This is a genomic window from Amycolatopsis sp. NPDC024027, from assembly GCF_040638975.1.
Lineage (GTDB): Bacteria > Actinomycetota > Actinomycetes > Mycobacteriales > Pseudonocardiaceae > Amycolatopsis.
Genome location: NZ_JBEZYY010000016.1, coordinates 1 through 85,768, shown reverse-complemented (window position 1 = coordinate 85,768; position 85,768 = coordinate 1). Strand labels below are relative to the sequence as shown.

89 protein-coding genes and 1 tRNA gene are annotated in these 85,768 nt (G+C 70.1%); 46 read left to right on the top strand and 44 right to left on the bottom strand.

The features are described 5' to 3' along the window. Positions 1–116: 116 nt before the first annotated feature. On the bottom strand, positions 117–632 hold the full coding sequence (locus AB0F52_RS33050; protein ID WP_360179577.1) for an ATP-binding protein: 516 nt from the start codon (positions 630–632) through the stop codon (positions 117–119). 248 nt (positions 633–880) lie between these two features. Here AB0F52_RS33050 and rho point away from each other — a divergent pair, with 248 nt between their 5' ends. Beyond that, the gene (gene rho / locus AB0F52_RS33045; RefSeq protein WP_360179575.1) at positions 881–1,942 is read left to right on the top strand and encodes a transcription termination factor Rho; all 1,062 of its coding nucleotides are present in this window, start codon (positions 881–883) and stop codon (positions 1,940–1,942) included. Positions 1,943–1,946: 4 nt separating this feature from the next. On the opposite strand, the gene AB0F52_RS33040 is transcribed toward rho, so the two are convergent. The 5 genes from AB0F52_RS33040 to AB0F52_RS33020 all read right to left on the bottom strand — a co-directional run bounded on the left by AB0F52_RS33040 (position 1,947) and on the right by AB0F52_RS33020 (position 4,688). After that, positions 1,947–2,123, bottom strand: coding sequence for a hypothetical protein (locus AB0F52_RS33040; RefSeq protein WP_360179573.1), 177 nt, complete (start codon positions 2,121–2,123; stop codon positions 1,947–1,949). A 32-nt stretch (positions 2,124–2,155) separates the two neighbouring features. Continuing rightward, entirely contained in the window at positions 2,156–2,434 is a 279-nt protein-coding gene (locus AB0F52_RS33035; protein WP_360179571.1) for a hypothetical protein, read from the bottom strand. 450 nt (positions 2,435–2,884) lie between these two features. Then, entirely contained in the window at positions 2,885–3,085 is a 201-nt protein-coding gene (locus AB0F52_RS33030; RefSeq protein WP_013227672.1) for a DUF3072 domain-containing protein, read from the bottom strand. A 66-nt stretch (positions 3,086–3,151) separates the two neighbouring features. After that, on the bottom strand, positions 3,152–3,574 hold the full coding sequence (locus AB0F52_RS33025) for a hypothetical protein (protein ID WP_360179569.1): 423 nt from the start codon (positions 3,572–3,574) through the stop codon (positions 3,152–3,154). A 61-nt stretch (positions 3,575–3,635) separates the two neighbouring features. Further along, positions 3,636–4,688, bottom strand: coding sequence for an NlpC/P60 family protein (locus tag AB0F52_RS33020; RefSeq protein WP_360179567.1), 1,053 nt, complete (start codon positions 4,686–4,688; stop codon positions 3,636–3,638). A gap of 355 nt (positions 4,689–5,043) precedes the next feature. Between AB0F52_RS33020 and AB0F52_RS33015 the strand changes: the two genes are divergently transcribed. From AB0F52_RS33015 to AB0F52_RS32995, 5 genes are all read left to right on the top strand, one after another. Beyond that, complete coding sequence (locus AB0F52_RS33015) at positions 5,044–5,247, top strand: heavy metal-associated domain-containing protein (protein ID WP_360179565.1); 204 nt, start codon at positions 5,044–5,046, stop codon at positions 5,245–5,247. Beyond that, the gene (locus AB0F52_RS33010) at positions 5,244–6,140 is read left to right on the top strand and encodes a hypothetical protein (protein ID WP_360179563.1); all 897 of its coding nucleotides are present in this window, start codon (positions 5,244–5,246) and stop codon (positions 6,138–6,140) included. The genes AB0F52_RS33015 and AB0F52_RS33010 overlap by 4 nt, the downstream gene beginning before the upstream one ends. Continuing rightward, on the top strand, positions 6,137–8,323 hold the full coding sequence (locus tag AB0F52_RS33005) for a heavy metal translocating P-type ATPase (protein WP_360179561.1): 2,187 nt from the start codon (positions 6,137–6,139) through the stop codon (positions 8,321–8,323). The genes AB0F52_RS33010 and AB0F52_RS33005 overlap by 4 nt, the downstream gene beginning before the upstream one ends. 76 nt (positions 8,324–8,399) lie before the next feature. After that, positions 8,400–9,230 (top strand): peptidoglycan-binding protein, encoded by an 831-nt coding sequence (locus AB0F52_RS33000; protein WP_360179559.1) that lies wholly within the window; start codon positions 8,400–8,402, stop codon positions 9,228–9,230. An 82-nt stretch (positions 9,231–9,312) separates the two neighbouring features. Continuing rightward, the gene (locus tag AB0F52_RS32995) at positions 9,313–10,131 is read left to right on the top strand and encodes an LLM class flavin-dependent oxidoreductase (protein ID WP_360179557.1); all 819 of its coding nucleotides are present in this window, start codon (positions 9,313–9,315) and stop codon (positions 10,129–10,131) included. Here the strand turns inward: AB0F52_RS32995 and AB0F52_RS32990 are convergent. Continuing rightward, positions 10,073–11,026 carry a threonine/serine dehydratase gene (locus AB0F52_RS32990; RefSeq protein WP_360179555.1) on the bottom strand — a complete coding sequence of 318 codons (954 nt, stop codon included), beginning with the start codon at positions 11,024–11,026 and terminating at the stop codon, positions 10,073–10,075. The two genes, AB0F52_RS32995 and AB0F52_RS32990, sit on opposite strands and share 59 nt — an antisense overlap. Before the next feature lie 84 nt (positions 11,027–11,110). Between AB0F52_RS32990 and AB0F52_RS32985 the strand changes: the two genes are divergently transcribed. Continuing rightward, positions 11,111–11,986 (top strand): LysR substrate-binding domain-containing protein, encoded by an 876-nt coding sequence (locus AB0F52_RS32985; RefSeq protein ID WP_360179553.1) that lies wholly within the window; start codon positions 11,111–11,113, stop codon positions 11,984–11,986. A 1-nt stretch (position 11,987) separates the two neighbouring features. Here the strand turns inward: AB0F52_RS32985 and AB0F52_RS32980 are convergent, their stop codons facing one another. Then, positions 11,988–12,911, bottom strand: coding sequence for a LysR family transcriptional regulator (locus AB0F52_RS32980; protein WP_360179551.1), 924 nt, complete (start codon positions 12,909–12,911; stop codon positions 11,988–11,990). Between the two features lie 73 nt (positions 12,912–12,984). Here AB0F52_RS32980 and AB0F52_RS32975 point away from each other — a divergent pair, with 73 nt between their 5' ends. The 4 genes from AB0F52_RS32975 to AB0F52_RS32960 are packed head-to-tail and all read left to right on the top strand — an operon-like array spanning position 12,985 to position 16,035. Then, positions 12,985–13,899, top strand: coding sequence for a DMT family transporter (locus AB0F52_RS32975; protein ID WP_360179549.1), 915 nt, complete (start codon positions 12,985–12,987; stop codon positions 13,897–13,899). Positions 13,900–13,909: 10 nt separating this feature from the next. Then, positions 13,910–14,806: an NAD(P)H-binding protein gene (locus AB0F52_RS32970; protein WP_360179547.1), complete on the top strand. Its 897-nt coding sequence runs from the start codon at positions 13,910–13,912 to the stop codon at positions 14,804–14,806. Beyond that, positions 14,803–15,417, top strand: a complete 615-nt coding sequence (locus AB0F52_RS32965; RefSeq protein WP_360179545.1) for a CPBP family intramembrane glutamic endopeptidase — start codon at positions 14,803–14,805, stop codon at positions 15,415–15,417. Before AB0F52_RS32970 ends, AB0F52_RS32965 begins: the two co-directional genes overlap by 4 nt. Before the next feature lie 15 nt (positions 15,418–15,432). After that, a complete protein-coding gene (locus AB0F52_RS32960) occupies positions 15,433–16,035 on the top strand; it encodes a precorrin-3B C(17)-methyltransferase (protein ID WP_360179863.1) in 603 nt (200 codons plus the stop codon). Positions 16,036–16,038: 3 nt separating this feature from the next. Here AB0F52_RS32960 and AB0F52_RS32955 read toward each other — a convergent pair whose 3' ends face one another. Then, positions 16,039–16,509 (bottom strand): MarR family winged helix-turn-helix transcriptional regulator, encoded by a 471-nt coding sequence (locus AB0F52_RS32955; RefSeq protein WP_360179543.1) that lies wholly within the window; start codon positions 16,507–16,509, stop codon positions 16,039–16,041. Between the two features lie 82 nt (positions 16,510–16,591). Between AB0F52_RS32955 and AB0F52_RS32950 the strand changes: the two genes are divergently transcribed. The 3 genes from AB0F52_RS32950 to AB0F52_RS32940 all read left to right on the top strand — a co-directional run bounded on the left by AB0F52_RS32950 (position 16,592) and on the right by AB0F52_RS32940 (position 18,597). Continuing rightward, on the top strand, positions 16,592–17,233 hold the full coding sequence (locus tag AB0F52_RS32950) for an NAD(P)H-dependent oxidoreductase (RefSeq protein ID WP_360179541.1): 642 nt from the start codon (positions 16,592–16,594) through the stop codon (positions 17,231–17,233). Positions 17,234–17,398: 165 nt separating this feature from the next. Beyond that, positions 17,399–17,905 (top strand): ATP-binding protein, encoded by a 507-nt coding sequence (locus tag AB0F52_RS32945; protein ID WP_360179539.1) that lies wholly within the window; start codon positions 17,399–17,401, stop codon positions 17,903–17,905. 65 nt (positions 17,906–17,970) lie between these two features. Beyond that, positions 17,971–18,597 (top strand): response regulator, encoded by a 627-nt coding sequence (locus AB0F52_RS32940; RefSeq protein ID WP_360179537.1) that lies wholly within the window; start codon positions 17,971–17,973, stop codon positions 18,595–18,597. On the opposite strand, the gene AB0F52_RS32935 is transcribed toward AB0F52_RS32940, so the two are convergent. Further along, positions 18,578–21,958 carry an indolepyruvate ferredoxin oxidoreductase family protein gene (locus tag AB0F52_RS32935; RefSeq protein WP_360179535.1) on the bottom strand — a complete coding sequence of 1,127 codons (3,381 nt, stop codon included), beginning with the start codon at positions 21,956–21,958 and terminating at the stop codon, positions 18,578–18,580. The genes AB0F52_RS32940 and AB0F52_RS32935 overlap by 20 nt on opposite strands. 153 nt (positions 21,959–22,111) lie before the next feature. On the opposite strand from AB0F52_RS32935, the gene AB0F52_RS32930 reads away from it, so the two are divergent. The 3 genes from AB0F52_RS32930 (at position 22,112) to AB0F52_RS32920 (ending at position 24,799) form a co-directional block, all read left to right on the top strand. Beyond that, positions 22,112–22,552, top strand: coding sequence for an Lrp/AsnC family transcriptional regulator (locus AB0F52_RS32930; protein WP_013227655.1), 441 nt, complete (start codon positions 22,112–22,114; stop codon positions 22,550–22,552). Positions 22,553–22,554: 2 nt separating this feature from the next. Continuing rightward, positions 22,555–23,298 carry a hypothetical protein gene (locus AB0F52_RS32925; RefSeq protein ID WP_360179533.1) on the top strand — a complete coding sequence of 248 codons (744 nt, stop codon included), beginning with the start codon at positions 22,555–22,557 and terminating at the stop codon, positions 23,296–23,298. Between the two features lie 277 nt (positions 23,299–23,575). Next, entirely contained in the window at positions 23,576–24,799 is a 1,224-nt protein-coding gene (locus tag AB0F52_RS32920; protein ID WP_360179531.1) for a DUF222 domain-containing protein, read from the top strand. Between the two features lie 193 nt (positions 24,800–24,992). On the opposite strand, the gene AB0F52_RS32915 is transcribed toward AB0F52_RS32920, so the two are convergent. The 3 genes from AB0F52_RS32915 to AB0F52_RS32905 form a co-directional block, all read right to left on the bottom strand. Further along, on the bottom strand, positions 24,993–25,976 hold the full coding sequence (locus tag AB0F52_RS32915; RefSeq protein ID WP_360179529.1) for a hypothetical protein: 984 nt from the start codon (positions 25,974–25,976) through the stop codon (positions 24,993–24,995). Between the two features lie 90 nt (positions 25,977–26,066). Next, complete coding sequence (locus AB0F52_RS32910) at positions 26,067–27,686, bottom strand: thiamine pyrophosphate-binding protein (protein WP_360179527.1); 1,620 nt, start codon at positions 27,684–27,686, stop codon at positions 26,067–26,069. After that, positions 27,683–28,456, bottom strand: a complete 774-nt coding sequence (locus AB0F52_RS32905) for a cyclase family protein (RefSeq protein ID WP_360179525.1) — start codon at positions 28,454–28,456, stop codon at positions 27,683–27,685. Before AB0F52_RS32905 ends, AB0F52_RS32910 begins: the two co-directional genes overlap by 4 nt. A 110-nt stretch (positions 28,457–28,566) precedes the next feature. Between AB0F52_RS32905 and AB0F52_RS32900 the strand changes: the two genes are divergently transcribed. The 9 genes from AB0F52_RS32900 (at position 28,567) to AB0F52_RS32860 (ending at position 38,945) form a co-directional block, all read left to right on the top strand. Beyond that, positions 28,567–28,962 (top strand): GntR family transcriptional regulator, encoded by a 396-nt coding sequence (locus tag AB0F52_RS32900; protein WP_360179861.1) that lies wholly within the window; start codon positions 28,567–28,569, stop codon positions 28,960–28,962. Between the two features lie 10 nt (positions 28,963–28,972). Beyond that, entirely contained in the window at positions 28,973–29,857 is an 885-nt protein-coding gene (locus AB0F52_RS32895; protein ID WP_360179523.1) for an ABC transporter ATP-binding protein, read from the top strand. Continuing rightward, positions 29,854–30,831, top strand: coding sequence for an ABC transporter permease subunit (locus AB0F52_RS32890; RefSeq protein WP_360179521.1), 978 nt, complete (start codon positions 29,854–29,856; stop codon positions 30,829–30,831). Before AB0F52_RS32895 ends, AB0F52_RS32890 begins: the two co-directional genes overlap by 4 nt. 151 nt (positions 30,832–30,982) lie before the next feature. Continuing rightward, positions 30,983–32,527, top strand: coding sequence for a trypsin-like peptidase domain-containing protein (locus AB0F52_RS32885; protein WP_360179519.1), 1,545 nt, complete (start codon positions 30,983–30,985; stop codon positions 32,525–32,527). Continuing rightward, the gene (locus tag AB0F52_RS32880) at positions 32,524–34,737 is read left to right on the top strand and encodes a tetratricopeptide repeat protein (RefSeq protein WP_360179517.1); all 2,214 of its coding nucleotides are present in this window, start codon (positions 32,524–32,526) and stop codon (positions 34,735–34,737) included. Before AB0F52_RS32885 ends, AB0F52_RS32880 begins: the two co-directional genes overlap by 4 nt. A 4-nt stretch (positions 34,738–34,741) precedes the next feature. Beyond that, positions 34,742–36,172: a vWA domain-containing protein gene (locus AB0F52_RS32875; RefSeq protein WP_360179515.1), complete on the top strand. Its 1,431-nt coding sequence runs from the start codon at positions 34,742–34,744 to the stop codon at positions 36,170–36,172. Continuing rightward, positions 36,169–37,284, top strand: coding sequence for a hypothetical protein (locus AB0F52_RS32870; RefSeq protein ID WP_360179513.1), 1,116 nt, complete (start codon positions 36,169–36,171; stop codon positions 37,282–37,284). The genes AB0F52_RS32875 and AB0F52_RS32870 overlap by 4 nt, the downstream gene beginning before the upstream one ends. Beyond that, on the top strand, positions 37,284–38,570 hold the full coding sequence (locus AB0F52_RS32865) for an ABC transporter substrate-binding protein (RefSeq protein ID WP_360179859.1): 1,287 nt from the start codon (positions 37,284–37,286) through the stop codon (positions 38,568–38,570). The genes AB0F52_RS32870 and AB0F52_RS32865 overlap by 1 nt, the downstream gene beginning before the upstream one ends. A 24-nt stretch (positions 38,571–38,594) precedes the next feature. Then, complete coding sequence (locus tag AB0F52_RS32860; RefSeq protein ID WP_360179511.1) at positions 38,595–38,945, top strand: CU044_2847 family protein; 351 nt, start codon at positions 38,595–38,597, stop codon at positions 38,943–38,945. Positions 38,946–38,949: 4 nt separating this feature from the next. On the opposite strand, the gene AB0F52_RS32855 is transcribed toward AB0F52_RS32860, so the two are convergent. Both AB0F52_RS32855 and AB0F52_RS32850 read right to left on the bottom strand, forming a co-directional pair. Beyond that, positions 38,950–39,804, bottom strand: a complete 855-nt coding sequence (locus AB0F52_RS32855; protein WP_360179857.1) for an SAM-dependent methyltransferase — start codon at positions 39,802–39,804, stop codon at positions 38,950–38,952. Between the two features lie 88 nt (positions 39,805–39,892). After that, entirely contained in the window at positions 39,893–40,090 is a 198-nt protein-coding gene (locus AB0F52_RS32850; RefSeq protein WP_360179509.1) for a hypothetical protein, read from the bottom strand. Between the two features lie 206 nt (positions 40,091–40,296). On the opposite strand from AB0F52_RS32850, the gene AB0F52_RS32845 reads away from it, so the two are divergent. After that, a complete protein-coding gene (locus AB0F52_RS32845) occupies positions 40,297–41,031 on the top strand; it encodes a TIM barrel protein (RefSeq protein ID WP_360179507.1) in 735 nt (244 codons plus the stop codon). After that, positions 41,028–42,128: a Gfo/Idh/MocA family oxidoreductase gene (locus AB0F52_RS32840; RefSeq protein ID WP_360179505.1), complete on the top strand. Its 1,101-nt coding sequence runs from the start codon at positions 41,028–41,030 to the stop codon at positions 42,126–42,128. Before AB0F52_RS32845 ends, AB0F52_RS32840 begins: the two co-directional genes overlap by 4 nt. Here the strand turns inward: AB0F52_RS32840 and AB0F52_RS32835 are convergent. Continuing rightward, a complete protein-coding gene (locus tag AB0F52_RS32835) occupies positions 42,125–42,712 on the bottom strand; it encodes a TetR/AcrR family transcriptional regulator (RefSeq protein ID WP_360179503.1) in 588 nt (195 codons plus the stop codon). The two genes, AB0F52_RS32840 and AB0F52_RS32835, sit on opposite strands and share 4 nt — an antisense overlap. Positions 42,713–42,835: 123 nt before the next feature. On the opposite strand from AB0F52_RS32835, the gene AB0F52_RS32830 reads away from it, so the two are divergent. Both AB0F52_RS32830 and AB0F52_RS32825 read left to right on the top strand, forming a co-directional pair. Continuing rightward, positions 42,836–43,612, top strand: a complete 777-nt coding sequence (locus tag AB0F52_RS32830; RefSeq protein ID WP_360179501.1) for a DeoR/GlpR family DNA-binding transcription regulator — start codon at positions 42,836–42,838, stop codon at positions 43,610–43,612. Then, the gene (locus AB0F52_RS32825; protein ID WP_360179499.1) at positions 43,609–44,805 is read left to right on the top strand and encodes an MFS transporter; all 1,197 of its coding nucleotides are present in this window, start codon (positions 43,609–43,611) and stop codon (positions 44,803–44,805) included. Before AB0F52_RS32830 ends, AB0F52_RS32825 begins: the two co-directional genes overlap by 4 nt. A 10-nt stretch (positions 44,806–44,815) precedes the next feature. Here the strand turns inward: AB0F52_RS32825 and AB0F52_RS32820 are convergent, their stop codons facing one another. Further along, positions 44,816–45,790: a cation diffusion facilitator family transporter gene (locus AB0F52_RS32820; protein WP_360179497.1), complete on the bottom strand. Its 975-nt coding sequence runs from the start codon at positions 45,788–45,790 to the stop codon at positions 44,816–44,818. Between the two features lie 54 nt (positions 45,791–45,844). On the opposite strand from AB0F52_RS32820, the gene AB0F52_RS32815 reads away from it, so the two are divergent. Further along, a complete protein-coding gene (locus tag AB0F52_RS32815) occupies positions 45,845–46,207 on the top strand; it encodes a metalloregulator ArsR/SmtB family transcription factor (RefSeq protein WP_360179495.1) in 363 nt (120 codons plus the stop codon). Here the strand turns inward: AB0F52_RS32815 and AB0F52_RS32810 are convergent, their stop codons facing one another. The 3 genes from AB0F52_RS32810 to AB0F52_RS32800 form a co-directional block, all read right to left on the bottom strand. Then, positions 46,208–47,407: an SEFIR domain-containing protein gene (locus AB0F52_RS32810; RefSeq protein ID WP_360179493.1), complete on the bottom strand. Its 1,200-nt coding sequence runs from the start codon at positions 47,405–47,407 to the stop codon at positions 46,208–46,210. Between the two features lie 343 nt (positions 47,408–47,750). Then, positions 47,751–48,560 (bottom strand): MerR family transcriptional regulator, encoded by an 810-nt coding sequence (locus AB0F52_RS32805; protein ID WP_360179491.1) that lies wholly within the window; start codon positions 48,558–48,560, stop codon positions 47,751–47,753. Continuing rightward, the gene (locus AB0F52_RS32800; RefSeq protein WP_360179489.1) at positions 48,544–49,842 is read right to left on the bottom strand and encodes an amidase family protein; all 1,299 of its coding nucleotides are present in this window, start codon (positions 49,840–49,842) and stop codon (positions 48,544–48,546) included. Before AB0F52_RS32800 ends, AB0F52_RS32805 begins: the two co-directional genes overlap by 17 nt. 326 nt (positions 49,843–50,168) lie before the next feature. On the opposite strand from AB0F52_RS32800, the gene AB0F52_RS32795 reads away from it, so the two are divergent. Beyond that, a complete protein-coding gene (locus AB0F52_RS32795; RefSeq protein WP_360179487.1) occupies positions 50,169–50,615 on the top strand; it encodes a nitroreductase family deazaflavin-dependent oxidoreductase in 447 nt (148 codons plus the stop codon). Between the two features lie 40 nt (positions 50,616–50,655). Here AB0F52_RS32795 and AB0F52_RS32790 read toward each other — a convergent pair whose 3' ends face one another. Next, a complete protein-coding gene (locus tag AB0F52_RS32790) occupies positions 50,656–51,087 on the bottom strand; it encodes an Hsp20/alpha crystallin family protein (RefSeq protein ID WP_360179485.1) in 432 nt (143 codons plus the stop codon). Positions 51,088–51,194: 107 nt separating this feature from the next. On the opposite strand from AB0F52_RS32790, the gene AB0F52_RS32785 reads away from it, so the two are divergent. From AB0F52_RS32785 to AB0F52_RS32775, 3 genes are all read left to right on the top strand, one after another. Beyond that, positions 51,195–51,803 (top strand): HSP18 transcriptional regulator, encoded by a 609-nt coding sequence (locus tag AB0F52_RS32785; protein WP_360179483.1) that lies wholly within the window; start codon positions 51,195–51,197, stop codon positions 51,801–51,803. Positions 51,804–51,885: 82 nt separating this feature from the next. Continuing rightward, positions 51,886–52,122, top strand: a complete 237-nt coding sequence (locus AB0F52_RS32780; RefSeq protein ID WP_103337245.1) for a DUF6480 family protein — start codon at positions 51,886–51,888, stop codon at positions 52,120–52,122. 29 nt (positions 52,123–52,151) lie between these two features. Further along, entirely contained in the window at positions 52,152–52,325 is a 174-nt protein-coding gene (locus AB0F52_RS32775; protein WP_360179481.1) for a hypothetical protein, read from the top strand. Here AB0F52_RS32775 and AB0F52_RS32770 read toward each other — a convergent pair. The 4 genes from AB0F52_RS32770 to mdlC are packed head-to-tail and all read right to left on the bottom strand — an operon-like array spanning position 52,322 to position 56,733. Continuing rightward, a complete protein-coding gene (locus tag AB0F52_RS32770; RefSeq protein ID WP_360179479.1) occupies positions 52,322–52,480 on the bottom strand; it encodes a hypothetical protein in 159 nt (52 codons plus the stop codon). The genes AB0F52_RS32775 and AB0F52_RS32770 overlap by 4 nt on opposite strands. Before the next feature lie 31 nt (positions 52,481–52,511). Further along, positions 52,512–53,723 carry an aromatic acid/H+ symport family MFS transporter gene (locus tag AB0F52_RS32765; RefSeq protein ID WP_360179477.1) on the bottom strand — a complete coding sequence of 404 codons (1,212 nt, stop codon included), beginning with the start codon at positions 53,721–53,723 and terminating at the stop codon, positions 52,512–52,514. A gap of 11 nt (positions 53,724–53,734) precedes the next feature. Next, entirely contained in the window at positions 53,735–55,162 is a 1,428-nt protein-coding gene (locus tag AB0F52_RS32760; protein ID WP_360179475.1) for a benzaldehyde dehydrogenase, read from the bottom strand. Between the two features lie 2 nt (positions 55,163–55,164). Next, positions 55,165–56,733, bottom strand: coding sequence for a benzoylformate decarboxylase (gene mdlC, locus AB0F52_RS32755; RefSeq protein ID WP_360179473.1), 1,569 nt, complete (start codon positions 56,731–56,733; stop codon positions 55,165–55,167). A 92-nt stretch (positions 56,734–56,825) separates the two neighbouring features. On the opposite strand from mdlC, the gene AB0F52_RS32750 reads away from it, so the two are divergent. Continuing rightward, positions 56,826–57,716, top strand: coding sequence for a LysR family transcriptional regulator (locus AB0F52_RS32750; protein ID WP_360179471.1), 891 nt, complete (start codon positions 56,826–56,828; stop codon positions 57,714–57,716). Here the strand turns inward: AB0F52_RS32750 and AB0F52_RS32745 are convergent. Further along, positions 57,713–58,264, bottom strand: coding sequence for a cellulose-binding domain-containing protein (locus tag AB0F52_RS32745; RefSeq protein WP_360179469.1), 552 nt, complete (start codon positions 58,262–58,264; stop codon positions 57,713–57,715). The two genes, AB0F52_RS32750 and AB0F52_RS32745, sit on opposite strands and share 4 nt — an antisense overlap. A 496-nt stretch (positions 58,265–58,760) precedes the next feature. Here AB0F52_RS32745 and AB0F52_RS32740 point away from each other — a divergent pair. Further along, positions 58,761–58,844, top strand: a tRNA-Leu gene (locus tag AB0F52_RS32740). Here the strand turns inward: AB0F52_RS32740 and AB0F52_RS32735 are convergent. From AB0F52_RS32735 to AB0F52_RS32705, 7 genes are read right to left on the bottom strand one after another with little or no spacing between them, the layout of a single operon-like run. Continuing rightward, positions 58,826–60,574: a recombinase family protein gene (locus tag AB0F52_RS32735; protein ID WP_360179467.1), complete on the bottom strand. Its 1,749-nt coding sequence runs from the start codon at positions 60,572–60,574 to the stop codon at positions 58,826–58,828. The genes AB0F52_RS32740 and AB0F52_RS32735 overlap by 19 nt on opposite strands. Further along, on the bottom strand, positions 60,564–60,725 hold the full coding sequence (locus AB0F52_RS32730; RefSeq protein ID WP_360179465.1) for a hypothetical protein: 162 nt from the start codon (positions 60,723–60,725) through the stop codon (positions 60,564–60,566). The genes AB0F52_RS32735 and AB0F52_RS32730 overlap by 11 nt, the downstream gene beginning before the upstream one ends. Further along, the gene (locus AB0F52_RS32725) at positions 60,722–62,893 is read right to left on the bottom strand and encodes a cell division protein FtsK (protein WP_360179463.1); all 2,172 of its coding nucleotides are present in this window, start codon (positions 62,891–62,893) and stop codon (positions 60,722–60,724) included. Before AB0F52_RS32725 ends, AB0F52_RS32730 begins: the two co-directional genes overlap by 4 nt. Then, positions 62,883–63,608: a hypothetical protein gene (locus AB0F52_RS32720; RefSeq protein ID WP_360179461.1), complete on the bottom strand. Its 726-nt coding sequence runs from the start codon at positions 63,606–63,608 to the stop codon at positions 62,883–62,885. The genes AB0F52_RS32725 and AB0F52_RS32720 overlap by 11 nt, the downstream gene beginning before the upstream one ends. Next, positions 63,605–63,934 (bottom strand): hypothetical protein, encoded by a 330-nt coding sequence (locus tag AB0F52_RS32715; RefSeq protein ID WP_360179459.1) that lies wholly within the window; start codon positions 63,932–63,934, stop codon positions 63,605–63,607. The genes AB0F52_RS32720 and AB0F52_RS32715 overlap by 4 nt, the downstream gene beginning before the upstream one ends. Further along, positions 63,931–64,263, bottom strand: coding sequence for a WhiB family transcriptional regulator (locus AB0F52_RS32710; RefSeq protein ID WP_360179457.1), 333 nt, complete (start codon positions 64,261–64,263; stop codon positions 63,931–63,933). Before AB0F52_RS32710 ends, AB0F52_RS32715 begins: the two co-directional genes overlap by 4 nt. After that, positions 64,260–64,454, bottom strand: a complete 195-nt coding sequence (locus AB0F52_RS32705) for a helix-turn-helix domain-containing protein (RefSeq protein WP_360179455.1) — start codon at positions 64,452–64,454, stop codon at positions 64,260–64,262. Before AB0F52_RS32705 ends, AB0F52_RS32710 begins: the two co-directional genes overlap by 4 nt. A 165-nt stretch (positions 64,455–64,619) precedes the next feature. Between AB0F52_RS32705 and AB0F52_RS32700 the strand changes: the two genes are divergently transcribed. Next, the gene (locus AB0F52_RS32700) at positions 64,620–64,994 is read left to right on the top strand and encodes a helix-turn-helix transcriptional regulator (protein WP_360179453.1); all 375 of its coding nucleotides are present in this window, start codon (positions 64,620–64,622) and stop codon (positions 64,992–64,994) included. A gap of 15 nt (positions 64,995–65,009) precedes the next feature. After that, positions 65,010–66,302, top strand: coding sequence for a tetratricopeptide repeat protein (locus AB0F52_RS32695; RefSeq protein ID WP_360179451.1), 1,293 nt, complete (start codon positions 65,010–65,012; stop codon positions 66,300–66,302). Here the strand turns inward: AB0F52_RS32695 and AB0F52_RS32690 are convergent. Both AB0F52_RS32690 and AB0F52_RS32685 read right to left on the bottom strand, forming a co-directional pair. After that, positions 66,288–66,836, bottom strand: coding sequence for an NUDIX hydrolase (locus AB0F52_RS32690; protein ID WP_290050088.1), 549 nt, complete (start codon positions 66,834–66,836; stop codon positions 66,288–66,290). The two genes, AB0F52_RS32695 and AB0F52_RS32690, sit on opposite strands and share 15 nt — an antisense overlap. Before the next feature lie 42 nt (positions 66,837–66,878). Beyond that, a complete protein-coding gene (locus tag AB0F52_RS32685) occupies positions 66,879–68,048 on the bottom strand; it encodes a hypothetical protein (protein ID WP_360179449.1) in 1,170 nt (389 codons plus the stop codon). Between the two features lie 595 nt (positions 68,049–68,643). Here AB0F52_RS32685 and AB0F52_RS32680 point away from each other — a divergent pair. The 3 genes from AB0F52_RS32680 (at position 68,644) to AB0F52_RS32670 (ending at position 71,569) form a co-directional block, all read left to right on the top strand. Beyond that, on the top strand, positions 68,644–68,886 hold the full coding sequence (locus tag AB0F52_RS32680) for a hypothetical protein (protein WP_360179447.1): 243 nt from the start codon (positions 68,644–68,646) through the stop codon (positions 68,884–68,886). A gap of 710 nt (positions 68,887–69,596) precedes the next feature. Then, complete coding sequence (locus AB0F52_RS32675) at positions 69,597–69,965, top strand: signal peptidase I (protein WP_360179445.1); 369 nt, start codon at positions 69,597–69,599, stop codon at positions 69,963–69,965. Positions 69,966–70,018: 53 nt separating this feature from the next. Further along, on the top strand, positions 70,019–71,569 hold the full coding sequence (locus tag AB0F52_RS32670; protein ID WP_360179443.1) for a hypothetical protein: 1,551 nt from the start codon (positions 70,019–70,021) through the stop codon (positions 71,567–71,569). Between the two features lie 1,207 nt (positions 71,570–72,776). Here AB0F52_RS32670 and AB0F52_RS32665 read toward each other — a convergent pair. Beyond that, entirely contained in the window at positions 72,777–73,277 is a 501-nt protein-coding gene (locus tag AB0F52_RS32665; protein ID WP_360179441.1) for a TIGR02391 family protein, read from the bottom strand. Further along, on the bottom strand, positions 73,274–73,972 hold the full coding sequence (locus AB0F52_RS32660; RefSeq protein WP_360179439.1) for a DUF5343 domain-containing protein: 699 nt from the start codon (positions 73,970–73,972) through the stop codon (positions 73,274–73,276). The genes AB0F52_RS32665 and AB0F52_RS32660 overlap by 4 nt, the downstream gene beginning before the upstream one ends. 544 nt (positions 73,973–74,516) lie before the next feature. Between AB0F52_RS32660 and AB0F52_RS32655 the strand changes: the two genes are divergently transcribed. Next, a complete protein-coding gene (locus AB0F52_RS32655; protein WP_360179437.1) occupies positions 74,517–75,986 on the top strand; it encodes a hypothetical protein in 1,470 nt (489 codons plus the stop codon). Here the strand turns inward: AB0F52_RS32655 and AB0F52_RS32650 are convergent. Together AB0F52_RS32650 and AB0F52_RS32645 are read right to left on the bottom strand one after the other, a co-directional pair. Then, positions 75,956–77,773, bottom strand: a complete 1,818-nt coding sequence (locus AB0F52_RS32650; protein ID WP_360179435.1) for a recombinase family protein — start codon at positions 77,771–77,773, stop codon at positions 75,956–75,958. The two genes, AB0F52_RS32655 and AB0F52_RS32650, sit on opposite strands and share 31 nt — an antisense overlap. Before the next feature lie 965 nt (positions 77,774–78,738). Beyond that, entirely contained in the window at positions 78,739–79,119 is a 381-nt protein-coding gene (locus tag AB0F52_RS32645) for a peptidase inhibitor family I36 protein (protein ID WP_360179433.1), read from the bottom strand. Between the two features lie 230 nt (positions 79,120–79,349). Here AB0F52_RS32645 and AB0F52_RS32640 point away from each other — a divergent pair, with 230 nt between their 5' ends. Together AB0F52_RS32640 and AB0F52_RS32635 are read left to right on the top strand one after the other, a co-directional pair. Beyond that, positions 79,350–81,617 (top strand): helix-turn-helix transcriptional regulator, encoded by a 2,268-nt coding sequence (locus AB0F52_RS32640; protein ID WP_360179431.1) that lies wholly within the window; start codon positions 79,350–79,352, stop codon positions 81,615–81,617. Between the two features lie 5 nt (positions 81,618–81,622). Further along, positions 81,623–82,099 (top strand): GNAT family N-acetyltransferase, encoded by a 477-nt coding sequence (locus AB0F52_RS32635; RefSeq protein WP_360179855.1) that lies wholly within the window; start codon positions 81,623–81,625, stop codon positions 82,097–82,099. On the opposite strand, the gene AB0F52_RS32630 is transcribed toward AB0F52_RS32635, so the two are convergent. Both AB0F52_RS32630 and AB0F52_RS32625 read right to left on the bottom strand, forming a co-directional pair. Next, entirely contained in the window at positions 82,089–82,583 is a 495-nt protein-coding gene (locus AB0F52_RS32630; RefSeq protein ID WP_360179429.1) for an NUDIX domain-containing protein, read from the bottom strand. The genes AB0F52_RS32635 and AB0F52_RS32630 overlap by 11 nt on opposite strands. Beyond that, positions 82,580–82,951, bottom strand: coding sequence for a phosphotransferase (locus tag AB0F52_RS32625; protein WP_360179853.1), 372 nt, complete (start codon positions 82,949–82,951; stop codon positions 82,580–82,582). The genes AB0F52_RS32630 and AB0F52_RS32625 overlap by 4 nt, the downstream gene beginning before the upstream one ends. Here AB0F52_RS32625 and AB0F52_RS32620 point away from each other — a divergent pair. Continuing rightward, complete coding sequence (locus AB0F52_RS32620) at positions 82,901–83,350, top strand: hypothetical protein (protein ID WP_360179427.1); 450 nt, start codon at positions 82,901–82,903, stop codon at positions 83,348–83,350. The genes AB0F52_RS32625 and AB0F52_RS32620 overlap by 51 nt on opposite strands. 56 nt (positions 83,351–83,406) lie before the next feature. On the opposite strand, the gene AB0F52_RS32615 is transcribed toward AB0F52_RS32620, so the two are convergent. The 3 genes from AB0F52_RS32615 to AB0F52_RS32605 all read right to left on the bottom strand — a co-directional run bounded on the left by AB0F52_RS32615 (position 83,407) and on the right by AB0F52_RS32605 (position 85,516). Beyond that, positions 83,407–84,021, bottom strand: a complete 615-nt coding sequence (locus AB0F52_RS32615; protein WP_360179425.1) for a GNAT family N-acetyltransferase — start codon at positions 84,019–84,021, stop codon at positions 83,407–83,409. Between the two features lie 341 nt (positions 84,022–84,362). Next, positions 84,363–84,533: a hypothetical protein gene (locus tag AB0F52_RS32610; RefSeq protein ID WP_360179423.1), complete on the bottom strand. Its 171-nt coding sequence runs from the start codon at positions 84,531–84,533 to the stop codon at positions 84,363–84,365. A gap of 62 nt (positions 84,534–84,595) precedes the next feature. After that, a complete protein-coding gene (locus tag AB0F52_RS32605) occupies positions 84,596–85,516 on the bottom strand; it encodes a radical SAM protein (RefSeq protein WP_360179421.1) in 921 nt (306 codons plus the stop codon). Between the last annotated feature and the right edge of the window lie 252 nt (positions 85,517–85,768).

Genomic DNA, 85,768 nt, shown 5'->3' with positions numbered 1-85,768 from the left:
ACGACTGGCGCTGGCCCGGTCAGTCGGCCTGCGGGTCTTCGGTCCACTGGCGCTTACCGGGCTCAGCCGGCCGGTGGTTTCCTCCGGCTCAGCCGGGCGGTGTCGCGAGTGGGCGGCTAGCCCGCGTCCCGGAGGGCCGGCGGGCGCCACGTCATGCGGACCGTTGTTCCCGTGGCGCTCGTGTCTATGTCGGACTGGTCCGTCACCTGGTCGATCAGCAGCAGGCCGCGGCCACCTGAGGTGCGCAGGCCCGCTTCGCGCGGGCGCGTCGCCGGGATGCCGCAGCCGGTGTCCGTCACCGTCACCGTGATCGCGTCGCCCTCTCGGCGGGCCTGCAAGCGGGCCCAGCCGTGGCCGTCCGGGTAGGCGTGGGCCGCTACGTTGGCCAGGGCCTCGTACGTCGCCAGTGTGATGTCGTGCCGGCTGTCCGGGTCGAGCGGGAATTCGCTCAGCCACTGGATCAGCTTGCGGCGCAGGCCGGCCATCTCGTTGGGCAGAGCCGGCGCCAGTTCTTCGAATGCCGGGGCGACCACGGCTCCGGCGGCGAAGCGCTCCGGGGCCGTGGTCCCGGCTTGGTCGGCGTCGGTGCTCTCGCCCGTATCGACGCCAGTTTCCGGGGTATGTCGATACACGATCCGCTCCCATCGTTCAGCCGCGGTTCCCCCGTTTCAGCGGGCTTCTCACGTGGACTACCCACCGCCACGGAGTCTTACCCGTTGTGCTTCGTGAGATCTGTCGCTACAGTTGGAGACGCTCCTCGCGGATGTCGGCCCCTCGGCCGCCCGGAGGCAGCTCCCCGGATCCAGGCCAGTCGGCCTCTTTCCTTCTTCCCGGCCTCGCCGTCTGTGCGCGGGCCCCATCACCATCTCAGGAGACACCCATGTCTTTTCACGGAATCCTCGACCTGTCCGGTAAAACCCCGTTCGCCCGGCCCGGCTACCGGCCCGCGCCCGACGACGTTGCCGTCCCCCTTTCCCTGGTGCGCAAGCACAACCTGCGGCCCGGCGACGAAATCACCGGCACCGCCGAGAAGATCACCAGCGTCAACGGCCGCGACCCGGACGAGCCGCGCCCGCGCTTCGCCGACCTCGTGCCCGTGCACCCGGATCGCCGGCTGCTGCTCGAAACCACGCCGGCGCGGCTGCTGCCCCGCGTCATCGACCTCGTCACCCCGCTCGGCCGGGGGCAACGCGCCTTGGTCGTCTCGCCGCCGAAAGCCGGGAAAACCACGGTGCTGCAGGAAATTGGCCACGGGCTGTCGGTCAACCACCCCGACTGCCGGCTGCTGGTCCTGCTCGCCGACGAACGTCCCGAAGAGGTCACCGAGCTGAGCCGGACCGTGCGCGGCGAGGTGATCGCGTCCACTTTCGACCGTCCACCCGCCGAACACGTTGCTGTCGCGGAACTCGCCGTCGAGCGCGCGAAACGCTTGGTGGAGCACGGCGAAGACGTCGTGCTTCTGCTCGACTCGCTCACCCGCCTCGGCCGCGCGTACAACCTTTCGGCCCGCCCGTCCGGCCGCACGCTGTCCGGCGGCGTCGACGCGGCCGCGTTGCTGCCGATGAAGCGGATCCTCGGCGCCGCACGGAACGTCGAGGGCGGCGGTTCGCTCACGATCATCGCGTCGGCGCTGGTGGAAACCGGTTCGCTGGCCGACACGGTGTTCTTCGAGGAGCTGAAGAGCACCGGCAACGCCGAGCTCAAACTCGACCGCAAGACCGCCGAGCGGCGCGTCTTCCCGGCGGTCGACGTGGCCGCCTCCGGCACCCGGCGCGAAGAACTGCTGGTCACCCCGGGCGAGCTCGCGGCCATGCGCGAAGTCCGGCGGGCGTTGCCGGGCCCGCACGCGATCGAGCAGCTGCTGGAGCAGCTCCGCAAGACCGGCTCCAACGCCGAGTTCCTGCTCCGCGTGACGGGTGCGGCGCTGCCGGAAGCGGCCTGAACACTCAGCCTTCGCGCCGCTCCCGCAGTTCGCCGATCACTTTGGCGCCGACGCCATCGGCTTCCTCGGGGTTGTCCGGCGGTTCGCCTTCGCCGCGACGGTAGAGCCGGTCTTCGGAGCGGCCGGGATCTTCGGTGTCGGGCCGGGCGATCTCGGGTTGCTGTTCGTTCGGATGCGACATTCCCGAGAGGTACCCGGTCTGCGCGCTTCCACTCATCGGGGCGGCTGGTACGGGGTCGCCCGCGGGTACGAAGGCCGCTCGGGCCCGCGGTTGAGTGAGGCAACGAGGAACCCGAACCCGACAACGGTGACAACGAGCGGCGCGGCCCCGGGAGCAAAGGCCCACCACCCAACCCCGGCGGCGGCCACCACCCAGGCGGCGACCAGGGTCCGTTTCGCGGTGAGCGGATACGGCTTCGGCAGCTCCCGGACAGCGAATCCACCGAGCACGAGCAGTCCGGCGAGGGTGACGAGCAGCACGGTCAAGTACACGGGATGTCCTCCATCGGGGAGTAGGGCATCTCTCGGATGACTACCCCCACCGGCGAGGGACAAGCCGTGGCGTCGGGCACACCAGCGGCTGCGGGGTCGACGCACCGGCGCGAATCGGGTGGGCTCACCTGCTCGGCACCGCACCTCGGCGGCCCAGTGGGCCGTGAGCGCTGGGGACCACCCGCGCGGCACCCGGGCCCCGCCTCTCGGTGGCCCATCGGTTGCGGACCGGCGCGCGCGGGTCTGCCTTGCCTGGCACCGCACCTCGGCGCCTCAGCAGGCGGGCGAGCGCGGGGCTCTCACCCGGCGCGGGACCTGGGCACCACCCCTCGATCGCCCACCGGCTGCGCCCCGCCGCGCGTGGGTCTGCCTTGCCCGCGCCGCACTTCGGCGGCCCAGCAGGCGGGCGGGCGAGGGGCTCACCTGCCCGTCACCCGGCCACCGCGCCCCTCACGTGCCGCGGCCGGTCGTCTTCTGAAGAGCGTCGATCCGCTCGGACGCCTCCGCCTTCGTCAGGTTGTCCGGCACCTCTTCACCGGCTTCCTGCGCCAGCGTCTGCAGGTACGACTTCTGCGGCCCGGTCATCGGCTCGTCGCCGGTGGTCCAGTCGCTCGGGTCCTTCTCGGGGTTCGGTTCCACCTGATCGGTCATCTCAGCTCCAATCGAACATCTGTTCGCCTGCGATCGACTGTAGCGCAGGGGTCCGACAATCGCCGCTCACGGGGCGGCCGGGGGTGTGCTCGGGCCGCCCGCCTCGTGGCCCGGCCGGCCGTGCGTCCGGCGGTCGTCCTTCATCTGCTGCTCGTGCAGGTGGCGGCGCCCTCCGGTGAGCGAAGTGAGCAGCTCACGCTCAAGGTCGCGGCACGCCTTGTAGTAGCCGTCGTCGTACTCCTCGACGACCTGGAAAGTCCACCGATCGGGTAATACGTTGAGCCCGATGAGCTCTTCGGAGATCCGCCTCGCCCAGTCGCCGTGGCCGGCCTTCCCGAGCTGCTCCACGGCCTCGCCGAGGGCCAGGTCCGCGCTGCCGGTCAGCTGGTGGAAGGAGTAGAGGTGCCCGCGAGCGCGCTCGATCGTCTCGAGGGCCTCGGTCACCTTGCCGACGGCTTCGACGGTGACGGCGTCAGGGTTCTCGTCCATGCGCGAAAAGTGCCCCGTTCCGCGATTTCTACACTTCGCGGAACGGGGCACCCGTGGTACCTCAGGCCGTGGGGCGCGTGGCTCCCGCGTACTCGCTCATCAGCGGCGAGATCTTGACGACGTCGCCGCTCGTCGGCGCGTGCACCATCTTGCCGTCGCCGATGTACATCCCGATGTGGGACACGGGGGAGTAGTAGGCGACGAGGTCGCCGGGCTGCAGCTGGGAACGCGACACCGAGGTGCCGAAGCCGGCCTGTGCCGCGGAGTTCCGCGGCAGGGTGATGCCGGCCTGCTTGTACGCCCACTGCATCAGGCCCGAGCAGTCGAACGTGCTCGGCCCGGTCGCGCCCCAGACGTAGGCGCTGCCCAGCTTGCTGAGCGCCGCGTCGACCGCCTTCTGGGCCGCCGCGCTGGGTGCCTTCACGGTCGGCGCCGCACCGCCGGTGTCCTTCTGGGCGGCCTTGTCGGAGGTGCTGAGGTTCCGGCTCTGCGCCTCGATCTGGTCGATCTGGCCCTGCAGGTCCTTCTTCTTGGCCTCGATGTCCGAGGCCAGCTTCGCCGCCGCGTCCCGGGCGTCCTGCGCCCGCTTCGCCGCGTCGGCGGCCGACTTCTCGGCCGCCGCGGCCTTGGCCGCCGCGCCGCTGAGGTTGCCCATCGCGTTGTTCTTGTCGGTCGCGATGACCTCGAGCGCCGCCGAGCGGTCCAGGAAGTCCTGAGTGGACGTTCCGGCCAGCAGCGCCGACAGCTTGTTCATCTGGACGCCACTGGTGAACGACGCTCCGGCGAACTTGTCCACTTCGGACTGGTACTTCTGCTTCGCCTCGATGGCCTGGGCGCCGGCGTTCTTCGCGGCGTCGACGTCGGCGTTGGCCTTGTCGAGCTGACCCTGCTTCGCGGTCAGGTCGTCCTGGGCCCGGAGCAGGTCTTCGTTGAGCTTTTCCGCCTGCGCCGCGAGATCGCGGTACTTGGCGAGGGCGTCCGAGCCGGCGGGGGGCGCCTGGAGGACGGGGACGGGGGCGGCGGTGGCCACCGGCTGGGCCATGGTGACGAGGGTGATCACCGAGGCCGCGGCGAGGGCACCTGACACCACGCGCTTGACTTGGTGCGAACGCATTCTCGCGCGGGTCTCCTTTGCTGATCGGCCGCCGGCGGGTACCGGGACGGCGAGTCGGGGGCCTCGCCCGTGCCCGGGGCGCGCTCGACCGCAAGAGGAAGAGCCCGCGTGGGGTCCGGTACCCGGCAGGGGGGTATCGGCGGCGATCTCGCGTCGCCGTCGGGGGACGACCGGGGGCCGCGAGATCTCGAACAGGTTACGAAACGAGCACGGGTACGTCCAGGGCGGGCCGCCAGAAACTCTCCGTGACGCCGATCAACACGCCTGGACCAGTGGGTCCGTCCTCGACTGTGTCAGGGATTACATGCTGTCACCACCCTTGATTACCCTACCCCCCTAGGGTATTTCTGGAGGTATGACGAACTCGACCTACACCGTCACCGGCATGACGTGCGGCCACTGCGCCCGGTCGGTGGAAGAGGGGATCCGCGAACTCGACGGCGTCACCGGGGTCGCCGTGGACCTCGGTACCGGCGCGGTGACCGTGCGCAGCACCGCCGCCCTGTCCACCGACGACGTGCGGGGCGCTGTGGAAGAAGTGGGGTACCGGCTGACATGAACACCGCAGCGAAGCTCGGGGCCTACGGCGCGGCCCTCGCCCTGGTCGCCTGCGGCGGCTGGGTGACCGGCACCGCCGTCGGTCCCTTCCCGCGCGCGACCGGGGCGGGGACCGAGGCCGCCGGGCACGCGGACACCCACGGCGGCACCGCCGCGGCGGTCGTGGACCACCAGCCCGGCGGGCTGGCCTCGGCGGCGGGCGGCTACACCCTCGAACCCGCGTCCACCACGCTCACCCCGGGCGCCACCACGGCGTTCACCTTCAAGATCACCGGTCCGGACCGCGCCGCCGTGACCGCCTACGACGTCGAGCACGAGAAGCGGATGCACTTCATCGTCGTCCGCCGCGACACCACCGGGTACCGGCACCTGCACCCCGACCTGGGCGCCGACGGCACGTGGACCGTGCCGATCGCGATCGCCGACGCGGGCAGCTACCGGGCCTTCGCGGACTTCACGCCGTCCGGCGGAAAGGCGCAGACGCTGGGCGTCGACCTCGTCGCGCCCGGGCTGTTCCAGCCGGTCGACCACTGGGAGTCGCGGGTCGCGGACGTGGGCGGCTACCGTGTCCGGCTCGACGGCGACCTGGTCCCCGGCCGCTCCTCGCGGGTGACGGCGACGGTGACCGAGGACGGCCACCCGGTCACCGATCTGCAGCCCTACCTCGGCGCGTACGGCCACCTCGTCGCCCTCCGCCGCGGCGACCTGGGGTATCTGCACGTCCACCCGGACGGCGAGCCCGGCGACGGGAAGACCGCCGCGGGCCCGGCCGTGACGTTCTTCGCCGAGGTGCCCTCCGCCGGGACCTACCGCCTGTTCCTGGACTTCCGCCACGGTGGCGTCGTCCGGACCGCCGAATTCACCGTGACCACCGCGGAAGGGAGCGCGTCGTGACCGTGCAGCTGGACCGGGCCGAGGTCGAACTGGCCATCACCGGCATGACCTGCGCGTCCTGCGCCATGCGGATCGAACGCAAGCTCAACAAGCTGGACGGCGTCACGGCAACGGTCAACTACGCCACGGAGAAGGCGAAGGTCAGCTACGCCGGCGACGTCGCTCCGCAGGACCTCGTCGCCCAGGTCGAAGCGGCGGGCTACGGCGCCACGCTGCCCGCGGCGGACGCGGCGGACGCGGTGGAAGCGGTGGAACCGGAACGGGCCGGCGAGGACCCCACCCGGACCCTGCGGCAGCGCCTGCTCGGTTCCGCGGTGCTCAGCGTCCCCGTGGTCGTCCTGGCGATGGTGCCGGCCTGGCAGTTCACCTACTGGCAGTGGATCTCGCTCACCCTGGCCGCCCCGGTGCTGGTGTGGGGCGCGTGGCCGTTCCACCGCGCCGCGTTCGCCAACCTCCGCCACAGCGCCGCCAGCATGGACACGCTCATCTCGATCGGCACGCTCGCCGCGTTCGGCTGGTCGCTGTACGCGCTGCTGTTCGGCAGCGCGGGCACTCCCGGCATGACCCACCCGTTCGAGCTGACCGTCGAGCGGATGGCCGGCGACGGCGCGATCTACCTCGAGGTCGCCGCCGGCGTGACGACGTTCATCCTGGCCGGCCGCTACTTCGAGGCCCGCTCGAAGCGCCGGGCCGGCGCCGCCCTGCACGCGCTGCTGGACCTCGGCGCCAAGGACGTCGCCGTGCTGCGCGACGGCCGGGAACGGCGCGTCCCGATCGGCGAGCTCGCCGTCGGCGACCGGTTCGTGGTGCGGCCGGGGGAGAAGGTGGCGACCGACGGCGTCGTCGAGGACGGCGGGTCCGCGATCGACGCGAGCCTGCTCACCGGCGAGAGCGTGCCGGTGGAGGTGCGCCCGGGCGACGTCGTGGCCGGCGCCACGGTGAACGCCGGTGGCCGGCTCGTCGTCCGCGCCACCCGCGTCGGTGCCGACACGCAGCTGGCGCAGACCGCCCGGCTGGTCGAGGCGGCGCAGACGGGCAAGGCGCAGGTCCAGCGGCTCGCGGACCGCGTCTCGGCGGTCTTCGTCCCGATCGTCATCGCGCTCGCCGTGGCGACGCTCGCCTTCTGGCTCGGGGCCGGGGAGACACCGTCGGCCGCGTTCACCGCCGCGGTCGCCGTGCTCATCATCGCGTGCCCGTGCGCGCTGGGGCTCGCGACGCCGACGGCGCTGCTGGTCGGCACCGGCCGCGGCGCGCAGCTGGGCATCCTCATCAAGGGCCCGGAGGTGCTCGAATCGACCCGGCGCGTGGACACCGTCGTGCTCGACAAGACCGGCACCGTGACCACCGGGAAGATGGCGCTGGTGCGGGGCGGCGGCGAAGTGCTGCGCCTCGCGGGCGCGGTCGAGGCGGCATCCGAGCACCCGGTGGGCCGGGCGATCGCGGACGCCGCTCGCGAGCGGTTCGGCGCACTGCCGTCCGTTGTGGACTTCCGCAGTACCCCGGGCCTGGGCGTGGAAGGCGTGGTGGACGGGCACAAGGTCGTCGTCGGGCGGGCGGAATTCGCCGGGGACCACGCGGAGGAGCACCCGGGCACCACGGTTTCCGTGGCCTGGGACGGCGAAGTGCGCGGCCGGCTGGTCGTCGCGGACACGGTGAAGCCGACGTCGGCCGAAGCGGTCCGCAGGCTGCGGGCACTCGGCCTGACGCCGGTGCTGCTGACCGGGGACGCCGGAACCGTCGCGCGGGCGGTCGCCGCCGAGGTCGGCATCGAGCACGTGATCGCCGAAGTGCTCCCGAAGGACAAAGCCGACGTGGTGCGGCAGCTGCAGGCGGACGGCAAGGTCGTCGCCATGGCCGGCGACGGCGTCAACGACGCGGCCGCGCTCGCCCAGGCGGATCTGGGCCTGGCCATGGGGACCGGCACCGACGCCGCGATCGAGGCCGCCGACCTGACGCTCGTGCGCGGCGACCTGCTCGCCGCGGCCGACGCGATCCGCTTGTCGCGCCGGACGTTGCGGACGATCAAGGGCAACCTGTTCTGGGCCTTCGCCTACAACGTCGCCGCGCTGCCGCTGGCCGCCGCGGGCCTGCTGAACCCGATGATCGCCGGCGCGGCGATGGCGGTCAGCTCGGTCTTCGTCGTCACGAACAGCCTGCGCCTGCGGGGGTTCCGGGCCGGGTGAAACCGGTTTGTACGTCCCTTGTATCCGGTTGGGCGATTCTCGTGGCCATCGCACCACCGACCCATGGAGGACCAAGATGTTCACGAAGGCCGCCGTGCTCACGGCGCTCACCGCCGCTGCGTTCGCCGTGGCCGCACCGGCTCAGGCCGAGACTGCGGCCACGACGGTGCTGCCCGGTGCGAACATGGAGGCCGTGCTCAAGGCGGCCCAGATCGACCCGCGCCGCGCCGACGACACGTTGACGCCTGGAGCACACGACAGCGTCCTGCTCGTCGAGCAGGCGCTGCAGGCGAAGGGACTGCTGGCGAGCCAGTACGTCGACGGCTACTTCGGCACCACGACGATCACGGCGTACTCGCAGTACCAGAAGTCGCTGGGCTACACCGGCCTCGACGCTTCCGGCCTGCCGGGCAAGACTTCGCTGGAGAAGCTGGGCGAAGGCCGGTACACGGTCACGAACGCGGTTTCCGCGGGCAGCCAGGTGACCTACCACGGCAAGACCCTCAACACCCGCACCAAGGCGATGCTCGTTGCGGCGGAAGGAAAAGCGGGCTTCCAGGTCAGCTTGACGCAGGGCTCGTACAACCCCGGTGGCGTCGACGCCTCGGCCGGGACGCACGACGGCGGCGGCGCGATGGACATCTCGGTGTCCGGCATGTCCTCGACCACCCGGAACACCCTGCTGAAGGCGCTGCGCAACGTCGGGTTCGCGGCCTGGTACCGCACGCCGGCGCAGGGCTTCGAGTACCACATCCACGCGATGGCCGTCTCCGACCCGGACCTGTCGTCGGGTGCGCAGCACCAGACCGGCGACTACTACCTGGGCATGAACGGCCTGGCCGGCCGCGGCGCCGACGACGGCCCGCAGGTCGCGAAGGTCACCTGGGAGGAGTACCAGCGCGGCTGATGCCGGGGTGGGCCCGGCCGTGGTGGCACGGCCGGGCCCACCGGTGGTTTGATCGAAGGACCAACGACGTGGGGGTGCTCCGATGCCGCTGAAGGCGTTCCGGTTCGGCGTGGTCGCGGGCGCGACCGATGGCGGAGCCAGGTGGCTCGCCACCGCTCGCCGTGCCGAAGAGCTCGGCTATTCGACGCTGCTCTGCCCGGACAACCTGAACATGCCGACGCCGACCGCCGCGCTCGCGGCGGCCGCGGCGGCCACGACCGAGCTGCGCGTCGGCTCGTTCGTGCTGGCCGGTCCGCTGCGGACCGCGCGGGCGGCGGCCTGGGAGGCGCGGAGCCTGACCGTCGTCACGGACGGCCGGTTCGAGCTCGGCCTCGGCACCGGGCGGCCGGAAATGCGGCAGCAGGCCGAAGAACTCGGGCTGCCGTACGGCTCGGGGCAGGAGCGCCTCGACTCGATTTCCGAGACGATCGACCACGTCCGCCGGCTGGACGGCGACGGGCACACGCCGGTGATGATCGCCGCGGGCGGGCCGAAGGCCCGCCGCCTCGCCGGGAGGAAGGCCGACATCGTCACGATGGCCGGTGGCGTGCTGACCACCCGGGAGGAAATGACCGGGTACGTCGAGGAAGTCCGTTCGGCGGCCGGTGACCGCGACCTCGAGTTCGCGATGAACATCTGGGTGGTCGGCGACACGGTCCCGCCGTGGATCCGCGGCTTCATCGGCGTCGACGCCGAGACGCTGATCGAGCACGACTCCCTCGGCCTGCTCCGCGGCGGCGTCGACGACATGGTGGCGGAGCTCGAACGCCGTCGCGCGGAACAGGGCGTGTCCTACTTCAGCGTCAACGGTGCGTTCCTCGAGGAGTTCGCGCCGGTGGTGGCGCGGCTGTCGGGGAAGTGAGCGTGGCGGGGTCGGTGTTGGCGCCGCACAGCAGGACGGCGACCCGTTCGCCCGGCGCGGGCCGGTAGGCGCCGGAGAGCAGGGCGGCGAACGCGGTCGCCCCGCCGGGTTCGACGGCGAGGCGGTAGCGGTCCCACAGCGCCGCCCGCGCTTCGCCGATCGCGGTGTCGTCCACCAGCACCGAGCCCGCGTCCGTGCGGGTGGCGACCGCGAACGCGATGTCGCCGAGCCGGGACGCGCCCAGCGAGTCGGCGGCGACGCCGGAGACGCCGACCGTGACCGGCTCGCCGGCGGCCAGCGCCGAGTGCAGCGTCGGGATCGTGCGCGGCTCGACGCCGATCACGCGCGCCCGGCCTTCGACCGCGGCGGCGACGCCGGCCAGCAGCCCGCCGCCGCCGACCGCGACGAGGATCGTGTCCGGGGTGTCCGCCTGCTCCAGCAGTTCGAGGCCGAGGGTGCCCTGGCCGGCGCAGATGTCCGGGTGGTCGTAGGCGTGGCAGAAGAGCTCGCCGGAGTCCGCCGCGTGCTTGACGGCCGCGTCGTAGGCGTCGGCGTACTTCTCGCCGACGAGTTCCACCGCCGCGCCGAGCTGGCGGAGTTTCGCGACCTTCACCGCGGGCGCGGTCGCCGGGACGTAGACCCGCGCCGGGAGGCCGAATTCGCGGGCCGCGTAAGCGACGGCGAGCCCGGCGTTGCCCCCGGACGCGGCCACCACGCCGGTTTGCGCACCGGCGGCGAGGATCCGGTTGAAGGCGCCCCGGGCCTTGAACGACCCGGTGTGCTGCAGCTGCTCCAGCTTGAACCACGCGCCTTCGTCCGCGGCGAGCACCGGCGTCCGGCGGATCTGGCCCTCGATGCGTGCCGCCGCCCGTTCGACATCCGCTGTGCTGATCATGGCTTCAGCATGCGCGCGGGCCGACATAAGCACCAGCGACGTCTCCTATGCTGGAGTTAGCAGAACTTACGGCTGGAGGCTCCCGTGCTCGACGCCCACCGCCTGGCCGTGCTGGCCGAGGTCGCGCACGCCGGCTCGATCGCCGCGGCCGCCCAGCGGCTTTCGTTCACGCCGTCCGCCGTCTCGCAGCAGCTGGCCAAGCTGGAGCGCGACGCCGGGGCCCGCCTGCTGGACCGGCACGCCCGCGGCGTCACGCTCACGCCGGTCGGGGAGGCGCTGCTCGTCCACGCCGAGGCGATCGTCGGGGAGCTGCGCACGGCCGAGCGGACCGTCCGCGCGCTGCTCGACGAGGAGCTCACCGTCGGCACGTTCGCCAGCGCGGGCATGACCCTGGTGCCCGCCGCGCTCGCCGGCTTCCGCCGCGACCACCCCGGTGTGGCGCTGCGGCTGCTGGACCTGGAGCCACCGGACGGGTACGGCCTGGTCAGCTCCCGCGAGCTGGACCTGCTGATCACCCACCGCTACCCCGGCGCACCGCTGCCCGACCCGCGCGGCCTGCAGCGGACGCTGCTGCGCTCGGAGCGGTTCCGGCTGATCCTGCCGGAAGGGCACGCGAAGGCCGGCGCCCGCCGGCTCACCCTGCGGACGCTGGCCGCGGAGGACTGGATCTCCGGCAGCCCGGGCGTGCCCAACCGAGCCTGTCTCGAGCAGCTCGCCGACGCCGCCGGTGTCCGGCTGCGGGTGGCGTACGAAACCCGGGACTACCAGGTGATCCTGGCGCTGGTGGAGGCCGGGCTGGGTATCGCGTTCGTGCCGGAGAGCGTGTTGGAGCGGGTGGGCGCGGCCCGCGTCGAGGTGCGCGACGCGGCGGACGCCCAGCCGGCCCGGGAGATCTTTCTGGTGCACCACCGGCGTCCTGGCCCGCTGGTGACCGAGATGGTGACGCGGCTCAGCCGGTGACTCAGCCCACCGGACGTCCCGTGCTTTCGAACCGCGCCGACGCCGACCGCAACGCGTCCAGGCAAGCCCGCACCGCGCCTCGGTCCTCCTCGCCGGCCCGGCAGACCGCGTAGATCGTGCGGGTCAGGGCCGGGCGCGTGGCCAGGATCCGCACCCCGTCCGGCAGCCGGTCACGGGCCAGCCGGGGGACCAGTGCCGCGCCGACGTTGCCCGCCACCAGGGCCAGCTGGGTCGGGTAGCCGCCCACCGTGCAGCTGATCCGCGGCTCCAGCCGCTGCTTGCGCAGCACCTGCACCAGCCATGCGTAACACCCGGACCCGGCGCTCCAGCCGATCCACGGCAGGTCGTCCACTTCGGACAGATCGACCGCCTTGCGGTGGGCCAGCCGGTGTCCGGCGGGCAGGGCGAGGTCCGCGACGTCGGAGAACAGCGCGATGCGCGTCGTCGACGGCGGGAGCACCGTCGGGCGGTCGTTCCAGCTCTCCAGCACGCCGACGTCGAGGTCGCCGGCCAGCACGCGGGGCAGCGTCTGCTCGGCCTCGCCCTCGTGCAGCGTCACCGCCAGCCGCGGGTGCCGGTCGGCGAGGGTGGCCAGCGCGGGCGGCAGCAGCGCGTGGACCGTCGTCGGGATCGCGCCGATCCGCAGCGGCCCGATGACGTCCTCGCGCAGCAGCTCCAGGTCCGCCTTCGCCGCGGCGACCTGCGCGAGGATCCGCTCCGCGTGCCCGGCCAGCACCTGGCCCGCCTTCGTCAGCCGGACGCCGCGGCCGCGCGGCTCCAGCAGCGGCTGCCCGGCCTCCCGCTCCAGCTTCGCCAGCTGCTGCGACACCCCGGACGGCGTGACGTGCAGGGACTCGGCCGCCGCGGCGACCGAGCCGTGGGTCGCGACCGCGTGCAACGCCCGCATCCGCTCGAGTCCGTACACGGTAGCAATACTACTGAATTCCAGGCAGAAACATTCGCTTGTCCTTGACAGTCGCCCACCGCACGCTGGAGAAGTGCTCACGACCGACGCCCCGACGTTCAACCGCCGCTTCGACCCGCGGCTGCTCGCCGCGCTCGGCAGCTTCTGCATCTCGCTGTCGTCGGTCTTCATCAAGGTTTCGCACGTCAGCGGCAGCACGAGCGCGTTCTGGCGCTGCCTGCTCGCGTGTCCGGTGCTGCTCCTGCTGGCCGGGCGCGAACGGGGGAAGGCCGGCCCCGCGCCACGCCGCCGGGTGCTCTTCCCGCTGCTGGCCGGGACCGGGCTCGGCCTGGACTTCGTGCTGTGGGGCGAAGCGATCCCGCGGGTCGGCGCCGGCATCGCGACCGTGCTGCTCGCCGTGCAGGTGGTGATCGTGCCGCTGCTGGCGTTCGCGTTCCTGGCCGAGCGGCCGGCGAAGCGGTTCCTCGCCGCGGTACCGGTGCTGCTCGGCGGGATCGTGCTGGCCGGCGGGTTCGCCGGCACCGGTTCGTTCGGCTCGGACCCGGTCACCGGCGCCGTCGCGGCTCTGCTCGCCGGCGCCGGGTACGCCGGCTACCTCTTCCTGATCCGGCTCAGCGGCGGCACGGGCACGCAGGCGCACTCGCTGGTGCTGGCCACGGTCTCCGCCGGCGCGGTCGCCGTCGTGCTGGGTGTCCCGACCGGCACGCTCGACCTGGCGCCGGGCTGGCCCGCGTTCGGCTGGCTGATCGCACTCGCCGGTGTCGGCCAGCTGGCGGGCTGGCTGCTCATCTCCGCCGCGCTGCCCCGGATGTCCGCCACCACCGGGTCGACGCTGATGCTGCTGCAGCCGGTCGGCGCGGTGCTGCTCGGCGTCGGCCTGCTCGGGGAGACACCCGGGTGGGCCCAGCTGATCGGGTGCGCGGGCGTCGTCGCCGCGGTCTGCTTCGCCGGCAGCGGACGTTCTGCGCGCGAAGGCCGTCCCGGCTAACGTCGCGGGCATGCGGGTGCTGGTGGCCGGGGCGTCGGGGTTCGTCGGCAGCCGGTTGTGCCCGGCGCTGGAGGCGGCCGGGCACGAGGTGCTCGCGATGACGCGGCACCCCGCGAAGTACCGCGGCGCCGGGAAAGCCGTCCGCGGCGACGTCGCCGACGTCGGCTCGCTGCGGGACGCGCTCAAGGGCGTCGAAGCCGCCTACTACCTCGTGCATTCACTCGACAGTGCGGACTTCAAGCGCCGCGACGCCGACGCCGCGCGCGCGTTCGCCCGGGCCGCGGCCGACACGGGCCTGCGCCGGATCGTCTACCTCGGCGGGCTCGGGGACGACGCCGATGCGCTGTCGGACCACCTCGCCAGCCGCCGCGAGGTCGAACGGCTGCTGGGGGAGACCGGCGTGCCGGTGACGGTGCTGCGCGCCGGGATCGTGGTCGGGCACGGCGGCACGTCGTGGGAGCTGACGCGGCAGCTGGTGGAGCACCTGCCGGCGATGGTCACCCCGCGCTGGGTCGGCACGCGCACGCAGCCGATCGCGGTCGCCGACGTCGTCCGCTACCTGGCCGGCGTCCTCGACCACCCGGAGGCCGCCGGCCGGACGTTCGACATCGGCGGTCCCGAAGTGCTGGCCTACCGCGACATGCTGCAGCGGGTGGCGGCGATCGAGGGACGGCCGCTGCTGATCCTGCCGGTCCCGCTGCTTTCCCCGCGCCTGTCGTCGTACTGGCTTTCGCTCGTCACCGACATCGACGTCACCACCGGGCGGGCGCTGATCGACTCGATGACCAACGAGGTCGTCGTCCGCGACGACGCGATCCGCCGGATCGTCGAGTTCGAGCCGATGGGCTACGACGAAGCCGTCCTGCAGGCCCTGGGCGAGCGGGCGAAGAGCCGGCGGCCGGCGTGAAGCCGTTCCTCACCGCGGTGACCGTCGCCGGGTCCGGCCTGCTCGGCGCGTCACTGGCCAGCCGTCCCGGCTCCCGCCGCTTCCACGTGCTCACGGCCTCGGTGGCGGCGACGTGGCTCGCCGGGGCGCAGGCGGCCGGACCGGTGCCCCGAGGCCGCCGGGACGTCCTCCAACCGGTGGTGGCGGGAGCGGGCGCGTTCGGCGTGTTCTACGGCTGCGCGCTGGTGGCCCGCCACATCCCGCCGCTGCGCCGGGCGATCACCGGGGTCCTGGACCACGCCCACCGCGGTTCGAAGGCCTCGGTGGTGGCGACGGCGTTGCTCACGGGAGCGGCGGAAGAGGTGTTCTTCCGCGGCGCGCTCTACGACGCGGCGGGCGCCCGGGCTTCCACGGCGGTGTACGTGCTTTCCACGGTGGCGACCCGGAATCCCGCGCTGGTGCTGGCGTCGGCGGTGATGGGCACGCTGTTCGCGTGGCAGCGCGGCCGGTCGGGCGGGGTACAGGCACCGGTGCTGACGCACGTGGTCTGGTCGGCGCTGATGCTGGCGTTCATGCCGCGCCTCTTCCCGCCGGAAACTCTCGACTCAGCCGGGGTTCGCGCACCAGAATGACCGCTTGTGCGGATCATGCTCGCGGTTGTCGCCGTCCTCGCCGCTGTCGCCGGATGCCAGGCCGAGGTGGCAGGCCGCGCCTATCCCCTCCAAGACGGCTTCGTCGTCAAGGACGGGACGCAGCTGCGGTTCCGCCCCGTCCTGAGCGAAGTGCCCGCCGGCCCGGCGGTCGGCTCACCGGGGCAGCGGCAGAGCACGGACCCCGCCACGCAGGAAGCCGCCGCGCGGGCGCTCTCCTGCGGGCCGGGCGAACCGGATGCCCTCGACGGCCGGGACGACCCGGCGCTTCCGCTGGTCAGCTGCGACCGCGCGCAGGGCACCCGGTACCTCCTCGGCCCGGGTTTCCTCAGCGGCGCGGACGTGAGCTGGGTGGCGGCACGTGTCGACCCGGAGACCGGAAACGCCGCCGTCACCGTGAACTTCACCGCCGCCGGGGCGGGGACGTGGGCGGAGTGGACCGGGCACAACCTCGGCAAGCAGGTCGCCATCGTCCTGAAGAGCCGGGTGCTCACCGCGCCGATGATCCAGTCCGCCATCACCGGCGGTACCACGCAGATCACGGGCCGGCTCACGCTGCCCGAAGCGCAGCAGCTGGCGCGGGAGATCGCCGGCGCCTGACGCTCAGCAGGGCGGTATTTCCCGGCACGCCTCGGTGGCCGTCTTGCTGCTCGCCTGCTGCAGAAGCGTGTAGAGCGTCTCTCGCTGGTCGTCGCTCAAACCGCTGAACACCTCGTCCTCGACCGCCGTCAGGGCGAACTCGGCACGGGCCAGCAGCTTCGCGCCGACGTCGGTCAGCTCGACCAGGTGCCGCCTGCGGTCGGCGGGGGACCGGCGGCGCTCGATCAGGTTCTCGGTCTCCAGCTCGTTGAGCAGGGTGACCACGTTCGTGCTGTCCATTTCCAGGATCTTCGCCAGGTCCTGCTGCGAGCTGCCGCCCCCGTCGCGCAGCACGGTGAGGGCGATCAGGTGCCGCGGCCGCAGCCCGAGCGGGGCCAGCACCGACTCGCTGCGCAGCCGCAGCCGGCGCGCGAGGTGGTCGACCAGTGCGCCGCAGCGGTGCGGGGGCTGGTTGACGACCGGGAGCGAGGTCATGCGCCCAGTATATGGGCAGACCGATGGTCGATGTGCTATCAATAGTTTGTCCTACACCAACGATCTATGGACGGCTAACGACATGGCGCATCTCCTCCACATCGACTCGAGCATCCAGGGCGAGCGCTCGGTGAGCCGCCGGCTCAGCGCGCGGGCCGCCGCGGCGTGGCGCGCCGCGCACCCGGACGGCACGGTCACCTACCGCGACCTCGGCGCGCACCCGCTGCCCCACATCGACGCGGCGAGCGGCCTGGCCGGGATGGTGCCGCCGGACCAGCACACGCCCGAGCAGGCGGCCGCGTGGGCGCGGACCACCGAGCTGGTCGCCGAGATCAAGGCGGCCGACACCGTGCTGCTGGGCCTGCCGCTCTACAACTTCGGCGCGCCGAGCAGCGTGAAGACCTGGGTCGACCACCTCATCGCGCCGGGCCTCTCGGTCGACCACGAAACCCGGACCGGCCTGCTCGGCGGCCGCGAGTTCATCGTGCTGGCGTCCCGGGGCGGCGGGTACGGCGAGGGCACGCCCCGCGAAGGCTGGGACCACGCCGAGCAGTGGCTCCCGCACGGCGTCTCGCTGACCGGCCTGGAGCCGCGGTTCATCACGGCGGAACTCACGCTGGCCCACGTGAACCCGGCGATGGCGGAGCTCATCCCGCTGGCCGACGCGAGCCTGGCCACGGCGGAGCGCATCATCGACGAGCTGTGGGTCACGGCCCGGGTGTGACCCGGCCGGGAGTCCGGCCGCGCGGCGGAGTCCGCGCGGCCGGCGCGCGGGGACCTCGCACCCGCAACCCCGACGGCGGCCACGCCCGGCCCGGGCGGTAGCGTGCCGCGGCGGGCGGACTGAGGTGGTGTGGCACGGGCCGCACCTGGGCGAGGAAGGTCGGGTTTGAGCGCGCACACCTCCCAGATGGACGACATCCGGCTCGTCGCGCAGCCCAGCGCGCTGCCGGTCACCGAGCTGTTCGTCCGCCTGATTCTCACCGACTGGTCCCTGCTGCCGATGCTGGAGCAGGTGACCGCCACCGCGAGACGGCTGGTCGAGGCCGTCGTCGACGCCAGTGACCCCAAGGTCCCCGCCTTCGTCACGCTGCGGCTGCGGCTGCGCGCCGAGGTGCTCTCGATCGAGGTCGACGACGACATCCCCGGGCGGCCGGACCCGCAGGCCCGGCCCGGTGAGCGGCTGGGCGTCGCGCCCGCCGACGGCGGCGGCCGCACCACCTGGTGCGAACTGCCGCTGCCGGGCGGGATGACCGCGCGGCAGGTGCGCCTGCCCCGGCGTCAGGAGCGCCGGACGCTGGTCGACGAGCCCGTCTCCGGCGACCCGGTGACCGCGGACCCGGAGGTCCTGGAGCGCCTGCTGACCCGGCTGAGCGGCTGGTCCGGCCAGAGCTGAACGCTTTCGCTCGCGCGTCCGTGCATCCAGGCAGGGGGTGACGTGGACGCGAGGAGGCAGCCGTCGTGCGGATCGTGATCGCGGAGGACGACGCCCTGCTGCGGGAAGGGCTGGTGCTGCTCCTGCGCAGTGAGGGGTTCGAGGTCGCCGCGGCCGTCGACCACCCCGGCGACCTGGTGGCGACGGTCGAGGCCGTGGAACCGGACCTGGCCGTCGTCGACGTCCGGATGCCGCCGACGTTCACCGACGAAGGGCTCCGCGCCGCCCTCGAAGCCCGGCGTCGCGTGCCCGGCCTGGCGATCCTCGCGCTTTCGGCGTTCGTCGAAGACGGCTACGCGGGCGACCTCCTCGCCGCCGGCGGCGGGGGAGCCGGGTACCTGCTCAAGGAGCGCGTCGGCAAGCCCGACGAGTTCCTCGACGCCCTGCGGCGCGTCGCCGCCGGCGGCACGGTCCTGGACCGGGACGTCGTGGCGGTCCAGCTGGCCCGGCCCCGGCCCGGCGACCCGGTGGCGACGCTGAACGCCCGCGAGCGCGAAGTGGTGGCTTTGCTCGCCGAGGGGCATTCGGTGCCGACGATCGGGCGGCTGCTCGGCATCGGCACCGCCGCGGCGCGGCAGCACGCCGGGGACGTCAGCGCGAAGCTGCGCGTCCCCGACGGTGCCCAGGCGATGCTCAGCTACCTGCGGGCGTGAGGATTTCGGCCTGCCGCTCGCGGTACCGGGCCACGTTGGCGAGCTTGACGTCTTCGTAGCCGCGGACGAGGTCGGGCAGCTCGGCCAGGGCCCGCGCCGTGCCGGCGTCCCCGGCGCGCAACGCCCGCAGGACCACGCCGCGGTAGTCCTCGATCAGCGCGCGCTCGACCTTGCGCACCTCGGCGCGGCCGAACGGGTCGAACCGGGTGCCGCGCAGCCGCCGGAGCGCGTGGAGCAGCCGGAACGCCGGGCGGAACCACGGCCCCAGGCTGATCTTGCGCCGCATGCCGAGCGCTCGCAGCACCGGCGGGTGCAGCCGGTAGGCGTACTTCGTGCCCGCGCCGAACCGGTCCTCCAGGCCGTCGGTGAACGCCGGGTCCAGTGACAGCCGGGCGACCTCGTACTCGTCCTTGTACGCCATCAGCTTGTACAGGTGCTTCGCGACGGCCTCGGTGATCTCCGTCGGCCCGTCCTCCAGCGCCCGCACGCGCTCGACGAACTCCGCGTACGCGCGGGCGTAGGCCTTGTCCTGGTAGGCGATCAGTTCGGGGATGCGGATGTCGAGCAGCCGCGCGAGTTCGGAGCCGGGCTCGGCGTGCACCAGCGCCCGCACCGCGCTGGGCTTCGCGGCGATCACCGGCTCCTGAGCTTTCGCCGGGGGCTCGGCGACGAGCAGGCGGCCGCGGCGGAACGCCTGCAGGTTCGCGGCGACCTGCGTGCCGTTCAGTTCGATGGCCCGCTCGATCACCGACGCGGACAGCGGGATCGCGCCGGTCTGGTAGGCCGCGCCGAGCTGCAGCACGTTGGCGAACTGGTCGTCGTCGAAGAACTCCTCGGCCAGGCCGCGCGCGTCCAGCGACACCGTGCGCGCCGCGGCCGTCTCGATGGGCGCGAGCACGCCGGCGGGGTCCGGGAAGGACACCGTGGTGTCGACGACCATCCGGCCGGTCGGGACCTCGGTCGTCGAGACGACGGCGGTCGTGCGGGCCGGGTCGGCGACCCCGAGGTTCGCCGCGTCCGCGCCGACCAGCGCGTCGCAGGCGAGGTAGAGGTCGCACTCCCCGGCGGCGAGCTTCGCGGCCTGTTCGACCGGCTCCGCCGTCACCTTCAGGTCGGAGACGACGGCGCCGCCCTTCTGCGCGAGCCCGGTCTGGTCGAGCGTGCGGACGTGCCGGCCGTCGAGCACCGCGGCGGTGGCGAGGATCTGCGTCACGGTGACCACGCCGGTGCCGCCGATCCCGGTGATCCGGACGGTGAAGTCCTTGGCCGGAGTCTCCGGCGTCCCCGGTGTCTCCGGTGCGGGGACGGCGTCGGCGGCCAGGTCGGCGGCCTTCCGGCGCTGCTTCCGGCCGGTCGGCACCACGGTGACGAACGACGGGCAGTCCCCGGCCAGGCAGGAGTAGTCGACGTTGCACGACGACTGGTGGATCGCCGTCTTGCGGCCGAATTCGGTGTCCACGGGCTGCACGGACAGGCAGTTCGACTTGGTGCCGCAGTCGCCGCAGCCCTCGCACACGCGCTCGTTGATGACCACGCGCTTGGCGGGCGCGGTCTGCTTGCCGCGACGGCGTTTCCGGCGCTTCTCGGCCGCGCACTCCTGCTCGTGGATCAGCACGGTGACGCCCCTGATCGCGGCCAGTTCCTCCTGCGTGCGCAGGAGTTCGCTGCGGTCGCGGACTTCGACGCCGGCCGGCGGCTTCCGGTGCTTCGCCGGTGCGTCGCTGGTGATCACGACCCGCTTCGCGCCTTCGATGAGCAGCAGTTCCGCGATCTTCTCGACGGGCAGCCCGCCGACCGCGTCCTGGCCGCCGGTCATCGCCACGGCGGAGTTGTAGAGCAGCTTGTAGGTGATGTTCACGCCGGCGGCGACCGCCGCGCGCACGGCGAGGCTGCCGGAGTGGGTGAACGTGCCGTCGCCGATGTTCTGGACGAAGTGGTCGGCCTCGACGAACGGCGCCATGCCGATCCACTGGGTGCCTTCGCCGCCCATCTGCGTCACGCCCAGTACGGTGCCGACCTGGTCGGGCTCCATGAACAGGGCCATGGTGTGGCAGCCGATGCCGCCGCCGACGAGGGTGCCTTCCGGGACCTTCGTCGACGAGTTGTGCGGGCAGCCCGAGCAGAAGTACGGCGTGCGCGCGAGCAGCGGGACGGCGATGCGCTCGCGACGACGTCGTCCTCGGTAGGCCTCGACCGGTGGAATGCCCTTCGGCAGGACCCTGGCCAGGCCGGCGGCGATGCCGTCCGGGTCCAGCTCGCCCAGCTCGGTGAACAGCGTCCGGCCGTCGTGGTCCTTCTTGCCGGCGATCCTGGGCGCGTTCGGGAGGCCGTAGAGGATCTCTTTGAGCGCGGTTTCGACGAACGCCCGCTTCTCCTCGACGACGACGATGTCGTCGAGGCCGCCGGCGAACTCGCGGACGATCGTGGGCTCGAGGGGGTGGATCGCGCCGAGCTTGAGGATCCGGATGCCGTGCGGTTCCTCGTCCAGGCCGAGGATGCGCAGCGCCTGCCGGAGGTCCAGGTAGGACTTGCCGGCGGCGATGATGCCGATCCGGTCGGCCGGTCCGCGCCGGGTGATCCGGTTGATCTTGCTCGCGCGCAGGTAGTCGAGGGCGAGGGGGAGCCGGACGGTGAAGAGGCTGCGCTCCAGCTCGGCGAGGCTGGTGCCGAGCAGCCGTGACGTCGGCTTGTGCCGGTAGCCGGCGATCCCGGGTCCGGTCCACTGAGGACTGACGGTCGCCGTGCCGGACGCGTCGGCGACGTTGGCGACGATCTTCAGCGACGTCCACAGCCCGCTGGCCCGCGACAGCTCGACGGCGTGCATGCCGAGGTCGAGGACGTCCTGGGCGTCGGCGGGGAAGAGCACCGGGATGGCCAGGTCGGCGAGGGCGAGCTCGGACGCGCAGGGGACGGTGGACGACTTCGCGTTGGGATCGTCCCCGACGAGCGCGACCGCGCCACCGCGCGGATCGGTGCCGGCCAGGTTCGCGTGGCGGAGGGCGTCGCTGGCGCGGTCGAGACCGGGTGCCTTGCCGTACCAGAAGCCGGTGACGCCCCGCTGCCCACCGGCACCGGCGACGAGCTGGCTGCCCATGACCGACGTCGCGGCCAGCTCTTCGTTGAGGCCGGGCCGGTGCACGACGTCGTGCTTCTCCAGCAGCGTCGCGCGGCGGCCGAGTTCCAGGTCGTAGCCGGCCAGCGGCGAGCCCTCGTAGCCCGAGACGAAGACGGCGGGGTCGCCGCCGCGGGCGCGGTCGTGGCGGACGCGGTCGAACAGCAGGCGCACCAGGGCCTGCACGCCGGTCAGGTGCACGGTTCCCGCCTCCCGCAGGTAGCGGTCCTCCAGCGTGAACGTCTCCACGCGCGGCTCCTTTCGCCTCGGTGTGCTTCGGGGGAGGGTGCGACGTGGGCCACACTGACGCAACAGGCGGCGTCGTTTTGGGGCCTCCCACGCAACCTTATTATGGTTCTGGCATCGTTTGACGCCGATTTTTGCGTGTGGTTAGGCTTGCGCATGCCCGAAGAGCTGCTCGACGCCACCGACCACGAGATCCTCGGCCTGCTGCGCGAGGACGCCCGCCGCACGCTGTCCGACATCGCCGGCCGGGTCACGCTCTCGACGGCGGCGGTCAAGCGCCGCATCGACCGGCTGCGCGAGAGCGGCGTGATCACCGGGTTCACGGTCCAGGTCGACCACGCGAAACTGGGCTGGGGGATCGAGGCGTTCACCGAGCTGCGGTTCGTGGGCAACACGAAGGTGGCCGAGATCCTCCGGACGACCACGCGGATGCCGGAGGCCCAGGCGGTGTTCACGATCGCCGGCGATCCGGACGCGCTGGTGTGGCTGCGCGTCCGGGACATGGCCCACCTGCAGAAGACGATCGACGAGATCCGCCGGCACCACCAGGTGACGGGGACGAAGACGTTGATCGCACTGGAATCCTGGTCGCGGTAGCCGTGGAGATCGTGACGCTGGCGCAGCGGCCGGAGCTGGTGGACGAGGTGTACGCCATTCCTTATCCGCCGGGGTCGCCTCGGTTCATGGAGGGCAGCCTCACGAGTCTGCTGGTCCGGGGGCGGCGGGTGGCCCGGCGGTGGCCGCACCTGGTGGTGGCGTTGCTCGAGGACGGGTCGCCGGTGGCGCGGGGGATCATGGTGCCGTTCCACGGTCGCTCGCCCTTCCCGGCCCGCGGGTGGGACGAAGTGGCCGTGTGGGCGGCCGAGGATGCTCTTGACGGTGTAGTTGCGGATACTGCTTGTGCGTTGGAGATCGCGGTGCATCCTTCGCACCAGGGGCGTGGTCTGTCGTCTGTCGTGTTGACCGGGATGCGGGAAGCTGTCGCCGCGGCGGGGCTCGCGTCTCTCGTCATTCCGGTCCGGCCGCCGGACAAGGCTTTGGTTCCGAGGGTGTCGATGGAGTCGTACGCCTTTGCGGTTCGGCCGGACGGGTTGCCGGTGGATCGGTGGTTGCGCACTCATGTTCGTGCCGGGGGGCGTGTCGAATGTGTCGCTTCGTGTTCGGCGACCGTGCAGGCTCCTCTGGCCGCATGGCGGCGGTGGACCGGGTTGCCGTTCGATCGTGACGGGCTGGTTGTGGTTCCTGGGGCTCTTGCTCCGGTCTTTGTGTCCACTGTGGATGATTATGCGGTCTATGTCGAAGCCAACGTCTGGGTGTCGCATCGGTTGTGGTCGGGGAAGTGACTTGTTCAGGCCCTTGTTGGGGCTGAGAGCGGGTTTGTGGAACGATCTTGTCGTGGGGAAGGTGTTCCGTCGTATGGCGAGCTGGCCGCGCTGATTGCGGCACAGGCGGTGGAGCTGGCGCGGCGAGGTCGGGATGACCCGCCACCGCGCCCGGGCCGGTCGAGGCGACCGCTGCCATCACCGGAAATCCCTGGCTACCAACAACTATCGAAACGACCTGAGCAGTTACCCCCGATCGTGTGATGAACTCATGTTCGATGGTCGGTAATCTTGAGCTATGTCCGACAACGCGGCTCTCTCCTCCGACGCGGTGGCCATCGCCGACCGCATCGGTGAGCTGCTCGCGTGCATGCGCTCCGCCGAAGCGGAACTTGGTGCGCTGCTGGTGGAAATCGAGCAGCGTGGGGTGATGGAGCTGTTCGGTTACCGCTCTGTCGCTCGGCTGTTGGAGCATCTCGGCGATGTTCCGAAGCAGGCTGGTGAACGGATGGTGAAACGGGCCCGGGCTCTCAATCCGGGCCGGAATCTCGACGGCAGCCTGATTCCCGCTTTGGCGCCCGCGACGGGTGTTGCCGCGCGGGCGGGGCGGTTGAGCAACCCGATGATCGATGTGATCACCGGCGTGCTCACCCAAGTTCCACCCGAGCATCACGCGAATGTCGAAGTCGACCTTCTGACTTTCGCCGCCGATGCCGGACACAGACAGGTTGCCGCCCTCGGTGCTCGCATCCTCGCCCACCTGAACCCTGACGGCGCCGAACCTGACGACACCGAACTCGTCACCCCTTCTCGGGAGCTGTTCTTGCGGCGCAAGCGCTCCGGGGTCTGGGAGTTGAACGGCAGGTTCGATGACGAGACCGGCACCCGCGCCCTACTCGACTCGCTCGCCGAACGCCGCACCGGCGACGAGGGCCCCGACCACCGGACTCTGCCTCAGCGTTACGGCGATGCCTTCTCCGACGCGGTCGACCTCGCCCTCAACTCCCCGGACCTGCCCATGCAGGCCGGGGAACGAGCGCATGTGATGGTCGCGGTGTCGCTCGCCGACCTCAAGACCGGTGTGGGGACGGCCACCCTCGGCGACAGCGGTTCGATGACCGCTGCCGAAGCCCGGGTGCACGCCTGCGACAGCATGCTCATCCCCGCCGTCCTGGGCGACAAGAGCGAACCCCTCAACCTCGGTCGCCTCCGCCGCCTGATCTCTGCTGGGCTGCGCCGGGCCCTGTACCTGCGCGACCGAGGTTGCGCCTTCCCCGACTGCCATCGGCCGCCACGGCATTGCCAGGGTCACCACATCCGCCACTGGGCCGACGGCGGACCCACCGACCTCACCAACCTCGTCCTGATGTGCGCCCACCACCACCGACTCCTGCACCGCTCCGGCTGGGAAGTCCGCATCGCCCCCGACGGCCTCCCCGAATTCCTCCCACCGGTATTCATCGACCGGCGCCGAAAACCCAGACGCAACAACATCCACGAACCACTCCCATGCGCAGCCTGAGCCAACCGGACACGGGAAAGGCCCGCAGCCACACGGCTACGGGCCCGCCCTGGGCGCCTCCGGCCAGAGCCTGCCGACCAAGTTCGCCAGGCTCTGGTCCGGCAGCGCTTGGACCTGGCCCGCGCAGCAGAGCCGTGGGTCGCGTCCGGACTTCCGTTCCACCCGGGGGACACCTGGGCCCGGCCGTGGCTAGTCAGCCGCGCAGCAGGACTCCCGATGTTCTTTCCCGCTCGAAGAACACCTCCGGCCACTCGATCGAGTCCGGTGGTGCGTCGATCGCCGTGGCCCGGCGGCGGAGCTCCGCCATGTACCCCGCGTCCAGGACCGCCCGGGCCGACAACGGCTCGCGCACCAACAGATCCGCCGGGCCCTCGTACAGGTACGCGTCCACACCCGGGTAGCCGCGCGTTCCCGGCGGGTACTCACGGTTCAGCGGAAAGTACGTCGTCTCCAGCGCGCCCAGCCACGATCCCTTCAGCGGTACCAATGCCGGCCATGTGCCCAGTTGGCGCTCGAGGCGGGCGTTGTCCGCCGTGAACCCCCGGTGGTCCGCGATCACATACGCCGCTCCGGGGTACTCGCGTTCCAGCTGGGCCACCGCGCCGCTGCCGCCGTCGTGGGTCAAGTGGCCCAATCCGAACAACATCAGTGCCTTGCGGTTCCTCTGCAGCACCTGCGTCTTCACCACCGACACGATCGAGGCGTCCCGGTCCAGGAACGGATCCAGGTCCGCCGGCGTGTGCACGCGGCTCCAGTCGACCGGTGGGTCGGTGGCCAGCACGCGGATCTTCCGCGCGGCGGGCAGCGTCGTGTTGACCTGCCGGACCAGAGCGAAAAGCTGCTCGTAGAACGTCGAGAACCCGCAGCTCGGCTGCGTTGTCTCGCGCCAGACACCGCTGATCTCCGGGACCTGGGCTCCGGCGATGTAGGCGTCCAGCAACGGCTGGAGACGCGCGTTGCCGCACTCCACCGCTATGTCGTTCACCCGCGCCGGGAACCTGGGGTCGCGGATCAGGTCGAACACGAACGTTCCCACGTCCGGGCTGGACTTCGCCACGATCGCGTGGCTGTCGAACGCGGCCAGCAGTGCCGCCACCGGATCGGGACGTTGCTGGTCCGCGTCCGCCGGAGCGGCGAGCAGGACGGCCGCCGCCAGGATGGCCAAGAAGAGTCGCACGAGAGCCCCTCGGTAGTTCTCCTACTGTCTTACGACTATAAGACAACTCGGCCAGCATTCAGGGTGGGCGGGTCCCCTGTCAAGGCCGGTTCAGTGGCGGAACGCCTCCGCCAGCCACCACGAACCGCCGTCGTCGGCGATCTTGGCGTCGATCACGAGCGGGGCCGAACGCGGTCCCGCCAGCCACTCGCGCACCGCCGGCAGATCCTCGGCCGAGCGCACCGTGACGCCCGTGCAGCCGAAGCCGCGGGCGATGGCCGCCAGGTCGGAGTCGGGGAAGCGGACCGTGGTCAGGTCCGCGTCACCGAAGTGGTGGATCTCCGCACCGTACGCCGCGTCGTTGTAGACGATCACCACCAAGGGCAGCTCCAGGCGGACCGCCGTGTCCAATTCGGACAGTGCCATGTGGAACCCGCCGTCGCCCGTGCCCAGCACCGGCAGGCGGTCCGGGCGGGCCAGCGCCGCGCCGATCGCCGTGCCCAGGCCCAGGCCGATGCTCTGGAACGCCTGGGTGAAGCAGAACCCGTGCTCGTCGGGCACCGACAGGTACGCGCTCGGGTACCCCATGAAATTGCCCGAGTCGATCGAGACGATCCGCTCGGCCGGCAGCAGCTCGTCCAGGAGCCGGCTCAGCGTCCGCGGGTCGATCCGGCCGTCGCCGGAGGAGTCTTCGTGCTCGACGTCGTTCCAGCGCCCGGCCGCGATCCGGGCCGCGACCTCGTCGGTGCGGTAGCCGCGGTGCTCCGGCGCCAAGGCGAGCACGTCGAGGGCGGTGCCCGTGACGTCGCCGACGACACCCAGGTCGATCGGCCGGTGCGCGCCCAGCGCCGCCTGCTCGACGTCGACCTGGACCAGCTTCGCGTGCGGGCTGAGCAGCTTGCCGTGGCGGGTCGTCCACATGTTCAGCGCGCAGCCCCAGCCGACGACCAGGTCGGCGCCCACGATCAGCTCGGCCGCGGCCGGGGACGCGAAACCGCCCGAGATGCCCAGCGCGAACGGGTCGTCGTGGAACAGGCCGTGCGCCACGGCGGACGTCGCCAGCAGCGCACCGCACCGGGAAGCGAGCTCCCGCAGCACGTCCCCGCTGCCGCGGGCGCCGCGGCCGGCGATGAACACCGGCCGCTCGGCGGCGGCCAGGAGGTTCGCCAAGGCCGCCACCGCGGCGGGGTCCGGTCGCACGAGAGCGGGTCCCGGGATGTCCGGCAGCGGGGGCGGTGACGGCGCCGGCTGGGCCTGGACGTCGAGCGGGAGGTTCAGCACCACCGTCCGGCGCTGCTGGCGCGCCGTCCGGAACGCCCGCACGGTGTCGGCCACCGCCGTCGCGGCCGAGTGCACGCGCTCGGGGACCGCGCCGACCGCCGTCGCCAGGCCGTCCTGGTCGATGCGGAAGTTCGACAGCACCGACGCGGCCGCGGAGTCGGCCGTGAGGACCAGCATCGGCGTCCGGCTCTTGGCCGCTTCGGTGATCCCGGTGACGGCGTTGGTCAAGCCGCAGCCCTGGTGCAGCGACAGCACCGGCACCTGGCCGCTCATCCGGGCGTACGCGTCGGCCATGCTCGCCGCGCCGCCCTCGTGGCGGGCCGCGACGAACCGGACGCCGCCCGCGCGCAGCGCGTTGGTGACCTCGAAGTTGCCGCTGCCCACCACGCCGAACGCCGTGCCGGCGCCGAGGCCGGCCAGCGTGCGGCCGACGAGTTCGGCGACGTTCACCGCTCCACCAGGGCCAGCACGCGGGCGGGACTGCCCGAGCCACCGACGATCGGCAGCGGCGAGACCAGCAGCAGCACGCCGGTCGGCGGCAGCGACGCGAGGTTCCGCAGCTGGGTCAGACCGTGCTTCCCGGCGCCCAGCAGCAGTTCGTGGCAGGGGAACATCGGCTCGAGGCCGGGTGCCTGGCCCGCGTCGGTGCCCACCGTTTCGACACCGAGCCCGGTGATCGGCGTTTCCTCGGCGAGCCACCGCGCGCACCCGGGTGCGACGCCGGGGGTGTGCGAGCCGGCCTCGTCGGCGTTGAGGAATTCCTCCTGATCGCCGCTGCGCACGTCCCAGCCGGTGCGGTAGAGCAGCCAGCCGCCGTCGGGCAGCGGCCCGTGCTCCGCCGTCCAGGCCCGGACGTCGTCGATCGAGAGCAGGAAGTCCGGGTCCTCGGCCGCCCGGGCCGAGAAGTCCAGCACGACCGCGGGCGCCACCAGCGTCTTCAGCGGGACCTGCGAGACGTCGTGACCGTCCTTTCCGGACACCCAGTGCACCGGGACGTCGAGGTGGGTGCCGGTGTGCTCGCCGGTGTGGATGTCGTTCCAGTACCACCGCGGGCCGCGTTCGTCGTACCGGCTGATCTCCTCCAGGCGGAACGGGATCGTGTTGGCGAACGGCTCGGGCAGCCGGAGGATCGGCGTGCTCGAGCTCAGGGGAGCGGTGAGGTCGACGATCTCGATCGCCCCGCCCGCGATCGCCTTGCCCAGCCCGTCCAACAACGACATGCCTGCCTCCCGGTGCCGGTGTGCGTCCGTCGAACGAGACCCTATGCCTTGACAGCCGGACATCGGCAGGTGTTGTCTTAATGTCGTAAGACAATAGGAGGGTGGGCAGGGTGATCGAGTTCGTCCTCGACGGCCGTTCCCGGGTTGCCACGTACATGCAGCTCGTCGTCCAGGTGAAGCAGGCGCTGCGCGTCGGCCTGCTGCGGCCCGGCGACCAGCTGCCGAAGGTGCGGGCCGTGGCCGAGGCGCTGGCGATCAACCCGAACACCGTGCTCAAGGCCTACCGCGAGCTGGTGCTGGAGGGGCTGGCCGAAGGCCGCCCGGGGGTGGGCACGTTCGTCACCGGCAGCCTGGCCGGGCCTTCGCTGGGCCACCAGGCGCAGTTGCGCGACGAACTGGTGGCCTGGCTGGAGCGCGCCGAAACCGCGGGGATGTCACCCGACGACATCGCCGCCCTCATCGAAACCACGATCCGCGGCACCCGGGTGCCGCACGACCTGTCATAGGGAGTCCGGAATGGAACTGGCGGTGGAAGCCAGGGCGCTGGGCAAGCGCTACGGGCGCACCTGGGCGTTGCGGGACTGCGAGCTGGAGGTGCCCGCCGGGCGCATCGCCGCGCTGGTCGGCCCGAACGGCGCGGGCAAGACGACGTTGCTGCACCTGGCCGTCGGCCTGCTCGAACCCGACGCGGGCGAGGTGCGCGTCTTCGGACGGGCACCGCGGTCCGCGCTGCCGGACATCGGGTTCGTCGCGCAGGACACCCCGCTCTACCGCGACTTCACCGCGGCGGAGCTGGTCACCATGGGCAGCAAGCTCAACCGCCGCCGCTGGGACTCCGCGCTGGCGCGTGACCGGCTCGGCATGCTCGGCATCCCGCCGGACGAGCCGGTGGGGAAGCTGTCCGGCGGCCAGCGCGCCCAGGTCGCCCTGGCGCTGGCCCTGGCCAAGCGACCACGGTTGCTCCTGCTGGACGAACCCATCGCGAGCCTCGACCCGCTCGCACGCCGCGAGTTCATGCAGACGCTGATGGGTGCCGTGGCCGAAAGCGAGACGACCGTGCTGTTGTCCTCGCACCTGCTCGCGGACCTCGAACGCAGCTGTGATCACCTGATCGTCCTGCGGCGGTCGGAGGTCCGGCTGGCGGGACCGGTCGACGACCTGCTCGCCACGTACTGCACGCTCGCCGGCCCGCGGGCCGGCAGCGAATCCATCGCCGGGGTGGCGGAGGTGGTCCGCGCGAGTCACACCGAACGCCAGTCGACGCTGCTGGTCCGCCGCGGCGACGGCCCGATCGATCCACTGTGGACGGAGCACGGAGTGACCCTGGAGGACGTGGTGCTGGCGCACCTCGCCGAAGCCGGGCCCCGCGTCCCGGCGTCCGCGTGGGGGGTGCCGGCGTGATCTGGCTGATCTGGCGGCAGCACCGCAAGCAGGCGCTGTTCACCCTCGCCGCCCTGGCCGCGCTCGCCGCGGTCATGGTGCCCACCGGCCTGGCGATGCACGCGAAGTACGACAGCCTGGGCCTGGGGGCCTGCCGGGCCGCGCTCGGCAGCGCGTCGATGATCACGCAGACCGAGGCGGTTTCACGCTGCGAAAGCCTCGGCCACCAGTTGCAGCAGGAGTACGGCGGCATGGTCTTCATCGCCGTCCTGTTCGTGGTCCTGCCGGTGCTGGTCGGCGTGTTCTTCGGCGCACCGCTCGTCGCCCGCGAGGTCGAGCAGGGCACCCACCGTCTGGTGTGGACACAGGGGGTGACCCGCCTGCAGTGGGCGCTGGCCAAGTTCGGCATGGTCGGCGCGATGACCACCGTGCTGTCCGTCGGGTACGCGCTGGGCGTGTCGTGGTGGTTCCAGCCACTGGTGAGCGCGAGCACCGGCCGGCTGAACTACCTCTCGTTCGACGTGCAGGGGATCGTCCCGATCGCGTACACGCTGTTCGCGCTGGCGCTCGGCGTTTTCGCCGGGACGTACTGGCGGAAGGTCCTGCCCGCCATGGGGATCGCCCTGGTCGGGTTCGCGGCGGTCCGCGTCGCGATCGAGGTCCTCGCCCGGCCGCGGTACCTGCCCGCGCAGAGCCTCACGTTCGCCCCGACCGGCGGGCAGACACCGAATCCGGCGTCCGGGAACTGGGTGATGGACGTCGGTGTCCGCAACGCGGCCGGGGAGCTGGTCCTGCCGAACGCCCAGATCGGCCCGTGCCCGCCCGGCGATGGCGGCTGCGCCGCCACCGAAGCCGGCCCCGGGGCGGTCAACTGGCTGCAGTACCAGCCGGGGGACCGGTTCTGGCTCTTCCAGGGCATCGAGACCGGGATCTTCGTGCTCCTGGCGGCGGCGCTGGTGTTCTTCGCCCTCCGCCGGCTGCGGACGGTCGCCTGACCCGGCGCCGCCGGACACTGACCACCGGCCACCGGCGCGGGTTCGTGAGTTCCCCACGGTGGCACGGAGTCAGCGGCCGATCGGGTGATCTGCGGGGGTAAGCGGGCGAACCCGTCCCGGAGGCCGGTGCGGGGTCGTAAGGTCGCACCCGGTGAGGGAGCACAACGGTTCTGCCGAGGGGCGCGCGGGGGATCCGGAACCGTGGCGAGTGTGCTTGGTGAACTCGTCGGGCCGGGCACTGGGCGCCGGGATGCTGCTGGGCGAATCCACGGTGCTCACCTGCGCGCACGTGGTGCAGGCCGCGGCGGAGGAAGCGCTTTCGGGGGCGCACGTGCTGGTGCGCTTCGTCGGCTTGGACGGGATGCCCGAGACGCTCGCCGCGGTGCGGCCCGGTTGCTGGGTGCCGCCGACGGAAGACGGCCGCGGCGACATCGCGCTGCTGGACCTCGCCGAAGCGTTCCCCCACGTGCCCGGCGCCCCGCTGGTGCGCCTGGGTGCCGTCCGCGACCGGGTGGTCCACACCTACGGCTTTCCGGCTCCGCACCGGTACGGCGTCTGGGTGAACAACGCCGAACTGGCCGGCCCGGCCGGCGCCGCCGGCGAATGGATCCAGCTCAATTCGCCGCTGCCCGGCGAGCGCGTGCGGCGCGGGTTCAGCGGCGCGGGCGTGATCGACAAGGCGACCGGTGCGGTGCTCGGCATGGTGGTCACCGAGTACACCGACGAACGGGCGGGGCTCGCCTACCTGATCCCGGTGGAGGTGATCGTCCGGCACGTGCCGGACGTCGCCCGGTGGGTGGGGGAGCCGCCCCGGCCGTCGGCCGGCCCGCTGATCGTCGTCATCGGCGATCGTGACTCCGCCGTCCGGGAGGATCTCCTGGCGCAGGTGCGGCGTGAACGCCGGGCGTCCCGCCCACCGGGGACCGACCGGGTGCCCGGCGAGCGGCTCACCGCGATCGTGGACGCGACCGGCAAGACCACCGGCGAGGTGGCCGAGCACGTCAGCGCCGGCATCAGCTCCGGAGAGGTCGTCACCGTGCTGCAGACCAACCCGGAAGACGTCGCGGTGGCGGTGACCGGCGTCGAAGACGCCCGTGCGCCGGAGGAAGTGCTCACCGACGTGGTGCGGCCGCTGATGGACAAGGGCGCCACCGTGCTGCTCCAGTTCAGCGGGCCCGACTCGCCCGGCGCGCGCCTGGTGCGGCGCTGGGAGAACGAACAGAACGCGCGGCGCCTGGATCGGCTGGCGCTGCTGGTCGACATGGTGGAGCACGAGGAGGACCGCACGCGGGAACGAGCCGCCCGGATCGGTTCGCGCACGGCGGTGCCCGGCAGCTCCGCGGACCTGCGCCTGCGGCTGGCCGCGCTGCGCTCGGCGGGCGAGCGGGTCGAACCCGGCCGCGTGCGGCGGGCCCTCGCGGCGACCGAACGGGACGCGGAAGCGGCCCGGTGGGAGCTGGTCCGGCGGTACGCGGAACTCGACGCGCTCGCCGCGCGGCACGATGAACTGCACGGACGGCTGCGCGCCTACAACGCGAAGGCGACCGACGCGGGCTTGATGGAGGACGAGGAGCTGGGCGACCTCTACCGCGAGGCCATGGAGGTGCTGACCACGCGGCCGGACGAACCCGGGGCCGCGGCCGAACTCGTCGAGCGGTACGTGCGCGCGGTCCGCCGCCGGCTGGAGGGCGCGTGACGACGGGAACGGCGTGGTGCCACGGACAACCGGTCGGGCCGACCGGGTTCTGCGAGGTGTGCGGCCGCCGCCGGGTGCCGGCCGAGCCGCCGGCCACGCCCGGGCCGGCTCCCGAGAGCACCCGGCGCAGTGTCGAACTCGGCCGCAGTGTCGAACTCTGGAGCGGCGAGGCGGACTTCCAGTCGCTGCCCGCGATCGAGGTGCCGGACCCCGAGAAACTCGTCCTCGCCGACCCGGTCTACCCCGAGCAGCACCGGTTCTGCGGCCACTGCGGGGAACCCGTCGGCCGCGCCGACGGCGGGGAACCCGCCATCGCCGAGGGGTACTGCGAAAACTGCCGCGAGCGCTTCTCCTTCCTGCCCAAGCTGAAACGCGGCGAGCGGGTCGGCGACCGCTACGACGTCCTCGGCTGCTTCGCCCGCGGCGGGCTCGGCTGGGTGTACCTGGCCGCCGACACCGCGCTCGCCGGCCAGCACGTCGCCCTCAAGGGCGTGATCAACAGCGGCAACGCCGTGCTGCGCGCGATGGCGCGGGTCGAGCGCGATGTGCTCGTCCGGCTCGACCACCCGAACATCGTGCGCATCAGCGACTTCGTCGAGCACACGCCGCCCGGCGGCGGCGAACCGGACACCTACCTGGTGATGGAGTACGTCGGCGGGCGGTCGCTGCGGGACCTGCTGAAGCACGGGCCGCCGCCGCGCGTGGAGCACGTGATCGTCTACGGCCGGGCGATCCTCGGCGCGCTGGACTACCTGCACGGCGAAGGCCTGCTCTACTGCGACATGAAGCCGGAGAACGTGATCCACGGCGACAAGCGGGTCAAGGTCATCGACCTCGGCGCGGCCCGCTCGATCGACGAGCCGGCCGGGCCGAGCATCGGCACCGAAGGGTTCCAGGCACCGGCGCACGAGCTCGCCCGGCACGGCCTGACCGTGCGCTCGGACCTGCACACCGTGGGCCGGACGCTGCAGGTGCTGCTCGAAGCCGCGAGCGAAGACGCCGATCCGGCCCGCGTCGCGGGCGGCCTCGACTCGCTGCACCGGGTGCTCGAACGCGCTGTCGCGCCGTTCGAACGGCGGTTCGCCACCGCGTCCGAAATGGCCGAGCAGCTCGACGGGGTGCGCCGGGAAATCCTTTCGCTGCGCGACGAACGGCCGCGGCCGGTGCCCTCGGCGCTGTTCGAGGACACCGCGGAACTGCTCGACGACGGCCTCGGCGCGGTGCCCGGCCTCGACCACTGGGTCGGCGGCGAGCGTGTCGCCGGCCGGTTGGACCTGGGCCTGCCGGGTGCCGCCGACGGCGCCGGCCGGCTGCCGATCCCGCGAGTCGCTCCCGACGACCCGGCGGCCGAGTTCATCGCCGCCGCGGGAGCGCCCGGGCCGCACCGCTGGCTGGACAAGCTGACGATGTTCGGGCAGCCCTCGGTCGAGATCGCGTTCGCCCGGACGCGGGCCCAGGTCGCGCTCGGGAACTCCGATGCCGCGGCTGCGGCACTGGCCGCCGCCGAAGAACAGCTCGGGACCGAGGCCGCGCGGGACTGGCGGGCGGCGTGGCACCACGGGCTGCTGGCGCTGGCCCGCGACGACGCCGAGCAGGCGACGGCCGCGTTCGACCGGGTGCACCGCAGCTGGCCCGGCGAAATCGCGCCGAAGCTGGCGCTCGGGTTCTGCGCCGAACTGCGCGGGGAGACCGAGCAGGCCGAACGCTGCTACCGCTCGGTGTGGCACCGCGACCACGCCCAGGCCAGCGCCGCCTTCGGCCTGGCCCGCTGTCACCTGCGGACGCACGGCCGCGACGCCGCGGTCGCCCTCCTCGACGCGGTGCCGCCGGTCTCGCGCCACTACGACGCCGCGCGGATCGCCGCCGTGCGGATCCGGGCCGGGCGCCTGCCGTCCGGGCCGCCCGGCCGCGACGACTTCGCCGACGCGGCGCGCCGGCTGCCCGAGCTCTACCTCGACCGGGAGGCCCAGGACCGGCTGGAGGCGCTGGTCCGCGAGGCCGCGCTCGCCGAGCTGCCCGCCCTGGCCGAAATCGCCGGCCGCGAAGACTGGTACGGCGGCGCGCTCCTCGGCGAGCGCGTCACCGAACGCGGCCTGCGCTCGCTGGTGGAGGTGTCCCTGCGGCGGCTCGCCGAGCGGGCGCCCGATCGCAACTCCCACGGCGTGCTGGTCGACCTCGCGAACTCCGTCCGGCCGAAGACGAGAAGGTGATCGGATGCCCGACCGGGACCGCCCGTCGTTCACCCTGCAACTGAGCCAGAACAAGTACCTGGCGCCCTCCGACGACCGGATGGACGTCGTGCTCACCGTGCGGGTGGGCGACGCCGGGGTGCCGGCGGCCGGCCAGCCGCCGACCGCCGAGCTGCTGCTGGTGGACTGCTCGAGCTCGATGGACTGGCCGCCGACGAAGATCGAAGCCGCCCGGCACGCCTGCCGGGCGGCCATCGGCTCGCTGCGGGACGGCGTGCTGTTCGGGGTGGTCGAATGCACCAGCCGGGCCCGGCTCGTGTACCCGGCCGAGCCGCCGCTGGCGGTGGCCGGCGAGCGGACCCGCCACGAGGCGAAGGTCGCGGTCTCCGGGCTGATCGCCGGGGGCGGCACGGCGATGAGCACGTGGCTGGACCTGGCCCGGGACCTGTTCGGGAAGACCCCGGCCGTGATCCGGCACGCGGTGCTGCTCACCGACGGCAAGAACGAGTCCGACCACCGGGGGGCGCTGGACGCCGCGCTCGACCGCTGCCGGGGCCGGTTCGCCTGTGACGCCCGGGGAATCGGCGACGACTGGGATCCGCGGGACCTCCAGCGGATCGCGGCCGCCCTGCGCGGCAGTGCGGACGCCGTCCTGGAGGACGCGGAGCTCGCCGGGGACTTCCGGCGCCTGGTCGAGCGGGCGATGGGCCGGACCGTGCCGGACCTGCGGCTGCGGATGACCACGCTGCCCTACAGCCGGCTGCGGTTCGTCAAGCAGGTCTTCCCGACCGAGGTCGAACTCACCCCGCAGTGTCAGCCGAAAGAGGGCCGCGCGATCGAGCTACCCACCGGGGCGTGGGGCGACGAGCTGCGCGAGTACCACCTCTGCCTCGACGTCGACGCGGGGGAGCTGACGCGGTACGAAGACCGGTTGCTGGGCACTGTCACGCTCTTCGCCGGCGACGAGCCGGTCGGCGAACAGCTGGCCGTCGTCGGCTACCTCACCGACGACCTGGCGCTCTCCAGCGTGCCGGACGACAACGTCGCCCGCGTCACCGGACAGGCCGAACTGGGCCGCGCGGTCCGGACGGGCTGGGACGCCTTCGAGCGCGACGACCGGGTGACGGCGGCGCGCGAATGGAGCACCGCGGTCCGGCTGGCGACCGAGCTGGGCAACGCGGAGATCCTCAAGCGCCTGGGCCGGCTGATCGACGTGCACGACGACGGCACGGTCGCGATCAAGGCCGGTGTCCGCCCGCGGGACGGCTTCTCCCTGGTGCTCGGTTCGACCATTTCCACCTACACCGGTTCGGCGGAACCCGCCGCCGCAGCCGTCCCGCCCGAAGCCGACGTGGCGCTGCGCGAGTGTGTCCACTGTGGACGAAAAGTGGGGTCGGCGGCGAAGTGGTGCCGGCACTGCGGCGAGCCGCCGTTCGAGGCGGGAGCGCCTTCGTGACCGCGACCAGCACCACCCGGCAGACCCTGTGGTGGCTGCGGCTCGGGCTCGTGGCCGCCAGTGTGCTGGTGCTGGGGACGGCGCTGGCGACCTTCCTCGGCGTGCGGGCCAGCATCGCCGAGGTGCGGGAGCGAACCGCACCCGCGGTGCTCGAAGTGTCCTTGGCCAAGGAAGCGATCGTGGCCGCACACCGGGCGGCGGTGACCGCGTTCGACACCCGGCAAGCGCGCCTGACCGGCCCCAGCGAGCAGTACGAGGACGAAATCGCCCGGACGAGCCAGCAGCTCGCCCAGGTCGCCGAGCACAACGCGGCGGGCGGGGCAGGCAGCCAGACGCTGCTGTTGATCGAAGGGCTGCTGCCGTCGTACAACGGTTTCATCGGGCACGCCGCCGCCTATTTCCGGCAGGACCCGCACGGCCCGCTCGCCGCGAGCAACCTGCAGTCCGCGTCGGACCTGCTGACCGCGCCGGAGAACGGGATCCTCGCCCGGCTCGACGCGCTCGAGGCGGCTCAGCGCGCCGCCCTCGACCGGCAGCTCGGGGCGAACTGGCTGGGTCCCGCGATCACGGCGCTGTGGGCGGTGCCGCTGGTCCTGCTGCTCGCCACGCTCGTCTGGGCGCAGCGGTTCCTCGCCCGGCGGTTCCGGCGCACGGTGAACACCGCGCTGCTGGCCGCCACGGTGGCGTGCGTGCTGCTGGGCGCGGGGACGGCGCTGCTGCTCGGCATCCAATCCGACGCCCGGGACGGCGGCACCGCGCTGGAGCGCACCGTCGACGCGCGGTCCGCGGCCACCTCGGCGGCCGCCGGCCAGGCCCGGTGGGCCCTCGCCCGGGTGCTGACCGCCCAGTGCGGGGTGGAGGGAGTGGCCGCGTGCGGTGCCACGGTGACCGCGTTCGCCGCCGGGACACCCGTCCCGCCCGCCGTCCCGGATGCGCCGCCGGGCGCCGTCGACGAATCGGCGCTGCTGGGCCCGGGACTCACCGAACCGCGCTGGACCGGGGGGCTCGGCTACGGGATTCCGCTGCTGGCCGCCGGAATCGGCGTCCTGGCGGTGGGTGGCCTGCAACCCCGGCTCGACGAATACCGGTTCCGCGCGAGGAGAGAGCCGTGATGAAGCGCTGCGCCGGTTCGGTGCTGGCCCTCCTGCTCCTGATCTCCGGGTGTGCCGCCGGGACCGGCGCGGAGCCGGTGATCGTGCTGGGGTCGTGGACCGGCGACGAGCAGACGGCGTTCCTGCGGGTCCTCGACGGGTTCACCCGGGAGACCGGGATTCCCACGCGCTACCAGGGCACCCGCGCGCAGAGCCAGGTGCTGCGCGGGGACCTGCAGCAGGGCACCCCACCCGACGTGGCGGTGCTGTCCAACCCGGCCGAGCTGGCGGGCTACGCGCAGTCCGGGAAGCTGAAATCCCTCGACGGCGTCCTGGACGCGGACGCGACCGCCGCGTACAGCCCGACGTGGCGGAAACTGCAGCAGCTCGGCGGGAACACGACGTACGCGGTCGTGGTGAAGGCGGATCTGAAGAGCATCGTCTGGTACGACCCGGACCGGTTCCGGGAAGACCCGCCGGCCACCTGGGACGCGCTCGTGGCGACCTCCGGGCGGCTTTCCGCCGCCGGGCAGCAGCCGTGGTGCCTCGGCATGGGGGCGCCGCCGAACTCCGGGTTCCCGGGCACCGACTGGCTCGAGGACATCCTGCTGCACCAGGCTCCGGACAAGTACCGCAAGTGGGCGGCCGGCGAGCTGGCCTGGACCGACGAAGTCGTGCGCGACGCGTGGCGGAGCTGGGGCACGCTGGTCCTGGCGCCGGGCGCGGTCCGCGGTGGCAGCACGGCGGCCCTGCTCACCTCGTTCGCCGACGCCGGCCGGGGCCTGTTCGCCGATCCACCCGGCTGCCTGCTCGAGCACCTCGGCTCGTTCGCGATCGGTGGCTACCTGGCGGTCCCGCGGCCGGCCGGGCCGCCCGTGCCCGACCGGGACTTCCGGTTCTTCCCGTTCCCGGGCACCGGGAAAACCGCGCGGTCGGAGGTGTCGGCCGACCTCGCCGGGATGTTCCACGACACCCCGGCCGCGCGCCGGCTCATGGTCTACCTGGCCGGGGAGCAGGGGCAGCGGATCTGGCCGTCCGGCGGGACGACGTTCTCGGTGCACCAGCGTGTCGTCGGCCCGGACGTCTACCGCAGCGACGTGAGCCGGCGGATCGCGACGACCCTGGCCAACGGCACCGACCTGTGCTTCGACGCGTCGGACCTGATGCCCTCGGCGATGACCAGCGGGTTCTACCAGGCGGTGCTGGAGTACCTGGCCCACCCGGACCGGCTGGACACCCTGCTGGAGGAGCTGGAGCAGGTGCGCCGCGGCATCGGCCGCGAGCAATGGCTTGACCTGCCGTGCTGAAACCGTGCGGAAGAAGGAGATCCGGTGCAGGAGTTCGTGCGTTTCCCGCTGGCCGACGGCGGTTCCGTGGTCGTCGAGGTCGAGGGGGAACCGGGCCTGGAGCAGGCTTCGGTGCCGTCGGGGGTGCTCCGCAAGGCGACCACGACCTTCGAGCACGCGCTGAGCGAAGTCCGCGCGGCCGCGTCCGCCGCGCTGGCCCAGTTCCGCGACCTCGGGCCGGACGAGGTCGAGCTCAAGTTCGGCGTCAAGCTGGACGCCCAGGCCGGGGCGGTGATCGCGCGCACCGGGCTGCAGGGCCAGTTCGAGGTCAAGCTGAAGTGGCTGCGCGACGGGGCCGTGCCGGCCGGAGAGACAGCGGAGGAACCGGAAGGGTGAGGCGCTACGGCTTGTAGCCGACGATCCCGGCCACGCACCTGGCGGAGTCGCTGAGCGGCGTGAGCCGGGGGCCGTCCGGCCACCACTCGTCGCAGACCGCCATGCCCGGGCCGGAGGTCGCGTTCGGCTGGACCAGCTCGAGGCCGGCCATCATGGCTTCGATCTCCGCGCGGGTGCGGAAGCGGCCGGCGCCGAGCGGGCCGGAGACCAGGATCTGCTCGATGCGCTTGGCGATCGCGGTCAGCTCCGGCACCTCGGGGTCGAAGAAGTGCGACAGCACCACGTACGAACCCGACGGCAGCGCGTCGATGTATTCGCGCATGAGGTCGACGACGCCGTCGCCTTCGAAGTGGTGCATCGTGCCCACCTGCAGCAGCGCGACCGGCTCGGAGAAGTCGACGTGCGCCAGGACTTCCGGGTGGTTCAGGACTTCCTGCGGCTTGAAGATGTCCGCCTCGACCATGTGCGTGAAGTCGTTCTCGACGAGCAGCGCGCGGCCGTGGGCGAGGACCACCGGGTCGTTGTCGATGTAGACGACCGTGTTGTCCTTGTCGATGCGCTGCACGATCTGGTGGGTGTTTTCGGCTGTCGGCAGCCCGGACCCGCAGTCGAGGTACTGGCGGATCCCGGTCTGGTTGGCCAGCATCCGCAGCGCGCGGTTGTGGAACCCGCGGTTGCCGCGGGCGATGTCCACCGCTTCCGGGACGGCCGTGCGGATCTTGTCCATCACCACGCGGTCGACCTCGTAGAAGTTGTGCCCGCCGAGGAACCCGTCGTAGATCCGCGCGATGCTCGGCCGGGCGGGGTCGACGCCCACCGGCTTCTGGCTCGGGGACAGCACGGACGGCGTGTCGGACATGGCGACCTCGCAGGACTTCGGCGGGTGGCGTTGGGCCACCCAGAGTAGTAGGTCGCGTCCGCGCGGTGAAGCCGAGGTGGCTCGCCGGCTACCCCAGCCGGCGCAGCCGCTGGCTGGGGATGTCGGCGGCGCGCTGGGCTCGTTCACGGCGCAGCCGCTCGAGGTGCTGCTCGATCCGCCGGTCGAGGTCCCGGGCCGCCTCGGACAGCTCGGTCAGGTCGCGACGGGACCCGGGGTGCTCGCCGGCGGCGGCTCCCGTGTCGCCATCGTTTCCTGCCCTGTCCACTACCGGCACCTCCCGGATCGGCCCTGGCTCCCCGCTCTTGGCGTTACTGCCCCATTCGGGGGCAGCCAAAACACCCATTGGCGTGAGCCGGGGCATGCCGCCGGCCGGGGGATCGTCCCGAGAATCCCCTGGTCACAATTTTGACCAGGTGGTAGAAATTGAGGAGCCGCGGCCGACGGCGCCACGGCGAAGTGGAGGAGCCGGTGATGAGCGTGCCTTCCGTGCAGCTGTATTCGGTCCGCGACGCCTTCGCGGCCGATCCCGCCGACACCCTGCGGCGGCTCGCCGCGATCGGCTTCACGCAGGTGGAGCCATACGGCGTCCTCGAAAACGCCGAGGCACTGCGGGCCGGGCTGCCCGCCAACGGCCTGACCGCCCCGACCGCGCACGCGCAGCTGCTCGGCGCCGACCGGCACGCCGTCTTCGCCACGGCCGCGGAGCTGGGCATCGGCCTGGTGATCGACCCGTTCGTGCCGCCCGAGCGGTGGCAGGAGCCCGCCGACATCGCGGCCACCGCGGACGGGCTGAACGCCGCCGCGAAGCTCGCGGCCGAGCACGGCGTCCGCGTCGGCTACCACAACCACTGGTGGGAACTGCAGTCCCGGATCGGCGAACGCAGCGCCTTCGAGGTGTTCGCCGAGCAGCTCGACCCGGCGGTCGCCCTGGAGGTCGACACATACTGGGCCACCGCGGGCGGCGAGGACGCGCCCGCCCTGCTGCGGCGGCTCGGCAACCGGGTGCGGGCCATCCACGTCAAGGACGGCGGGCTCGCCACCGACGCCACCGGCCAGGTCCCGGCCGGTCAGGGCCGGGTTCCGGTGGCCGAGGTGCTCGCCGCCGCGCCGGACGCGCTGCGCGTGGTCGAGTTCGACGCGTTCGACGGCGACCTCTTCGAGGCCATCGCCGCCAGCCACGCCTTCCTGACCGGCGCGGGCCGGTGACCGGCGGCCCGGTCGGCGTCGGGATCATCGGCACCGGCATCATCAGCGGCACCTACCTCGAGAACCTCACCGCCTTCCCGGACGTCCGCGTGGTGCGGGTCGCCGACCTCGACACCGGGCGCGCGGCGGCCCGCGCGGCCGAGCACGGCGTGCCGCGATCGGGCACCGTGGCCGAGCTGCTGGCCGACCCGGACGTCGAGCTGGTCGTCAACCTGACCGTCCCGGCCGCGCACGCCGAGGTCGGCCTCGCCGCGCTCGAAGCGGGCAAGCACGTGTGGACGGAGAAGCCCCTCGCGCTGGACCGCCAGACCGGCCGCAAGCTCCTCGACCGCGCACGGGAGCAGAACCTGCGGGTGGCCGGCGCGCCCGACACCGTGCTCGGCGCCGCGCTGCAGACCGCGCGGCAGGCCGTCGACGCGGGCCGGATCGGCCGTCCCCTGACCGCACTGGCGCTGTTCCAGGTGCCGGGGCCGGAGCGGTGGCACCCGGCGCCGGAATTCTACTTCCAGCCCGGCGGTGGGCCGCTGCTCGACATGGGCCCGTACTACCTGACGGCCCTGGTGCACCTGCTGGGCCCGGTCCGGCGCGTCACCGGCGCCGGCGGGCGGGCGCGCGACACCCGGGTCGTCGGGTCCGGGCCGCGGGCGGGCACCGAGTTCCCGGTGTCGGTGCCGACGACGGTCACCGCGCTCGTCGAGTTCGAACGGGCCTCGGCGCAGCTGGTCCTGAGCTTCGACTCGGCGCTCAAGCGGACCGGGCTGCTCGAGCTGACCGGCGCGCTCGGCACCGCCGTGCTGCCCGACCCCAACCGGTTCGACGAGCCGACGCGGCTGCACCTGCTCGACCGCGACGAGCCGGAAGAGCTGGCGCCGCAAGGACATGCGGCTTCGCGCGGCACCGGCGCGCTGGAACTGGCCCGGGCGATCCGGGCCGGTGTGCCGGAACGCGCGTCCGGCGAGCTGGCCTACCACGTGCTCGACGCGATGCTGGCCATCGACGAATCCATGACCCGCGGGCAGAGCGTGGAGGTCGCGAGCACCGTCGACGTCCCGCCGCTGCTGCCGGCGGGGTGGGACCCGTATGCGAAGACCCTCTAGAGCGGGACGGTGAGCAGGTTCTGCAGGTAGAAGCGCAGCGAGCCGACCAGGTCGACGGCGCCGGGCACGGTCAGCCATTGCACCTGCAGGCCGTCCATCAGCGCGATGAACGTCAGCGCCGCCATCGCGGGCTCGACACCGTCTCGCAGTTCGCCGCGGGCCGCGAGGGCTTCGAACGACTCGTGCACGCCGTCCCGCGCGGCCCGGTAGTGGCGCACGAAGTACTCGTGCGCCGGGTGGTCCGCGGCGACCGCTTCGGCGGCGAGCCGGGAGTAGAGGTCGACGATCCCGGGGTGGCGGACGTTGTGCTCGGCGAGGGCGACGAAGTGGCGCAGGACCGCCAGCCCGGGCGGCACGGTCAGCTGCTCGCGCTCGGCGTCCTCGGCGTCCCGGCGTTCGAGCACGGCGGCGAGCAGGGCTTCCTTCGTGGGGAAGTAGTAGAGGAGACCGGCGTGGGAAATCCCGACGCGCTTGGCGATTTCGCGCAGCGACGAGCCGTGATAGCCGAGTTCGCCGTACGCCGCGGCCGCCGCCGTGATGATGTCTTCGCGGCGGATCCGGCCCTTCAGGTAGCCCCCGGTCACGGGGTCGCGGTGGTCTCGGCGGCGTGCACGGCACCATCATGCCGCAGCGGTCGTTCGCACAAGCTGCGTGATCGAACGAACAAACCGGTTGTGCGAACGAGGACGGCTTGCGAGCATCACGGCGTGAAGAGCGCGGACCGGCAACGGGTGATCGTGGAGCGGCTGCGGGACGCCGACCAGGTGGGCGTCGCCGAGCTGGCCGAAGCGACCGGCGCGTCGGAGATGACCGTCCGCCGCGACCTCGACCACCTGGCGTCCCGGGGCGTGCTGCGCCGGGTGCACGGCGGCGCGGTCCCGGCGTCGCCGTCGGGGGTCGAACCGCCGTTCGCGGCCCGCGCGACGGCCGCGATCGCGGCGAAACGGGCCATCGCCGCCGCGGCGGCGGAGCTGATCCGCGACGGCGAAACGGTCGTCCTCGACAGCGGCACGACGGCGCTGGAACTGGCGCGGCTGCTGCGCGGGCGCCCGGTCACCGTGATGCCGCTGTCCCTGCACGCGGTCCGTGAGCTGGCCGACGACCCGGACGTCCGGCTGCTGCTGCCCGGCGGCGAACCGCGCCCGGGGGAGCAGGCCCTGGTGGGGCCGCTGACGCTGGCTTCGCTGCGGGCCCTGCGGTTCGACGTCGCCGTGATCAGCCCCTGCGCGCTGGGCCTCGACTCCGGGCTCACCGCCTTCGACCTGGGCGACGCCGAGGTCAAGCAGGCCGCCCTCGACGTCGCGGCCCGGGCGATCGTGCTCGCCGACGGCGCCAAGTGGGGCCGGGCCGCGCTCGCCCGCATCTGTCCCGCCGACCGCGCCGACGTGGTGATCACCGATCCCGCAGCGCCCGAGGACCAGCGTGCCGCGCTGGCCGAGCGCGGCGTGCTCGTGCACGTCGCCGTCCCCATGGAGAGCCGATGACCGTCCCGCCCCGCCCGCGTGCCGCCCGGTTCGCGACCTTCATGTTCTTCGGCCTCAACGGGTTCGCGATGGGCATGTGGGTGGTGCACATCCCGAACGTCGAGCGCGCGACGGGCATCTCGCACAGCACGCTGGGCGCGCTGCTGCTGGTGCTCGGTGGCGCCGCGTTCGCCGGCATGCAGGTGGCCGGACCGCTCGTCGACCGGCTCGGGCACCGGCGGCTGGTGCCGGCCGCGGGCGTCTTGATGGGGCTCGCGGTGTGCGGGCCGGGGTTCGCGAACTCGTGGTGGACGCTGGGCCTGGGGCTGATCGGCTTCGGCTTCGGCAACGGCTCGATCGACGTCGGGATGAACTCCCACGCGGTGGTCGTGGAGCGGGCCTACCCGCGCCCGATCATGGCGGCCTTCCACGCGATGTGGTCGATCGGCGGCGCGATCGCCGCGGTCATCGGCGCGGCGACGCTCGGCGCGGGCGTGCCCACCGGGGTGACGCTGACCGGCACGGGCCTGCTGTGCGTGCTGCTTTCCTTGCTGTCGGCGCGATTCCTGATGGAGCCGGCCGCGGTGCCTTCTCCTGATGTGCCTGCCGCCGCCTCCGGGCCGGTCGGCACGCGCCGGCCCGCGGGCCGCACGGTCTGGCTGCTCGGCCTGCTGGCCCTCGCGCTGATGCTGTCGGAGGGCGTCGCGAACGACTGGGCCGCGCTGCACATGGAAAAGGTGCTCGGCACCTCGGCGTCCACGGCGGCGCTGGCGTACGGCGCGTTCGCGGTGGCGATGACGACCGGCCGCTTCCTGACCGACCGCGTCGCGGCCTGGGCGGGCCCGGCGGCGATCGTCCGTTATGGAGCGACGATGGCGGCGGTCGGCCTGACGACGGCCGCGGCGGCCCCGTGGGTACCGCTGTCCCTGGTGGGCTGGGCGCTGTTCGGCCTGGGCCTTTCGGGCGGCGTCCCGCAGCTGTTCACGGCGGCGGGCAACCTGGACACGCGGGCCTCGGGCGCGTTGATGGCCCGGGTCGTCGGCCTCGGGTACGTCGGGCTGCTGGCCGGCCCGGCGCTGATCGGCGGGCTGACCCGGTGGATGCCGCTCAACGTGACCTTCGGGGTGCCGGTGGTGCTGTGCCTCCTGGCGGCGGTGTTCGCCGGGGTGCTGAGCCCGAAGCCGGAACCGGTGGAGCAGCCCGTCGGCTCCTGAGCAGTGGCGCTCACCGGTGGTGGGCCACGGTTTCGTGCGCCCGGTCCGCGCCGGTGGCCGGCTCGGTGTGGATCACCACCGCGGTCAGCCGCGGGATCGCGTGCAGCAGCCGGTGTTCCACCTCGTGGGCCAGCGCGTGGGCGGCTTCGACGGTCAGGTTCGCCGCCACCGTCACGGCCAGCTCGGCCCGCAGGTGGTGCCCGATCCAGCGCATCCGGAGGTCCCGCGCACCGAGCACGCCGTCGACGGCGCGGGCCGTCCGTTCGGCCAGCTCGACCGACGCCGGGTCGACGGCGTCCAGCAGCCGCCGGAACACCTCCTTCGCCGTGTCGCGCAGGACGAACAGGATCGCGACCGTGATCACGAGCCCGACGACCGGATCCGCGGCGGGGAAGCCGAACGCGACGCCCGCCGCGCCGGCGACGACCGCCAGCGACGTGAAGCCGTCCGTGCGGGCGTGCAGCCCGTCGGCGACCAGCGCGGCCGAGCCGATCTCGCGGCCGATCCTGATCCGGTACCGCGCCACGAGTTCGTTGCCGGCGAAGCCGATCACGCCGGCGGCGGCGACCACCCAGGGGTGCGCGACGGGCCGCGGGTCGAGCAGCCGCATCACCGATTCGTAGCCGGCGATCGCCGCCGAAGCCGCGACGACGAGCACGACCACCACGCCGGCCAGGTCTTCGGCGCGGCCGAGCCCGTAGGTGTAGCGGCGGGTCGCGGCGCGGCGGCCGAGCAGGAAGGCGACGCCGAGCGGGACGGCGGTCAGCGCGTCGGCGAAGTTGTGGATGGTGTCGCCCAGCAGCGCCACCGATCCGGTGACCAGCACGAGCACCAGCTGCGCGACGGCGGTCGAGGACAGCGCGGCGAACGACCACCCGAGCGCCCGCATGCCCCGCCGGCTGGTTTCGAGAGCGTGGTCGACGCGGTCGGCGCTGTCGTGGCTGTGCGGCCGCCACTTCGAGTGGCCGTGTCCGTGTCCAGGCATGGGAGCAGTCTATCTGCGCAAGCACGCAGATACGCAAGTAGTAGGGTTTCGGCCATGCACGCGTCGCTGCCGGAGTTCGAAATGCCCACCGAAGAGCAGGTCCACCTGGCGGCGGAGTCGTTCCGCCTGCTCGCCGACCCGACTCGCATCAAGGTGCTCTGGGCGCTGCTGCAGGGTGAATCATCGGTGGCCTGCCTGGCCGAACTGGCCGGCGCCGCCCCCACGGCGGTCAGCCAGCACCTGGCCAAACTGCGGCTGGCAGGCCTGGTGAAGGGCCGCCGCGAAGGAACGTTCGTGTACTACTCCGCGGCCGACAACCACGTGCGCGGCCTGCTGGCCCAGGCCCTGCACCACGCGGAGCACGTGGACCGCGACCTCCCCTCGGGCGACCACGCCCACCGCCCCCGGCCTAGCTGATCAACGTCTGAACGCGACCGCAAGCCGGGCGGCCAGTTCCTCGGCGACGGCCCGTGGTGAGTGGCGGAGCTCTTCGATGCGGAAGACCTCTTCGGTGCCGAGCATGATCCGCTCAGGTGGATTGATGGGCAGTGATGCGCTGTTCGCGGTCGCATCGGAGAGACGCCCGAGCCTCGTCAGGCTCACCGGCTCCAACGCGATCGCCGGCGCGAAGCTGTCCGGCAGGGGAAGGCCGATCTGCAGGAGCAGGTTCAGCCTTTCGGTGAGCTTCGAGGTCAGGTCGTCCCGGTCGAGAATCCAGCCGATGGTCGCACTTGGCAGCGCGAACCAGCACGTGCGTTGGCCGCCGCGGAGCACCGCGAGCCCGCACTCCCCGGAACGCCCGTCCGTCGAGAGCGCCCATGCTGCGTCGGCCGAAGAGCCGACGGAGATGGCTTGGGTATGTGAGAAGAGCCCCGTTGCGCGGCCCGACGTGGCCAGCTCGTCGCAGATCCGCTCGAGTTGGAGCACGCCGTAGCGTACAAGGGACGAGGCGGGGACAAGATGCATTTCGACCAGCGGGCTTTGTGATCGGAAGCCTTGTGGCAGCAGTTCCGAGCGCCGGACGACAGCAAGTTCGCCCGGCACGATGAGCGGGGCCGGACTGGGGCCGGATCGCGGTGGGAGAACCGGCCGAGGTCCGAGCGCGGGCGGGACGTCACGCGGCTGCCGGGTGAGAACCCGCAGCAAAGACTCCGTCGCCTCCGGTGTGATGGCCGGAACGTCGTACCAGTCTGCGGCGTTGGGCTGGAGGAAGTTCGGGATCTCGTCTTTGCCGTGGCCGGGCAGGAGAACCGGCAGGATCCGGGCCGTCCAAGTCGCGCGGTCGCCTTGTAGCAAGTCGCGCAGCAGCGCTGCTTCCGCCTGGCCGCCCAGGTTCAGGTGGTTGGGCCCGATCCCGTCACCCATCCGCAGGTAACCCTCGGATGCGATGACCAGCACGTGGTCCGATCCGGTGATGTTCCGGGTCGCCCACGCCTGCCAGTCCTGCCGACGGTCGGTGGCCCAGCGGTCAAGCACCACGTCGATACCCTGTCGCACCAGCAAATCGGCGAAGGTCAGCACAGCGTCTCGATGTTCTTCGCTGTCGTGGGTGTACGAAATGAAGGCCTTCGGATGCTCCCCGGGCTCGTGGCTGTCGTACCGGTTGTCTTGCGCCATCGGAAATCCTCATCGCCCGGCCGCCCGCGCGGCGTGGTCCTGGCGAAACAATAGCAACGGGAAGAACCGTTGGCCGCAGGTTCCGACACTGGCCGGCGAAACCGGGAAATCCGGAACTTGGACCATCCGGCCCCTCGTCCTCGAATTTTCGTGTCTTAAGCTCACGATTCGCACGGCGTAACGGACCTGGGGGCGAGGATCGTTCGCCAACTCCCTCTGAGCAATATCGGTTTCCCGGACATCCGCCACATCGCCGGGCGCAGTCGGTTTGCGGACCGGGCGTGAGTAGATCGTGGACGGGGGTGAGACCAGGCATCAGTCCCCGTCGTTGATCATCGTGGGCCTAGCTGATCGGCTCCTGCAGCTCCGTCACCCAGCCCGCCGGATCCTCCGGGCAGTCCAGGTACACCTCCCGCTGCGGTCCGGCCGACCGGCGGCCGTGGTCGTCGATCCAGCGCACCACCGCCTGCCAGCCGGGCAGGACGCCGTCGATCGCGCCGCGGTGGACGAGCGTCGCCGCGCGGGTGGGCGGCAGGTGCACCACCGCCAGGCCGTTGAGATCGCCGCCGCCGACCGATGCCGGGACCGCGGCGTGCACGATGACCTCGTCCTCCGCGCGCTGCTCGTAGTAGCAGGTCAGCCTGCCCGCCGGCGTGACGTCCGCGTGCGGGAGGCGGCGGCCGAGCTCCGCGCACAGCGGGTGGACGACCGGCCCGATCGCCTCCGGCGCGAACCCCGCCGCGACCCCCGTCAGCTCCACCACCCGCAGGCCGGGCAGCTCCTTGACGACGACGTCGTGGGCCGGCGGCCGGCCCTCCGCCTCGATGGTCCGCAGCCGCGCTTCGACCTGCGCCAGCCGGGCCGCGCCTTCGGCCAGCGCGGCTTCCAGCTCCGCGCGCCGCAGCGCCAGCATGCCGCGCACCTGCTCGACCGTGACCTCCTCCGCCAGCAGCGTGGCCACCTGCTCCAGCGTGAACCCGAGGTCCTTCAGCGCGACGATCCGGTTGAGCCGCGCGAGCTGGCCCGCGGTGTAGCTGCGGTAGCCGGTCGCGGGGTCGACGCGCGCCGGGCGCAGCAGACCGAGTGCGTCGTAGTGGCGCAGCATCCGGACCGAAACCCGGCCGTGGCGGGCGAAATCACCGATCGAGAACACGGCTCGATCCTGCCCCAGGCGGGACGAACCCGCCGACGACGTCCGCGGCGAGTTCCGCGAACGTGATCGCGGTGCCGTCTTCGTGCGCGGGCCCGACGACCTGCAGCCCGGCCGGCCGCGCTCCGCCCACCGGGGCGCTGACCGCGGGCAGCCCGGGCAGCGACGCCTGCGCGATCCAGAACACCTGGTCTTCGTAGCGGTGCCGGTCGTCGTGGGCCGGCGCCGTGGTGAACACCGTCGGGCAGAGAAACCCGTCGACGCCGGCGAAGTACCGGCCCCACGCCGCGGTCAAGGCCGCCCGCCGCCGCTCCTGCCCGGCGGTCCCGGCCGGGGCACGCCCTTCTTGGCTCGCGAAGAACAGTTCCACCTGGAAGCCGAACGCCTCGGCCTGGGCGATCGGGTCGACGTCCGCCGGCCAGCCCGCGCGGATCCGCACCCCGGCGCGGGCCAGTGCGTCGACGGCGTCCGAAAGCACCGCGCCGACCTCGCCGGTCACCGGGCAGGCCGGATCGTCGAGCACGACGCCGACGCGGAAGTCCTCGAGCCGGGACCGCCGGGCGGGCCGCAGCGGGCCGCCGGTGACTTCCAGGGCGAGCCGCAGGTCGGCCGCCGACCGGGCCAGGGGACCCACCGCCGAGGGGAATTCCCGGGCGGGCGGCGCGGGCGGCCCCGGGGGCTGGAACCCACGCAGTGGCACGGTGCCCGGGGTGGGTTTGAGGCCGTACACACCGCAGTAGGCGGCCGGGATCCGGATCGACCCGGCCAGGTCGGAGCCGTATTCGAGGTACGTCAGGCCGTCGGCGAGCGCGGCTGCGGCGCCACCGCTCGAGCCGCCCGGTGTCCGGGTGTGGTCTCGCGGGTTGAGCGTCCGTCCGTGGAGCGGGTTGTCGGTCCGGCCGAAGTCGGCCAGCAGGTGGTGCACGTTCGACTTGCCCACGACGATCGCGCCCGCGGCCCGCAGCCGGGCGACGACCGCCGCGTCCTCGTCCGCGACGCAGTCCGCGAACGCCGGCTCGCCCCAGGTCGTCGGCAGGCCTTTCACGGCGAAGGCGTCCTTGATCGTCATCGGGACGCCGTGCAGCGGGCCGACGTCGTCGCCGCGCGCCACCGCCCGATCGGCCTCCGAAGCGGCGTCGAGCGCGAAGTCGCGGCAGATCGCGATAACGGCGTTGACGGTGGAGGCGTCGATGCGGGCGAAGAGCTGTTCGGTCAGGTCACGCGCCGAGAGCTCGCCGCGGCGGATCCCGGCGGCCACCTCGATCGCGGTGCGGAAAGGCGTCATGGGTACGGGATAAGGCCTGACACGGTGTCAGGGTCAACGGGTTTCCCCGACCCGCCGCGGCGGGTAGCCCTCCGGTGATCGTCGTCCGATTCGCGGGCGGCGCAGCGAGGCGGAGGGAAGACCGATGTCGACCGCACCCCCGATACCGCCCGAACCGGTGCAGCCCGCCCCCGTCGTCCCGGACCCGGGACCGGACCGGCCGCTCCCGGAACCCGGTGTGCCCATCCCGGACCCGCTGCCGCCGGAGCCGGCGCCTGGTCCCGACCGGGATGGACTATGACTTACAGATCATATGAGTTTCATATGAGTTCGTGTACCGTCGGGGTATGACAACAGCGCAGAGCTACCGCCGGATGGTCAACGCCGGCAACAAGATCGTCGTGGGCCTCCAGCGGCTCGGCGTCGCCTTCGGGCCGATGCAGCTGCTCACCGTGCCCGGCCGGCGCACCGGTGTGCCCCGCACGTTCCCCATCGCCGTCCTGCCCATCGACGGTGCCCGCTACATCGTCCAGGCCTATCCGAAGGCGGCCTGGGTGGCGAACGTGCGGGCCGCGGGCGAGGTGACGCTCACCCGCGGCCGCCGTTCGTCGGTCGCCCGGCTGGCCGAGCTGCCGGTGCCGGAGCGGCGGCCGGTCCTGCGCCGGCTCGTCGAAACGAGCCCGCCGAGCGTGGGGAAGCGGTTCGTGACGACCGGCCTGGCGGACGCACCGACACCGGACGCCGTCGCGGCGGCCGCGGAGCGCATCGCGGTCTTCCGCGTCGAACGCTCCTGAGCCGGCGGCCGGGGCCGGGCTCGCCCGGCCCCGCCACGGGTCAAGCCTCGATCTGCGTGCGCTCGCCGGCCCCGCCGACTTCGATGCGCCGCGGCTTCGCCTTCTCGACGATCGGGATGCGGACGGTCAGCACCCCGGCGTCGTAGTTCGCGGTGATGTGCTCGGTGTCCAGGGTGTCGCCGAGGAACAGCTGGCGGGAGAACACGCCCAGCCGTCGTTCGGAGACGTGCATCCGGACGTCGTCACCGGTCGGCAGGGGCCGTCGTTCGGCCTTGACCGTGAGGACGTTGCGCTCGACGTCCAGCTCGACGGCGCCGGGATCGACGCCGGGCAGGTCGAAGCAGACCACGAACTCGTCGCCGGTGCGGTAGGCGTCCATCGGCATCGCGGCCGGCTTCGACCAGGTGCCGGCGCCGAAGACCTGCTGGGCGAACCGGTCGAGGTCGCGGAACGGGTCGGTGCGCATCAACATCGGGATCCACCTCCTGGGAACTCGTCGACTCTGGTGTCAACACGCGAAGCTGTTCTAGCATGTCGTCAAAACGATGACAAGGTGTGGGTCGTCGAAAGGATGACACGATGGACGGGATTGATCCCACCGGCTCGCTGCGCCGGATCCAGGAGGCGGTCGCGGCCGCCCGGGCCGGGACGGGCGACCAGGACCGGGTGCTGGACGCGCTGTCCGGCCTGCGGCTGCTGCGCGAGGAGCTGGCGAGCTGGGAACCGGAACTGATCGCGGCGGCCAGGGCGGCCGGCGCCAGCTGGGTGGCGCTCGCGCCCGCGCTGGGCGTCGCGAGCCGCCAGGCCGCGGAACGGCGTTACCTGCGGCTGCAGCCGTCGCACACCGGCGAGAAGACCGGCGAAGCGCGGGTCGACGCGGAACGCGACCGGCGCGCGGGCGACCGGGCCGTCGCCGACTGGGCCCGCCGCAACTCCGCCATCCTGCGCCAGCTCGCCGGCCGCGTCAGCGCGCTCGACGGGCTGGGCCCGGCCGGGCAGGCCAGCGCCGAGCGCCTCGGCGCGGCCCTCGGCGACGACGACCCGGCGACGCTGCTCCCGCCGCTGGCCGCCGCGCAGCCGCACCTGACCGGCGCGCACGCCGGGCTGGCCGAGCAGCTCGGCGAGATCTCGGCCCACACCGACCAGCTGCGCCGCGACGCCGCCGGCCACCGCCGGTCCCGGGAATGAGCGGGTTTGAGCCGGTTTGACCGGGTTTGCCCGGCCCCCGGGCGGGCACCCGCCGCGGGAGCGACGGAAGGACGGTGCCGCCATGACCGCCGAACCCCCGGATCCGGACCCCCGCCGGACGCCGGACCTGGAAGCCGGGGGCGGGGTGCCGCCGGGCAGCACGCCCCCCGACTCCGCCCAGACGTCGGGGCTGTCGCACCCGCAGCCGATGCCGTCCAAGGCGATGCCGGTGCTGTGGCTGGTCCTCACCGGCGTCCTCGTGCTGATGGTCGCCGGGCTGGTCATCGCGCTCGCGTTCGGCTGGCTGCGGGGTGTCTGAGATCGCTCCGGACCGGGTACTCGCGAAGCATGACCGACACCCCTGACCGGACCGAAACCCGCGCCGAGCTGCTGCCCGAAGAGCAGACCGTGGACAGCGCGGACCCCGAGGGCCAGGCCCGCGAGGTCCTGCGCGACTCCGACCGCCGCACCGAACACCCGGAGGCGACGCTGGGCCGCCGCCGTCCGGAAGACACGGTCTAGCGGCCGCGGAAGTTCTCCTGCGTGGCCGGATGACCGGGCCGCGCCTTCGCGTCCTCGTCTTCCAGCGGCCCGTCGGGCTCTTCGCGGCGGGGCGGCTCGCCGACCGGGTTCCCGCTCGAGTCCAGCTCGCCGGTCTCGTGGTGGGGCTGCGACATCGTTCCTCCTCGGGTGGCCGATCCTTCGCGGCTACCCGGCGGACACGGGCGTCAACCGCTCTTCGGACCGCGTCTCGCCGCGCAGCAGCAGCACCGCGACCAAACCCAGCCCCGCCACGAAGGCGAAGAAGTAGAAGCCCCACGGATAGGCGACCCCGGCGGTGACCAGCGCACCGGTGACGAACGGGCCGAGGATCGAGCCCAGCCGCCCGACCGCCGACGTCAGCCCGAGCGCGGTACCGCGGGCCGACGCCGGGAACGCGTGCGCGACGTAGCCGTAGATCAGCACCTGCGCGGAGAACACGAAGACGCCGGTCAGCAGCACCACCGCGTTGAGCACGACCGCGTTCGGGATCTTCAAGCTCAGCGCCGCCAGCAGCACCGCCCCGGCACCGAACCAGATCCGCGCGATCGGGCGGATGCCGAACCGGTCGGCGATCGTGCCGGCCAGCACCAGCCCGAGCACCGCGCCGATGTTGAGCACCAGCAGCAGCGTGATCGACGTCGAGATCGGGTAGCCCGCCGTGCGCATCAGCTGCGGCAGCCAGGTGTTGAGCCCGTAGACCAGCAGCAGCCCCATGAACGAACCGGTCCACACGGCGATGCTGGTCCGCCGGAACCGGCCGCTCAGCAGGGCTTTCAGCCCCACGCGTTCGTGCTGGTCCCTGGCCGCGAGGTAGGCCGCGGACTCCGGCAGCTTCCACCACATCAGCGGCACGGCCAGCAGGCCGATGACCCCGCCGCCGTAGAAGAGCAGGTGCCAGTCCTCCTTGGCGGACAGCGCCAGGACCGACGTCAGCACCGCGCCGACGTGATAGCCGGTCATGGTGAACGTGCTCGCGCTGGCGCGCCGCCGGGCCGGCAGGTTCTCCGACATCACCGTCAGCGCCACCGGCATGCACGCGCCGAGGCCGAGCCCGGCGACGAACCGGAACACCCCGAAGGTCGCGACGTTCGGCGCCAGCGGCGTCAGCAGGGTGAACAGCGAGAACAGCAGGACCGAGCCGATGAGCAGCACGCGGCGGCCGAACCGGTCGGTCAGCGGGCCGAGACCGGCGGCACCGACGGCCACGCCGATCAGCGACACCGTGGCGACCGCGGTCGCGCCCGCCGCGGTGAAGCCGAGGTAGCCGCTCTTGAGCAGGGTCGGGATGGTGGCGCCGAGCGCGACCAGGTCGTAGCCCTCGAGCAGGACGGTCAGCCAGCAGAGCACCGCCGTCCACGCGCCGCGAGACGTCTTCATCGTCGTGCTCCTCAGAACGGGTAGGGCGCGATGTCCGCGCGGACGGTCAGCCACTGCGTCTCGGTGAAGGCCTCGATGTTGGCCTTCGCCCCGCCGAAGCGGGAGCCGTTGCCGGAGTCGCCGACACCGCCGAAGGGCGCGGTCGGCTCGTCACCGACGGTCTGCTCGTTGATGTGCACCTTGCCCGAGCGGACCTCCCCGGCCAGCGTCATCGCGGTGCCGACGTCGCCGAGGACGCCGACCGAGAGGCCGTATTCGGAGTCGTTGACCAGCCGGGCGGCCTCGTCGAGGTCGCGGTAGGCGCGCACCGGCGCCACCGGGCCGAAGATCTCCTCGCGCCAGGCCGGGCTCGCGTCGTCGAGTCCGAAGAGGACGGTCGGCGGGTAGAACGGCGCGTCGGGCTTCCCGCCCGCCAGGACCTGCGCGCCGGCCGCGACGCTGCGGTCGACGACGTCGGTGACGTGCGCGAGCTGGCGGTCGTCGATGATCGGGCCGAGCGCGACGTCGCTCTCGGCCGGGTTCCCCACGGGAAGCCGCCGGGCCTTCTCCGCGAGGGCTTCGACGTATTCGTCCACCTGGGACTCGTGGACGAGGTGGCGGCCGGTGGTCATGCAGATCTGGCCCTGGTGGAGGAAGGAGCCGAACGCGCCGGCGGAGGCCGCCTTGGCGACGTCGGCCCCCGGCAGCACGACGAGCGCGTTGTTGCCGCCCAGCTCCAGGTGCACGCGCTTGAGCGAACGCGCGGCGGCTTCGCCGACCTTCCGCCCGGCCGCGGTCGAGCCGGTGAACGACACCACCGAGACCTCCGGCGCGTCGACCACCGCGGCGCCGACTCCCGTGTCCCCGGGCAGCAGGTGCAGCAGGCCTTCGGGCAGCCCGGCCTCCTCGAAGACGCGCAGGATGCTCACCCCACCGGACACCGCGGTCCGCAGGTCGGGCTTGAGCAGCACGGCGTTGCCGAGCGCGAGCGCGGGCGCGACCGAGCGGATGGCCAGGATCAGCGGGAAGTTGAACGGCGAGATCACCGAAACCACCCCGGCCGGCACCCGCCGGGCCAGCGACCAGCGCGGTTCGCCGGTGCTCAGCACCTCGCCGAGCGGGTGGGTGGGCAGGGCCGCGGCCTCGAAGCAGATCCCGGCCGCCATCCCGGTCTCGATCCCGGCCTTGGGCCGCGTCGAACCGGCTTCGCGGACGATCCAGTCCTGCACCTCGGCGGCGTGCGCCTCCCACAGGTCACCGGCGCGGCGCAGCACGGCGGCACGTTCGGCGGGCTTGCGCCGGGCCCAGTCGCGCTGGGCCTTCGCGGCCGCCGCGGCGGCTTCCGCGACGTCGTCCGGCGTCGCGATGCCCACGTGGCCCAGGGTTTTCCCGGTGGCCGGTTCGACGACCGGGTGGGTCCCGCCGCTACCGCCGGCGAATTCCGTTGCGAGCAGGGTCATGATCACTCCGGTGTGGTCGGTTCGGTGTCGACCTGGATCAGCCGTGGGCCGTCCGGGGTCGTCTTGAGCTGGGCGCGCAGGTCTTCTTCGTCGCCGGCGGTGGTGGCTTCGACGCCGTACCCGGCCGCGATGGCGGTGAAATCGAGCCCGGGGATCTCCGTGCCGGGCACGTCCGGCGTCCCGAGCAGCTCGCCGAACCACCGCAGGGCGCCGTAGACGCCGTTGCGCAGGATCACGAAGGTGACCGGCACGCGGTAGTGCGCGGCGGTCCACAACGCCGTGATGCCGTAGTTGGCCGAGCCGTCGCCGATGACGCCGACGACCGGGCGATCCGGGCTGCCCATCGCGACGCCGACCGCGGCGGGCAGGCCGAAGCCGAGCCCACCGGCGGCCGGGAAGAAGTACGAGCCTTCGCGGCGCAGGTCCATCTGCCGCCACCAGGCCGAGTTCGTCGACGTCGACTCGACGACGTAGCGCGTGTCGCCCGCCTGGGTGTCGCGTAGCGCGGCGAACACCTGCTCGGGGTGGAGCGCTTTCGCGCCGGTCTTGGGCTCGGGGGTCTCGACGTAGCCTGCGTTCGCTTTCCGTCCCGGCACTTTCGCCAGCAGCGCCTCGATCACCGGCGCGGGGTCGGCGACCAGCGCTTCGCCCATCGGCGCGCGGGCCGCGGCGCCGAAGTCGTCGGTGACCTGGATCAGCCGCGTGCCCTTCGGCAAGTACGCGCCGGGCACGTGCTGGTGGTAGCGGAAGACCGGCGCGCCGAGCACGAGCACGAGGTCGTGGCCGGTCAGCGCGGCCGACACCGGCGCGATGCCGGCGGGCAGCACGCCCCGGAAGAGCCGGTGCCGGTTGGGGAAGGGCAGCCGGTGCGGCGACGGCGCCACCCAGGTCGCCACGTCGAGGTGCTCGGCGAGGGCGACGGCCCGGTCGAACAACCCGGTGGCGTCGATGTCGCCGCCCAGGACCAGCGCCGGGTTCCGCGCCGCGGCGACGGCCGTGACGAGGGCGTCGAGCTGGCCTTCGCTCGGGGAGAGCCCTCGCTGGACCTGCCGGTCGAGCGTCGCAGTCTCCGCCAGCTCCACGGCCCAGTCGTCGTAGGGCACCGAGAGGTAGCTCGGGCGCCGGTGCAGCTCGGCCTCGAACACCGCCTGCGCGAGCGAACGCGGCACGTCGGCGGCGCAGCTCGGCTCGCCCGACCAGGCGACCAGGGGGCGCATCAGCTGCGTCGCGTCGACGTTGGCGAGCATCGCCTCCAGCCCGATCGCCGTCCGGACCTGCTGGCCGGCGGTGAGCACCAGGGGAGTGCGGGAGTAGACGGCGTTGGTGAGCGCCCCCATCGCGTTGCCGGAGCCGGCGGCGGCGTGCAGGTTGACCAGCACCGGGCGGCCGGTCGCCTGGGCGTAGCCGTCGGCCATCCCGACGACAGCGCCTTCGTGCAGGCCGAGGACGTACCGGAAGTGCTCCGGCAGCTCGGCGAGGAACGGCAGCTCGTTGGAACCGGGGTTGCCGAAGACGGTGGTCAGGCCACGGCGGTCCAGGAACTCGTGGGCGAGCCGGCGGGCGGTGGGCATCGGTGACCTCCTCGCAGTCGGACCGACCCTATGGAGCTGCGCGCCTGTGTTCCAATAAATGTTGCCTCGGTGCTTTATAGAGGGGATCGATGATGCCGGACTTCGACCTGAACCTGGTGCGCACGTTCGTGCTGCTGTACGAGACCCGCAGCGTGACCGCCACGGCCGAGTCCCTGCACGTCACGCAGCCGACGATCAGCTACAGCCTGCAGAAGCTGCGGCGCCGGTTCGCCGACGAGCTGTTCCGCCGCACCGGCGGCGGCCTGGTCCCGACGACGACGGCCCGCGCGTTGTACGAGCCCCTGCACAGCGCGCTGTCCGAGATCGAGACGGCGGTGAGCGGCGCGAAGGCGTTCTCGCCGTCGACGGCCCGGACGGCGTTCACGCTGTGCCTGTCGGACCTGGGGGAGATCTCGCTGCTGCCGCGGCTGATGGCGGCGCTGCCGGCCCGCGCTCCCGGGGTGACGCTGACCGTCCGGCCCCTGGACGTCGACCGCGCGGCCGACCAGCTCGGCCGAGGCGAGATCGACGCGTTCATCGCGTCCTCATTGATCAGCTCCCAGCGCGTGGCCCGGATCCCGCTGTTTTCCGAGGGCTACCTGGGCATGGTGGCGCGGGACCACCCGCGCCTGGGTGCGTCGGTCTCGTCCGGCGAGCTGGCGGCGGAGCGCCACGTGACGGTGTTCGGCCCGACCGGCCACGACGGCCCCCGCCGCGCGCTGGAGGCGTGCGGCCTGCTCGGCCGCGTGGTGCTGGAGGTGACCCGGTTCGCGGCGCTGCCGTACCTGGTGCAGGACGGCGAGCTGGTGGCGATGGTCCCGCGGCTGGTGGCGGAGATGTTCGCGGCCGAGCACCGGGTCCGGCTGTTCGAGCTGCCGATGGAGGTCGAGCCGGCCCAGGTGTCGGTGTACACGCGGCACACGCACGCCCGCAGCCCGGCCCAGCACTGGCTGGTGGGCTTCATGCGCGAGGTGCTGGGTTAGTTCGTGCTGCAGCCGGTGCCGTTGAGGGTGAAGCCGACGGGCGCCGGGTTGCCGCGGTCGAAGGAGCCGTTGAAGCCGATGTCGACGGTCGCGCCCGGGGCGAAGGCCAGGTTGTAGGAAACCGCTTTCATGGTGACCCGTGAGCCGCTCTGCGAGTAGTCGCCGTTCCAGCTGTGGGTGACCCGCTGGCCGGCGGTGAAGTTCCAGGTGGCGGTCCACGGGTTGAGCGTCTGGTTGCCGGTGTTGGTGACGAAGACGTTGGCGGTGAACCCGTTGGGCCACTGATCGGTGACGGCGTAGTGGACGGTGCACGAGGCGACCGGAGCGGGCGGGGGAGGAGCCTGGGTCTGGCTGGTGGTGGCGGTGGTCTTGGGCGCGGTCGTCGCGGGAGACGCGGAGGTCGAGACCTGCCGGAGCACGGTGGGCACCGGCGTGGCACTCGGCGTCGTGCTGGCAACGATCCGCGGAGTGGTGGCGGGGGCCAACGGATCAGCAGCCAAGGCGGCTTGCCGCCCGGGCGAGCTCTCGGAGGTGACGGCGATGATCACCAGGCTCCCGACGACAACAACGGCCCCACAGAGGGCAGAGACCCACCGAATCCGCCGCCCGGCCCGCTGCTGAGCGGCGGCGGCCTCCCGCGCCCGCTGCTCGAGCCGTTCCCGGTAGCCGTCACCGGTGTCATCCTCACGGACCCGCGCGAGGGGTTCGGAAGCATCGAGGGCCCGAGGCATGGCCCCGGTTTCCCGCAGGAGCTCATCAACGGAAATCTCATCATCAGACCGCCAACCGGCGCGCGCCATACCGGAACCTCCAGGTCCTGAGGGCGCTAGAACGCGCTGGCTTGCCCGGCGAATCCTAGGAAGCAGAACCGGTCTTGTAAACCGTATGAGCAACCGCGTTTCCCAGGCAGCGACCGGGTGCCACGGCGCCTGGATCGATGCAGAGCCGCGAAACCGCCCGATGATGCCAGACCCGGTCCGGCGGCGGACCCGGACCCCCCCCTGAACGAGGGGGCGGAGTGGCCGTATACTCTTTTCTCAGCAGGTCCGAGTGGCGGAATGGCAGACGCGCTAGCTTGAGGTGCTAGTGCCCTTAACGGGCGTGGGGGTTCAAGTCCCCCCTCGGACACACGCATTATTCACCCGCAAAGAGGCCGTCACGTCGACGGCCTCTTTTTCGTGGTCGAACCGCAGGTCAAGCCGCAAGTCCCGGTACAGCTGCGCCAGCCGGCCTGGCTGACCGTCGGCCAGTGCGGCGCTGACGTTGCCGAGCGAGTCGATCATCGCGTAGACCTCTGCCTCGCCGAGTCCCGCAGGCTCACCAGCGCTCATCAGTTCCGCCTGAGCTGCCGCCCGATCGGCTTGCGCCCGGTTGATGCCCTCGATGACGGCCGACGGGTCCACACCCGCGGAGATGGCGTTCTGGAACCTCTGCAGCCTGGTTTCCGCATCCTCCAGTTCCTTCCGTGCGGGCCCTTCGTCCGCTGTCCGCGGTGTCGGCTGAGCCTGAACCAGTTGTTCAACGGTCCGGGCGATGTTCTGCCGGTCGAACAGGCTGCCGATCCAGTCGTTCAGCGCGTCTCGCAGTGGCTCTTCCTTGAGGTAGATCGTCGGTGGGTGCGTGAGCAAGGCTGGCGAGCCTGGCGTGAGTGTCCTGGCCGGGCAGCGGTAGTACATGCCGTGCTTTCGCGGGCTGCCTTCCATCTTCCGTCCGCAGGCGGCGCACCGAATGAGTCCACGGAACAGGTACGCGTGCTTGACCGTGCGTCCGGCGCGTTCGGTCTTGCGCGCAGTTCGTAGCCCGCCGGCCGCTTTGGCTCGTCGCATCAACTGCGTTTGCGTGAAGTCCTGGACAGACACGATCTCGGGATGTGCAGGCTTACGGGAGCGAACCACCCGATCCGGCTTGGCGCGGCGGAACCGCACCACATTCCCGGCCGCGACGTCGTCAGGATCAAGCAGCATTTCCTGCCGCGCCCACCGCCCGAAGAACGCGAACCCGGTGTAACGCGGGTTCTCCAGAATCGACCGCACCGTGCTGCCCTGCCAGCCATCGGCAAGGCGGTGCCGGTTCTGGTCCGGCCGCCGCGCCGACGGGCAGGGAATGCCGTCGCGATTCAGCCCGTTCGCAATCGCCCGATCCCCATTGCCGGCGAGGTATTCGGCGAAGATGCGACGCACGACCTCGGCGGCCGACTCGTCAAGGGTGAGCAGGCGCAACCGGAATCCCTCTGCTGCCTTCCTCGGGTTCGGATGCGGTCCGCCGTCCACGACTACGTACCCGTACGGCGCCCGGCCGCCCTGGTGACGTCCTTCGTTGACGACCTGCGCGTCCATCGCGGCTCGCACGCGGGCTTGAACGTGCTGCCGTTCCGACTCGCTCATGCCGCCGAGCACGCTCATCAGCATCTTGTGCGACGGGTTCCGCGGATCGAACTTCCCGCCCAGCTCCGGGACCCACAAGTCCACGCCGTAGGCAGAGAACCGCGGCGCGATGAGCGAGAACTGATTCCCGAACCAGCACCGGGTGCCTTCACCTACGACCAAGGCATTCCAGCCACGACGCGGATTCTTCAGTGCGGCCAGCAACTGCGACGCCTCGGTTCGCCGGTCCCACGGCACAGAACGCGACTGCCCGATGTCGAAGAACTCGGCCACGATCCGGCCGCCCAGCGGCTCGACGAACTTCCGCGCGTTCCCGAACTGCCAGCCGCGAGAGGTCTCCGGGTCCTGGTTGTCCTCCGTCGAACACCGCCCGTAGACGGCCAAGGCGCCGATCCCTTCGTCCACGGGCTCGGCCACCTCCAGTCCAAGGATTTCGTCTAATTTCGACCACGGGTCGCTGATTTCAGCGGACATCGGTCGCCTCCCTTGCCGGTCCGTCGAGCACCGGCACCTCGGTCAGTTCGATCAGTACGGCCAGCAACGCGCGCGCAGCCGCGGGCGTCAGCTGTGGCAATCCCGCAGGTAGGATAACTCGATATGCCTGACCTTCCACCCGCGCACTCATGACGGATCACCGGCCCCGGTGGGCTCGCCGCCAGCGCGGACACGTTCGACAGCTCGGCGGATATCAGCGGTCAGGTAGCCGCGCACCTGCCGCGTCTCGCCGTCTTCGCTGGTCACGCGATCGCGAGTCGGCCGACATCCGACCTCGCTCATCTGCTGGGAGAACGTCCTCCGATCGGCGTCCAACGCCTCCAGTAGCTCGGCCGTCGGCACGAAGTCGCGTCCGTCAGGGCCGAGGTCGTCACCCAGGTAGGTGACGAGCGAGGCAAGCGGTTCGGGCAGCTCGGCCCGCGGTGCGGCCGTACCCGCGCCAAGAGCGTGCGCGACGGCTGCATGGTCGAGCGTCGGCATCGTGTCGTGGCCGGCAGCGTGCCCCGTGAGCGTCCCCTCGGCCTCGCGCAGAGCTCGCCCCTGCTGGCAGATGGTCTGCCAGTCCTCGTTCGGCATGTAGTACGTCCGGACCGTCATGGCCAGCACGTCGGCCCCGGCCGCCGTGTCGCCGTCCGGTCGCAGGACACCTACGCCCTTGTGCGAGGCCAGCAACCGCGAGGAGTCGAATCCGCGGGTGTTCATCTGCTCGCCAAGCACGATGTTGGAGTCGCGCCAGTCCATCACCCGGAGCGCGAACCGCGACCCGAGAACCGCGCGGAGCCCGGACGGGATGGTCTTCGAGTCCGGCCGTTGTGTGGCGAGGACAAGCACGATCCCGGCCGCAGGCCCCTTCTTCGCCAGCCACGTCAGCAGTTCGCCGACGTATTCGCCGGCCCCGAGCTTCTTCCCCTGTACGTCAACGGGCGTGCGATCTTCGAGCGGTACCTGAACCTCATCGATGAAGATCGCCGTGATTGGCATGTTCAGCGCCTTGTCCCGCGACATCTCCGGCGTCACCTTCGACTCCGGGCACACGATGTCGTCAAGGTCCCGCATGCGCCGGTACCGGCCTTGAACCTCGGCGACCAGCTCGGCGAGCCAGTCGATGAGGGCCAGGACGTGCTCGGGTTCGTCGCCGGCCATGAAGCGGTGGGCGACCTGCGCGGCCGCGATCCAGTCCTTTCCGGCCTTGAAGTCCGCAACGTAGAGCCGCACCCACGCGTCCAGAACGAGGCCGCTCGCTGCCAGTCGGGCGGCGAAGGTCTTTCCCTGCCGAGGAATCGCACCGATCAGTAACGACGTCCACACGAGCGGAAGGTCAATCCGCCGGTCTCGTGCGTCGCGTCCGAACGGGACCGCTCGCCACGCGTTCCAGCGCGTCACGCCGAGCAACGGCGTCTGGAGCGGCGGCCGGGCATACGGGTCCTCATCGGCGACCCACATCGAGATCCGCCCGGCGTGCCCGCCGTTGCCGCGCACGCGCTCGACGATGAGCTGAACTTCGTCGACCGCGAGCGCCGACGCGAGCGCATCCCGGTTCTTCACGACGTCCGCGGCCTTGCGCGTCGCCGGCAGGTCCACGGTCACGGCCCACCCGTCGCCCACGCGAGTCGCGCGCTCGACTAGACGAAGCGTCTCATCCTTTCCGATCAGCTTGGCGTCTCGGAACGCGTCCACGAGAACCTGCGGGTCCATCGTCCACGTCAGCGTGCGCGGCCCGGCAAGCGCGGGTTTCCGTCCCGGGCTGCCGTCCTTGCGTCGGCCCAGGACCGCGAGCGCCAACGACGCGGCAGCCCCGCCGATCCACAACGGATCGGCGCCGTACAGCAGATTCACCACCGCGACCACCAACGCCGCGATAGCGACCACGGCGCCGGTGACCTTCCAGCGGAACAAGGTGAGTTCACGGATCTCCGTGAACTTATCGGCAAGCTTCTCCGACTCCTCGGCGGCTGTCCGGTAGTCGTTGACCTTTATCCAGCCACGCCACGACCGGACTCCGACCACGATTCCGCGGACCACGGCACCGGCGTACCGGGCCGGTGACTTGACCGCCCAGACCGCGGCATCCTTCGCAGCCTGCACCGCTTGCGGCTTGCTCTTGAGCCACAGGGGCACTCGCGGCGAGTGCTTCCACCACCGAGCGAACCGACGTCGGACAGTCCGAGCGCGCGGCTGGGGCAAGGTGTCGTCGATCAACTCGCCGTCGAGCACCGGGCCGACGTGCTCGACGTCCCCTGAAGCCACCCGAGCGAGCCTGGCACTGCCGTTCACCTCGGCATCCGATTCAGCGGTCATGGCGCACCTCGTCCGCAAGCGCGGTGGCCAGCCGAGACGACAACCCGCGCGAGCACCCGGTGACCTCCCGGACCCATGCCGGCGTCACCTTCACGTCGGGCGTCCACGCTTGACGCGCCTCGGCGAGGTAGTCAGCGAACAGCCGCCGCGCAGGTCGTTCACGGGCAGGCGCTGGCAGTTCATGAACGTTCGAGGCGTTCACGTGTGCCACCTGAACGGCGTCGGTGAGCTTGTCGCGCAGGTCCGTGACGGCCTCGGCCGCGACGAACACGACCATCGGCGGCACGGAGTGCAGAACCACACCGGCCGGCGATCCGGCCGCCCACGACGACCAGGTGTTCATGACGTACGTAGCCGCCAGCGTGAGCCACTTCGCTGCTCGGACCCACCGTCCGGTGTGGACCTGGTATCGGGCGGTCACCTGTTCGGCCCGCAGGATCGCGAGGAGAACAAGACACACGGTCGGGTCCAGCAGCCACGCCGTCAGCCAGGGCAGCGACCCGAAGGCAGCTCCGGCGGCGGCGAACCACTGCACGTTTGCCGTCGTGAACGCCAGGCCGAGGATGATCCCGGCCCAGCACAGCCGGTCGACCTGAGCGCGGATTCGCTCGACCTGGAGCGCAACCACGTCCGGGTGGGTGCGCCAGCGTCGGACGTCGGCCGCTTCGGCGGCATCCTGGGCGAGCCGCTGAGCGCGGGGTATCTGCTCGCTCATCGGCGACCACCGCCCCGGCGCGTGGTGTCCAGCGACGTTACGGTGAGAGCACGCGTCAAAACGTAGGCCGCGACCAGGTCCGGCGCGCCGAGCACCACGAGCAGCAACGTCGGGTTCCCAGGGTGCGTGATCACGAGCCACTGAACGCCGGCGAACGCCGAGCCCGTGAACAGCACGCGCCCCGCGAGCGAAACCACTCGGGCGCCTGCTCGTGCGGTCTCGGCAGCACGGCGCGCCTTGCGGGCGCCGAACCGCCATGTCGTGAACAGGGCAAACAGCACCGCGAGTCCGGCGAGAACCTGGGTAGGCGAGAGGGTGAGCGTCATCGCGCTTCACCTCCCCGTCGCCGCAGCCAGACGGGGTACAAGGTGCGCCGGTCGGTGTCCGGCAGCGCGCCCCACACGCCCAGCGTGTCCGGCCCGGCGGTACGCAGGTCGAGTTCGAGGCACTCATCGATCACCGGGCAGCCGGCACAGAGCCGCGTAGCCAGCTCCCTGTCCGGCGGATCGTCCCCGGTCAGCTCCGGCAGGTCGGCCCGCTCGAACGCCCAGAAGCACAGGCCGTCCCTGGCCACCACGTTCGTCAGCACGTCATCGGGCACAGCGGCGTAGCGGTCGAGCCGCGCAGCGATCGCCGCGTAGTCGTGATCGCTCATCGCGCACCACCGCCGAGCGCCCGCCGCAGCTCGGCAGCTGGGATGACGAGCCGGGAGCGGCGCCGCACAGCGCGCAGCTCGCCGACCCGGATAGCGCGATGGATCGAGTTGAGGTCGACACCGAGAAGCCACGCGGCGTCGGCCGGCGAGTAGAACGCCGGACCACCGGCGTCAGGAAGTTTCTTCTGCATTTTGAAGTCCCTAAAGTCATCACGCTGATTTGAGCGTGAAATGTGAGCTGATTTAGTCGCATGAAGGCGTGAGAATGGTCCGAATGCGCGACGCGGTGTGGATCTCGGCGCCGTTGAATCCGTCAAGCGCTAATGTCGGCGCTGAGGCGGACCACGGAGGAATGGGTGTCGGAAGACTGGGCGGCGGTCGCGAAGGCCATCAACGAGCGCGTGCACGAGCTCGGGTGGAAACAACGCGAGCTGGCCGAGCGCTCGCAGGTCTCCCAGGCGATCGTCCGCGAGATCCAGAACCACACCGTCGAGCGCAAGCGCAGTGACCGGACGCTCGAAGCGCTGGCCGTGGCGCTCGGCCTGCACCCGCAACACCTGCTCGCTGTGCTGCACGGCCGCATCCCGCCGACGCTGGGACAGCCCCGCGAGAACATGGAAGACGCCGTGTCGGCACGCCTTGCCGTCATCGAGCAGCGACTGACGTCGATCACCGAGCAACTGGCCGATCTCACCGAGCTGCTTCGCCGCGATGGGAAGTCCCGCGACTAGCGCGAGTCCTTTGTGGTGGGCAGCCGATTCGGCGGCCCGCCGGTGTTTCTCGTCGTGTGTCATGCCACTAAGAAACGGCATTTCCGCGTTGGCCGGCAGCTGGCAGCGGATGACAAGCACCGTGTTATCTCATGTTATTTACGCAGCTCAAGGCGCTTATCTGGCGGTCACGTCATGACCTCGACAACTGCTTTGCAAGCGGCCCGCAACGCGCTCGGTTGGAGCCAGGAAAAGCTCGCACGCGCAATCAACGCGCGCGCAGCGGCGCATGGATTGCCAGAGCGTTCGGTGGCGAGCCGGAAGACGGACATCTCTCGGTGGGAGAACGGGCACGTCATGCCCGAACCGCCGATGCGCGCGGTCCTGCGCGAGATCTACGGCCGCACCGATGACGACCTCGGGTTCCCGTCCGGCGACTTCGCCGGCCCGTCCGGTGACGAACTCGCCGAGCGGCTGATCATCGCTCGCCGCGTCGACGAGCAGACGATCGAGCTGTTCCGCGAGGAAGTCATCAGCGTCCGCCACGCTGACCGCCGGTTCGGCTCGGCGGCCCGGCTCGAACGGCTCCGCGGACAGATCACCGAGGTAGAGGGCCTGCTCAGGCACACGATCTTGCGCCGGGACCGGGCACCGCTGGCCAGCGTGCTTGTCGAGGCATCGACGCTGGCCGGCTGGAACTCGCTCGACATCGGCGCACTCGACCAGGCGTGGACGCACTACGAACGCGCGAAGTACGCCGCGATGGAGTCCGGCTCAGCCGCCCTGCTCGCCCACGCCACCGCTGAACAGGCATTCGTCCTCATCGACGTCGGCAACATCGATGACGCTCTTGCCCTGTTCGCGGAAGCGCGGTCGATCGGCGAACATGCTCCTGAGCTGCTGCGAGCCTGGCTCGCGGCCGCCGAAGGGGAGGGCCACGCAATCGCCGGCCACCGGGACGGCGCCCTTCGCTCGTTCGACGAAGCCGACACGCTCTTGCCGAACGAAGTCGTGCACCCCGAGCTGCCGTTCGTCTTCCTCGGCGGCAGCCACCTCGACCGTTGGCGCGGAAACGCCCTGGTCCACCTCGGCGCGCCGGAAGCGATCGAGCACCTCGAGCGCGTGGTCGAGGGCATCGGGTCGACGTCATTCGTCCGGGCCGGCGCCGCGGTGTACGTGGATCTCGCCCATGCGTACAGCGCAGCGGGCGACCAGGAAGCCGCCAGGACCTACGCGTTGCAGGCCCGGCGGATCATCTCCCAGGTTGGTTCCGTGCGATTGCGCCGCCGCCTTGAACGGCTCGTCCTGCCCGGCTCACGCCCGGCGTGAGTTGAGGTAGTAGAGCAGCGACACCAGCGTGCCGGAGCCGAGCAGTTCCTGACGCTGTGCAAGCTCGTTTACCCGCGACAGCGGCACCCACTCGACTCGGCCGACCTCTTCGGTGTCAGTCGGGTCTCCGATGTGCTCGGCCTGACGCCACAGGTACACGTCGACCGGGGCGGTGACCTGCCCGGGAAGCGGCTCGAAGCTCACCAGGTGCTCGGGCTCGCCGACTGGCTGCCAGCCGGACTCCTCGGCAGCCTCGCGCGCGGCGGTCCCCGCGGAGTCGTCGCCGTCGTCGACCATGCCGCCCAGCAGCTCGTAACCCCACTGCTCGGTGGCGAACCGGTAGCGCCACAGCATCAGCGCCTCATCCTGGTCGTTCACGATCAGCGCTATGGCGATCCTGGCCAGGTGCACCACGTGGTAGTCCCAGCGTTCGCCGTTCGGCGCCTCGACGTCGGTCAGCCCGACCTTGACCCACTTGTTGTCGTAGACCAGCCGCTCACCGAACGTCTTCCACGACCCATGTTCGTCAGCCACGCCGCGAGCCTACGGGCTACCGATTCCCGCCCGTACCGCCCTTCAGTTCGTCGGCCCGACAAGCCGAGCGATCCGACGTTGCTGCCGGACAGAACCGATTTCGACGGCCAAAGCCCGAGCACGCTGAGCGTGCGCGCGTCCCTCAACGCGCTCACCCATCGCAAAGAACGCCGTCGCCAGGTCCACTCGTAACGCCGTCTCCGCACGCGTGAACGTTGGATCGAGGCGGCTCAACGCTGTGGAGAGCACGTCAACGGCGTCCGGCTCGCCGATCCGAGCGAGCGCGTGCCCGCGCCAGCGCGCCAGATGGACCGGATCGAGCACGACGTAAGGACCCTCCACCGCGGACACATCGGCTGGTAGCAACCCCGCGGCGCGGTCGAAAGCTCTGAGACTCGCCGAGCGCTGGCCGTCTGCTGCGAGGGCTTCGCCATACGCAGCAGCGAGCCATGACCTGAGCAGGCGGCCGGCGACGTGTTGAGCCCGCCGCTCGGTGGCGCGCAATAGCTCGACGGCCGACGCCGTCTCGCCGACGTCGAGCAGCACGAACGCCTGCTCAGCGGCAGTGTGTACCTCGAACGCCGCGTCACCGGACTCGCGAGCGGCGGCCTTGGCGCGCTCGTAGAACTGCCAGGAGTCACCGACGAACCCCATGTCGAGCTGCTGCCAGCCGGCGAGCGTGCCGAATTCGGCGAGCAGGGCGCCGAGCTGGCTCCGAACCCCCGGAGTCAGACTGTGCGAGCGCAGGCGCGTGATCTGGCGGACCTTGGTGGACACCTCTTCGTGCGCCGTCGAGGCGCCCAGCTGCCGGTCAAGACGGCGCACCGCGGTCAACTGGTCTTGAAGCAAGGCCAGGACGTCGGCGTTCACGCGGCGAGCAGCGCTGAGCCGCTGCCGCAACTCCTCTTCAGCCGCCTCGACCGACCCGCGGACGGCGTTAGGTGACGACAGCAGGTCGTCGATCGGGAGGCCAAGCATCCGTTCGAGCAGGCGAGCAGTGGCCGGCCGCGGACGCCCGACCGGAGACCCGTCCGCCTTCCGTCCCGAGATCAGGCGCTGCAAGTGCCGCACGCTGAGCGTGCCGGGCTCGCCGAACGTGCGCGCGAAGCGCTCGGCGTCCTCAACGAACTCGGCGAGCGTCTGACTTCGCTCTCGGAGCTTGAGTTCCAGCACGGTGCGCGGCAGCTCGTCAGTCCCGTCCCCCGCTGCCATCTCCGCCTCCCGACGTGCCGCCAACGATATGTCCTCACTAAGTCGTCCGTGTGACCTGGCGCCTATATGAGCGCGTGAGCCAGGCTGATTTCAGATCTTACAGCCCGTAGTGGCTGGTCAGCCGGTAGGTAGCGGAGGGGCTTGTGAACGACGTACTACGGCAGGGGAGGGCCGCCGGACTGTACGTGAGTTGGCACCGGAGCGAGGTCGACGACCGCGACCACGCAGTGACCGACGAGGAGTTCTCCCGAGGCCGGCGCGACGCGCTCGGCCGGTACGAGGGACTGTGCGGGCACGTCGTGCTGCCGACGTCGATGCTCGTCGCGCCCGGCCGGCCGTGCGTCCGTTGCCGCGCGTTCCTGGCAGCTCGGACCACGCTCCCGGCAGTCGAACGGCGCCTTCACCCATCGCGGCACCGCAAGCCATCACGCTGGCGTCGCCTCTTCCAGCACGTCGGGCAGGCCAACGTGCCTGAACAGGCCCACTCTCACGGCGCCCGCACTTCTCACGCTCACGGGTCCCAGACTCCGGCGGGGGCGGGTAGCGCCCCGATCGCGCCCGTCCTCGCCGGACGCCACGAGCGGCGGAGCGAGCGATGACGACCGGGCTGATCATCGCGCGTCCGCTACCCGGCACGGTGGGCGAGACTCGCCGCATGGTCCATTTGTTCCCGCTGCTGGCCGACGCCGCCATGCCGGCGCGCCTGACCGCGTACTGCGACGCCACGTTCGGCCTCGGCGAACTGGAACTGCTGGAACGCCCGCTCGGGATGCCGTGCTTGGTCTGCCTCCAGCGCTCACCGCGCCCGACCGGCGAACTTCCGGCCGCCGAGTCGTGACACCACCCGTACGGGCCGTTCTGCCGACGTTTCAGCAGGAACTCGACCCGCTACTGCTCATGCCGGTCCGGCTGTTCATTGCATGCCTACTCGCCGACTGCAAGTGGAGTGACGACATCGCCGTTCGGAACGCTCTACAGCTCGGTGAACGATCCTTCGTGACGCATGTCGAATGCCTGCGTGCGGCGGGTTACTTGGAGGTCCGCACCCAGGGGGACCGCAAGAAACTCCGCTTGACGTCTCTCGGCGGGGATAGGTTCGCCGAGCACGTCGGCGCCCTGAGCCGGGTCACGTTCGCCGCTGTCAAACTCCTCCCGACCACTCGCTGCCCTAGCGACGACGGCGACGCGTGACACACACGAGCCACGTCTCGAACTGTCGTCTGCGGGCCCCATTGAGGCCAATCGTGACGAGCGTCCCGACGGCCGTCACAGCCGTCACCAGCGCCGTTCTCGCAGGTCGGCTGGTCTTTCGAGTCGTCACGCCAGATCGCGCGCCATGGCAAGTGCCTGGGACAGCTGTGACGGCCAATCTTCTCCAGTACGTCTGGCCTTCGCTGACAGAGGCTCACCGTTCGAAACGGTCCGGAGGGACGAGGAGTATCCAGGCTGCGTCGGCTCGCGCCGAGCTCAGACTTCGGATTCGATCAGATAGCCAGGAGCCGGCGACTCGGTGCCGGTGCTGCAGCTCGGAATCCGGGAGACGGTCGAATGAGCAACGAACTTGCGAGCGGACGTTGGACAGCTGGCAACGCCAACGACGACTCAGTCAGCACCCGCGGCTGGCTGGTGGGGCACTTCATCGACCCATCGCTAGGCGTCCGCGCCACCGAGGAGGTCGAAGTGAAGTGGGCGCAACACTGCGTAGGTGAGAAGCGCGCCGAGTGGACGTCGGGCGACCAGCGAACCACCCTCGTCATTCTGATCTTCGGCGAGTTCCGCGTAGACGTCACGAACGGAAGCAAAGTCATGAGCCGGCAGGGCGACTACGTCCTGTGGGGGCCGGGTGTCGATCACTCCTGGGAAGCATTGGCGGACTGTATAGTTTTAACCGTTCGTTGGCCTTCGGTGACTCCGTAACAGAAGTTGACACTCCACTGGTTCTGAGTCTGGCTAGAAGTTACAGTGTCGCCATGAGCGAGTCAGCAGTAGCGATATTTAGTGTCAGAAGTGCGAACACGCTGGAAGTATTCGAGAATGCACTAGGTGCGCTGGTGGAACTAGATGATCTCAAAGCTCTGTCATGCAGGGTCAAAGCCGGGTATGTCGGAAATCTTATCAGGCGTGTAAGTCGGGTCGAATATACCGCCGCGAATGACAAAGTCCGTCGACGGGATCGTTGGCAAGAGGAAGTTCCCTATGCTGCTGAAGAAGCCGAAAGGAAAGCTTTGGTAAGTGCTCTAACCTTTCACGTAGGCGCCCCGCAGTTACTTTGGTCGCCACGTTCGGCTTACGAATGCCTTGTTTTAAATGGTGTGACGATTGTTGAGTTGCTCCGGGCGCTGGATTATTCTAAGCCAAAGGAACCTCCGGTTGCTGTAGTCAGCTTCAGTGGTAACTCGCAAATGCCAATGAGATATCTATGGCGGTACTTGCCGCTCAGATATCTGATCACAGGTGGCTACATCTTGGAGCGCAGTCAATGGTCGATAGTTGATCTGGACTTCGATTACGGCGAGGAAGTTGTTGAAAATCAGGACTGGGCCAACGTTTCGCGCCCCTGGAAGCATAAGGGTATGTTCTTAGAACTAGATGATGATAGATACATCTATCTGGAACGGCAAGTCAGTGAACTTGATATACCTGAGGACCTGCGAGTGGCGCGACCAATTGAGCCGAGTGAGGAAATCTCTAGTAGGCCAGGCCCGCCGACTGAGATCGTTCTAGGTCGAATACCGTGGAAGACTTCTAAGGTTAGCAAATTAGATGATCCGGGATCAAAGGCGTTTCATAAAACTAGTCAAGAGCCTCTCGACCAGTGGCCGGACCCGGAGCAAGTTAAGAAGAAGATTATCTTGTATTGTCTGAATCGCGAGCACAAAGAACGTAAGTGGATTGGATTCGCGAAGGTTGGCTATATGTCCGAACGTGTTGAGGACGTCGAATACCTCACCTATGCGCTATGCAGTGCAATTCTAGACCTCAGTCTCGCGCCATATGACATTCGGGCCTCGGCAGATGGAACGCTGGAATTCGCTATTGATGTCTTACTGCCTAGTCGGTTTGGTCCGAAAAGAGTTACCACTGCTTGGAATGCCCAGAATGGTAAGAGGGTAGCTCTGTCTTCGGCGTATGTCTCTTCTGGTAGAAAGCCTCTGAGTGAGGCGATCTTGATTCCGGAACATGCTGCTGAAGGGGATTGGGAATCTTTCTATAATTGGATGTCTGGGCGTGCATCAGTATACGGCAAAGCTGTCGCGTCAAGTCCCTATCAGGCGACCGGTTTACTGTGGATCCCGCATGCGGCGAGCGATACGGCCAGAGCCTTCGCGCTATGGTCGAGAAGGAGTGGCCATGCGTCGCCACAGCGATTTAGGCGAAAGGCGGCAGGCGGCTATTGCACGCTCCTCTCGATCGGATTTCCGATAACTGGAGTAACCGAAGTTGTTGGTGCATTGATCATGGCCCAGGTGTGTCTCGGCTTGCGCGGCATCAAAAGTATTATCGAATATCGATACGATTAGTCGGATCGGATTCGAATGTATAGAACGCCGACTACCACTGCACTATTCAAGCGTGGAAGCGGTCAGCATTGCTGCTGTAGCGAGCACAAATGCGCAGGAGGCGCCGATGTGATTGCGTCTTTATCTTGACGACTATCACTTACTCACGTGGGAAAAAACTTCAAAGCGATCAAAAATCCACCATGTGGACCTCAGCTGCGACATCGTCATTTGTATTGTAGCAAGATCGGCAAGAGGCTGCACCAGATCGACTGGTATACCCGTCATTCGGAGTCGGTTGGCCCATACCCTCACTGCTCGCCTAAGCTGAGGTGACCGAAGCTGGCAGGCGTTAGAAAGAATCGCTAAATGGTTTTCCAGGCCAGCCGTGTATGGCGAGACTTGCTGACCGGTCCTACTGCTCTCAGGCAGAAGGGATGCGAACAAGCTATCGAAATGTTCGAACATTTGTCGTCGTCCGACGGGGTTGCCTCGACCGAACGAACCGGGCTTCTCGAAAGTCCAAATTTGATGCCGCCCTAAAGCGGTCGGCGATACGTGACCTGTAGTCTCTACGACTTTTCCAGTCAGTTGAGCTGTCTCTAGCTCGGCTAGAGTATGGAATGCGGGGGAGGCGTACCTAACTATTGCAGAACCAGAGACGTTGCGTTCAAGCCGCGTCAAGGTGCTATGTTGTGATTTTGATCGAGCAAACCGATAATACGGTTTGTGCCACAAGTTCCACTGTTTGGCTCTTGACCCGTAAAGGTACTCCGGGCGCTTGAACTGCAAGATCAAACTAAACGGCATTTGTGGTAATTGACGGCGCTTGGGTATTCCGAATGGTGAGTTTCTCCAATGTGAAGGTATGAGCGATAAGCCGCGAGGTCGTTCGATGTTGAGGATGCGCCATATGAGGTGATCGTGGCCGGGGTCTGTTGCCACATCAAATCCGGTCAGTTTTTCCAGGACTTGACCGGGTGAAAATATTCGGCGTGTTCCACCTTCTCCAGTGACCAACTCCATGTTGTAAGCGTTCTCGAACGTCTTCTCCTCAAAATCTGCAACGACCACCGGCTTAGCATGCCGGACCAGCCAGTGTTTGCCAAGAGTTGGTGAAGCCGCACTCCAGGCGACAGTCGCAAACTCGCGCAGCCAGGAGGGGGGCGCATCAAGCTTGCTTCGTACCCTGGGCTAATACAGTGCGGATTTCTCCCGGTCGCTGCCTCTAACGAACATTGGCAGCGTCAAGTCGGCGCAGTAGGAGAGAGGCGAGTGCTAGATAATCCATAGCCTCATCGGGGGTGTCGCCGATGTCGACTTCGTGACCTCTTGGGTTGCGAATGCCAGCTGCTGCGCCAGCGAAGATGGACTTATAGCCGCGCTGTTCATCGATTTCGGAGTCGGTTCCAAGATTGTTTAACTTGATTTTTGCGTTGCTCTCATTGAATGCCTCCATCATGAGGGCGTAACCCGTCTTGCCGCGGAGGCCGCTGATTCGCTTAACCTCCTTCTCGATGAATTTGAAAGCTTCGAATACTGCCTGCTCCCAATGTCCATCATCGAACAGTTTACGCACTTTGCTTGGCAGCTCGGGGTGGATGTTTCGTAGTTCAAAGGGGTGAGGTTCATTGCGCTCGGTGATCTCGATGTGAGCGTTAGATCTGTTACTATATTCTGCGTCGATGGACCGCGTGATGTGCTCAAATCGATTAAGTGATCCGCTCACGACATCAAGTGCTTCCTGATGCTCGCGAAGATTGCGTCATATGTTTCGGCGTCACCTCCGGGAGGAAGGTTGACCTCTATGCGGACAGTTAGTCCTACATCCTGTCCGCCTACCGCCTTGCCTTCGGGCTCGCCGCGTCCGTTGTTCTGATCGATTGGGGGTTTCGGTTCCTTCTTCGTTGTTGTCGCTGTCTTCTTGTTGCTCGTCTTTGTATTCGCGCCATTCGGAGAATTCGTAGACTTGGAATTTGGATTTGTCCGAATGCCACGAAGTTCTCCGTGTCCTGCGAGTGCGGCGAGGGACTGGAAGGTTGTTGCTTGCCGCTTGCCTACTAGTTCTGAAGTCTTGTCGGCTGCTCGGAACCAGTGAGCCAGAACGTCACGCTCAGCGTCAAAGGTGTCGTTGCCCATCTCTTCGAATAGCTGAGAGTACGCGCTGCGTAAAGCCTCCTCGAGGCCAGCTTTGAAAGAATCGTCGTTTCCGTAAAAATAGCCGGTCTTATCTTCGACGCGATTACCCTCCTCGTCGATAAGGTCGAGAAACCGTAGAATGGCAATGACATAGGACTCATTCGCGGAAGCGATCTTGAACCGCTGGAGGTAGCCTGCATCCACCTTGGGTGGAAAACCTTTGCGAAGCTGTGTAAAAGTCGCGACGACCGGACCTTGTCCGGAAATATACGGATAGTTTGGCATCGTGTTCCTCCTTGGCTCAGGTGGCCCGTAGACTACTCGCTGCCTTCGACAGACGATGCGTAACTCGCCGACTCGCATGGTGCCGTGTCGCGCGAACGAGTGTGTTTCAGCGCTGAAGTTGGCTATCGCGGCTGAAGCGGTAGGTTGTCGCGGCCCCGTAGGTGAACATTGTTAACCAAGCCCCGGCAGTCGAATCGTCGCCGGAAAGTCGGACACTTCAACGGGCGAGCCACGCGGACCCGAGGTCTGTCCGTCGTCCCGCTCCTCAACGGACATCATCCAGTCGATGCCTGCTGTCAATAGGGCTCAGAGCGAGCAACTAAGCGTACCGTGATCAAATCGATAGCATCACGTGTCTGTGGCGCGAGCGCGACCATGCGCTGGTCAAATTGGGTCGGGGGGCGCTGAAGCTCGGCCTGGACCCTGCATTCGGGAGCTACCTGTCTGCGAGATGTAACGTATTGAGACGTCCGACGACACTTGCGGTAGTTGGTGCCCACTCGCGAGGGGATGTCTGGGTGGCCCAGGTCAGGGAGGAGGTCGGGTGACGGAGATTGTGCCTGCTGGCGGTAGTGGCGAGATCCAGGTGTTCGGAGAGCTTCAGCGCTTTGAGCAGATGCTTTTGGAACAGTTAGCCAATGCGGGACTTCCTGTGGATGGTGTGCTGGTTGAACTTGAGGAGCGAGAGCAAGCGCTCACGACCCTTGGTCGAGCGCTGTCCCGGCTGCCTGTTCAGGACCGTGGCGACTCCTATTACGTAAGTAAGATGATCGCGGCGGCTGCTGCAGGCTTGTTCGATGCCGCTCTTAATTACTTGTGGAATGAGACTGTTGGTGAACTCCGCCGACGGGTAGCTAACTACGATCTGGCGTACTTCTACGAGATTGCTGTGCCCTCTCCGGACCGGCGAAAGCATCTGTCGTCAGTTGAGGACCTTACAAAGGTTGACGACATCGACTTGCTGCGAGCGGCGCTACAGATCGGACTCCTCTCGACGTCCGGTCATGCTCAACTCGACCACATCCGGTACATGCGAAACTATGCCAGTGCGGCACACCCGAATCAGGTTGAGTTGACCGGCTTACAGTTGGCAGCTTGGTTGGAAACGTGCATCCGCCAGGTCATTACTCTCCCGTACGACACTATTACCGCTGAAACTAAGCGACTACTTGCCAATGTGAAGGCTGCTCGCATCGATCCGGTCGATGTGCCGCTGACTACAGCATTCTTTGAGGACCTTCCTCCGGAACGTGCTGACTCTCTGGCGGCCGGATTATTCGGACTTTACGTGGCGGCCGACCGTACGCCATTGATAGCTGACAACGTGATTCTGCTATGGCCTGACTTGTGGCCTTTCGTTAGTGAGGATGCTCGACGGGCGTTTGGACTGCGCTACGGTCGGTTCACTGCCAGTGCGGATATCGCGCAGGCGAAGTCTGCGCGAGAGCTATTGGAGTTGGTTGCTGGTATTGCTTACCTGCCGGAGAAGGAGTTGGCAGTTGAGATCGATGCCTCCCTCGATGCGCTGGGTGCCGCGCACCACGGGTTCAACAACTTTCACACCGAGCCGGCGCCGGCTCGCGCGGTCGCAGCGCTGATCGGCGCGCGCGGCGAAGTGCCAGCTGCGGTGGAGCCCAAGTATCTTCGGACACTCGTCGATGTTTTCCTAGGTAACCAGTACGGCGTTAGTTGGGCTGCTGAAACGATTTACAGGGACCTAGTGGAGCGACTTGACACTTCGCAGGCCGGCGTTGCGCTACGCAGCTTCATGGATCCCACGATCTCGGTTAAGCTCTGGGCTCAGGTTGGGCGGCAGCGGTGGGATGCGCTGCTAGACATCCTTGAGCCCAAGTTGACCTCTTCGGCCGACCGAGCGCTAATGGCGGCCGTCCGGGCGTTTACAGGAACCCCCGACAAATTGGCTAGCGATTCCAATATTGTTCGACTGGCTGAGGCAGCCGCGCCGCGGCGGCGAGCGACTCCTCAGCGGCCGCTACCGCGTGGGCGGCGCTGAATCTGCGTATCCTCAGGCCGAAAGGCTGAGGCGACGAGGCTAGCTTCAGTTGGTGGACGCAAAGGGGGCTGTGCGCAAAGCTGCCCGCGGCTCGATGTCGCTAACGGGTGAGCTCGATGCGGGTGATCAGTGTGCAACTCGCCCCTCGGACACTTCCCATAACCCCAACTGTGCGCATCGAGACTAGTCTCGATGCGCACTAGTCGTTTTCCGGGGTGGTAGGTCGCGTGCAGCTGGAGCTGCCGGTAGACCTCCGCTTTGCGGTCGGTGTCGGCTGCGGCTAGCACGTTCCGGATGTCGCCCAGCCGCTCGATCAGCTCGGCTATCTGCTCCTTGGCGAGCCGTTGCGGCAGGGGGCGGGCGGCGAGGCGTGCCTTGGCCTCTGCGCGGCGGGCCTGTGTTTCGGTGATCCAGGCGGTGACGAGCTTGGCGTCGGCTCCGGCTTCGAGGGCTGCGCGGTGGCGTCCGAGTGCTCGGTCGCATTCCTCGACTGTCTTGGCGGCGGCTGCTGCGCCGGGGTCGACGTCGGGTTCGGGTTGGGCTGCATAGAGGTCGTCGATGGTTTCGTCGAGGCGGTGTGGTGCGAAGCAGGTGCTGAGCCAGCTGTCGAGCGGGCCGATGAGGTCTCGTTCGGCGAGGCAGACGTTGCGGGGGTGCTCGGTCTTGTTGGCCAGCCCGTATTCGGTGGGGTAGCGGCAGCGGTAGAAGAGCTGGTCGCGGCTCTTCTGGCCCTGCATGCGACGGCCGCAGACGCCGCAGTGCAGCAGGCCGCGCAGGACGTAGCGGTGCTGGGTGCGTGTGCGTTCGCGGGTCTTCCGACCGGCGCCTTTGGCCGCGGCGATCTCCTGCGCTTGCTGGAAGGTTTCGATGTCGATGATCGGTTCGTGGACGATCTGCTCGGAGAAGATCCATTTGTCCCGGGTGTTCCAGCGCATCTTGGTTTCGTGGCCGAGCCCGACGTCTTCGACGTCGATGAGGACTTCGTCTTTGCGTTGCTTGTTCCAGACCTGGCGGCCGGTGTAGCGGGGGTTGGTGAGGATGACACCGACGGCGCCCTTGGCCCAGGCGCGGCCGGTGCGGTGGCGGTTGCGGGCGGGGTCGTTCATGGATGGGCAGGGGATGTCGTCACGGGTCAGCGCTTCGGCGATGGCCAACTTCCCACGGCCGCCGATGTACTCGGCGTAGATGCGCTGCACGATCGGCGCGGTGGCTGGGTCGGGTTCGAGGCGCCGCAACCGTTTGCCTTCAGCGGCTTTGGCAGGGTTGGGGTGCGGTCCGGCGTCGGCGAGCTGGTAGCCGTAGGGTGGTCGGCCGCCGAGGAAGCGGCCCTCGACGCTGGCTTGGGCGGCCATGGCGGCGCGGACGCGGATCTTGATCCGGTTGCGTTCGCCCTTGCTCATCCCGCCGAACACGGACATGACGAGGTCGTGCGCTTCGGATTCCGGCTCGATCGCGCCGCCGACTTCGGGCACCCAGAGGCTGACGCCGTAGTGGACGAGGAGGGGGAAGGTGAGTCCGTATTGGTTGCCGTAGAAGGCGCGTTGGGGTTCGCCGATGACGACTGCGTCGAATCCGCGGTCGCTGTCTCGCATCGCGGCGAGGAGTCGGGTCGCTTCGGGGCGCCTCTTCCAGGGGATTGAGCGTGATTGCCCGATGTCGAAGAATTCGGCGACGATCTCACCGTGCTTGTCGACCAGCGCCTTGGCCCGGGCCAGCTGCCAATTCCGAGATGCCTCGGGGTCCTGCTGGTCTTCAGTGGAGACTCGGCCGTAGAACGCAAACCGCATGATCAGGCCGCCTTGTCCGCGTCGAGCAGCAGCCGAAGCAGGGCGCCGGCGGCACCGTGCGACAGCGTCGGCGGGGACGTCGGCAGCAGCACCGTGGGTACGACATCGTCGCGTCGACGACCAGGGCGAGGGCGACTGCCGGCGGCGTCCTGGCGCGTCGGTGGTCGTGAACGGCGAGGTGCTGCGCTTGATCGCGGAGAGGTGTTCGGAGAAGTCGTCATGTCCGCCTCAGGGCGTGGTCGGTGTGTACGGATCGTCCACGACACCGTCGTAGCGGCCAGAGCGGAAGTACCCGCTCAGGTCGACTTCGACGGCGCGCGTCTCGACGACCAACTCCGCCCGAGGAGCAGCAAGGAGACGCCACGACATCAAGTTGTAAGGATTGTCTGGTTCGACGGCGGGTGGCTCTGTGTGATCGCCTGTAGTTCGTAGGCCACTGGCGACACGTCTCTGACCAGTGAGAACAGTGCTGGTGACCCCCACACTACCAGTGAGGGTCGATCATGGCCCTGACCTGCGGCGATAGAGAATCGCCTAGTGGAATGGTGCGCTTGATCGCCGTTTTTTGCAACTGTGTGTTGTTGAGTGCAGTTGTGACAGGGGGTTTGCCCCAGCTGTGCCCCAGTGAAATCGGTGAGAGGACCGCCTGCTTTCGTTTCGAACTAATGTGCGGTCGGCACGGGGCGGCAGCGCTACGTCCGTTCGGCCGCGAAGCCGACCAGCGGGCAGCACATGGTGGTGCGCCCGGCCCGGGCAGGTCGTCGCCTTGGTCACCACGATCGTGCCGATCAAGGTCCGCGAGACCGACCGTGTTCGGCGACCCGGCGTCGGTACGCGGCCACCGGGTGGCCGGATGCCGGTTCTTTCACCAGCGCGGTTTCCGGTCCGGCCCCGGCCCGCGAGGTCGCCGAAGGTGCGGCCGGTAGCCGCGACTCGTCTCGCCGCCACCGGCCGCAACGGGTCACTCAGCAGGGCTTGATCCCGTCGACGCCGTCGGGGACGTTGTAGAACGACGCTGGGGCGTAGGGGCGGCTGTCGTAGGCCTGGGAGTAACCGATCGGGATCCAGTTGGATCCGTTCCAGTTGTAGAAGGTCGCCACCACGTGGCCGGTCTGGTTGTTGATGAACGAGCGGACCTGGTCGGATCCCCAGCGGGAGCCGATGTTGTCGATGACGCCGCACTTCCACGAAGGGGTCGTCGATCCCGTGAAGTTGAAACCGTTGTAGACGCAGATGTTGCCGGAGGCGCAGTAGGCCGCGGGGGCGGCGTCGGCCGGCGTGGCGCCGGTGATGCCGACACCGGCGCCGAGCGACGCGATGGTCAGTGCCAGGATTGCTCGCTTCACGTTGAACTCCTTCATTGGTTGCATTTCATACACTTTTTTCGGTTCGTAATGCGATTCGCGATGGTGCTTGGGGGTGTGGTGTCGAATTGCTGATTTTGCGTCTGATCCGGATAGCTCGACAGTCCTATGATCGCGTTGCGCCGATGGTGGGACCAGGACACGGACCGGCAATGTATGGCCGGTGAGCGCGCTACCCTTCGGGTCTGGGTCGCGACGTGGGGAGGTCGGGCATGGGGGACCAGGACTGCGCTTCGCTGCGCCGATACCGTCAGCGCGCGGCGTTGACCCAGGAGGAACTGGCCGAGCGATCCGGGGTATCGGTCAGAACGATCCGAGGGCTGGAGAACGGGACGCGGCGCAATCCCCAGCTCGACTCGCTACGGCGACTGGCCGACGCGGTGAACCTGTCAACCGAGGAACGGGAGGAGTTGGTGGCATCAGCCCTGGGCCTGGGCCCGCAGACCGCGCCTCCGCCCAGCCTGCCAAGGCAACTTCCTGCGCTACTACAGGGGTTCACCGGTCGAGACACGGAACTGACCGCTCTTACCGCCGGTCTCGACACAGTCGTTGGCACGTCCGAGACGATCATGATTACCGTCGTCGCCGGACCCGGTGGGATCGGCAAGACCGCGTTGGTCGTGCGGTGGGCGCACCAGCATGCAGACCGCTTCCCCGACGGGCAGTTGTTCGTCGATCTCTGCGGCTTCAGCCCCAACAGCAATCCGGTCGGGGCGCTGGCCGCATTGCGTGGATTTCTCGATGCACTCGGTATCGACCCAGCCGGCATCAGCGGTGGCCTGGCCGAGCACGCTGCCCGCTACCGCAGCCACGTCGCCGGCAAGCGGATGCTGATCGTGCTGGATAACGCTGCCACAACCGACCAAGTGATTCCGTTGCTACCGGGTACACCCACTTGTACCGTGCTGGTCACCAGCCGCAACACCCTCACAGCGTTGCTGCACCGACACGGTGCCCGACACCTGACGCTGACCGTCTTCGACGACGACGAGGCACACGCGCTGCTCGCGCGCCGCCTCGGCAATGAACGTGTGGCTGCCGAACCCGACGCCGTGACCGACCTGGTCATGTTGTGTGGCCGCTACCCGCTGGCTTTGGCCATAGTGGCTGCTCGGGCGCACGCCGCCGGTGCGGACATCCCGCTGGCAGAGTTCACTGCGGAGCTTCGCGAACCGGGCCTGGACGCATTGGACGACAATGATCCCACCGCCAGCCTGCCCGCCGTGCTGTCGGTTTCCCTGCGTGATCTCACCGCGCAGCAGAGCACGCTGTTCGCCTTGTTGGGGGTCACCCCAGGCCCGGACATCAGCCTGCCCGCCGCGGCCAGCCTCATCGGCTTGTCCATTCCCCGGACACGAGCGGTGCTGCGCGTTCTCGTGGACGGGTCACTGCTGGACCGCGGACCTGCCGAGCGGTACGGCATGCACGACCTCGTCCGTGACTACGCCGGCGCCACCGCCGACCGCCAACTCACCGCAGACAACCGGGCGGCGGCGCTGCGGCGGGTGGCCGACTTCTACACCCACACAGCACAAGCCGCGGCCAATCAACTCCTGCCACACCGGCCGATGATCGTGTATGCCCACCCCGCACCGGGCAGTCACCTTCACTACCTCGGCGACGCACGCGCCGCGACAGCCTGGTTCGACCAGGAGTACGCCAACTTGATCGCCGCTCAACACATGGCGATCGATCGGCATTGGCATGACACCGTGTGGACGCTGGCCTGGGCACTGACCAGCGTCCACCTTCCCCGGGGCCGTCTGCGCGACGAATTGGAAGTCTGGAAGGCCGGAGCGCAAGCCGCCGCGCACCTGCCTGATCCCGCGGCACAGATCTTCGCGTATCGCCACCTCGGCCGCGCGTGCGTCGAACTGGCCCATCATCAGGAAGCGGCTGACCATCTCCACAAGGCACTGGACCTGGCCCGGCGCCACCGTGAGCGAATCGAAGAGGCACACACACATCGCGTGATCGCACGGGCCTTGACACTGCGCGGAGACGACCGGAACGCACTGGACCACGTCACCTGCGCGGTGAACCTGTATCGCGATCTTGCCCAGCCGGTGTGGGAAGCCGACGCCTTGAACCAGATGGGGTGGTTCGCAGCCAGCCTGGGAGACTACGATGCCGCTCGCGCCCACTGCCAAGCCGCCCTCGACCTGCACCAGCAGCATCAGAACACCGAGGGCGAAGCCAACACACTGGACAGCCTCGGCTACCTCGCCCACCAAACCGGGTGCCACGCCGAAGCCATCGCGCACTACCAACAGGCCCTCGACCTCTACCGCGGCCTCGGTAACACCTCGGACTACGCCAACACCCTTGACCGGCTCGCTCGCTCCCACTTGGCAATCGGCCGGCATGATCATGCTCGCGCGGCTTGGCAGGAGGCACTGCATCTGTTTCGTCAGCAGCGGCGCGACGAGAAAGCCGCTCGCGTGCAACAAGATCTCGACGCCGTAGGTTGGCGACGGTGAGCCTGATGTTCGAGGTTGCCTGTGCGTACCGGACTGTGATCATGTCTAGTTTCCGGAAAGTATCTTATCTCGACCACGCCCGGCGCCTCGCCGAGTGGGCGCACCTCGACGTCACGGTCCAGCATGCGCCTGGCACGGCCCCGGGCGACGGGCTCGTCCTGGTCGCCCGTCCGCCGGCCGCGGGGTCGCTGGCCGGTCGGATCGAACTTCATCTCGACGGCACGGAGGTCGGCGCCGTGACCGCCAGTCTGTGCGCGAGCTGCCGGACGGGCACCCTCGACTACGTCCACGTCGCTGCTGGCTACCGGCGCCTCGGCTTCGGCCGCACGCTAGTGGCTGCCGCTGTGGCTCGTGCGCCGTCCTATAGGTGGACGGCGCCGCTGCCGGACGGCCCGGTGGCGCAGTCGTTCCGGGCCCGGATCGCCATGCGCCGAGCTGCTCAGCGATGCGTCCACGTCGGCACAGTGGATCTCACGCGGTGAGTTCGAGGGGAGCGAGCGGAAGACGGTTGTGCAGGAGTGCCTGCAGGAGGTCGGGCAGCTCGGCGGGCAAGAGCTTGTCGCGGCAGGCCGAGAGCCCGGCGGCTGACCACCAGCGGCGCTCGATGAGGCTGGCACGTTCGTTGGCGGTGTGCCGAAGGGCGACCTGCGGCGCGTCGTGGTCGGTGCGGGCCAGGTAGACGTGGTCGAGGCGGTGGTGTTGGCGGCCGCGGTAGGTGAAGCGGCTTTCGCGGGTCCAGAGCTTGCGGCCGATCTCGTCCAGAACGAGTCCGGTCTCCTCGGTGATCTCGCGCCGCGCTGTGTCCTCGAGCCTCTCGCCGGGGTCTTGACCGCCGCCGGGGAGTTCCCACCAGTGGTGGCCGGGGTCGTCGGGGTCGCGGGCGTGGATGAGCAGGACCTCATCGGCGGAGTTGAGGAGCAGGACGCGGGCGCCGACCCGCAGGGGTGGTTCGTCAGCGGTGTTCATGAGCCTCGGTGGGTCAACCATTGGTTGGCAGCGTTGCGGAGTGCGAGCTTCCACGGCTGCGGATCGTCGGTGGCGATGTTGGTCCAGAGGCGAGAGTTGACGGCGACGAACGTGTCGAGTCCGGTCGGCGGGACGCGGCTCCAAGTGGGAAGCTCTTGGGCCCAGCTTTCCGCGGCGGCGGGGGTGTGGCCTTCGGCGATGAGCCAGAGTGCGGCGCAGGCAGGGTCTATCCAGGGGGCGCCGAGGGTCGGCCAGGCCCAGTCGACCAGCCAGGCTTGGCCGTCGCTGATGAGGATGTTGTTGGGGTTGAGGTCGGTGTGCAACAGGTGCTCGCCGGCGAGCAGGGCCAGGTCGGCGTCGTCGGCCAGGCCGGTCCACCGTTGTTCGATGCGGGGGAGCGGCAGCGGTGGTGGTTCGAGTTCACCCAGCCGGGCGAGGGCGGATGCGAGGCCGACGAGGTCGGGGGAGCCGGGGGAGAGGTCGGCGGTGCGGCCGGGGAGGTGGTCGAATCCGAGCAGGTCCCAGCCGGCGGTGTTGAGGTGCTAGCGCAGCCGGGGTGCGATCCCGGCGGTGTGGGGTGCGATGGCGGCTTCGCGACGCAGGCTGCGGACACCGGGATGGTTGTCTCTCATGCCTTTGACGAATACGGCGGCGTCGGCTGTGTGCAGCACGGTGGCGAACGTGGAGTTCAAACCTGTGGCGATCGGTTCGAGATGACGGATTTCGCCGATCTCGGCGGCGATCGCGGCGCGCGTCGCAGGGGGTAAGGAGTCGAGGGTGACTCGGTCACGGGTGCCCATGGACGCCCCTGTGCCGGGCTGGTTCACGCAGCCACCGCGCAGGTGAAGCCCAAGGTGGTCAGCCCCTCGGTGCAAAACAGAGCCTCCGACGACCCTCCAGTAGCGGCCTGCAGTACCTGGTAGCGCGCGCCGTGCTCGGTGCCCCAGGCGACGGCGGCGCGCCACAGGGAACGGCCGTGACCGTGACCGCGGTAGCTGGGGGCGACCCCGAAGTACTGCGGCAGCAGAACCTGTGCGCCATCGCGATCGGCCATGACGGCGAGCGGACCGATCGCTCCGATGACCATGCCGTCGTCGATGGCGGCGAGGATCGGGCCGTCGACGCGGCGTTCGTGCCAGCGGCGGCCTAAGAACCCGAGCCCGGTTTCCGGTACCTGCCGGGCCAGGTGGACGAACGTGTCCTGAATGGACGGAGGGCAAGTATCGAGCTCGCGGATCACATCGGCAGTACTAGTTGTGTCGTCCTGGTTGAACGTCTTGAGCAGGACCCTGGTCGCTGGGGCGGTTTGCGGTGGTTCGGGAGTGAACCAGATGACGCGGCCGGCCGCGGCGCCGTAGGCGGCGCACCATCGTCGGGTCGTCGCGCGTAGGGCTGCGGTGTCGGGCTCGGCGGGGCTGTAGACGTGGGTTTTGATCATGCCGGTCCCGCGGTGGGTGAGCGTGGGGATGATCGTGAGGTCCGGGCAGTGGACGATCTCGTCGACGAGGACGGTCTCGGACTTGGGTTGCCGACCAGCGGCGCTCCTTGTCGAAGGGCAGCATCTCGCCGGTGCGTGCAGCGGCGACGACTTCGTCGAAGAGTTCCGGCTGGAGCGTGTCCGGGTGTACCGGTCCCAGGGTGGGGACGACGGGCACCCGCAGGACGCGGCGCAACCAGGCAGGCCGGAATCGCATTCCGGCACGCTACCCGCCGGCGTCAGGCCGTTCGGTGACCCCCGGCGGGAGACGCGCCGGAGGTCACCGAGCGGGTAGACGTGCGCTAGTACGGGTTGTCGTCGCCGGCGTTGCAGCTGCATTTCGACGACTCGACGAGATCGTCCAGGTGCTCGATGAACTCGATCTCGGCCGGTCCCTTCGGCGCCTCGAGCGGCATGGGGATGGTGGTGCCGTTCGCGTCGCGTCGTTCGAGCGGGACGAGGACAGCGGTCATGTTTTCCTCCTCTCGGTTGATCAGTGCTGGCAGTAGGCACTCAGCGGGGCCTTGGCTTTCCGTTAGAGGGTGACGAGCGGCATGCAGGTGCCGCAGCTGCCCTGCAGCTGGCAGCCGGTGCAACCGCCCTGGCGCAGCAGAAGCCGGTCCGCGATCCCGCCCAGCTGCGCCAGCCCGGCCAGGCCTTCCTCGAGGAGGGGGATCTGGGGGTCGCGCCCGACTTTGCAGATGCTGGCCATGCCGTGCGGGTCGACGTGGAAGAAGGTGTGGCCGGCGTTGCAACCAGTGAACGGCTTCCGCTTGCGCAGGTACTCCTGCGACTGGGCTGGCAGGCTTTCCGCGCCGCCGTAGATGGTGGGCGACATGTTGGAGAAGACGTGGTGCGGCAGCTCGTAGCGCTCGGCGAGTGCCTTCATCGCGTCCAGTTCGTGGGCGTTGTGCTGGGTGACGATGAGGTTCAGGTTCAGCGGTAGTCCGGCCTCGTGGGCGGCGGCCAGACCGCGGGAGAACTTCTCGAACGACCCACGACGGCGGGTCAGCCCGTCGTAGGCCTCGGCGGTGGCGCCGTAGACGCTGATCGTGAGCCGGTACGGCCGGTACCGGGTGAGCAGTTCGAGGATGTCGGGCTGGGCGAGGCGGGAGCCGTTGGAGGAGATCGACAGCATCATCCCCAGCTCGAACGCTCGCTGGTAGACCTCCGTGAACAGCTTGTCGATCAGCGGTTCGCCGCCGGTGAGCTGCAGCCACAGCACGCCGGCGTCCGCGAGCAGCTGCAGGAGACGTTCCCGATCCGGCCAGGACAGGCCTTCGAAGCGTTTCAGGCCGAGGTAGCAGTGCTCGCAGTCGTAGTTGCAGCCCAGGTTCAGCTCGTAGGAGGCACGGCCGTAGGCGTGGTCGGACGGGCCGCGCACCAGGGCCACGTGGTTCAGCGGGCGGCCGGAAAGGTCCAGGTCCGGCCAGCGGCGGTGCGCCGCGTCGACCAACCAGTCCGGACAGAGCTGTCCGAAGGCGACAGCAAAGACGGCGGCCGCCTTCTTACTCGGCGTGCTGGTGTTCTCCGCCTACGCACAGCAGAGCGGTGCACCCCATGTCATGTCGCCGAAGCGGAGCCGGCTGTTCATGGCGAGCGCGCTGTCTAGGTGTATTGACCACGGAGGTTGGGTACAGGGCGACACGTGATCGGATGATCTTGGTGTGGGGGAGGGCCTCCGGGTTCGGTGTGGATTGCGACATCT

Bases quoted from the DNA above. Each gene is read 5' to 3' on its own strand.
- AB0F52_RS32735 (WP_360179467.1), bottom strand. From the start codon at position 60,574: ATGTCCGCTGAAATCAGCGACCCGTGGTCGAAATTAGACGAAATCCTT.
- AB0F52_RS32905 (WP_360179525.1), bottom strand. From the start codon at position 28,456: ATGTCGTTGTTGGACGGGCTGGGCAAGGCGATCGCGGGCGGGGCGATC.
- AB0F52_RS32845 (WP_360179507.1), top strand. From the start codon at position 40,297: ATGAGCGTGCCTTCCGTGCAGCTGTATTCGGTCCGCGACGCCTTCGCG.
- AB0F52_RS32820 (WP_360179497.1), bottom strand. From the start codon at position 45,790: ATGCCTGGACACGGACACGGCCACTCGAAGTGGCGGCCGCACAGCCAC.
- AB0F52_RS32875 (WP_360179515.1), top strand. From the start codon at position 34,742: ATGCCCGACCGGGACCGCCCGTCGTTCACCCTGCAACTGAGCCAGAAC.
- AB0F52_RS32710 (WP_360179457.1), bottom strand. From the start codon at position 64,263: ATGAGCGATCACGACTACGCGGCGATCGCTGCGCGGCTCGACCGCTAC.
- AB0F52_RS32630 (WP_360179429.1), bottom strand. From the start codon at position 82,583: ATGAACACCGCTGACGAACCACCCCTGCGGGTCGGCGCCCGCGTCCTG.
- AB0F52_RS32865 (WP_360179859.1), top strand. From the start codon at position 37,284: ATGAAGCGCTGCGCCGGTTCGGTGCTGGCCCTCCTGCTCCTGATCTCC.
- AB0F52_RS32615 (WP_360179425.1), bottom strand. From the start codon at position 84,021: ATGATCAAAACCCACGTCTACAGCCCCGCCGAGCCCGACACCGCAGCC.
- AB0F52_RS32790 (WP_360179485.1), bottom strand. From the start codon at position 51,087: ATGTTGATGCGCACCGACCCGTTCCGCGACCTCGACCGGTTCGCCCAG.
- AB0F52_RS32650 (WP_360179435.1), bottom strand. From the start codon at position 77,773: ATGCGGTTTGCGTTCTACGGCCGAGTCTCCACTGAAGACCAGCAGGAC.
- AB0F52_RS32950 (WP_360179541.1), top strand. From the start codon at position 16,592: ATGGCGCATCTCCTCCACATCGACTCGAGCATCCAGGGCGAGCGCTCG.
- AB0F52_RS32750 (WP_360179471.1), top strand. From the start codon at position 56,826: ATGCCGGACTTCGACCTGAACCTGGTGCGCACGTTCGTGCTGCTGTAC.
- AB0F52_RS32635 (WP_360179855.1), top strand. From the start codon at position 81,623: ATGTTCGAGGTTGCCTGTGCGTACCGGACTGTGATCATGTCTAGTTTC.
- AB0F52_RS32715 (WP_360179459.1), bottom strand. From the start codon at position 63,934: ATGACGCTCACCCTCTCGCCTACCCAGGTTCTCGCCGGACTCGCGGTG.
- AB0F52_RS32680 (WP_360179447.1), top strand. From the start codon at position 68,644: ATGACGACCGGGCTGATCATCGCGCGTCCGCTACCCGGCACGGTGGGC.
- AB0F52_RS32730 (WP_360179465.1), bottom strand. From the start codon at position 60,725: ATGAGTGCGCGGGTGGAAGGTCAGGCATATCGAGTTATCCTACCTGCG.
- rho (WP_360179575.1), top strand. From the start codon at position 881: ATGTCTTTTCACGGAATCCTCGACCTGTCCGGTAAAACCCCGTTCGCC.
- AB0F52_RS32685 (WP_360179449.1), bottom strand. From the start codon at position 68,048: ATGGCAGCGGGGGACGGGACTGACGAGCTGCCGCGCACCGTGCTGGAA.
- AB0F52_RS32640 (WP_360179431.1), top strand. From the start codon at position 79,350: ATGGGGGACCAGGACTGCGCTTCGCTGCGCCGATACCGTCAGCGCGCG.
- AB0F52_RS32770 (WP_360179479.1), bottom strand. From the start codon at position 52,480: ATGTCGCAGCCCCACCACGAGACCGGCGAGCTGGACTCGAGCGGGAAC.
- AB0F52_RS33030 (WP_013227672.1), bottom strand. From the start codon at position 3,085: ATGACCGATCAGGTGGAACCGAACCCCGAGAAGGACCCGAGCGACTGG.
- AB0F52_RS32995 (WP_360179557.1), top strand. From the start codon at position 9,313: ATGCCGCTGAAGGCGTTCCGGTTCGGCGTGGTCGCGGGCGCGACCGAT.
- AB0F52_RS32825 (WP_360179499.1), top strand. From the start codon at position 43,609: ATGACCGTCCCGCCCCGCCCGCGTGCCGCCCGGTTCGCGACCTTCATG.
- AB0F52_RS32895 (WP_360179523.1), top strand. From the start codon at position 28,973: ATGGAACTGGCGGTGGAAGCCAGGGCGCTGGGCAAGCGCTACGGGCGC.
- AB0F52_RS32765 (WP_360179477.1), bottom strand. From the start codon at position 53,723: ATGAAGACGTCTCGCGGCGCGTGGACGGCGGTGCTCTGCTGGCTGACC.
- AB0F52_RS32705 (WP_360179455.1), bottom strand. From the start codon at position 64,454: ATGCAGAAGAAACTTCCTGACGCCGGTGGTCCGGCGTTCTACTCGCCG.
- AB0F52_RS33025 (WP_360179569.1), bottom strand. From the start codon at position 3,574: ATGGACGAGAACCCTGACGCCGTCACCGTCGAAGCCGTCGGCAAGGTG.
- AB0F52_RS32990 (WP_360179555.1), bottom strand. From the start codon at position 11,026: ATGATCAGCACAGCGGATGTCGAACGGGCGGCGGCACGCATCGAGGGC.
- AB0F52_RS32920 (WP_360179531.1), top strand. From the start codon at position 23,576: ATGTCCGACAACGCGGCTCTCTCCTCCGACGCGGTGGCCATCGCCGAC.
- AB0F52_RS32780 (WP_103337245.1), top strand. From the start codon at position 51,886: ATGACCGCCGAACCCCCGGATCCGGACCCCCGCCGGACGCCGGACCTG.
- AB0F52_RS32810 (WP_360179493.1), bottom strand. From the start codon at position 47,407: ATGGCGCAAGACAACCGGTACGACAGCCACGAGCCCGGGGAGCATCCG.
- AB0F52_RS33040 (WP_360179573.1), bottom strand. From the start codon at position 2,123: ATGTCGCATCCGAACGAACAGCAACCCGAGATCGCCCGGCCCGACACC.
- AB0F52_RS32610 (WP_360179423.1), bottom strand. From the start codon at position 84,533: ATGACCGCTGTCCTCGTCCCGCTCGAACGACGCGACGCGAACGGCACC.
- AB0F52_RS32795 (WP_360179487.1), top strand. From the start codon at position 50,169: ATGACAACAGCGCAGAGCTACCGCCGGATGGTCAACGCCGGCAACAAG.
- AB0F52_RS32970 (WP_360179547.1), top strand. From the start codon at position 13,910: ATGCGGGTGCTGGTGGCCGGGGCGTCGGGGTTCGTCGGCAGCCGGTTG.
- AB0F52_RS32955 (WP_360179543.1), bottom strand. From the start codon at position 16,509: ATGACCTCGCTCCCGGTCGTCAACCAGCCCCCGCACCGCTGCGGCGCA.
- AB0F52_RS32785 (WP_360179483.1), top strand. From the start codon at position 51,195: ATGGACGGGATTGATCCCACCGGCTCGCTGCGCCGGATCCAGGAGGCG.
- AB0F52_RS32660 (WP_360179439.1), bottom strand. From the start codon at position 73,972: ATGCCAAACTATCCGTATATTTCCGGACAAGGTCCGGTCGTCGCGACT.
- AB0F52_RS32930 (WP_013227655.1), top strand. From the start codon at position 22,112: ATGCCCGAAGAGCTGCTCGACGCCACCGACCACGAGATCCTCGGCCTG.
- AB0F52_RS33020 (WP_360179567.1), bottom strand. From the start codon at position 4,688: ATGCGTTCGCACCAAGTCAAGCGCGTGGTGTCAGGTGCCCTCGCCGCG.
- AB0F52_RS32670 (WP_360179443.1), top strand. From the start codon at position 70,019: ATGAGCGAGTCAGCAGTAGCGATATTTAGTGTCAGAAGTGCGAACACG.
- AB0F52_RS32675 (WP_360179445.1), top strand. From the start codon at position 69,597: ATGAGCAACGAACTTGCGAGCGGACGTTGGACAGCTGGCAACGCCAAC.
- AB0F52_RS32815 (WP_360179495.1), top strand. From the start codon at position 45,845: ATGCACGCGTCGCTGCCGGAGTTCGAAATGCCCACCGAAGAGCAGGTC.
- AB0F52_RS33015 (WP_360179565.1), top strand. From the start codon at position 5,044: ATGACGAACTCGACCTACACCGTCACCGGCATGACGTGCGGCCACTGC.
- AB0F52_RS32775 (WP_360179481.1), top strand. From the start codon at position 52,152: ATGACCGACACCCCTGACCGGACCGAAACCCGCGCCGAGCTGCTGCCC.
- AB0F52_RS32720 (WP_360179461.1), bottom strand. From the start codon at position 63,608: ATGAGCGAGCAGATACCCCGCGCTCAGCGGCTCGCCCAGGATGCCGCC.
- AB0F52_RS32855 (WP_360179857.1), bottom strand. From the start codon at position 39,804: ATGTCCGACACGCCGTCCGTGCTGTCCCCGAGCCAGAAGCCGGTGGGC.
- AB0F52_RS32725 (WP_360179463.1), bottom strand. From the start codon at position 62,893: ATGACCGCTGAATCGGATGCCGAGGTGAACGGCAGTGCCAGGCTCGCT.
- AB0F52_RS32760 (WP_360179475.1), bottom strand. From the start codon at position 55,162: ATGACCCTGCTCGCAACGGAATTCGCCGGCGGTAGCGGCGGGACCCAC.
- AB0F52_RS33000 (WP_360179559.1), top strand. From the start codon at position 8,400: ATGTTCACGAAGGCCGCCGTGCTCACGGCGCTCACCGCCGCTGCGTTC.
- AB0F52_RS32800 (WP_360179489.1), bottom strand. From the start codon at position 49,842: ATGACGCCTTTCCGCACCGCGATCGAGGTGGCCGCCGGGATCCGCCGC.
- mdlC (WP_360179473.1), bottom strand. From the start codon at position 56,733: ATGCCCACCGCCCGCCGGCTCGCCCACGAGTTCCTGGACCGCCGTGGC.
- AB0F52_RS33010 (WP_360179563.1), top strand. From the start codon at position 5,244: ATGAACACCGCAGCGAAGCTCGGGGCCTACGGCGCGGCCCTCGCCCTG.
- AB0F52_RS32960 (WP_360179863.1), top strand. From the start codon at position 15,433: ATGCTCGCGGTTGTCGCCGTCCTCGCCGCTGTCGCCGGATGCCAGGCC.